Origin of the sequence: Comamonas sp., assembly GCF_036643215.1 — a bacterium.
In the GTDB taxonomy this organism is placed as follows: Bacteria; Pseudomonadota; Gammaproteobacteria; order Burkholderiales; family Burkholderiaceae_C; genus Comamonas.
The window spans coordinates 168,860-281,489 of record NZ_JAVXSJ010000002.1; the positions used below are offsets into that span (position 1 = coordinate 168,860).

The 112,630-nt window shown below is 60.3% G+C and carries 106 protein-coding genes and 1 pseudogene (2 of these 107 cut by a window edge); 50 read left to right on the forward strand and 57 right to left on the reverse strand.

Translation table 11 applies throughout. The features are described 5' to 3' along the window. Nucleotides 1–14, forward strand: partial view of a hypothetical protein gene (locus RSF91_RS02595; protein ID WP_332566940.1) — the 3' portion only. The gene continues 208 nt to the left of window position 1, outside the view; only the last 14 of its 222 coding nucleotides appear in the window; the start codon falls outside the window, past its left edge; it ends in the stop codon at nt 12–14. 82 nt (nt 15–96) lie between these two features. Here the strand turns inward: RSF91_RS02595 and RSF91_RS02600 are convergent, their stop codons facing one another. From RSF91_RS02600 to RSF91_RS02610, 3 genes are all read right to left on the reverse strand, one after another. Then, nucleotides 97–396, reverse strand: coding sequence for a BTH_I0359 family protein (locus RSF91_RS02600; RefSeq protein WP_099735499.1), 300 nt, complete (start codon nt 394–396; stop codon nt 97–99). A gap of 288 nt (nt 397–684) precedes the next feature. Next, nucleotides 685–1,854: a DUF3108 domain-containing protein gene (locus RSF91_RS02605; RefSeq protein WP_332566941.1), complete on the reverse strand. Its 1,170-nt coding sequence runs from the start codon at nt 1,852–1,854 to the stop codon at nt 685–687. A 27-nt stretch (nt 1,855–1,881) separates the two neighbouring features. After that, complete coding sequence (locus RSF91_RS02610) at nt 1,882–2,673, reverse strand: IclR family transcriptional regulator (RefSeq protein WP_332566942.1); 792 nt, start codon at nt 2,671–2,673, stop codon at nt 1,882–1,884. Between the two features lie 108 nt (nt 2,674–2,781). Here RSF91_RS02610 and RSF91_RS02615 point away from each other — a divergent pair, with 108 nt between their 5' ends. From RSF91_RS02615 to RSF91_RS02625, 3 genes are all read left to right on the forward strand, one after another. Next, the gene (locus tag RSF91_RS02615) at nt 2,782–3,849 is read left to right on the forward strand and encodes a fumarylacetoacetate hydrolase family protein (protein ID WP_332566943.1); all 1,068 of its coding nucleotides are present in this window, start codon (nt 2,782–2,784) and stop codon (nt 3,847–3,849) included. Between the two features lie 16 nt (nt 3,850–3,865). Beyond that, nucleotides 3,866–4,957 (forward strand): TraB/GumN family protein, encoded by a 1,092-nt coding sequence (locus RSF91_RS02620; protein WP_332566944.1) that lies wholly within the window; start codon nt 3,866–3,868, stop codon nt 4,955–4,957. A 98-nt stretch (nt 4,958–5,055) separates the two neighbouring features. After that, on the forward strand, nt 5,056–6,030 hold the full coding sequence (locus tag RSF91_RS02625; RefSeq protein ID WP_332566945.1) for a Bug family tripartite tricarboxylate transporter substrate binding protein: 975 nt from the start codon (nt 5,056–5,058) through the stop codon (nt 6,028–6,030). Between the two features lie 115 nt (nt 6,031–6,145). Here the strand turns inward: RSF91_RS02625 and RSF91_RS02630 are convergent, their stop codons facing one another. Together RSF91_RS02630 and RSF91_RS02635 are read right to left on the reverse strand one after the other, a co-directional pair. After that, nucleotides 6,146–7,732: a sensor domain-containing diguanylate cyclase gene (locus tag RSF91_RS02630; protein ID WP_332566946.1), complete on the reverse strand. Its 1,587-nt coding sequence runs from the start codon at nt 7,730–7,732 to the stop codon at nt 6,146–6,148. A gap of 141 nt (nt 7,733–7,873) precedes the next feature. Beyond that, a complete protein-coding gene (locus RSF91_RS02635; protein ID WP_332566947.1) occupies nt 7,874–9,931 on the reverse strand; it encodes a molybdopterin-containing oxidoreductase family protein in 2,058 nt (685 codons plus the stop codon). A gap of 155 nt (nt 9,932–10,086) precedes the next feature. On the opposite strand from RSF91_RS02635, the gene RSF91_RS02640 reads away from it, so the two are divergent. Continuing rightward, on the forward strand, nt 10,087–11,247 hold the full coding sequence (locus RSF91_RS02640) for an ABC transporter substrate-binding protein (RefSeq protein WP_332566948.1): 1,161 nt from the start codon (nt 10,087–10,089) through the stop codon (nt 11,245–11,247). Nucleotides 11,248–11,331: 84 nt separating this feature from the next. After that, nucleotides 11,332–12,543, forward strand: coding sequence for a M20 aminoacylase family protein (locus tag RSF91_RS02645; protein WP_332566949.1), 1,212 nt, complete (start codon nt 11,332–11,334; stop codon nt 12,541–12,543). Here RSF91_RS02645 and RSF91_RS02650 read toward each other — a convergent pair. Next, on the reverse strand, nt 12,530–13,564 hold the full coding sequence (locus RSF91_RS02650) for an AraC family transcriptional regulator (RefSeq protein WP_332566950.1): 1,035 nt from the start codon (nt 13,562–13,564) through the stop codon (nt 12,530–12,532). The genes RSF91_RS02645 and RSF91_RS02650 overlap by 14 nt on opposite strands. Nucleotides 13,565–13,720: 156 nt before the next feature. Here RSF91_RS02650 and RSF91_RS02655 point away from each other — a divergent pair, with 156 nt between their 5' ends. The 6 genes from RSF91_RS02655 (at nt 13,721) to RSF91_RS02680 (ending at nt 19,692) form a co-directional block, all read left to right on the forward strand. Then, a complete protein-coding gene (locus tag RSF91_RS02655) occupies nt 13,721–14,569 on the forward strand; it encodes a TauD/TfdA dioxygenase family protein (protein WP_332566951.1) in 849 nt (282 codons plus the stop codon). 116 nt (nt 14,570–14,685) lie between these two features. Then, nucleotides 14,686–15,744, forward strand: coding sequence for a 3-keto-5-aminohexanoate cleavage protein (locus RSF91_RS02660; RefSeq protein ID WP_332566952.1), 1,059 nt, complete (start codon nt 14,686–14,688; stop codon nt 15,742–15,744). A 17-nt stretch (nt 15,745–15,761) separates the two neighbouring features. Continuing rightward, a complete protein-coding gene (locus tag RSF91_RS02665; RefSeq protein ID WP_332566953.1) occupies nt 15,762–16,730 on the forward strand; it encodes a Bug family tripartite tricarboxylate transporter substrate binding protein in 969 nt (322 codons plus the stop codon). Between the two features lie 107 nt (nt 16,731–16,837). Further along, nucleotides 16,838–17,809: a quinone oxidoreductase family protein gene (locus RSF91_RS02670; protein ID WP_332566954.1), complete on the forward strand. Its 972-nt coding sequence runs from the start codon at nt 16,838–16,840 to the stop codon at nt 17,807–17,809. A gap of 252 nt (nt 17,810–18,061) precedes the next feature. Further along, nucleotides 18,062–19,267 carry a porin gene (locus RSF91_RS02675; RefSeq protein WP_332566955.1) on the forward strand — a complete coding sequence of 402 codons (1,206 nt, stop codon included), beginning with the start codon at nt 18,062–18,064 and terminating at the stop codon, nt 19,265–19,267. A gap of 170 nt (nt 19,268–19,437) precedes the next feature. After that, nucleotides 19,438–19,692 carry an acyl-CoA-binding protein gene (locus RSF91_RS02680; protein WP_332566956.1) on the forward strand — a complete coding sequence of 85 codons (255 nt, stop codon included), beginning with the start codon at nt 19,438–19,440 and terminating at the stop codon, nt 19,690–19,692. Nucleotides 19,693–19,870: 178 nt separating this feature from the next. Here RSF91_RS02680 and RSF91_RS02685 read toward each other — a convergent pair whose 3' ends face one another. Next, nucleotides 19,871–20,866 carry an isopenicillin N synthase family dioxygenase gene (locus RSF91_RS02685; RefSeq protein WP_442878791.1) on the reverse strand — a complete coding sequence of 332 codons (996 nt, stop codon included), beginning with the start codon at nt 20,864–20,866 and terminating at the stop codon, nt 19,871–19,873. A gap of 490 nt (nt 20,867–21,356) precedes the next feature. Here RSF91_RS02685 and RSF91_RS02690 point away from each other — a divergent pair, with 490 nt between their 5' ends. The 5 genes from RSF91_RS02690 to RSF91_RS02710 are packed head-to-tail and all read left to right on the forward strand — an operon-like array spanning nt 21,357 to nt 25,644. Beyond that, a complete protein-coding gene (locus RSF91_RS02690; protein WP_332566958.1) occupies nt 21,357–22,373 on the forward strand; it encodes an ABC transporter substrate-binding protein in 1,017 nt (338 codons plus the stop codon). 13 nt (nt 22,374–22,386) lie between these two features. Then, nucleotides 22,387–22,887 carry a nucleoside deaminase gene (locus RSF91_RS02695; protein WP_332566959.1) on the forward strand — a complete coding sequence of 167 codons (501 nt, stop codon included), beginning with the start codon at nt 22,387–22,389 and terminating at the stop codon, nt 22,885–22,887. Nucleotides 22,888–22,928: 41 nt separating this feature from the next. Further along, nucleotides 22,929–23,957 (forward strand): ABC transporter substrate-binding protein, encoded by a 1,029-nt coding sequence (locus RSF91_RS02700; RefSeq protein WP_332566960.1) that lies wholly within the window; start codon nt 22,929–22,931, stop codon nt 23,955–23,957. 59 nt (nt 23,958–24,016) lie between these two features. Continuing rightward, nucleotides 24,017–24,865, forward strand: coding sequence for an ABC transporter ATP-binding protein (locus RSF91_RS02705; protein ID WP_332566961.1), 849 nt, complete (start codon nt 24,017–24,019; stop codon nt 24,863–24,865). Between the two features lie 8 nt (nt 24,866–24,873). Beyond that, nucleotides 24,874–25,644 carry an ABC transporter permease gene (locus RSF91_RS02710; protein WP_169107670.1) on the forward strand — a complete coding sequence of 257 codons (771 nt, stop codon included), beginning with the start codon at nt 24,874–24,876 and terminating at the stop codon, nt 25,642–25,644. Between the two features lie 111 nt (nt 25,645–25,755). On the opposite strand, the gene RSF91_RS02715 is transcribed toward RSF91_RS02710, so the two are convergent. Together RSF91_RS02715 and RSF91_RS02720 are read right to left on the reverse strand one after the other, a co-directional pair. After that, complete coding sequence (locus RSF91_RS02715; RefSeq protein ID WP_332566962.1) at nt 25,756–27,441, reverse strand: phosphoethanolamine transferase; 1,686 nt, start codon at nt 27,439–27,441, stop codon at nt 25,756–25,758. Nucleotides 27,442–27,556: 115 nt separating this feature from the next. Then, entirely contained in the window at nt 27,557–28,738 is a 1,182-nt protein-coding gene (locus tag RSF91_RS02720; protein ID WP_332566963.1) for an aminopeptidase, read from the reverse strand. Nucleotides 28,739–28,780: 42 nt separating this feature from the next. Between RSF91_RS02720 and RSF91_RS02725 the strand changes: the two genes are divergently transcribed. The 3 genes from RSF91_RS02725 to RSF91_RS02735 all read left to right on the forward strand — a co-directional run bounded on the left by RSF91_RS02725 (nt 28,781) and on the right by RSF91_RS02735 (nt 31,087). Continuing rightward, on the forward strand, nt 28,781–29,398 hold the full coding sequence (locus tag RSF91_RS02725; RefSeq protein WP_332566964.1) for a hypothetical protein: 618 nt from the start codon (nt 28,781–28,783) through the stop codon (nt 29,396–29,398). A 69-nt stretch (nt 29,399–29,467) separates the two neighbouring features. Continuing rightward, complete coding sequence (locus tag RSF91_RS02730; RefSeq protein ID WP_332566965.1) at nt 29,468–30,739, forward strand: cyclopropane-fatty-acyl-phospholipid synthase family protein; 1,272 nt, start codon at nt 29,468–29,470, stop codon at nt 30,737–30,739. A gap of 12 nt (nt 30,740–30,751) precedes the next feature. Next, nucleotides 30,752–31,087, forward strand: coding sequence for a DUF1840 domain-containing protein (locus RSF91_RS02735; protein WP_332566966.1), 336 nt, complete (start codon nt 30,752–30,754; stop codon nt 31,085–31,087). Between the two features lie 70 nt (nt 31,088–31,157). Here the strand turns inward: RSF91_RS02735 and RSF91_RS02740 are convergent, their stop codons facing one another. From RSF91_RS02740 to RSF91_RS02775, 8 genes are all read right to left on the reverse strand, one after another. Then, nucleotides 31,158–32,150 carry a tripartite tricarboxylate transporter substrate-binding protein gene (locus tag RSF91_RS02740; RefSeq protein WP_332566967.1) on the reverse strand — a complete coding sequence of 331 codons (993 nt, stop codon included), beginning with the start codon at nt 32,148–32,150 and terminating at the stop codon, nt 31,158–31,160. Nucleotides 32,151–32,343: 193 nt separating this feature from the next. Continuing rightward, nucleotides 32,344–33,591, reverse strand: a complete 1,248-nt coding sequence (locus RSF91_RS02745) for a phenylacetate--CoA ligase family protein (RefSeq protein WP_332566968.1) — start codon at nt 33,589–33,591, stop codon at nt 32,344–32,346. Nucleotides 33,592–33,726: 135 nt separating this feature from the next. Beyond that, nucleotides 33,727–34,566, reverse strand: coding sequence for an ABC transporter ATP-binding protein (locus RSF91_RS02750; protein ID WP_099735530.1), 840 nt, complete (start codon nt 34,564–34,566; stop codon nt 33,727–33,729). Between the two features lie 115 nt (nt 34,567–34,681). Next, entirely contained in the window at nt 34,682–35,995 is a 1,314-nt protein-coding gene (locus tag RSF91_RS02755; RefSeq protein WP_099735531.1) for an ABC transporter substrate-binding protein, read from the reverse strand. A gap of 216 nt (nt 35,996–36,211) precedes the next feature. Continuing rightward, a complete protein-coding gene (locus tag RSF91_RS02760) occupies nt 36,212–37,276 on the reverse strand; it encodes a branched-chain amino acid ABC transporter permease (protein ID WP_332566969.1) in 1,065 nt (354 codons plus the stop codon). A 17-nt stretch (nt 37,277–37,293) separates the two neighbouring features. Next, nucleotides 37,294–38,223, reverse strand: a complete 930-nt coding sequence (locus RSF91_RS02765; protein WP_332566970.1) for a branched-chain amino acid ABC transporter permease — start codon at nt 38,221–38,223, stop codon at nt 37,294–37,296. A gap of 124 nt (nt 38,224–38,347) precedes the next feature. After that, nucleotides 38,348–39,133, reverse strand: a complete 786-nt coding sequence (locus RSF91_RS02770; RefSeq protein ID WP_099735534.1) for an ABC transporter ATP-binding protein — start codon at nt 39,131–39,133, stop codon at nt 38,348–38,350. An 11-nt stretch (nt 39,134–39,144) separates the two neighbouring features. After that, nucleotides 39,145–41,082 (reverse strand): AMP-dependent synthetase/ligase, encoded by a 1,938-nt coding sequence (locus RSF91_RS02775; RefSeq protein WP_332566971.1) that lies wholly within the window; start codon nt 41,080–41,082, stop codon nt 39,145–39,147. 229 nt (nt 41,083–41,311) lie between these two features. Here RSF91_RS02775 and RSF91_RS02780 point away from each other — a divergent pair, with 229 nt between their 5' ends. The 5 genes from RSF91_RS02780 to RSF91_RS02800 all read left to right on the forward strand — a co-directional run bounded on the left by RSF91_RS02780 (nt 41,312) and on the right by RSF91_RS02800 (nt 48,061). After that, a complete protein-coding gene (locus RSF91_RS02780) occupies nt 41,312–42,043 on the forward strand; it encodes a Crp/Fnr family transcriptional regulator (RefSeq protein ID WP_169107684.1) in 732 nt (243 codons plus the stop codon). A gap of 198 nt (nt 42,044–42,241) precedes the next feature. Then, entirely contained in the window at nt 42,242–44,467 is a 2,226-nt protein-coding gene (locus RSF91_RS02785) for a pseudouridine synthase (protein ID WP_332566972.1), read from the forward strand. Between the two features lie 295 nt (nt 44,468–44,762). Further along, nucleotides 44,763–46,703 carry a molecular chaperone HtpG gene (gene htpG, locus RSF91_RS02790; RefSeq protein ID WP_332566973.1) on the forward strand — a complete coding sequence of 647 codons (1,941 nt, stop codon included), beginning with the start codon at nt 44,763–44,765 and terminating at the stop codon, nt 46,701–46,703. Between the two features lie 205 nt (nt 46,704–46,908). Beyond that, nucleotides 46,909–47,418: a GNAT family N-acetyltransferase gene (locus RSF91_RS02795; protein WP_332566974.1), complete on the forward strand. Its 510-nt coding sequence runs from the start codon at nt 46,909–46,911 to the stop codon at nt 47,416–47,418. Nucleotides 47,419–47,566: 148 nt separating this feature from the next. Continuing rightward, nucleotides 47,567–48,061, forward strand: coding sequence for a hypothetical protein (locus RSF91_RS02800; protein ID WP_332566975.1), 495 nt, complete (start codon nt 47,567–47,569; stop codon nt 48,059–48,061). A gap of 207 nt (nt 48,062–48,268) precedes the next feature. On the opposite strand, the gene RSF91_RS02805 is transcribed toward RSF91_RS02800, so the two are convergent. Together RSF91_RS02805 and RSF91_RS02810 are read right to left on the reverse strand one after the other, a co-directional pair. After that, nucleotides 48,269–49,489, reverse strand: coding sequence for an MFS transporter (locus RSF91_RS02805; RefSeq protein ID WP_332566976.1), 1,221 nt, complete (start codon nt 49,487–49,489; stop codon nt 48,269–48,271). Between the two features lie 25 nt (nt 49,490–49,514). Further along, nucleotides 49,515–50,042: a RidA family protein gene (locus tag RSF91_RS02810; RefSeq protein WP_332566977.1), complete on the reverse strand. Its 528-nt coding sequence runs from the start codon at nt 50,040–50,042 to the stop codon at nt 49,515–49,517. Nucleotides 50,043–50,209: 167 nt separating this feature from the next. Here RSF91_RS02810 and soxR point away from each other — a divergent pair, with 167 nt between their 5' ends. Beyond that, entirely contained in the window at nt 50,210–50,713 is a 504-nt protein-coding gene (gene soxR, locus RSF91_RS02815) for a redox-sensitive transcriptional activator SoxR (protein WP_332566978.1), read from the forward strand. An 18-nt stretch (nt 50,714–50,731) separates the two neighbouring features. Here soxR and RSF91_RS02820 read toward each other — a convergent pair whose 3' ends face one another. Next, nucleotides 50,732–51,943, reverse strand: coding sequence for an MFS transporter (locus RSF91_RS02820; protein WP_332566979.1), 1,212 nt, complete (start codon nt 51,941–51,943; stop codon nt 50,732–50,734). A 122-nt stretch (nt 51,944–52,065) separates the two neighbouring features. Here RSF91_RS02820 and RSF91_RS02825 point away from each other — a divergent pair, with 122 nt between their 5' ends. Continuing rightward, complete coding sequence (locus RSF91_RS02825) at nt 52,066–52,773, forward strand: TetR/AcrR family transcriptional regulator (RefSeq protein WP_332566980.1); 708 nt, start codon at nt 52,066–52,068, stop codon at nt 52,771–52,773. A gap of 10 nt (nt 52,774–52,783) precedes the next feature. Next, a complete protein-coding gene (locus RSF91_RS02830; protein ID WP_332566981.1) occupies nt 52,784–53,248 on the forward strand; it encodes a hypothetical protein in 465 nt (154 codons plus the stop codon). Between the two features lie 109 nt (nt 53,249–53,357). Here the strand turns inward: RSF91_RS02830 and RSF91_RS02835 are convergent, their stop codons facing one another. Both RSF91_RS02835 and RSF91_RS02840 read right to left on the reverse strand, forming a co-directional pair. Further along, complete coding sequence (locus tag RSF91_RS02835; RefSeq protein ID WP_332566982.1) at nt 53,358–55,340, reverse strand: lamin tail domain-containing protein; 1,983 nt, start codon at nt 55,338–55,340, stop codon at nt 53,358–53,360. Between the two features lie 436 nt (nt 55,341–55,776). Then, nucleotides 55,777–56,811 (reverse strand): serine/threonine protein kinase, encoded by a 1,035-nt coding sequence (locus RSF91_RS02840; protein WP_332566983.1) that lies wholly within the window; start codon nt 56,809–56,811, stop codon nt 55,777–55,779. 159 nt (nt 56,812–56,970) lie between these two features. Here RSF91_RS02840 and RSF91_RS02845 point away from each other — a divergent pair, with 159 nt between their 5' ends. Then, nucleotides 56,971–57,636: a 2'-5' RNA ligase family protein gene (locus RSF91_RS02845; RefSeq protein WP_332566984.1), complete on the forward strand. Its 666-nt coding sequence runs from the start codon at nt 56,971–56,973 to the stop codon at nt 57,634–57,636. A gap of 6 nt (nt 57,637–57,642) precedes the next feature. Here RSF91_RS02845 and RSF91_RS02850 read toward each other — a convergent pair whose 3' ends face one another. From RSF91_RS02850 to RSF91_RS02865, 4 genes and pseudogenes are all read right to left on the reverse strand, one after another. Then, a complete protein-coding gene (locus RSF91_RS02850; RefSeq protein ID WP_099735550.1) occupies nt 57,643–58,059 on the reverse strand; it encodes an organic hydroperoxide resistance protein in 417 nt (138 codons plus the stop codon). A 166-nt stretch (nt 58,060–58,225) separates the two neighbouring features. Then, nucleotides 58,226–58,621 (reverse strand): hypothetical protein, encoded by a 396-nt coding sequence (locus RSF91_RS02855; protein WP_332566985.1) that lies wholly within the window; start codon nt 58,619–58,621, stop codon nt 58,226–58,228. 4 nt (nt 58,622–58,625) lie between these two features. Next, nucleotides 58,626–58,865 (reverse strand): annotated as a pseudogene (locus RSF91_RS02860) (6-aminohexanoate hydrolase); the annotation flags it as partial. Between the two features lie 142 nt (nt 58,866–59,007). Continuing rightward, a complete protein-coding gene (locus RSF91_RS02865; RefSeq protein WP_332566986.1) occupies nt 59,008–60,216 on the reverse strand; it encodes a hypothetical protein in 1,209 nt (402 codons plus the stop codon). A gap of 493 nt (nt 60,217–60,709) precedes the next feature. Between RSF91_RS02865 and RSF91_RS19800 the strand changes: the two genes are divergently transcribed. After that, nucleotides 60,710–60,865 (forward strand): transposase, encoded by a 156-nt coding sequence (locus tag RSF91_RS19800; RefSeq protein ID WP_442878793.1) that lies wholly within the window; start codon nt 60,710–60,712, stop codon nt 60,863–60,865. A gap of 129 nt (nt 60,866–60,994) precedes the next feature. Here the strand turns inward: RSF91_RS19800 and RSF91_RS02875 are convergent, their stop codons facing one another. Beyond that, nucleotides 60,995–61,810, reverse strand: coding sequence for a crotonase/enoyl-CoA hydratase family protein (locus tag RSF91_RS02875; RefSeq protein WP_332566987.1), 816 nt, complete (start codon nt 61,808–61,810; stop codon nt 60,995–60,997). Nucleotides 61,811–61,957: 147 nt separating this feature from the next. Between RSF91_RS02875 and RSF91_RS02880 the strand changes: the two genes are divergently transcribed. After that, nucleotides 61,958–64,093: a radical SAM protein gene (locus tag RSF91_RS02880; RefSeq protein WP_332566988.1), complete on the forward strand. Its 2,136-nt coding sequence runs from the start codon at nt 61,958–61,960 to the stop codon at nt 64,091–64,093. Between the two features lie 65 nt (nt 64,094–64,158). On the opposite strand, the gene RSF91_RS02885 is transcribed toward RSF91_RS02880, so the two are convergent. Next, on the reverse strand, nt 64,159–65,007 hold the full coding sequence (locus RSF91_RS02885; protein WP_332566989.1) for a 3-hydroxybutyryl-CoA dehydrogenase: 849 nt from the start codon (nt 65,005–65,007) through the stop codon (nt 64,159–64,161). 196 nt (nt 65,008–65,203) lie between these two features. On the opposite strand from RSF91_RS02885, the gene RSF91_RS02890 reads away from it, so the two are divergent. Continuing rightward, complete coding sequence (locus tag RSF91_RS02890) at nt 65,204–66,793, forward strand: GMC family oxidoreductase (protein WP_332566990.1); 1,590 nt, start codon at nt 65,204–65,206, stop codon at nt 66,791–66,793. 20 nt (nt 66,794–66,813) lie between these two features. Here the strand turns inward: RSF91_RS02890 and RSF91_RS02895 are convergent, their stop codons facing one another. From RSF91_RS02895 to RSF91_RS02905, 3 genes are read right to left on the reverse strand one after another with little or no spacing between them, the layout of a single operon-like run. Further along, nucleotides 66,814–67,989 (reverse strand): GGDEF domain-containing protein, encoded by a 1,176-nt coding sequence (locus tag RSF91_RS02895; protein WP_332566991.1) that lies wholly within the window; start codon nt 67,987–67,989, stop codon nt 66,814–66,816. 42 nt (nt 67,990–68,031) lie between these two features. Next, nucleotides 68,032–69,483, reverse strand: coding sequence for an AMP nucleosidase (locus RSF91_RS02900; protein ID WP_332566992.1), 1,452 nt, complete (start codon nt 69,481–69,483; stop codon nt 68,032–68,034). Between the two features lie 47 nt (nt 69,484–69,530). Beyond that, nucleotides 69,531–71,609 carry a putative bifunctional diguanylate cyclase/phosphodiesterase gene (locus RSF91_RS02905; protein ID WP_332566993.1) on the reverse strand — a complete coding sequence of 693 codons (2,079 nt, stop codon included), beginning with the start codon at nt 71,607–71,609 and terminating at the stop codon, nt 69,531–69,533. Nucleotides 71,610–71,760: 151 nt separating this feature from the next. Between RSF91_RS02905 and RSF91_RS02910 the strand changes: the two genes are divergently transcribed. The 3 genes from RSF91_RS02910 (at nt 71,761) to dbpA (ending at nt 74,709) form a co-directional block, all read left to right on the forward strand. Further along, nucleotides 71,761–72,747, forward strand: a complete 987-nt coding sequence (locus tag RSF91_RS02910) for a cation diffusion facilitator family transporter (RefSeq protein WP_332566994.1) — start codon at nt 71,761–71,763, stop codon at nt 72,745–72,747. Continuing rightward, complete coding sequence (gene dtd / locus RSF91_RS02915) at nt 72,744–73,205, forward strand: D-aminoacyl-tRNA deacylase (RefSeq protein ID WP_332566995.1); 462 nt, start codon at nt 72,744–72,746, stop codon at nt 73,203–73,205. The genes RSF91_RS02910 and dtd overlap by 4 nt, the downstream gene beginning before the upstream one ends. A 94-nt stretch (nt 73,206–73,299) precedes the next feature. Beyond that, nucleotides 73,300–74,709 (forward strand): ATP-dependent RNA helicase DbpA, encoded by a 1,410-nt coding sequence (dbpA, locus tag RSF91_RS02920; RefSeq protein WP_332566996.1) that lies wholly within the window; start codon nt 73,300–73,302, stop codon nt 74,707–74,709. 108 nt (nt 74,710–74,817) lie between these two features. Here the strand turns inward: dbpA and RSF91_RS02925 are convergent, their stop codons facing one another. Further along, a complete protein-coding gene (locus tag RSF91_RS02925; RefSeq protein WP_332566997.1) occupies nt 74,818–75,582 on the reverse strand; it encodes a sulfite exporter TauE/SafE family protein in 765 nt (254 codons plus the stop codon). Between the two features lie 151 nt (nt 75,583–75,733). On the opposite strand from RSF91_RS02925, the gene RSF91_RS02930 reads away from it, so the two are divergent. After that, nucleotides 75,734–76,717 carry a Bug family tripartite tricarboxylate transporter substrate binding protein gene (locus tag RSF91_RS02930; protein WP_332566998.1) on the forward strand — a complete coding sequence of 328 codons (984 nt, stop codon included), beginning with the start codon at nt 75,734–75,736 and terminating at the stop codon, nt 76,715–76,717. A gap of 71 nt (nt 76,718–76,788) precedes the next feature. On the opposite strand, the gene RSF91_RS02935 is transcribed toward RSF91_RS02930, so the two are convergent. The 3 genes from RSF91_RS02935 to RSF91_RS02945 form a co-directional block, all read right to left on the reverse strand. Then, nucleotides 76,789–77,460, reverse strand: a complete 672-nt coding sequence (locus RSF91_RS02935; RefSeq protein WP_332566999.1) for an outer membrane protein — start codon at nt 77,458–77,460, stop codon at nt 76,789–76,791. Nucleotides 77,461–77,647: 187 nt separating this feature from the next. After that, nucleotides 77,648–78,106, reverse strand: coding sequence for an rRNA maturation RNase YbeY (ybeY, locus tag RSF91_RS02940; RefSeq protein ID WP_099735565.1), 459 nt, complete (start codon nt 78,104–78,106; stop codon nt 77,648–77,650). A 49-nt stretch (nt 78,107–78,155) separates the two neighbouring features. Further along, nucleotides 78,156–79,169, reverse strand: a complete 1,014-nt coding sequence (locus RSF91_RS02945; RefSeq protein WP_332567000.1) for a PhoH family protein — start codon at nt 79,167–79,169, stop codon at nt 78,156–78,158. 48 nt (nt 79,170–79,217) lie between these two features. On the opposite strand from RSF91_RS02945, the gene ruvA reads away from it, so the two are divergent. After that, on the forward strand, nt 79,218–79,793 hold the full coding sequence (gene ruvA / locus RSF91_RS02950; protein ID WP_332567001.1) for a Holliday junction branch migration protein RuvA: 576 nt from the start codon (nt 79,218–79,220) through the stop codon (nt 79,791–79,793). A 48-nt stretch (nt 79,794–79,841) separates the two neighbouring features. After that, nucleotides 79,842–81,416 (forward strand): trypsin-like serine peptidase, encoded by a 1,575-nt coding sequence (locus tag RSF91_RS02955; protein WP_332567002.1) that lies wholly within the window; start codon nt 79,842–79,844, stop codon nt 81,414–81,416. A gap of 25 nt (nt 81,417–81,441) precedes the next feature. Here RSF91_RS02955 and RSF91_RS02960 read toward each other — a convergent pair whose 3' ends face one another. Together RSF91_RS02960 and RSF91_RS02965 are read right to left on the reverse strand one after the other, a co-directional pair. Further along, on the reverse strand, nt 81,442–81,978 hold the full coding sequence (locus RSF91_RS02960) for a peroxiredoxin (RefSeq protein WP_332567003.1): 537 nt from the start codon (nt 81,976–81,978) through the stop codon (nt 81,442–81,444). A 122-nt stretch (nt 81,979–82,100) separates the two neighbouring features. Beyond that, complete coding sequence (locus RSF91_RS02965) at nt 82,101–84,326, reverse strand: ParB/Srx family N-terminal domain-containing protein (RefSeq protein ID WP_332567004.1); 2,226 nt, start codon at nt 84,324–84,326, stop codon at nt 82,101–82,103. A gap of 187 nt (nt 84,327–84,513) precedes the next feature. Here RSF91_RS02965 and ruvB point away from each other — a divergent pair, with 187 nt between their 5' ends. Further along, on the forward strand, nt 84,514–85,611 hold the full coding sequence (gene ruvB / locus RSF91_RS02970; protein ID WP_332567005.1) for a Holliday junction branch migration DNA helicase RuvB: 1,098 nt from the start codon (nt 84,514–84,516) through the stop codon (nt 85,609–85,611). A gap of 11 nt (nt 85,612–85,622) precedes the next feature. Here the strand turns inward: ruvB and RSF91_RS02975 are convergent, their stop codons facing one another. The 4 genes from RSF91_RS02975 to RSF91_RS02990 all read right to left on the reverse strand — a co-directional run bounded on the left by RSF91_RS02975 (nt 85,623) and on the right by RSF91_RS02990 (nt 89,565). Next, complete coding sequence (locus RSF91_RS02975) at nt 85,623–86,339, reverse strand: MgtC/SapB family protein (RefSeq protein ID WP_332567006.1); 717 nt, start codon at nt 86,337–86,339, stop codon at nt 85,623–85,625. A 187-nt stretch (nt 86,340–86,526) separates the two neighbouring features. After that, on the reverse strand, nt 86,527–86,865 hold the full coding sequence (locus tag RSF91_RS02980) for a hypothetical protein (RefSeq protein ID WP_332567007.1): 339 nt from the start codon (nt 86,863–86,865) through the stop codon (nt 86,527–86,529). Nucleotides 86,866–87,124: 259 nt separating this feature from the next. After that, nucleotides 87,125–87,310: a hypothetical protein gene (locus RSF91_RS02985; RefSeq protein ID WP_332567008.1), complete on the reverse strand. Its 186-nt coding sequence runs from the start codon at nt 87,308–87,310 to the stop codon at nt 87,125–87,127. Nucleotides 87,311–87,747: 437 nt separating this feature from the next. Next, nucleotides 87,748–89,565 carry a lysoplasmalogenase family protein gene (locus tag RSF91_RS02990; RefSeq protein ID WP_332567009.1) on the reverse strand — a complete coding sequence of 606 codons (1,818 nt, stop codon included), beginning with the start codon at nt 89,563–89,565 and terminating at the stop codon, nt 87,748–87,750. Between the two features lie 147 nt (nt 89,566–89,712). Between RSF91_RS02990 and RSF91_RS02995 the strand changes: the two genes are divergently transcribed. The 4 genes from RSF91_RS02995 to RSF91_RS03010 all read left to right on the forward strand — a co-directional run bounded on the left by RSF91_RS02995 (nt 89,713) and on the right by RSF91_RS03010 (nt 94,163). Beyond that, entirely contained in the window at nt 89,713–91,029 is a 1,317-nt protein-coding gene (locus RSF91_RS02995; RefSeq protein WP_332567010.1) for a hypothetical protein, read from the forward strand. 172 nt (nt 91,030–91,201) lie between these two features. Then, nucleotides 91,202–92,191 carry a Bug family tripartite tricarboxylate transporter substrate binding protein gene (locus RSF91_RS03000; protein WP_332567011.1) on the forward strand — a complete coding sequence of 330 codons (990 nt, stop codon included), beginning with the start codon at nt 91,202–91,204 and terminating at the stop codon, nt 92,189–92,191. A 3-nt stretch (nt 92,192–92,194) separates the two neighbouring features. Next, a complete protein-coding gene (locus RSF91_RS03005) occupies nt 92,195–93,424 on the forward strand; it encodes a M20 aminoacylase family protein (protein ID WP_332567012.1) in 1,230 nt (409 codons plus the stop codon). Nucleotides 93,425–93,431: 7 nt separating this feature from the next. Next, nucleotides 93,432–94,163, forward strand: coding sequence for a phosphoribosyltransferase (locus RSF91_RS03010; RefSeq protein ID WP_332567013.1), 732 nt, complete (start codon nt 93,432–93,434; stop codon nt 94,161–94,163). 113 nt (nt 94,164–94,276) lie between these two features. Here the strand turns inward: RSF91_RS03010 and RSF91_RS03015 are convergent, their stop codons facing one another. The 4 genes from RSF91_RS03015 to RSF91_RS03030 form a co-directional block, all read right to left on the reverse strand. Next, entirely contained in the window at nt 94,277–95,461 is a 1,185-nt protein-coding gene (locus tag RSF91_RS03015; protein WP_332567014.1) for a DSD1 family PLP-dependent enzyme, read from the reverse strand. Further along, complete coding sequence (locus tag RSF91_RS03020; RefSeq protein ID WP_099735578.1) at nt 95,445–96,086, reverse strand: histidine phosphatase family protein; 642 nt, start codon at nt 96,084–96,086, stop codon at nt 95,445–95,447. Before RSF91_RS03020 ends, RSF91_RS03015 begins: the two co-directional genes overlap by 17 nt. Before the next feature lie 194 nt (nt 96,087–96,280). Continuing rightward, nucleotides 96,281–96,838: a DUF3455 domain-containing protein gene (locus tag RSF91_RS03025; protein WP_332567015.1), complete on the reverse strand. Its 558-nt coding sequence runs from the start codon at nt 96,836–96,838 to the stop codon at nt 96,281–96,283. Nucleotides 96,839–96,911: 73 nt separating this feature from the next. Next, a complete protein-coding gene (locus RSF91_RS03030; protein WP_332567016.1) occupies nt 96,912–97,505 on the reverse strand; it encodes a ferritin-like domain-containing protein in 594 nt (197 codons plus the stop codon). 239 nt (nt 97,506–97,744) lie between these two features. On the opposite strand from RSF91_RS03030, the gene RSF91_RS03035 reads away from it, so the two are divergent. Both RSF91_RS03035 and RSF91_RS03040 read left to right on the forward strand, forming a co-directional pair. Next, nucleotides 97,745–98,320, forward strand: coding sequence for an RNA polymerase sigma factor (locus RSF91_RS03035; RefSeq protein ID WP_332567017.1), 576 nt, complete (start codon nt 97,745–97,747; stop codon nt 98,318–98,320). Between the two features lie 18 nt (nt 98,321–98,338). Beyond that, nucleotides 98,339–99,130 (forward strand): anti-sigma factor, encoded by a 792-nt coding sequence (locus RSF91_RS03040; RefSeq protein ID WP_332567018.1) that lies wholly within the window; start codon nt 98,339–98,341, stop codon nt 99,128–99,130. A gap of 116 nt (nt 99,131–99,246) precedes the next feature. Here the strand turns inward: RSF91_RS03040 and RSF91_RS03045 are convergent, their stop codons facing one another. The 5 genes from RSF91_RS03045 to RSF91_RS03065 all read right to left on the reverse strand — a co-directional run bounded on the left by RSF91_RS03045 (nt 99,247) and on the right by RSF91_RS03065 (nt 102,842). Then, on the reverse strand, nt 99,247–99,744 hold the full coding sequence (locus tag RSF91_RS03045) for a DUF2501 domain-containing protein (protein WP_332567019.1): 498 nt from the start codon (nt 99,742–99,744) through the stop codon (nt 99,247–99,249). A 103-nt stretch (nt 99,745–99,847) separates the two neighbouring features. Further along, the gene (locus tag RSF91_RS03050; RefSeq protein ID WP_332567020.1) at nt 99,848–100,582 is read right to left on the reverse strand and encodes a DUF4136 domain-containing protein; all 735 of its coding nucleotides are present in this window, start codon (nt 100,580–100,582) and stop codon (nt 99,848–99,850) included. An 86-nt stretch (nt 100,583–100,668) separates the two neighbouring features. Beyond that, entirely contained in the window at nt 100,669–101,649 is a 981-nt protein-coding gene (gene ttcA / locus RSF91_RS03055; protein WP_442878790.1) for a tRNA 2-thiocytidine(32) synthetase TtcA, read from the reverse strand. Nucleotides 101,650–101,654: 5 nt separating this feature from the next. Continuing rightward, nucleotides 101,655–102,026: a dihydroneopterin aldolase gene (locus RSF91_RS03060; protein ID WP_099735586.1), complete on the reverse strand. Its 372-nt coding sequence runs from the start codon at nt 102,024–102,026 to the stop codon at nt 101,655–101,657. A 30-nt stretch (nt 102,027–102,056) separates the two neighbouring features. Next, the gene (locus RSF91_RS03065) at nt 102,057–102,842 is read right to left on the reverse strand and encodes an SDR family oxidoreductase (RefSeq protein ID WP_332567022.1); all 786 of its coding nucleotides are present in this window, start codon (nt 102,840–102,842) and stop codon (nt 102,057–102,059) included. Between the two features lie 9 nt (nt 102,843–102,851). Between RSF91_RS03065 and RSF91_RS03070 the strand changes: the two genes are divergently transcribed. The 3 genes from RSF91_RS03070 to trxC all read left to right on the forward strand — a co-directional run bounded on the left by RSF91_RS03070 (nt 102,852) and on the right by trxC (nt 104,839). Continuing rightward, nucleotides 102,852–103,967: a class I SAM-dependent methyltransferase gene (locus tag RSF91_RS03070; RefSeq protein ID WP_332567023.1), complete on the forward strand. Its 1,116-nt coding sequence runs from the start codon at nt 102,852–102,854 to the stop codon at nt 103,965–103,967. A 136-nt stretch (nt 103,968–104,103) separates the two neighbouring features. Further along, the gene (locus RSF91_RS03075; RefSeq protein ID WP_169107734.1) at nt 104,104–104,304 is read left to right on the forward strand and encodes a DUF2905 domain-containing protein; all 201 of its coding nucleotides are present in this window, start codon (nt 104,104–104,106) and stop codon (nt 104,302–104,304) included. 100 nt (nt 104,305–104,404) lie between these two features. Next, nucleotides 104,405–104,839, forward strand: coding sequence for a thioredoxin TrxC (trxC, locus tag RSF91_RS03080; protein ID WP_332567024.1), 435 nt, complete (start codon nt 104,405–104,407; stop codon nt 104,837–104,839). Nucleotides 104,840–104,845: 6 nt separating this feature from the next. On the opposite strand, the gene RSF91_RS03085 is transcribed toward trxC, so the two are convergent. The 5 genes from RSF91_RS03085 to RSF91_RS03105 all read right to left on the reverse strand — a co-directional run bounded on the left by RSF91_RS03085 (nt 104,846) and on the right by RSF91_RS03105 (nt 110,283). After that, entirely contained in the window at nt 104,846–105,220 is a 375-nt protein-coding gene (locus RSF91_RS03085; RefSeq protein WP_332567025.1) for a DUF779 domain-containing protein, read from the reverse strand. A gap of 73 nt (nt 105,221–105,293) precedes the next feature. Continuing rightward, complete coding sequence (adhP, locus tag RSF91_RS03090; protein ID WP_332567026.1) at nt 105,294–106,328, reverse strand: alcohol dehydrogenase AdhP; 1,035 nt, start codon at nt 106,326–106,328, stop codon at nt 105,294–105,296. 242 nt (nt 106,329–106,570) lie between these two features. Further along, nucleotides 106,571–108,091, reverse strand: coding sequence for an acetaldehyde dehydrogenase ExaC (gene exaC, locus RSF91_RS03095; protein ID WP_332567027.1), 1,521 nt, complete (start codon nt 108,089–108,091; stop codon nt 106,571–106,573). A 157-nt stretch (nt 108,092–108,248) separates the two neighbouring features. Then, nucleotides 108,249–109,553 (reverse strand): multifunctional CCA addition/repair protein, encoded by a 1,305-nt coding sequence (locus RSF91_RS03100; RefSeq protein ID WP_332567028.1) that lies wholly within the window; start codon nt 109,551–109,553, stop codon nt 108,249–108,251. A 46-nt stretch (nt 109,554–109,599) separates the two neighbouring features. Beyond that, on the reverse strand, nt 109,600–110,283 hold the full coding sequence (locus RSF91_RS03105; RefSeq protein ID WP_332567029.1) for a glutathione S-transferase family protein: 684 nt from the start codon (nt 110,281–110,283) through the stop codon (nt 109,600–109,602). Nucleotides 110,284–110,399: 116 nt separating this feature from the next. On the opposite strand from RSF91_RS03105, the gene queC reads away from it, so the two are divergent. Beyond that, on the forward strand, nt 110,400–111,170 hold the full coding sequence (gene queC / locus RSF91_RS03110; protein WP_332567030.1) for a 7-cyano-7-deazaguanine synthase QueC: 771 nt from the start codon (nt 110,400–110,402) through the stop codon (nt 111,168–111,170). 125 nt (nt 111,171–111,295) lie between these two features. On the opposite strand, the gene RSF91_RS03115 is transcribed toward queC, so the two are convergent. Both RSF91_RS03115 and RSF91_RS03120 read right to left on the reverse strand, forming a co-directional pair. After that, a complete protein-coding gene (locus RSF91_RS03115) occupies nt 111,296–111,556 on the reverse strand; it encodes a hypothetical protein (protein ID WP_332567031.1) in 261 nt (86 codons plus the stop codon). Nucleotides 111,557–111,574: 18 nt separating this feature from the next. Continuing rightward, nucleotides 111,575–112,147 (reverse strand): 5-formyltetrahydrofolate cyclo-ligase, encoded by a 573-nt coding sequence (locus RSF91_RS03120; RefSeq protein WP_099735598.1) that lies wholly within the window; start codon nt 112,145–112,147, stop codon nt 111,575–111,577. A 15-nt stretch (nt 112,148–112,162) separates the two neighbouring features. Between RSF91_RS03120 and RSF91_RS03125 the strand changes: the two genes are divergently transcribed. Next, nucleotides 112,163–112,630 carry the 5' end (the start) of a lytic transglycosylase domain-containing protein gene (locus RSF91_RS03125; protein WP_332567032.1) on the forward strand. 1,512 nt of this gene lie beyond the right edge of the window, so 468 of the gene's 1,980 nt are visible here — the first part of the coding sequence; the start codon lies at nt 112,163–112,165; the stop codon falls past the right edge of the window.

Genomic DNA, 112,630 nt, shown 5'->3' on the forward strand with positions numbered 1-112,630 from the left:
TGCGAAAAGCATAGCTGGAAGCGCTTTCTGCATCTGCGCAAACCATGAAAAAAGCCACTCAAGTGATGGAGTGGCTTTTGTTTTGAGGCGGATCGCTCAGTGAATGATGACTGGCTGCTGGGCGAGGCCGGTGTATTTGTCCAGCGTTTCCTCTACCTCTTCTTCAGTGGGGGCGTCTTGCTGCCAGGCCAAGATGGTCTTTTGGAACATTTCGGCCCAGGAGCCATCGAGGTACACCTCTTTGCCCGAGCGCTTGTCCACAATTTCAAAGCCGTGGCGGGGCAGTTGGTGCTTTCGCTCTGTTGCGGCCGGGGCAGTGCCTGCCGGAACGTCTGCCTCCATGTCTGGACGCAGATGGAGCACCGCAAAGGATTCCGAGTCGTAAAGCATTTGCATGGTGATCCCCCTTTCATTTCCGTTATGAGCATGCCTGCCATGGATATGGCGACAGGGTGCCGCATTTCAAGCTGGAAATGCCTGCTCTTGGCACTTGATCACAGTATTCCATGGATTAGGCCGCGCTGTGCAGGCCCGGCTTTCGCCTGCTGTGGTAGGCCGCGCTTTGGGCGGCACGCCAGCGTGAGGCTCTTGGGCTTGCAGGCGGCGGGCCTTGTCCAGCTCTGGGTGTGAGTGCTTGATCTGATGCGGGCTCGGGGTTTACGTCAGGAGCCAGAGGCTTTGCGGCTATTGCGGCGCAGGCGCGTATTTTTTGAGCTGCAGGTCCACAAAGTCATCCTGTCCCTGCGAGAGTTTGATGCGCACGGGCAGGTATTGCATGGCTGGAGCCAGCCAGACGGCGCCGCGCTGGTCGTTGCCGCTTTTGCCGGGCAACTTGTCTAGCCGCAGCGCCATGACGCTGCCAAACGGCAAATCCAGCGCCTCAGTCGCACCCACGCGGAACTGCCAGCGGGCTGCTGCGCGGGCGCTGCTGGCGGTTATCTCGATCAGTGTGCCGGGCGGGTATTTGCTGGGGTCAGCCGCCATGAGGGCGGAGAGTTGCAGAAACACGCTGAGGCGGTCTTGTATGCCGTCGGCAATCGCCGCATCGGCCGTGCCGCCGCTGAAATGGGCCTTGCCGCTGGCTACGTCAAAGCTGGCGGACTGGGTTTTGCGCCCCTTGTCGCTGAAGTTGAGGGGCTGCAGGCCGCTGGGCGTAATCAGGCCCTCGCTGGTCTGAGAGCGCTCGCCCATCAAAAACATGCTGATGGACTGGCGCGCCTGATAGTACTGGCCGTCATGCTGCCACTGCAGCTGGGCACCGGCCGAGTACTGAAAGCCTTTGACCTGACCGGAGGCATTGAACTCAAGCGTGGCTGAGTTGGGCAGGGAAACGGGCAGCACCGTGCCCGGCGGCAGCGGCACACCGCTTGCGGGGGTGACCTGAAGCGGGCGGGCGGTGTCTGCGCCATTGGTTTCAGGCTGCTCGGCAGCGGGCTCGGGGGCTGGCGGTGGTACGGGTGGTGTTGCCGGGGCCGGGGCTTCTGCGGGTGCTTCTGTTTCGGGCGCTTGTTGCGCTTGCGTATCTTGGGCTGGAGGCTGATTTGACTCAGATTCTGGATCTGCAGGGGCGGGCGCAGGAGCCGGTGCTGGAGCGGCTGGCCTTGGCGCAGGCCGTGGCTTGGTGGGTTGGGGCGCTGGGGCGGCCGGTTCAGGCGCAGGCGGCTTGGGAGTGGGTGGCTTGGACGTGGGCGGTGGCGGAGCCGCTTCCACCATGCGTGTCTCCATCACGATGGGCGCATCTGCGGGCTTGGGTGGGTTGAGCTTGGGCAGACCCCATAGCGCCAGTGCATGGGCCACCAGCACCGCGCCGGTGACGGGCAACAGGATTTTGCGTGGCTGAGTGGTGCGGCCCATGGGCTGTGGGGATTGGCTGGGAGTGGATTATTCGCCGGCGGTGGCGCGCCAGCCCAGATCACTGGAGAGCTGGCGTGCGGCGGCCTGCAGCGGCGCGTCAATGGCTCCACCATATTCGGGGTCGAAAGTCGCCAGCGAGCCCAGGGTCATCAGGCCCAGCACGATATGTCCCGATGCATCGAAGACCGGTACACAAAAGGCCACGATGCCGGGCAGCACGGTATCGACCACGCGGGCCGTGCCGCGCTCGCGCACCTCGGTCAGCATGGCGGCAACGGCTTCTTCGGTCAGCGGCAGGTCTTGGCGCTTGGCCTTGCGGGCGCGTTCCAGCTCGGGCTCCAGCAGCGGCGCGGTGATTTCGCGCGGCAGCCATGCGCCAAAGCAGCGGCCTGTGGCCGAGGCCAGAATGGGCATCACATCACCCAGACGCAGATTGGCGGTGACGGACTGCGCCGACTCTTCCCAGTGCACGATGGTGGGGCCGTGATTGCCCCAGACGGCAATCGCCAGCGTGTGGTTGAGGGTGTCCAGCAAGCCGGGAATGCGTTCTCGGGCCAGACGCACAGGGTCGAGCCGGGCCAGCGAGGCCAGGCCGATTTGAAGTGCTGCTGGTCCTAGGTCATAGCGCGAGTTGCGCTCGTCCTGACTGACCAGACCGATGCGCTGAAAGCTCACCAGATAGCGGTGAGCCTTGGCCGCACTCATGCCTGCGGCTGCGGCAACATCTTTCAGCATCAGCGGGCCGCTGGCTTGCGCCAGAGCTTCGACTAGGGAGAAACCCACTTCGACCGACTGAATCCCTGCGCGTTCCTTATCCATTGCAATAGAATCGTGTTTTGTTTAGTTAAATCAATTTAACCAATCGTAATTTTGGCTAGCGTTGTCAGGCATTGTGCCAGCAACGCAAGCAAAGCAGAGGGATAGAGCATGAAGCTGGCAACGTACAAGGATGGCTCGCGTGATGGGCAGTTGGTCGTGGTGTCGCGCGACCTGAGTCAGGCCTGCTATGCCACTGGCATTGCCAACCGCATGCAGCAAGTGCTGGATGACTGGAGCTATATGGCTCCCCAGTTGCAGGATTTGTCGCATGAACTCAATCATGGCAAGGCGCGCCACGCCTTCCCGTTTGACCCGCAGCGCTGCATGGCGCCGCTGCCACGTGCTTACCAGTGGGCCGATGGCTCGGCCTATATCAACCACGTAGAGCTGGTGCGCAAGGCGCGCAACGCCGAGGTGCCCGCCAACTTCTACAGTGACCCGCTGATGTACCAGGGCGGCAGCGATGACTTCATCGGTCCCTGCGACGATGTGATCGTGCCCAGCACGGCCATGGGTATCGATTTCGAGGCCGAGATTGCCGTCATCACCGGCGATGTGCCCATGGGTACGGATGCCAAAGATGCGCTGAACGATATTCGCCTGGTCATGCTCGTCAACGACGTCAGCCTGCGCAACCTGATTCCCAATGAACTGGCCAAGGGGTTCGGCTTCTTCCAGAGCAAACCAGCGACGGCGTTCAGCCCCGTGGCCGTGACGCTGGACGAGCTGGGCGATGCCTGGAAGGGTGGTCGTCTGCACCTGACGCTGCAATCAACCTGGAATGGCCGCAAGGTCGGCATGTGCGATGCGGGCGAGGACATGACGTTCCACTTCGGCCAGCTGATTGCCCATATCTGCAAGACACGTAATGTGCGCGCCGGCTCCATCGTGGGCAGCGGTACGGTGAGCAATCGTGGCGTGGAGACTGGCAGCGGCAAGAATAAGCGCATGGAATGGCCCAAGGGCTATAGCTGCATCGCTGAAAAGCGCTGTATCGAGACCATTCAGGACGGCGCGCCCAAGACCGAGTTCATGCAGTTTGGCGACACCATTCGAATCGAGATGAAGGGCAAGGACGGTCAGAGCATTTTTGGCGCTATCGACCAGAACATTGCACCGCCCGGTGGCAATGATGCGGCTCCAGAAAGCGCTGCAGTCGACACTTCCAAGGTCTAACTTGGCTGCAACGCTGATGGCTGCCCGAATGCTGACCCCCAAGCCTGTTTGCTCACCGTTGGCTCGCCGCTTTCTGGCGTTGGCCGCTGCGCTGACTTCTGGCCTGGTTCTGGCGGCATCGCCTGCCCATGGCGTGAAAACTGGCAGCAAGGCCAGCAGCACAGCGCAAGCTGCTGTGATTTGCCCGGCCAAGCCCGCGATGCCGACACAGGCTGAGATGAAAGCGCTGGCCGCACAGGCGCAGGACAGAGGCCTGCTCTGGCGCGTGACGGATAGCCAAAGTGATGGCGCGCGTGCCAGCTGGCTTTACGGAACCATGCACGTGGGCAAGCGCGAATGGATGATGCCGGGGCGCAGCATTGTGCGTGCCGTGCAGGGCGCAGATCAACTGGCGCTGGAGTTGAATCTTCTGGACCCGGAGGTGGGCAAAGCACTGGCCGAAGGCCTGAAGGCGCGTGCTGATGCGCCGCCGCTGTCTGCAGACTTGAGCCAGCGACTGAACCGGCAGCTCACGCTGGCTTGTGCCGAAGACCTGGTGCGGCTGCGGCCCGAAGCGCAGATTCTGGGCCTGCTGGCCAAGACTGGCAGCCGGCAAGGGCTGAATGCGGAGTACGGCGTAGATGTCATGCTGGCGGGCATGGCCTATGCGCTGGGAAAGCCCATCACAGGGCTGGAGGCAGTGCAGACCCAGCTCAATGAGCTGGTGTCCGATGACCCCGTCGAGATCGCCGAAACCGTGGATGACGGGCTCAAGCAGCTGGAAGATGGCATGGCGCCCGAGATGCTGCAACTGCTGGCGCAGGTTTGGGCCAGCGGCAATGCGCGCAAGCTGGAGAACTATGCCGAATGGTGCGATTGCGCCAATACCGAACGCGAGCGCGCCCAGCTCAAACGCATGATTGATGGCCGTAACCCCGGCATGGCCGACGGCATTGCGGCGCTGCTTCAACAAGACAAAACGGTGTTTGCTGCCGTAGGTGCGCTGCACATGGTGGGGCCTATGGGCTTGCCCGAGCTGCTGCGTCAGAAGGGCTACCGGGTTGAACGGGTGGAGTTCACGCCATTGCCATTGCAGAAAAAACCGTCAAAACCTATGAAAACCGAATAAAGAAAAGCGCAGGTTGCTATGAATAAATTAGAGCAAGCGGCCTTGCGAAGACAGTACAAGATTTCATCGCCCCAAACATAAACCTAAGGAGACAAATGATGGATCGTCGACAATTTCTGGCTGCTGTGGCTGCCACTTCGGCTGCGGGAGCATCCCCCTTCGCCATGGCGCAGGAATGGCCTGCCAACCCCGTGCGCTGGGTTGTGCCTTACCCACCGGGTGGCGGCACCGATGTGCTGGCCCGCACCGTGGCCGAAGCCATGCGCAAGAGCCTGAATCAGACCATCGTGGTAGACAACCGCCCCGGTGCCTCGACCAATATTGGCGGCCAGATGGTGGCCTCGGCCAAGCCCGATGGCTACACCATCATGTCGGCGGACAACGCCATCCTCGCCTTTAACGAGCACCTGTTCAGCAAGCTGCCGTTCAACCCCGACAAAGACTTCACCTATGTGGGTGGCATCAGCCGCTTCCCTATGGCGCTCGTAGTGAACCCTGCGTTTGAAGCCAAGGATTTCAAGGAATTTCTGGCCTATGCCAAGGCCAATCCCGGCAAGCTCAATTACGCCTCGCCCGGCAATGGCTCACCCCACCATCTGGCCATGGAGCTGTTCAAGAACCGCACCGGCACCAGCCTGACCCACATTCCCTACAAGGGCGCGGCGCCCGCCGTGGCCGATGTGATGGGCGGGCAAGTGCCTTGCATGTTCCTGGACCTGGCCTCGGGTCTGCCCGTGATTCAGTCCGGCAAGGTGCGAGCCCTGGCCATTGGCACTGCCAAGCGCGTGCCCAACCTGCCCAATGTGCCTACGCTGGCCGAGCTGGGTCTGAAGGACTCCGAGGTCTATGCCTTCCAGGGCATTCTGGGCCCCAAGGGCATGCCGCCAGCGGTGGTGCAGCGCATCAACGGCGATTTGCAAAAGGCCCTGAGCTCCCCCGATGTGGTCAAGCGCATGGCTGACTTCGGAATGGACGCGCTGCCCGGCACGCCTGAGCAATTTCACCAGCTGGCCCGCGCCGAAGCCAAGCGCTGGGGTGAAGTCATCAAGACTGCCGGCGTGAAGCTGGACTGAAGGTCGCTCTCATTGCCAAAAAAGGCCCGGAATGACCGGGCCTTTTTGCATTTCAAATACTGGTTGACGCCTGTGCAGAAAGCGCTGCCAGCTATGAAATTTGAGTGTTGGGCTATCAGGCTTGAACCATCACCCGGTTGCGCCCTTCATTTTTGGCGGCATAGAGCATGGTGTCGGCCTGCAGGAAAACGGTCTTGATGTTCGAATCGCTGTCTGGCCAGTGCGCCACACCCAGAGAAATGGTGATGTGGCCGACCTGTGGAATCTCCATATCCTCGACCAGCTGGCGCAGGCGCTCGGCGGCATTGGCTGCGGCTTCCAACGGCGCGCCGGGCAGCAGCAGCAGAAATTCTTCACCGCCCACGCGGCAGGCGACGTCGTCGGCACGCGAGACTTCGCGCATGGTGCGGGCAAGCTGGCGCAGGACTTCATCACCGGTGTCATGACCAAAGCTGTCGTTGATGCGCTTGAAGTGGTCGATATCGATAGCGATGACGGAGAAGGCGAGTTCCTGCGCCTGGAAGGCGGTGACGGCAGCCTCAAGGTGGCGGCGGTTTCCCAGCCCGGTCAGCGGGTCGGTGTTGACGTCCTCGCGCAGCTTGGTGATGTTGCGCTGAAGCAGGTTCAGACCCTTGAGCATGGCTTTTTTCAGCTCATGAGACTCAAAGTACCAGGACTTGACGGCCTGAATGTTCTGCGCTGTCTCGGGCTTGTCCATATCGTGTGCGCCATTCGCCAGCTGTCGCAGCGGGCTGGCAATGCGGCGTGCGCTCCACCAGATGACGATCAGCATGACCAGTGCAATGGGCAGCGTTTTGTAGAGCACGGCGCGCATCAGCTTGTTGAGCGGTGCCAGCGTGGTGGCTTTGGGGCGCTGGGCCACGATACCCCAGCCGGAGGCGGGAATGATGGCGTAGCCCGCCAGCATTTCAATGCCCTTGCTGTTGAATACGGGGGCTGTGCCTGATTCCCCCTTGATCACGGCGTTGATGGCGTCGTTGTTGATCACTGTGTCGCCTACGCGATGGCTGTCGGGGTGGTAGATGATGTGCTTGTTCTTGTCCACCACATAGACGTAGGTGCCGTCCTGGTAGAAGTGCGAGCCCAGCAGGGTGTCGAGAATATTGTCTTCCTTGAGGTAGACACTGCCGCCCACGGCACCCAGGTATTGCCCGACATCGCTAAAAATGGGCTGCGAGATAAAGACGATGTAGTTACCAGTGGTGGACAAATAAGGTTGGCTGACCACCGGGCCGCGCTTGGCCAGCGTTTCCACCACCCCTGCGCTTTGCAGCGTCTTGCCCTTGATTTGCAAGGTTTCGGGTGAGGTGGCCAGCACATAACCCGTGGGGTCGATGATGGTGACGGAGTTGAAGCTTTTGGTCTGCAGGCGCAGGCGATGGGCTTCCTGGGTCAGGTACCCGGTGTCCTTCATGTGAGGGACCATGAGCTGGGCGCTGTACGCCAGTTGCTGCAGGGCGGACTGCAGAAAATCGTCCGTGCTCTTGGCTAGCTTGGTCGCGTAGGCGTGGTGGCCTTCCAGTGTGGTGTCTATCAACTGCTGGCGCTGCACCAGATAGCCGGCGTAGAAGGTGTTGATAAACGGAATCAGCGCGCTGGCGATGGTCAGCGCGAGGATCAGACGCCGCAGGTCAAGCCGGGAGGGCGCAAGGCTGCGGCGCCAAGAGGTGGATTTCTTCACTGTGTTTTTTGCGGTGGCGGGGCGGCCATGTTTCTATGCTTCAGGCAGGCAGTCCCCGGTCACATGTTCATGGAGTACTTGTCCGCATTATGGTTCTTCGGGCCAGAGTCCGGCTCATGGTCAACAACGATGGGGGGCATGTCAGGCAGGCCCTATGCGCTGAACCTGCACGGCACAGTCGTAAAAGCAGGGCGCACGGCCAATGTCGGTGAGCTTCTGGTGTGTCAATTCGTTCACATTAGTGCCGTTGGCCCCATGCTTGCGCCACCAGATGCCCAGCCCCACCACCAGCCCCAGACGTGCGCGGCCGTTGAGACTGGCGTGGCAGACATGCTCGCCACGATCATTGAAGACGCGCAGCTGGTCACCGTCGGCAATACCGCGCAGGGCGGCGTCGTCAGGGTGCATCTCCAGCATGGGCTTATCTTCCATGCGGGCCAGACTGGCCACATTGGCAAACGTGCTGTTGAGAAAATTGCGCGCGGGCGGCGAGATCATGGCCAGCGGGTAGTCGGCCGTGGGTGGCTCGTAATTGGGCAGATAGTCGGGCAGGGTGTTGATGCCCAGCTTGGCCAGTGCCGGATTGTCAAACTCGCACTTGCCTGATGGGGTGGCAAAGTTCCCTTCAGCAAACGGCGCATCGGGCAGCGGAATATGCGCAAAGCCGCGCTCCATCAACTCTTCAAAATCAATAGCTGTATGCGCAACGGCTGCGCGGCATAGAGCCTCATCTGATTCTGAAAAATGGGCTGCGGCAAAGGCGGGGTCGTGTCTGGCCATGTGGGAGGCCAGGTCGCGGAAGATCTGCCCGTTGCTGCGGGCCTGACCCTCGGGCGCAATGGCGGGGCGGTTGAGCAGCACATCGGTGTGGCCGTAGCTGCCGTGAATGTCCCAATGCTCCAGCTGGGTGGTGGCGGGCAGCACATAGTCGGCGTGGTCTGCCGTGTCGGTCATGAAATGCTCAAGCACCACGGTAAACAGGTCTTCACGTGCAAAACCGGCGGCTACTTTGGCAGACTCCGGTGCCACGGCCACGGGGTTGCTGTTGTAGACGACCACGGCTTGTACCTGCGGGCCAAACTGGGCATCGCCCTCATGCAGCAGCACATCGCCAATCTGGCTCATGTTCAGCGTGCGCGGCCTGCGCTGGCCCAGCAGCTGGGGCATCTGCACTGCAGGCCGGTGGAAGGGCGATACGCCTGAGCTCGATAGCAGCAGGCCACCGGCACGGTTGCGCCAGGCACCAATCAAGGCGGGCAGGCAGGCAATGGCTCGCACCGCATTGCCGCCGCCGCGCACGCGCTGCATGCCGTAGTTGAGGCGAATGGCTGCTGGCTTGGTGGTGCCGTAGTCGCGGGCTAGCGACTGAATCTGCTCCACCGTCAGCCCGCATACCTGAGCAGCACGCTCTGGTGGCCACTGCAGTGCTCTGGCTTTGAGAGCATCCCAGCCTTGCGTGTATTGCGCCAGATAGTCGTGATCCAGCCAGTTGTTGACGATCAGCTCATGCATCAGCGCCAGTGCCAGCGCGGCATCGGTGCCGGGTAGCAGTTGCAGATGCTCGTGGCATTTGTCGGCGGTTTCGCTCTTGCGTGGGTCTATGCAGATCAGTTTGGCGCCGTTGCGCTTGGCCTCTTGCGCATAGCGCCAGAAATGCAGATTGCTGGCAATGCTGTTGCTGCCCCAGATCAGGATGAGCTGGCTCTCGGCAAAAAACTCCACCCGCATGCCAAGCTTGCCTCCATAGGTGTGGGTGAGCGCTTCGCTGCCGGCGCTGGCGCAGATGGTGCGGTCCAGCAGGCTGGCACCCAGTTGGTGAAAAAAGCGCCGGTCCATGCTTTCGCTCTGCACCAGACCCATGGTTCCGGCGTAGCTGTAGGGAAGAATCGCCTCGGGGTTGTGCTGCGCAATGTGGTGCAGGCGCTGGGCAATGTCGGCCAGGGCTTCGTCCCAGCTGACGGGCGTGAACTGGCCGCTGCCCTTGGGGCCGCTGCGCTTGAGCGGCTGCAGCACGCGGCCTGCGTGGTAAGTGCGCTCTGTGTACTTGCTGACCTTGGCGCAGAGAACGCCACTGGTGTGTGCGTGTTCTGCGTTGCCCTGGACCTTGATAGCCGTGCCGTCTGCGACGGTGGTGATGAGGGCGCAGGTGTCCGGGCAGTCATGCGGGCAGGCGCCGCGTACTTGAGCGATGTGGGGCATGTTATGAGCTCGAAAAACAGGAGCAATTCGCGGAAAAACCGCTTTGTCAGCCTATTATGCGACTCGCATGAATGTTAAAAAATGTGAATGCAGCATGCCAGGAGCGGGTGAATCAAGCCCGTAGCAGTAAGTAGCCAGTAAAGAGAGCGAGAGCAATGCAAGAGCAACGAATGGGATGGAATCGTCGTCAATTTGTGACTGCCACGGCAGGTGTGGCTGCCGGAGTCTGGGGCGTGAATGCTTATGCGCAAGAGGCCGGTGGTCCCATCGTGCTGGGCCAGTCCTGCGCACTGACAGGGCCTTCTGCGCAGCTGGGTACTCAGTTTTCGCAGGGTGCCCAGCTCTACTTCAAGCAACTCAATGCGCAGGGTGGTGTTGGCCGCCGTCAGGTAGAGCTGCGCACGCTGGATGACGGCTATGAGCCCGAGCGCTGCGTGGCCAATACGCAGAAATTTCTGGCCGATGACGTGATGGCCCTGTTTGGTTATCTTGGCACGCCGACCAGCATGGCGGCACTGCCCTTGCTGCAAAAAGCCAAGGTGCCGCTGATTGCGCCGCTGACGGGTGGCGCCGGTTTGCGTGACCCTAAGCTGGCGCAGATGGTCTTCAATCTGCGCGCCTCTTATGCTGATGAAACCGCTCTCATGGTCAAGCAGCTGGTCTCGCTGGGACTCAAGAAGATCGCGGTGTTTCATCAAAACGATGCCTACGGCCAGTCGGGTCTGGATGGTGTGACGAAGGCGCTGCAAAGTCACGGTCTCAAGCCAGTGGGAGCCGCCACCGTGGAGCGCAACTCTGAGGATGTGAGCAAGGCGATCAAGACATTGGTGCCGCTGGGCGCGGATGTGATCGTGCAGGTGGGCACTTATGCGGCCAGCGCCGCCTTTGTGCGCGCTGCGCGCCAGGCTGGTTACGGCGGTCAGTTCTACAACGTGTCGTTTGTGGGGACCTCGGCGCTGGCTCAGGCTTTGGGCAAGGAGGCAGAGGGCGTAGTGGTGACCCAGGTCGTGCCATCGCCCTTTAAGACATCTCATCCTCTGGCGCGCGAGTTTCAGGCGGCATTACAGAAAAACGGCGCGTCATTGCAGCCCAATTACTCGAGCATGGAAGGTTATCTGGCCGCCCGTGTTGTCGGCGAGGCGCTGAAGTCTGCCGCTGCCGCTGGTCGCCTGCAGCGCGACGGCCTGGTGGCGGCGCTTGAGGCCCTGAACGGCCAGCAGGTTGCCGGTTTCCCCATCGCTTTCCGCCCTCAGGCGGGCAAGCCGGGTTTTGTGGAGCTGTCCATGCTCACAAGCGACGGCAAGGCGAGAGTTTGAGGCTTTGATGCAGCGAGGGCACAGCCTCTCTTGCTTTGGGTCATCATATTGTTTTTGCCAATGATGACCCCAAGGAGAGAGCGCATGGCCCTGCTGCCCGAACTTCAAAAAAGCGCCCCTGACATTGCCGCCCTGCGCCGCGATATTCATGCCCACCCGGAGCTGTGTTTTGAGGAAATTCGCACCTCCGATCTGGTCGCTGACAAGTTGGATCAATGGGGTATTCCCACCCATCGCGGTTTGGGAAAGACCGGGGTTGTAGGCATCATCCACGGCCGCGATGGCGGCAAGAATGGCCGCGCTATTGGCCTGCGTGCTGATATGGACGCCTTGCCCATGCAGGAGTTCAACACTTTTGAGCATGCCAGCCGCCACGCGGGCAAGATGCACGCCTGCGGCCACGACGGCCACACGGCCATGCTGCTGGCCGCTGCGCAATATCTGGCGGCCCATCGCGACAGCTTTGAAGGTACGGTCTACGCCATCTTCCAGCCCGCAGAAGAAGGCGGCGGCGGCGCGCGTGAGATGGTCAATGACGGCCTGTTTACCCAGTTCCCCATGCAGGCCGTGTATGGCATGCACAACTGGCCCGGCATGAAGGCCGGAACCATGGCCGTGGGCGCAGGCCCGGCCATGGCCTCCAGCAATGAATTCAAGATCGTGGTGCGGGGCAAGGGCGGTCACGCCGCCATGCCGCACATGGTGGTGGATCCGGTGCCCGTGGCGGCCCAGCTCATCATGGCATTTCAGACCATCGTCAGCCGCAACGTGAAGCCGATTGAAGCAGGCGTGATCTCCGTCACCATGATTCATGCGGGCGAAGCTACCAACGTTGTGCCCGACAGCGTAGAGCTGCAAGGCACGGTGCGCACCTTCTCGCTGGAGGTGCTGGACCTGATCGAGCAGCGCATGAAGCAGATCAGCGAATCGCTGTGCGCCGCCCACGGCACGCAATGCACGTTTGAGTTTGTGCGCAACTACCCGCCCACCATCAACACTGCCCCCGAGGCCGAATTTGCGCAAAACGTGATGCGTGAGATTCTGGGTGATGCCGGTGTGGTGCCGCAGGAGCCATCCATGGGCGCAGAAGACTTTGCCTTCATGCTGCTGGAAAAGCCCGGCGCCTACTGCTTTATCGCCAACGGTGACGGCGACCACCGCGCGCTGGGCCACGGCGGCGGTCCCTGCACGCTGCACAACCCCAGCTATGACTTCAATGACGAGCTGATCCCGCTGGGCGCCACCTTCTGGGTCAAGCTGGCACAGCGCTGGCTGGAGCAGCCTACGCGCGGTTGATTGCTTCTGTCCGCTGGAGTTTGCCCGGAGGCAGGTTTTTTTCACGCCAGACTTCGGGCGGGCAGTCAAAGAGAGTGCTGAACCAGCGCGTGAAGGCGCTGTGGCTGTTGTAGCCCAGCATGGATGCGATCTGGCCGACGGAGTACTCCGGGTTGCGCACATAGCGTTGTGCCAAGTCATAGCGAACTTCAACCAGTAGATCGGTAAAGCTGAAACCTTCACCGTCAAGCTCGCGTTGCAGGGTCCGCACGCTGCGCCCCAGGCCTTGAGCCACGCAGATGCAAGTCGCATTGCCTGAGGGCAGCATGAGGTAGATCGCCTTGCGCACGCGCTGGGCGATGGAGGCCTGGCGGCCCTGCTGGGTTGCATCCACAATGGATTGGGCATAGCGCACCAGCACGAGGTCTGCCATGGGGTTGTGTGCGTCCAGGTCTTCGGTGCGAAACACAATCCCGTTGAAGTCTGCGTCGAACTCCACACGGCAGCCGAACATTTGCTTGTGCAAGCTGATATCACGCGGCGTGGTGTGACTGAAGCTGACGCGCTGGGGGCGCCAGCGCTCGTGCATCAGCAGATTGCAGGTGCGAAACAGCACGCCAATTGCCAGCTCCATCGATTGAGGAAAATTCTCGGGCAAAGTGAACTCCTCGCGCAGGACCACGACGCCGTTCTCCTCATCCATGTGAATCATCAGCGATTCATTGAGCAGGTGCACATGCTCGATCAGCGTGCTCAGCACCTTGCGCAGCGTGGGCTGGTGCAGCAGCAAAAGACTCACGATGCCGAAGTTGGAGACCTGGCGCGATTGGGCCATGCGCAGCCCGAAATTCGTGCAACCCGTCGCAGCGGCCGCATCTTCCAGCAGTCGCCCGGCGACCAGAACATCAATCAATTGATCTTGCTCGCTCACCATGGAGGGGCGCAGGCCTGCACGTCGCAGTGCGGCATCAGGGTCTCCACCCAGTTCACTGAGAAGTTCTGAAAAATTCGTCAGAGATGCCGCACGCACAAAAGTGACCATGACTGCTCCACGCAAAAAGGCAGTGAAATTCTGGCATGAGATGCATAGCGTGAGGCATGAAATGCACAACCTATGTGACACAGGTTTTCTACAGTGGACTTACCGGGCGGCAGAGACTAGCAAAAGCCTGGATTCAAAAAAGTGTAGGAGACAGTTATGCGGATAAACCCTCTGACCTGTGCTATCGGTGCGGAACTGGCTGATGTGCAGCTGGCAGACGCAGTACGCGATGAAGGACTTTTCTCGGCGATCAAGGCAGCCTTGCTTAAGCACAAAGTACTGTTTTTGCGGCGCCAGAAAATCAGCCGCGGCGAGCATGTGGCCTTCGCGCAGCGCTTTGGTCAGCTGGAGGACCACCCGGTGGTAGGCAGCGACCCGGAGCACCCTGGCCTGGTGCAGATCTACAAGACGCCGGACAAGCCCAACGACCGCTACGAAAACTCCTGGCACTGCGATGCCACCTGGCGCGAGGTGCCGCCCATGGGCTGTGTGCTGCGCTGTGTCGAGTGTCCTCCCGTTGGCGGCGACACCATGTGGGCAAATATGGCACTGGCCTACGAGATGCTGCCTCCGCATATCAAGGAGGTGATTGCACCACTGAGGGCACGCCACAGCATTGAGTCCACCTTTGGTGCGGCGATGCCGATGGAGAAACGCCTGGCTCTCAAGGCACAGTTTCCGGACGCAGAGCATCCGGTGGTGCGCACGCATCCAGAGACGGGCGAGAAAGTGCTTTTTGTCAGCGGTTTTGCCACCCATTTCACCAACTTTCACACGCCCGCCAATGTGCGTGTGGGTCAGGACTTCACGCAGGGGGCCTCCAGCCTGCTGCAGTACCTGATCAACCAGGCCTCAATTCCGGAATACCAGGTGCGCTGGCGCTGGGAGCCCGACAGCATTGCCATCTGGGACAACCGGGCAACACAGCATTACGCGGTGATGGACTACCCGCCCAGCCATCGCAAGATGGAACGTGCCGGAATCATCGGCACGCCCACTTACTGAACATCAAAGAGAGCCCGAGGCAAGGCGTAGACCCCGGCCGGGCAACGATGTATCCAGAGCTGTGCGCACGGCTCTGAGTGCGAGCATGACTTTCATATAACAACGGAGACAACACCATGAATTTTCTCGACGGCCACCTGTTCCCTGAAAACCAGCAACCCCTGATCATCACGGCCGCACCCTACGCACCATCCTGGCTGCCATCGGACTTTCCCGGTGAGATCGCGGTCACCATGGAAGAGCAGATTCAGAAAGCGGTGGACTGCTACAACGCTGGTGCCCAGGTGCTGCATCTGCATGTGCGTGAGCTGGATGGTCGCGGCAGCAAACGCCTGTCCAAGTTCAACGAGCTGATTGCCGGGGTGCGTGCCCGTGTACCCGAGATGATCATCCAGGTCGGCGGCTCCATCAGTTTTGCGCCAGAGAGCGACGGTGCAGCCGCCAAGTGGCTGAGCGACGACACGCGTCATATGCTGGCCGAACTGGACCCCAAGCCCGATCAGGTGACGGTGACCATCAACACCTCGCAAATGAACGTGCTTGAGCAGTTTGATGTGCGCGACATCCAGGGCACCTCAATGGAAGACCCGGCCATCTTCAATGCCTACAAGGAAATGACAGTGCCGGCTCAGCCCGGCTGGGCCGAAGAGCATATTCGTCGCCTGAGCGAAGCCGGTATCCAGAGCGCCTTCCAGTGCTACAACATCAATAGCTTTGAATCTGTAGAGCGCCTGATGCGTCGAGGCATCTACAAGGGACCGCTGGTGATGAACTGGGTGGCGATTGGCGGTGGTATGGACGCACCCAATATCTACAGCCTGGCCCACTTTGTGCGCGCCGTGCCTGATGGGGCGGTGCTGACGGTGGAAAGTTCGGTGCTCAATGTGTTGCCGATCAACGTGATGGGCATTGCCATGGGCTTGCATGTGCGTTGCGGTACCGAAGACAACCTGTGGAACCAGACCCGCACGGAAAAAATGGGCACTGTGGCGCAGATCGAGCAGCTGGTGCGCATTGCCAAAGAGTTCAGCCGCCCCATCGCTACGCCGCAGCAAGCACGCGAGATGTGCCAGATCGGCGTGTTCTATGACAGCGTGGAAGAAACGCTGGAGAAGAACGGCTTTGCCCCCAACCGCAATGGCGGCCAGCAGGGCTTTCTGCGCAAGGTTGCCTGAGTTCAAAGGAGCACATGATGCAACGCATTCCAGTTCTTTTATCCATGGCTCTGGCTGCCGCTTTGCCGGTTGGCAGTGCCCTCGCGTTCACCGATAAACCCATCAAGCTCATTGTTCCGGCCCCGCCGGGCGGCACGATTGATGTGTTTGCGCGCATCATCAGCGATCAGCTGGCGCATGAAATCAAGCAGCCCGTGGTGGTGGAAAACCGCCCCGGTGCTGGTGGCGCTCTGGCGGTCAAATACATGCTCGCGCAGCCTGCCGATGGCAATACCTTGCTGGTGACGGTGACCAACATCCTGACCGAGGTGCCCCATGTGCTCAAAGGAGGCTTTGATGCCATGAAGGATGTCCGGCCCGTCTCGCAGATGGCGCGCTCGGTCATGGTCTTCATTGCGTCACCTCAGTTCCCCGCCAAGGATGCTAAGGAGGCCATTGCCTATGTGAAGGCACACCCGGGTCAGCTTTCTTTTGCCTCCTATAGCCAGGGGACGGCGTCGCAGTACGCGGGGGCGATCTTGAATCAGAAGGCAGGGCTGGACATGCAGCATGTGCCGTTTCCTGGTTCATCCCCAGCGCTGGCGCAAGTCATGGGCAACCAGATTCCGCTGATGTTCGATGGCTCGGTGACCACCAAACCTCTGGTGCCCAGTGGCAAGGTCAAGCTGCTGGCCGTGGCTTACAAGAGTCGTCTGCCTGACTACCCCAATGTTCCGACGATGGCTGAACTGGGCTATCCGGAGCTTGATTTCAGCAACTGGGCGGGCGTGTTTGCATCAGCCAAGACACCTCAGCCGCTGATGGAGAAGATCAACGCCACCCTGCAGAAGGTCAATGCCAGCCAGGCGGTGCAGGCGCGCTATGTGTCCACCGGCTTCGAGCCTATCAAGCAGGAGCGAACGCTGGAGCAGCTGTCTACGGAGCTGCAGGCGGAATACAACCGCAACGGCGAGATCGTCAAGAACTTTGGCATCAAGCTGAACTGAAGTTGCTTGCTACCCAGTCCGGGCATGCCTGTCATTGAGGGTGCCCGGATTTTTGCTTTGCAGCGCTTGCTGCATCTCGTTGTGAACGATAAAAACAGGAGCATTCCATGACTCAGGCCATCCGCTTTCATGAGACTGGCGGCCCAGAAGTTCTGCGGCTGGAAACCGTTGAGGTGGGCGACCCCGGCCCCGGTCAGGCGCGCGTGCGGCATACCTATATCGCGCTCAATTTCATCGATGTGTACTTTCGCACTGGGCGTTACCCGCTGGCATTGCCAAACGGCCTGGGCTCGGATGCAGTGGGTGTGGTCGAGGCGGTGGGGCTGGGCGTGACGGATATCCAGGTCGGTGATCGCGTCGGCTATCTGATCGGCCCGCAAGGCGCTTATTCACAAGTGCGAGTCATGCCGGCTGAAGTCCTGATCCCGCTGCCTGAGGGTATCTCTGACCGTAGTGCAGCCACGCTCATGATGAAGGGGATGACGGCGCAGTATCTGTTCCGTCAGGTTTATCCGCTCAAGGGCGGCGAGACCATTCTTTATCACGCGGCTGCCGGCGGCGTCGGCCTGATTGCCTGCCAATGGGCTCGCGCCATGGGTGTGACCATGATTGGCACCGTCAGCACGGATGAAAAAGCCGCACTGGCCAAGGCGAACGGGTGCACGCACACCATCGTGACTTCGCGCGAAAGCATCGTCGAGCGGGTCAAGGACATCACGGGTGGCAAAGGGGTTCCCGTGGTCTATGACTCGGTGGGCAAGGACACCCTGATGGACTCGCTCGATTGTCTGCAGCCACGTGGGTCATTGGTCAGCAATGGCACATCCTCCGGACCTGTCGTCGTGGACTCTTCGCTGCTGGCTGCCAAAGGCTCGATCTGGATGACAAGGCCGGCCATGATGCATTACATCCAGCCTCGCTCGCATATGCTGGACATGGCTGCAGAGCTGTTCGATCACGTGCTGGCGGGGCGTATCGTCAGCGAGCCTCAGCAAGAGTTTGCGCTGGCCGATGCTGCGCAAGCCCATCGCGTCCTGGAGTCGCGCAAGACCATGGGCTCTACCGTGCTCGTGCCGTGAACTGCGTGGTGAAAATGCAAGGCTTTTAAAGCCATTGCAGAGACCTGTGCCAGCGCTTAATTCCAAGCGCTGGCATTTTTTGTTTAAAGACAGTGCTCATGCAATGCGGCGACATTCCTAGGGAATTCACCTTGGGTGAGTGGCGCCAAATAAGCAATGGATGGCATCAACTGCACAAGAGCTGAAGTCTTCCTTTTTTAGAGTGATTTCGCGGATCAAGACCGCCAATTCATAACGAAAAGGAGACACAACATGCCGCGTATTTCACGATATTTCTGGGGTTTTTTTGCACTGTCTGCCACCAGTCTGGCCAGTGCTCAGTCATCCGTCACTCTGTTCGGAGTGATGGATGCGGGCGTCAGCCGCTACATGGTGCGCAGCAATTCCTGGGATGGCTCCGGTCGAACCGCAAGTCAGGGTGTCTGGGCCTTGTCGCCCTCGGGCAATCTGGCCAGTCGTCTGGGCGTTCGTGCCGTTGAAGATCTGGGTGGCGGAATGTCTGCCAGCATGTGGCTTGAGGCTCCCGTGACCAACGATACGGGTGGTGGCGCGCTGAATTTTGGGCGGCGTTCCACCGTCAGCCTGACAGGCAACTGGGGTGAACTGCGTCTGGGGCGAGATCACACGCCATCGTTTCTGAATGACTGGGCGTTTGATCCTTACACCGCCAACGGCGTGGGTGTAAATCTGCTGGCCGTGGTCAGCAGCAACCTAGCCATTAACCGTGCGCTGAGTACACAGACTACCGGCACATTGACCGAGCGCTTGTTGGGCAATGGGCTGTCGGCAGGTACGGACAACTATCTGCGTGCCAACAACTCCATCGGTTACCACCTGCCGTCAGGGCTGGGCGGCGTTTACGGTCAGCTGATGTATGCCTTTCCGGAAAATGATGCCAAGCGTGGCCGCTATGCGGGTGGCCGCATCGGCTGGGCCAGTGGCCCCACCGATATCGCGCTGGGTTATGGCGAGAGCATGCTGGGTACTTTCAATGGCCGAAAGGAAACCATCAAATCATTGAATCTGGGTGGGTCGTACAACTTTGGTCCAGTCAAGGTTCTGGGTGAATGGTCGCAGGTACGCAATGCGCGCAGCGATGTTCAGGCCACTGACCGCTATGACGGGCTGCTGGCCGGTGTGCAGATCCCTGTCGGGCTCCATCAGCTCAGGGCATCGGTGGCGCGGGTGCAATTTAAGAATGGCCAGGGCACTGGTGATGCATCGGTGAACAAGCTGGCCCTGGGCTATGTGCACAACCTCTCCAAACGTACGGCGCTGTACACCACGGTGTCACGTATCAGCATAAGCAATGGGCACAACAACCCGGCTGTGATGGGGGTGACGCCGCTAGCCGTCAGCAGCCCGGTCATCATGCCGCAACCTGCCTACAGCAACAGCCCAGGAATGCAGCCACGCAGCGCATTGGGCTTTGATATGGGTCTGCGCACGGTGTTCTGAGGCCGAGCTGGGCGTGCATGGCAGACGTGACTGTGAAGCGCAAACCTGGCTTTCAGCACGTCCTGCTTTTCTGTAGTTGTGCACTTTGCGAAATAAAAAGAACGGTCGTTCTAATTTTGTGGATTCTTGGCTACACTGCACTGAATTACTCAAAGCCCAGGAGGCCCTTCATGTCCGATCTGAACACCACGTTTGAAGACGCAGTCAAGAACTCCATCTCGATCAGCGAGCGCCCCGATAACGCCACGCTGCTCAAGATCTATGGCCTGTACAAGCAGGCCACAGATGGCGACAACGAGACCAAGAAGCCCAGCTTCACCGACATGGTGGCGCGTGCCAAGTGGGATGCCTGGGCCAAGCTCGAAGGCACCTCGTCAGATGAAGCCAAGCAGCTGTACATCGATCTCATCGCGTCGCTCCGCTGAGCTGCCCCTGATTGCCGACAAGGCCCCGAGTTCCGGGGCCTTGTTGTTTCAATTCAGACCACATCACACCGCGCCAAAGACGGGGGCTGGAGCCCAAGCCAGGGACACCGAGGAAGGGTCGCCCCGCCCTGAAGGCGTCGTCCCCCTCAGGGGGAAGCGGCGCAGCCGCTCAGGGGGATCAATACCTAGTCGAGAAGTTGGCCGAGATGCGCTGCCGCAAATAATCCGCCCCTGTGATGGGCGGATATTTTTTGCCCGGCCCTTCAATGACAGCATCTTCGTTGGCCTGGCAAAAGAACGCCAGGCTGTAGCGCGAGCCCTGGTATTCATGGGGTTGCGGGTTGCGTACGCGGTGAAAGTTGCTGGGTAGCTGGTCGTCGCTCCAGCGCATCAGCATGTCACCGATATTGCAGGTGATCACGCCGTCCACGGGCTCTACCGGTGTCCATTGCTGAGCCTCGGCCTCTTTTCCAGGCAGCACCTGCAGGCCGCCTTGCCGGGCGCGCTGGAACAGCAGGGTCAGGCAATCAAAGTCGGTATGCGCACCGGCACGCCACAAGCCTGTTTCTTCTTTCAACGCCGGGTCTACCGCAAAGTAATGCAGCATGCGCAGCGTGCTCTGGTAGCTGGACACTTCCGGGTTGTGTGCGCGGGTAAAGAAGTCTTCGTCAAAGCCCAGCTTGTAGGCAAAGCAAGACAGCAGCTGCATGCCCACCTTCCAGCATTGCTGTTCAAACTCCAGCGTGGCCTGCTGGAAGCCTGGAAACGCCTCTTCACCGGGCCACAGCCCTTCCATGCGCGGGCGTGTGACTTGATAAGACTCCTTCTGGTCTGGTGTCTTGGTGGAGGGGCGAATCTGCGCCTTGTGCTCCCAGCCGGCATTACGTGCCAGCGGCCATTGCGCCTTTACTTCTGCGGGCAGGGCAAAGAACTGCTGCGCACGCTCAAACGCCGCATCGATATCGGCCTGTGCGATACCGTGGCCCGAAACCTGAAAAAAGCCGATATCTACAGCGGCGCTCCACAGTTGTTCGGCAATTTCCGGCTTGCGCGCTTCAAAGTTGCTGATGTCGATGACGCGCACTTCGCGGGCGCTGGTCTCTGCGCCTTGTCCGCCCATGCGGGCTTCTTTGTCGAGTTCGCCCAGTGCGTTGGTGGATTGGCTGGCATTCATGGTCTGCATAAGTCTTTCTCTTGCAATGACTTCAGACGCACGCGCATGGAGCGTTGGCTTGAGATGGCGGGCCTCTGAAGTGTGAGGAACAGGTGCGGCCAAAGCCGTACCCGCTTCAAGAGCAATGACCCGCGAAGCTGCTGAATCTCTGGTTGAGAACAGTGCACCGTGCTGAACGCTTCTACTCTTGATTGAAGTGCAGCAAACACCGTGCCAGCAAGGCTTACGGGGTAGATGGCTGCATTTTTGGTGCATTGCTTCAACTTGGTGCAGACCTGTGCATCAACGCATGCACAGTGGTTTGTAGCTTGCACCGTTGTGAGCCGTTGGCGCTGCTTTTCAGAGGCGTCGAAAAGCAGGCACGCCAATTGCTTAGTTGATAAACGAGTAGAAGCGTTCAGCCTGCCATCCGCGCAGCGCCCGGAAATTGCTCATGTTCTGCCAGTGGCTGTGCTGCTGGATCTGTGCCCAAAGACTTGAGAGTTCCGCCATGCTACGTCGTCATTTTCTCGCTGCCTTACCCCTATGTTCTGCGCCCTGGGTGCATGCGCAGAGCAAGTCGCTGACTCCGCTGAAATTCACGCTGGACTTTCGCGTCACCTCTCAGACGGCACCGTTTTTTCTGGCGCTGCAAAACGGCTACTACCGTGAAGAAGGGCTGGATGTGAGTCTGGACGTGGGATCGGACTCGGTGGCTTCGATTACCCGCATTGCCAGCGGCGCCTACCAGCTGGGTCTAGGCGATATCAGCTCGCTGATTGAGTTCAATGCACAGAACGCCGGCACGCCGCGTGTGCAGGCCGTCTATCAGTACTACAACCGCGCACCCTTCGTCATCATCGGGCGCAAAGATCGCGGAATCACCTCTGATTTTCAGAGTCTTAAGGGCAAGAAGGTCGCCGCTGCAGCGGTGGAGTCCACACGTCGCGCATGGCCCATGGTGGCCCGCAACAAGCATCTGCCTGCCGACCTGTTCTCATGGTCTACCACCGAGTTCTCAGCCCGCGATAACGTGATGGTGCGTGGTGATGTCGATGCCGCCACTTATTTCCACGACTCTGCGGTGTCGCTGTTTGCGCGCATCAAGCCCGAGGAACTTTCCATACTGCACTACACCGATGCGGGCGTGCAGCTGTATGGCAACGCCATCCTTGCCTCCAGCGCATTGATTGCTGAAAAGCCGCAGCTGGTTGCCGCCTTTTTGCGGGCCACCAACCGCTCGATTGTGGAATGCATTGCCAATCCTGCCGCTGCAGTTGCCGCCGTGCGCCAGCGTGAACCAATTTTGGATGAAAAAACGGAGCTGGCACGCTGGGCCATCACCACCCAGTACATCGCTGCGGCAGACACGAAAAACCATGGTCTGGGCGACTTCAGCAAGCGCCTTCTGGAGCAGCAGGTGGACAGCGTGGTGCAGACCTTTGCGCTCAAAACAACGCCATCGGCGGATGCCCTGTTTAACAGCAGCATGCTGCCGCCCAAGTCGGTGCGAATGCTCAAGGCCTGAGGATCAGATGCACATGTCTTTGCCTCAAGAACAAACACTGAATGACGTGGATGGCCGCTATCTGCGCCAGGCCATCGCCTTGGCCGACAAGGCACGTGAACGTGGCAACCGTCCGTTTGGCGCGCTGATTGTGGCGGTCGATGGTCGCGTGCTGGCCGAGGCCAGTAATGCCAATGGCGAAAGCGGCGACTGCACGGCCCATGCCGAGCTGTCGGCGATTCGCCTGGCCAGCCCGCTGCACCGCCGTGATGCGCTGGCCACCGCCACGCTGTACTCATCGGCCGAGCCCTGCGTGATGTGCGCGGGCGCCATCTTCTGGTCTGCCATTGGCCGCGTGGTCTATGGCATTGATGCCGAGCGCCTGCGCGTATTCCGTGGCGAGAGGCTGGATCAGAAGGATGCAGAGCTGTCTTGCCGCGACGTTTTTGAGCGTTCGTCACACGCCATTGAATGCATTGGCCCGTCACTCATAGCCGAGGCGAGTCAGTCGCACCAGGGCGGCTGGAAAAGCTGAACGAATTGAATTTTTACAAGCGAACGAGAGAGGAATTCACCATGCAAACCAAGCGACTGTTCATGCAGACCGTGCTGGCTCTGGGTGCTTGCGCCAGCGCCACGGCAGCCTTTGCCGCAACGCCCATCAAGTTTCAGCTGGACTGGCGCTTTGAAGGGCCGTCTGCCCTGTTTTTGCAGCCTGTCGCCAAGGGCTACTTTCAGGCCGCAGGTCTGAACGTGGTGGTGGATGCGGGCAGTGGCTCTGGTGGTGCCATTCAGCGCGTGGCATCAGGATCGTATGACATGGGTTTTGCCGACATGGCGGCGCTGATGGAGTTTCACGCCAATAACCCCGAGGTGAAAGACAAGCCAGTGGCCGTGATGATGGTCTACAACAGCACGCCATCATCGGTGCTGGCGCTGAAGAAAAGCGGTATCGCCAAGCCAGTGGATCTGACAGGTAAGAAGATGGGGGCACCGGTGTTTGATGGTGGCCGCCGTGGATTTGCGCTGTTTGCCAAGGCCAACAAGGTGGGCGATGTGCAGTGGACGAGCATGGACCCACCGCTGCGCGAGACCATGCTGGTGCGTGGTGATATTGATGCGATCACGGGCTTCAGTTTCACATCGCTGCTGAACCTTGAAGCGCGTGGCGTCAAGGTTTCTGATGTGGTGCTCATGCCGTTTGCGGACAACGGTGTGAAGCACTACGGCAACGCCATCATCGCCAGCGCCAAGATGGTGCGCGAGAACCCCGAAGCCATTCGTGCGTTTCTCAAAGCCTTTGCCAAAGGGGCCAAGGAGGTCATGGCCAACCCGGCGGCTTCCATTGCTTATGTGAAGGAGCGTGACGGCATCGTCAACCCGGCCATGGAAACCCGCCGCCTGCAGCTGGCGCTGGATGGCGTGGTCAACACCAGCGATGCACGTGCTGAGGGTTTTGGCCAGATCAGCGCCACGCGCATGGCGCTGATGGCGTCGCAGGTGTCGGATGTGTACGCGACCAAGACGCGCGTGAATCCTGATCTGGTCTGGAGTGGCCGATTCCTGCCGCCTGTTGCCGATCTCGACGTCTTCCCCAAGAAGTAATTGCTCATTGATTAATAGCTGGATGCGCTTGATTGACAAGCGCTACAGCCCTGTTTCTTATGAACTCATCAGATACTGAAACTGCCAGACCGTTTGTCGAATTCAAGGATGTCTGGCTGGCCTACAACGAGGAATTGCTGCAGGCCAATCACTTTGCGGTGGAGGCGATTGACCTGACGGTCAAGCGTGGCGAGTTCATCGCCATCGTCGGCCCGTCGGGTTGCGGCAAGTCCACCTTTATGAAGCTGACCACGGGGCTGAAGATGCCGTCCATAGGGCGCATTACCGTGGATGGTGAGCGCGTGACCGGGCCGCTCAAAATTTCGGGCATGGCGTTTCAGTCATCGTCGCTGCTGCCCTGGCGCACCACGCTGGATAACGTGCTGCTGCCGCTGGAGATCGTGGAGCCGCACCGCTCGCAGTTCAAGAAAAAACGCAAGGAATACGAGGCGCGTGCGATTGCGCTGCTGGCCAAGGTGGGACTGGCGGGCTATGAGCGCAAGTTTCCGTGGCAGCTTTCGGGCGGCATGCAACAGCGCGCCAGCATTTGCCGGGCATTGATTCATGAGCCGCAGATGCTGCTGCTGGATGAGCCCTTCGGCGCGCTGGATGCCTTCACACGTGAGGAGCTGTGGTGCATTTTGCGGGACCTGCAGGCCGAGCAGAAGTTCAACGTGATTCTGGTCACGCACGACCTGCGCGAGAGCGTGTTTCTGGCTGACACCATCTATGTGATGAGCAAGAGCCCCGGCCGCTTTGTGGTGCGCCGCGACATCGATCTGCCACGTCCGCGAGATCTGGAAGTGACCTACACGCCAGAGTTTTCAGACATTGTTTATGAACTGCGCGGCCACATCGGTGCCATGCGCAAGAGTGGCGCTTCGAGCGGCACTGTGATCAACCAATAAGGCGCACCATGAAGCATAAAAAAATAGCGGAACGCTGGGCGCCGTGGGTCTTGCTGCTGCTGATCGTGCTGCTCTGGCAGGTGATCTGCGCGGGCTTTGGCGTGTCGGAATTCATCTTCCCCAGCCCCTGGGCCATAGGACATCAACTTTATGAGTTTGCAGGCACGATTGCCATGCACGCGTGGCGCACCTACTGGGTGACGATGGCGGGCTTTGGGTTGGCGATTGTGGTGGGTGTGCTGCTGGGTTTTCTGATCGGTTCTTCACGCCTGGCCTATGCAGCCTTCTACCCGTTGATGACAGCCTTCAATGCGCTGCCCAAGGCGGCGTTTGTGCCGATTCTGGTGGTCTGGTTCGGCATTGGCGCGGGGCCGGCAATTCTGACGGCCTTCCTCATCAGCTTTTTCCCCGTCATGGTCAATATCGCGACAGGGCTGGCCACGCTGGAGCCTGAGCTGGAAGACGTGCTGCGCGTGCTGGGTGCCAAGCGCTGGGATGTGCTGATGAAGGTCGGTCTGCCGCGTTCGCTGCCCTACTTTTTTGGCTCGCTCAAAGTGGCGATCACGCTGGCGTTTGTGGGCACCACGGTCAGCGAGATGACGGCTGCCAACGAAGGCATTGGCTACCTGCTGGTCTCCGCCGGTTCATCCATGCAGATGGGGCTGGCGTTTGCCGGGCTCATCGTGGTGGGCGCTATGGCGATGGTGATGTATGAGCTGTTCAATTTGGTCGAAAAGCACACAACGGGCTGGGCACACCGTGGATCTCAGGGTGAATGATTTGAAATCATTGCACTGATTTTGATAGCTGCCTGCGCACTATCAATATAAGGAAAAGGCCTGCCAGATCATGAATCTGGCAGGCCTTTTATTTTTAGTAGGGTGTGACTCTTAGCTGGCTTTGCGGCAGCTGGAGAAGGCATCCATAGGCGGCTTGTAGGTAGGCGTTGTCACATCCATCAGACCCAGCACAGTGTGGAACAGGTTGTCGTGCGAGAGCGGCTGATCCAACGTCTTGCTCAGGCAGCTCTGGTCAAGGCGGGTGCGTGCGCCCAGCGTGCCAAGCCAGCTAATCATGGGTACATGCTTCTGGTCATCAGGGGCCATGGCATAGGGCATGCCGTGCAGGTACACGCCCAGCTCGCCCAGCGATTCGCCGTGGTCGGACATATAGAACATGCCGGTTTCGTACTGGCTTTGCTGGGTCTTGAGCCAGGCTATGGTCTGGGCCAGAAAGTGGTCGGTGTAGCGAATGGAGTTGTCGTAGACGTTGACTACGCTTTCCTTGCTGCAGCTCGACAGGGCGTTGGTGGCGCACTCAGGCTTGAAGGCCTTGAGATCGGGCGTGGAGCGCTTGAAGTATTCAGGGCCATGGCTTCCCATCTGGTGCATGACCAGCACCACGCCCTTGGCGCGGCGTGCGGGGTCCAGCTTGGCGATGCGTTCATCCAGGCCGTTGAGCAGCATGCTGTCCAGACATTCGCCGTCTTTGCTGCACAGCGCCTTGCCTGCAGGGGTGTTCACGCTGTCGGCGGTATCGGCCATGGGGATACGCTTGCACACGCCTTTGCAGCCTGCCTGGTTATCGACCCAAAGCACGGCCAGACCGGCAGCCTGTATCACGTCGAGCAGGTTGTCATGCTCGATCTTGGAGGCGTAATAGCCTTCGCGCCCCAGATTGGAGAACATGCAGGGCACGGACTCGCGGGTGCTGGTGCCGCAGGAGCGGGCATTGCGCCAGCTCAGCACGTCGAGCTTGGATAGTTCGGGGTTGGTGTCGCGCGCATAGCCATTGAGGCTGAAGTTCTTGGCGCGGGCTGTCTCGCCCACCACCAGCACCAGCAGCGGCGGCTTTTGAGCTGCCGCATAGCTTGTGCCCAGCGCTGCGTCCGCTGTGATGCTGACAAAAGGCTTGGGCTTGCGGAGGATGGGGTCCAGCGCCACCGATGCAGCGGAGAGCACGGGGTTGATCGGGTTGATCATGTAGCGCAGCCACAGGTTGTTGCGCACCACGGGGGCCAGGTCCTTGTACGACACGGCCAGCGACGCTGCGATAAGCGCTGCACCCAGCACGAGCATCAGCGCCGTACGCAGCACATTGCGCAGAGCGTTTCGAGCAGGCTTAAGAGGGGTTTTCCACAGCCAGATGGCCGGCAGTATCGCAACGACCAGCATCTCGCCCAGCAGCTTGATGTTGAACAGGTCGGCACTCTCACGCGCATCCGTTTGCAGGATGTTGTGAATCATGCCCTTGTCCATGACCGTGCCGTAGCTGACCATGAAGTACTGGGCACTGGCCGCCACCAGCAGAAGCGCAATCCAGAAAGGCTTGGTAAAGCGGGGCCAGGCGAACAGGGCTGTCACCAGCAGGCTGGCGCCCAGCACCAGTGGCAGGACGCGAATGGCAAGCAAGGTCAGGCTGCCGTGATAGCCATCCAGTTCAGGCAGGCGCAGCCACAGGGCCCAGTTGGCTGTCAGCGTCAGCCAGATGGCTAGAGCCAGAGCGATGAACTGGGGGGTGCGGGGCTGGAAAAGTCGCTTGCGCGAAGAGGGGAGTGCGGAGTCTAGGGTAGCCACAACGACAGCGAGTAAATAGGTATCGGGGAAGTCTGGCTGGACTTTCTTAAAAACCGCTGAAGCCTCCTACATGGTTAACCCTTGTAATAAATTGTTTTGTGTCTTTTCGCCGGGGTTATGGGCAGAGTGCGGCTGCCGTGGCGGTTTCATCCCACTGCGCGCACAGGCGCTGGCGGCGCTCATCGGCAGGCAATTCGGCCAGATCGCGCATCTGGGCGTAAAAGCGTTGCCAGGTCTCGGGTGTGGCCGGGTCATTGCCGCGCAGCTGCTGCCACCAGTGCGTCATGGCCGGTATCCAGTCGTCGTAGGTGGACAGGGCGCCAAAGCTGGCGTTGTTGGCGTTGGCCACCCAGTCATCCGTCTGGGCCAGGCGCTGCAGATACTGCTCGCGCAGGGCGGGCGTGGTGAGCAGTGGCTCATCGGCGGCCAGCCATTGCGCTCTGAGCTGTGCATAACTGGCGCGAAAATCTGCAAACACTCTTGTTTTGATAGCTATTAGCGCTTGTTCATCAAGTGGTTGAGTTCTGTTTGACTCATAAATGCTCTGCAGGCGCTGGCGGGTTTCGCGCGTCAGCTGCTGCCAGAGTGAGCGGCGCTGCAGGCCTAGATGCCAGCGCTTTTGCGTGGCAGCGCTGGCATGGGTTTGCAGCCACAGCGGCGTGGCAATGCGCTCAACGGTGCTGGCAAAGGATTCGTTGAAGGCCGAGTCGTTCTTCACATACAGCAGCTGGTGCGCCAGTTCATGGAACAGCAAGCCGGCAAAGTCGCCTTCCTGCCAGTGGGTAAAGGTGCTGAGCAGCGGGTCGCCGCCCAGCCAGTTCAGATAGCCCAGCGTGGAATAGGCGGGCACACCATAGACGCTGGTTTCCAGCCCCTGAGCTTGCATGGCGCTGGCCTCAGTCTGCGCATCGCCCTTAGCGAAATAGCCGCGGTAGGCAATGCAGCCGGTGATGGGAAAGCACCACTGGTGCATGGCTAGGCTGTAGGGCGGCGCGGCCACCACATTCCACACGGCAAACGGGCGCTGCAGCTGGGCAAAGCGGGTGTAGCTGGCGTTGTCGGGCAGGGCCAGTTGCTGGCTGGCAAAGCGCCGCATCTGCTGCGCGGTTTGTAGCCGCTGGCGCAGCGCAGGACTCAGAGCCTCGTCGGTCAGCCAGTCATCAATGGGTTTGGCGGCCTGCATGATTTGCATCTGCCCCTTGAATCCTTGCCAGTAATAGCCAGCGCTGCTGCAGCCCGCAAGGCCGAGAATTACGGAGCTAATTCCTAGTGCAGCCGTCAGGCTGACTACACTCATCCTTTTTCTCATTGCGCTTGTCCGCCAGTCTGGTTCTGTTTCATGGATTTTTTAACTCTCGCCATCATTGTCACCACCGTGCTCTTTGTGCTCAAGAAGCAGGAGCAGCGTCAGCACACCCAACTGCTGGGCCAGCACTTGTCGAACTTTCAGATTGAAAAACTCATGGCCAATCTGATGGAAGGCTATCTGCGCGTGCTGGGTGAGCCAGATGCCCAGCGCCGCGATCAAATCTGGCCCGTGCTTCAGAATACCGAAAGCAGTCTGGTCAGTCAGTTTCAGCGCTTTGCTGATGAATTTGCCACCCTGCCTGCTGAGCAGACGCGCGCCAGCACCTTGCCACTGGCCCTGCCTTATATGACTCGCGTTCTGCCATCGGCCACGCTGGATGTGCGCGAGGCCATGAAGCTGCACGCCAAGGCCATGGCTGCAGCCCGCGTGGGTGATGCCAGCGACGAAGAAGAGCGCAAGCGCCGCGCCTTCACCATGACGGCTGAGCTGATGCTGATGCAACACACCTGCCACTGGTTCTGCCGTGGCCGCACCGTGGCATCCATGCGCCTGCTGGCGCGCCACAAAACGGCGTACGAGCAGGTGCTGCAGTCCGTGGCACCCGCAACGCTCAAGGCCTATCAAAAGCTGGTGAATGCTCGCAGCTGAGCCCTGATCTGGCTTTCGTCTGCAGTTGAGATATTTACGGTCTTGACCCTGCCATAGTCGATGTGAACAATGGGTTTCATGAAAAACCTGTTGAGCACATTGGCGCCGCTGCTTGAAAAACTTCCGGTGACGGTATCGGTGCAACTCCCCTCGGGCGAGCGCACCGGCCCTGAAGACAGTGCGGTTCAGCTGATCTTTCGCTCTCCCAAAGCATTTGCGGCGCTGGTGGGGGGCGAGGTGGGATCTGTGGCCTCGGCCATTGTCGAGGGCTGGGTCGAAGTCCAGGGCAGCCCACGCGACATCATGGCCGTGGCTGCTGGCCTGCTGCACGGCGACCCTGTCAGTCACACCCCCTCATGGCTGGGGCAGACGATCTCCAAGGCTCGCTCGCTGGCCATGCACACGCTGACGCATGATTCCGAGCAAATTCAGTTTCACTACGACCTCTCGGATGACTTCTACGCGCTGTGGCTAGACCCGCGGCGCGTCTATTCTTGCGCTTATTACAAAGATGCGGGCATGACATTGGCGCAGGCGCAAGAAGCCAAGCTGGACCACATCTGCAAAAAGCTCAAGCTGCAGCCGGGCGAGCGCTTCTGGGATATTGGCTCGGGCTGGGGTGGCTTGATTTTCTGGGCTGCAGAGCACTACGGCGTGCAGGCCCACGGCATCACCCTGTCGCGCAACCAGTTTGACCATGTGCAGCGGCTGATTGCCGAAAAAGGCCTGCAGGGCCGCGTGCAGGTGGAGTTGCGGGACTACCGGCAGATGGAGGGCGTACAGCCCTTTGACAAGATTGGCTCGGTTGGTATGTTCGAGCATGTGGGCAGCGCTAATCTGCCTGAATACTTTGAGACCATCTATTCCATGCTCAAGCCCGGCGGGCTGGCGCTGGTGCACGGTATCACCGCAGGCGGCGTCAGCAACGTGGAGCTGGGTGCGGGCATGGGCGACTTCATCAACCGCTATATCTTCCCCGGCGGCGAGCTGATGCATGTGAGCCGCGTGCTGCACGATGTGGCATCCAGCGGACTGGAGATGGTGGACACGGAAAACCTGCGCCCCCACTATGCGCGCACGCTCTGGGCCTGGTCGGATGCGCTGGAGGAGCAACTGGGCGAGGCTCAGAAAATCCTGCAGGCCCAGTATGACGAGGCGAAGGCCGCCAAGGCCATACGCGCCTATCGCTTGTATTTGGCGGGTAGCGCCATGGGTTTTGAGCATGGCTGGATTGCCCTGCATCAGATGCTGTGCAGCAGACCTGATGGCGACCTGAACACCGGGGTGATAAGAGGCGCGCAGAGCGGCTATCCTTTCAACCGCGAATACATCTACCGTTGAAGGAACAGCACCATGCCCTATAAATTCAAATCGCGCGCCACCGCAGACCTCATCATGCTGGATGCCAATGCCCGCACGCTGCTGGAAATCATGGGCAAGTCGCCTGACGATGCGCAAGGCATCATCACCGTAGAGCAAATTCCGGCTGCCATCGCGGCTCTGGAAGCCGCTGCCGCAGAAGAAGCCGCGCGGAGTAATGGCCAGAGCCATGCTCAGCCTGAGGACGATGAGCAGGACGAAGATGCAGACCGCGCGAGCCACGACAGCGTGGGTCTGGCACAGCGCATCGTGCCGCTGGTCGATATGCTGCGCCGCAGTGCAGCCGACGGTAAGGACGTGACCTGGTAAGCAGTTCTGTCTGTTCCGCCCATAAAAAAGCCTGCTTTCGCAGGCTTTTTTATGGGGGTCAATCGTTTGATTAGTCGGCGTAGATGCCTGCGGCCTTGATGACCTTGCCCCACTTGGCAATTTCGCTTTCCACAAACTTCTTGTGGCCTGCGGGATTGATACGGTCATCCGAGGCGATCACGGCGCCCAGCGCTTCCTGGCGCTTGATGAATTCAGGATCCTTCAGCGAAGTCTTCATAGCTTCGTTGACCTTCTTGACGACCTCTGCAGGCGTTCCCTTGGGGGCGTACAGGCCGTGCCAGATAGTGACGTTGAAGTCCTTCAGACCCAGAGACTGCAGCGTTGGCAGATCCTTGAGCGCAGGCGTAGTCAGCTGCTTGGTGGTGGTCACGCCATAGGCCTGAACCTTCTTGGCAGCGATCTGCGATGTTGTATTGGTGGTCTGGTCGCACAGCAGGTCCACCTGGTTGCCCATCAGATCGGCAATCGCAGGAGCGGCACCCTTGTAAGGCACGGGAGTCATGTCCTGCTGCAGGGCCGACTGGAACATCAGGCCGCACAGGTGCGAGGCGGAGCCAACGCCAGCGTTAGCCAGATTTACCTTGCCCTGGTTCTTGCCGACCCAGTCCTTGACTTCAGCGAAATTCTTGGCGGGCAGCGTGGGGCGGCCGATCAGTGTCATGGGCACATCGTTGATGATGCCGGCGTACTCAAAGTCGTTGAGCACATTGAAGGGCAGCTTGCGATACAGGGTAGGGATGGTCGACATCGCGATGTGCGTCAGCAGCAGCGTGTAGCCATCGTTCTTGGCACGTGCAGCTTTGCCGATGCCGATGGTGCTGCCAGCGCCGTCGGCGTTGTCGATCACGATGGTGGCATTGCCCAGCTGCTTGCGCATGGACTCGGCCAGGTCACGGGCGACCTTGTCGGTGGGGCCGCCGGCCGTGAACGGAACAATGATGGTGATGGTCTTGCCGGCGACTGGGTAATTGCTGTCGGCATGGCTGCTCACTGCTGCTGCAGCGGCCAAAGCCACGGTGGCGATTTTGAAAAAAGTCTTCATGGTGTCTCCCCCTAAAAATCTAGTCTGAACGAGTCAGGCCAATCGCCCGAATCAGGTGTAAGGCCGGATTCTAGGGAGTCCGAACCTGTAGGGTTTTACTTATTTTCTAAGTGTTATCCCGTGAGCATTCGGGTATTTACGAGCAACTTGCGCTTGCGCAAATGTGCTGCAGCGGCCCAGCTGTTTTTGGCGGTTACTGGTAAGACCGGGCGTCCACCACCACCTTGCCGTCATTGGGCAGACTGCCCGGTGCCACCATCTGTACCTCGCCGCGCAGCTTGGTGACATCGCGCAGGGCTTCAATCACCTGCAGGGCAAAACCTGGAGCGGTTTCCGTGGTCTCCACCAGCAGCTGCATCTGGTCGTTGGCCATCTCGCCTGTGACCACCAGTCTGGCTTTGCTGATCTGCGGAAAGCGCTTGACGACTTCGGCCACCTGCTTGGCATGCACGAACATGCCGCGCACCTTGGTGGTCTGGTCGGCGCGGCCCATCCAACCCTTGATACGGGCATTGGTACGGCCTGTGGGGCACTGGCCGGGCAGATAGGCAGACAGGTCGCCGGTGCCAAAACGGATCAGTGGATAGTCGGGGTTGAGCGTGGTGATGACCAACTCGCCCACTTCGCCCTCGGCCACCGGGTCGCCTGTGCCGGGGCGCACGATTTCCACGATCACGCCCTCGTCCAGCACCAGTCCTTCACGTGCCGAGGTTTCATAGGCGATCAGACCCAGATCAGCCGTGCCATAGCTCTGGTAAGCGTCGATGCCATGCTCGCGCATCCAGTTGCACAGCGAGGGCGGAAAGGCCTCGCCGCTGACCATGGCCTTGGTCAGGCTGGGCAGCTTGACGCCCATCTCCTGAGCCTTCTCCACAATGATTTTCAGAAAGCTGGGCGTGCCCACATAGGCGGCGGGTTGCAGGTCAACCATGGCCTGAACCTGCTGCTCGGTCTGGCCGGTACCACCTGCAAAAACTGTGCAGCCCAGAGCATGGGCGCCGGTTTCCATCATCGAGCCTGCTGGGACGAAGTGATAGGAAAAGCAGTTGTGCACAAGCTCGCCCGCGCGAAAGCCTGCGGCGTACATGGAGCGAGCCATGCGCCAGTAATCGGGGCGGCGGCTTTCGGGCTCATAGATGGGGCCGGGGCTGGCAAACAGCCGGGGCATTTCGTGGCCCAGGTCAATGGCGTTGAAACCGCCAAAAATCTGCTGTGGGCGCTGTGCGCCTTGCCTCTCCAGTAGCTCGCTCTTGCGCGTCACAGCCAGTTGCGCAAGCACCGCGCGGCTGGTGATAGTTGCTGGATTTACACCCTTGAGAATTTCTGCAAAGGCGCCGGAGCGCTGCTGTGCATGGGCGATCTGAGTGGGCAGAGCAGCCAGCAATGCCGCTTCGCGTTCATCAGGGCTGCGCGTTTCCAGCGCGTCGTAGAAAGCACTCATGGCAAATCCTGTGAAAAAGAAAAATTCAGGAGCAGGGTGAATCGTTAAAACTGGCGCAACCCAAGCAAGCGCCGCCGCGTAGCGAGGCTGTCGTCCCCCTTGGGGGGAAGGCGCGAAGCGCCTCAGGGGGAGTCATCAAGCCAGCCAGCGCTTGCGCCGTTTGTAGCTCTTCACATCCTTGAAACTCTTGCGCTCGCCGCCGCCTACGCCCAGATAAAACTCTTTGACGTCTTCATTGCTGGCCAGATCAGAAGCCGGGCCGTCCATCACGATGCGGCCGCTTTCCATGATGTAGCCGTAGTCGGCGTATTTGAGCGCCATATTGGTGTTCTGCTCGGCCAGCAGGAAGGTGACTTTTTCCTTGCTGTTGAGGTCTTTGACGATGTGGAATACCTCGTCCACGATCTGCGGGGCAAGGCCCATCGACGGCTCATCGAGCAGCACCATGCGCGGGTTGCTCATCAGTGCGCGGCCGATGGCGCACATCTGCTGCTCGCCGCCCGATGTGTATGCGGCCTGGCTGGTGCGGCGGGTCTTGAGGCGCGGGAAGTAGTTGTAGACCTTCTCCAGATTGGCGGCGATCTCGCCCTTGTCCGTGCGGGTGTAGCTGCCGGTAAGCAGGTTTTCTTCAATGCTCAGGTGGGCAAAGCAGTGACGGCCTTCCATGACCTGCACCACACCGCGCTTGACCAGATCGGCAGGCGAGAGATTGGCAATCTGCTCACCCTCCAGCGTGATACCGCCTTTGGTGACTTCGCCGCGCTCGCCCTTGAGCAGATTGGAGATGGCGCGCAGCGTGGTCGTTTTGCCCGCGCCATTGCCGCCCAATAGCGCCACGATGCTCTGGTGTGGCACCTGCAACGACACACCTTTGAGCACCAAAATGACATGGTTGTAGATGACCTCGATGCCATTGACTTCCACCAGCGGAGCAGGCTTGGCGGAGGCAGAAACTGTGGGCGCTGTATCACTCATGGCATCACCTGACGATCTCTAAATTGATAGCTGCTTACGTTTGACTGGTAAGCGCTTGAGGCATTTTTATCTTGAAAACAGGCCCAGCCCGTAATGGACCGGGCCTGTGGGCTGCTTAGCTGCAGCTACGTACCTTGACGTTCTTTTCCTTGGCGTACTTTTCCGCGTATTCCTTGACCAGGGGATCGATCAAGGTCTTGTCGGATTGGTACCAGTCGGAAGTCACGGTGAACTTTGCACCGTCCCAGGTTGCAATGCGCGCCCAGTCGGCACCCAGGTGGTTGTCGCAGCTGGTCTTGAAGGGGCGAATCATTTTTCCAAAGCCCAGCTCATTGAGGCGAGCCTGGGTCAGGTTCAAGTTCTCCAGGCCCCAGCGCACTTGCTCGGGCGTCATGACCTTGCCCTTGCCGAACTTTTCCTGTGCGGTGCGGATGGCCTCGACCTGCAGCATGGAAATCATCATGCCGCGCGTGTGCGCCAGCTGACCCAGTTCCTTGACATCTTTGGCCGTACCCTGGTTCTTGTCGTAAACCTGTGCTTTGACTTCGTCATGCACCTTGTCGCGCTCGGCCGTGTTGTGAATGGTTACGGTGTTGTAACCCTTGGCACCGGCACCGATGTCTTTCACGTCATGATCGGAGCCGCCCCACCAGATGGCATACATCTTCTCGCGCGGGTAGCCCGTGGCCTGGGCTTCTCGCACGGCCGTGGGCGTCATCACGCCGGCAGACCACAGCAGAACGTAGTCGGGGCGGTTCTGGCGAATTTGCAGCCAGGTGGATTTTTGCTCCACACCGGGTGCTGTCACGGGCAGCTTGATCAACTCAAAGCCTTCCTTGGCGGCGCGCTTTTCCAGCAGTGGAATGGGCTCCTTGCCATAAGGCGAGTCGTGATAGACGAGGGCGATTTTCTTGCCCTTGAGGCTGCCTTTTTCCTTCTTCAGAATGTCCTGAATCATGGAGTCGGCGGCGGTCCAGTAGTTGCCCAGCAGCGGGAAGTTCCACTCGAACACCTTGCCGTCTGCCGATTGCGACAGGCCATAGCCGGGCGTGACAACGGGAATCTTGTCGCCCACGGCCTTGTCCGTCACGGCAAAGGTAATGCCGGTGGATTGGGTATCAAAGCCGGATGCGCCGCCGTCCTTGCCTTTCAGGCGCTCATAGCATTCCACGCCCTTGGCCGTGTCGTACGCGGTTTCACATTCTTCGAACTTGATCTTCACCCCATTGATGCCGCCCTTGGCGTTGATGAGCTTGAGGTAGTCCTGCTTGCCATCGGCCCATGGGATACCCAGCGGTGCGAACTGGCCGGTGCGGTACACCAGCAGAGGGACAAACTGTTCTTGTGCCTGCACTGCGGGCGCAGTCATCAAGGCGCCCATGCTTGCCGCCACAGTAGCGGCAGCCATCGCAACTTTCTTGAACATCATCAACTGTCTCCTTGGGTTGTTTGGGACAAAGTCCCGGGCAGGCACTCTGTGGTGTCTTAAGAAAAATGAGAGCTAAGGCACGTAAAGCAGTCTTTGGAAGTGGCATGCGCCATCTCAGAGACGTCAAGCAAGGGCCGCCCCGCAGCGAGGATGTCGTCCTCCTCCCGCGAAGCGAGAGAGGAGGAAGGCGCGAAGCGACTCAGGAGGTGTTTCATATCAATGTGGAAACGGCCAGACGCGAAGCTTTTGGCGTGCGGTAGCCCAGAGCTTGGCCAAACCATGCGGTTCCACAATCAGGAAGAACACGATGAGGGCACCAAAAATCATGTGTTCCAGATAGGTAGCCGTGGCCGTGGACAGGGGCAGACCCAGCCAGTGCGGCACCTGGTTGAGCAGCAGGGGCAGCAGCACAAAGAAGGCCGCGCCAAAGATGCTGCCCACGATGGAGCCCAGACCGCCGATGATGATCATGAACAGCAGCTGCAGCGAACGATCCAGGCTGAAGGCTGCGGGCTCCCAGGCACCCAGGTGGACAAAGCCCCAAAGCGCGCCTGCAATGCCGACGATGAAGCTGCTGACGGCAAAGGCTGAAAGCTTGGCGTAGGTGGGGCGAATGCCGATCACGGCGGCGGCCACATCCATGTCGCGCATGGCCATCCACTCGCGGCCAATGGCGCTGCGCACCAGATTCTTGGCAGCCAGGGCCAGCACGCACAGCAGCACCAGGCACAGCAGGTACTTCTCCATGGGGGTGTCGATCTGCCAATTAAAGATGGCCAGCGGCTTGGCACTGACCGAGCCGGACGAGGAATTATTGGTCACCCAGGCGGCGCGGGTGGTCAGCCAGTCCACAAAGAACTGAGCCGCCAGCGTGGCCACGGCCAGATACAGGCCGCGAATGCGCAGACTGGGCAGACCGAAAATCACGCCGAACACCATGGCCACCACGCCGCCACCAATCAAGGCCAGCAACAGCGGCATGCCTTCGATGCGGGCCTGCAGGTTGTAGGCGGCATAAGCGCCTACAGCCATGAAGGCGGCGGTTCCCAGAGAGATCTGGCCGCAATAGCCGACGAGGATGTTGAGCCCCAGTGCTCCCAGCGACATGATGACGAAGGGAATCAGGATCGCCTGAAAGGTGTAGTCGCTGGCGATAAAGGGGACGATCAGAAAGGCGAAGGCTAGCACCAGCAAGATGGCCCAGCGGTCTTGCGCTACGCCAAAGATCTGCTGGTCTGCCGCGTAGCTGGTCTTGAATTGGCCGTTTTCACGATAAAACATAGGTCGTTCCTTCGGCCTTAAACGCGGTCAATGATCTTGTCGCCGAACAGGCCTTGAGGCCGTACCAGCAGAAAGCACAGGGCCAGACCGTAGGCAAACCAGGTCTCGATGCCGCCACCCACCATGGGGCCCAGATAGACTTCGGACAGCTTCTCGCCCACGCCGATGATCAGGCCGCCGATGATGGCGCCGGGCAGGGAGGTCAGGCCGCCCAGAATCACCACCGGTAAGGCCTTCAGAGCGACCAGTGACAGGGAATACTGCACGCCGAGCTTGCTGCCCCAGATGATGCCGACCACCAGGGCCACGCCACCGGCCACCGACCAGACGATGACCCAGATGCGCGAAAGAGGAATGCCGATGGACTGCGCCGCCTGATGGTCGTCGGCCACGGCGCGCAGGGCGCGGCCGGTCTTGGTTTTCTGGAAAAACACACTCAGGCAAATCACCAGCACAGCGGCAATGCAGGCTGCGTAGAGATCTTCCAGACTGATCATCACGCCGCCCGGGAACAGGCCGTCCATGATGAAGACAGGATCCTTGGGCATGCCCACATCAATTTTGTAAACCTCGCTGCCAAAGATCATGGGGCCGAGGCCGTCGAGCAGATAGGCAATGCCCAGCGTGGCCATCAGCAAGGTGATGGGCTCCTGGTTGACCAGATGGCGCAGGGCCAGTCGCTCGATCACCCATGCCACCACCACCATCAAGGCGAGGGTCACGATGATGGCCAGCAGGTTGCCGACCAAGCCAGGCTCCATGCCCAGCCAGCCGGGAATCCACTGCGAAAAGCGCGCCATGGTCAGGGCTGAGAACAGCACCATCGCACCCTGCGCAAAGTTGAAGACGCCCGAGGCTTTGAAGATCAGCACAAAGCCAATGGCAATCAGCGCGTACAGCGTGCCAACCATGAGGCCGCCGAACAAGGTTTCTAGAAAAAATCCCATGACTGCTCCTGTCAGTTATCCGTGGTGCCGTCCAAGCGAGGGACAGCCAGCAAGGGCCGCCCCGCAGCAAAGGTTGTCGTTCCTCTTGGGGGACGATGCGAAGCGGCTCAGGGGGTATCTCATTTCAGTGGCCAGCGCCCAGATAGGCCCGGATCACGTCTTCGTTGTTGCGTACTTCATCGGGGGCACCGTCGCCAATTTTTTTGCCGTAATCCAGCACCACGACGCGGTCCGAGATGTCCATCACCACGCCCATGTCGTGCTCGATCAGCACGATGGTGGTGCCGAACTCTTCATTCACGTCGAGGATGAAGCGGCACATGTCCTGCTTTTCTTCCACGTTCATGCCGGCCATGGGTTCGTCTAGCAGCAGAACCTGGGGCTCCATGGCGAGGGCTCGGCCCAGGTCCACACGTTTTTGCAGGCCGTAAGGCAGCTGGCCCACAGGAGTCTTGCGCCAGGCCTGGATTTCAAGAAAGTCGATGATGTGTTCGACAAACTCGCGGTGCTGCATCTCCTCACGCTGTGCGGGCCCGAGGCGCAATGCCTGCATGAGGATATTGCTCTTAATTTTGAGATTGCGGCCGGTCATGATGTTGTCGATCACGCTCATGCCTTTGAACAGCGCCAAGTTCTGAAAGGTGCGCGCCACGCCCATCTCTGCAACCTGCCGACTGTTCATGTGGTTGAAGGTCTGGCCACGAAAAGTGATGGAGCCTTCGGACGGCGTGTAGACACCGTTGATGCAGTTGAGCATGGAGCTTTTGCCGGCACCGTTGGGGCCGATGATGGCGCGGATTTCATGCTCTTTGACGTTGAAAGAAATATCGGTCAGAGCCTTGACGCCGCCAAAGCGCAGGCTGATGTTCTTGATGTCCAGAATCACGTCGCCAGCGGTTTTTGTATTCATGAAAATTCCTCTCAGGCGACGGCTTTGACGGCGGCGGGATGGATGCTTGCATCCACGATGGACAGCGTGGCGCTGACGCTGCCGGTGCGGCCGTCCTCAAACTTCACCAGCGTCTCAATGAACTGCTCTTTTTTGCCCGTGTACAGCGCCTCAATCAGCACGCCGTATTTGTCGGCAATGAAGTTGCGGCGCACCTTGCGGGTACGAGTCAGCTCGTCGTCATCGGGGTCCAGCTCTTTGTGCAGCACCAGAAAGCGCGCCACCTGGGTGTCGGCCATGCCGGGCTCGCTGGCCAGGTCGGCGTTGACTTGGCCTATGCATTCGGCCACCAGCTCAAGCACCTTGGCCTTGCTGGCCAGATCGACATAACCGCCATAGGGCAGGCCCTGGCGCTCGGCCCAGTTGCCCACGGCTTCGTAGTCGATGTTGATGAAGGCGCAGACCTCGTCCTTGCCATGGCCGAAACACACGGCTTCCTTGATGTGGGGGAAGAACTTGAGCTTGTTTTCGATGTAGTTGGGCGCAAACATGGCGCCGCGGCTGGTCTTGCCTACGTCCTTGGCGCGGTCGATGATGCGCAGCTGGCCGCTGGCGTCGATCACGCCGGCATCGCCAGTGTGAAAGTAGCCGTTGGCATCCATCACTTCGGCCGTTGCGTCGGGGCGCTTGTAGTACTCCTTGAGCACGGATACGCCTTTGACCAGTACCTCGCCGTTATCTGCAATTTTTAGCTCAATACCAGGTGCCGCCTGCCCCACGCTGGAGAGCTCAACCTGCCCGTCGCGCTGCAGGCAGACATAGGCGCAGGTCTCGGTCTGGCCATAGAGTTGCTTGAGGTTGATGCCGATGGAGCGAAAGAAGCGAAACAGCTCAGGGCCGATAGCCGCACCCGCCGTATAAGCCACCCGAATGCGTGACAGGCCCATGGCGTTGCGCAGCGGTCCGTAGATGAAGAGATTGCCCAGCTGGTACTTGAGCCGGTCGATGGCACCCACGTTCTTGCCATCCAGAATGTCCGAGCCCACGCGGCGGGCCACGCCCATGGCCTTGGCGTACATCCATTGCTTGAGCGGTGACGCGTCTTCCATGCGAATGGAGACCGAAGTCAGCATGCCTTCAAAAATACGCGGCGGCGCAAAGTAGTAGCTGGGGCCAATCTCGCGCAGGTCGATGGAGATGGTGGCCGCAGATTCTGGGCAGTTGATGGTGAAACCCGCCACCAGCCACTGCGCAAAGGAAAACAGATGGTCACCGACCCAGGCTGGGGGCAGGTAGCAGATGACGTTGTCTGAAGCATTGAGCTTGTCGGTCTGCGCACCGCCGCGTGCGGATTCGCCAAAGCTGGCATGGGTCTGGCACACTCCCTTGGGTTTGCCGGTGGTGCCCGAGGTGTAGAGGATGACCGAGACATCCTCTGGTTGCACGGCCTGAACCATGGCTTCATAAGCACCGGCGTTTTGCGCATCCCACTCTTTGCCCTTGGCCAGCAGTTCTTCGGTGCTGATGAGACCAGGCTGGTCGTACTTGCGCAGGCCACGCGGGTCGTCATAAATGATGTGACGAATGCTGGAAACGCTCTCGCGCACTTCCAGCAGCTTGTCCACCTGCTCCTGATTTTCGGCAAAGGCAAACGCGATTTCTGCGTCTTCCATCACAAACATCATCTCGGCGGCCACGGCATCCTGGTACAGCGGGATGGGCACAGCGCCGCAGGCCTGCACCGCCAGAAACCCCATGTAGACATGCGGGCGGTTATCGCTGATAAAAGCCAGGTTCTGTCCTCGTGCAAGCCCCAGAGCACGCAGGCCGCAGGCCATGTGGCGCACGGTTTGGGCGGCTTCGCGCCAGCTCCAGGTTTGCCAGATGCCGTACTCCTTCTCACGCAGAGCGGGCGCATCGGGGCGCTCTGTCGCGTGCTTGAGCAGCAGTTGCGGAAACGTGGTTGTCATGCCGGGTCCTTTGGGTCTTGGGAGCGCCGGCGTGATGAACACCCGGAACCTGAAGTCTTGCAGTCATGCTAAGGATGACTTTGACGTCAGGATGTCTGTTGGGCGACAATTTGCGGGAAAGCCTTCATAGTGAATATCCGCTGTGACAAATGCTGCTGAAAACGGCGCATTTGCTGCCTCGTGGAAATCCCGCTTTTGCATCGGCCCGGCTTTGGCAATGCTGCATGCCATGAGTCAAGAACTGTCATTGCATCAAAGGCGCCGCAAGCCTTTGGCTGTTGAGCTGGAGGGCATTCCGTGGTGGCCGGTTTTACTGCCCCTTGAGCGCGAGAACGTGCAGCGCGTGCTGGTGGTGGGGGATGCCGAGCCCGGAGACTATGTCTGCCGCACCGGCCATTCGCCCACCTACTGGTTTGGCGTGGTTGATGGTCTGTTCAAGATGAACACCGAGAACGCCGACGGTGTCAGCATGACGCTGGCCGGTCTGCCGCCAGGCGGCTGGTTTGGCGAGGGCACGGTCATCAAGCGCGAGCCTTATCGTTACAACGTGCAGGCCTTGCGCAAGAGCGTGGTGGGTGGCTTGCCCATCGACATGTTTCACTGGCTGCTTGATCACTCCATTGGCTTTAACCGCTTTGTGATGAACCAGCTCAATGAACGGCTGGGCCAGTTCATCGCAGCGCGCGAGATTGACCGAATGAGCAACCCTGACCTGCGCGTGGCGCGCAGTCTGGCTGCGCTGTTCAACCCCTTGCTTTACCCCGGTGTGGGGCAGGTGCTACGCATTACACAGCAGGAACTGGCCAATCTCGTCGGTTTGTCGCGTCAGCGCGTGAACGAGGCGCTGTCTGTGCTGCAGCGCGAGCGGGTGATTCAGATCGAGTACGGCGGCCTGCGCGTGCTCGACCTTGAAGCGCTGCGTTATGGCGAATTCAGCTCGCCGCGCAAGGCTGTAGCCTGATGCCTGCTATGAAGTTTGCGCAAACTTCATGTCCTTGGCGTAAGGTGTTGATTCCATGGCGCTTGTGGGCGCAACCAGAAAGCTTCAACACGTTCTGAAGCAAGCTGCGCTGGCCCCTTGTCCTAAAACCCAGCGCCACGCTGGAATTGTGGATAACTTTCGCCTCGCGTACGCGCGTTGCGCGAAAATAGAGGCCAAATGTCAGTCAATACTCCTAAAGATTCCGGCACCCCAGGTGCTGGCAATTCCTCCGCGTCGTCGGATTCCTCGTCGGCACGCCCTGTTTTGCGTGCACCAGCCAAGGCCGAGAGGCCCGCTGAAGACCGTGGCTACCGATCCGGCGGCGACCGCTCCGATCGCGGCTCACGCGGCGATGCACCGCGTGGTGATCGCGGCGCACGCCCTCAACGTGACGATCGTCCACGTTCCTCCGGCTATGGTCGTCCTGAACAAGGTCGCCCATCCCGCGATGACGGCGACCGCCGTGGTGGCTTTGCCCCACGTGATGATCGTCCCCGCTTTAACCGCGATGAACGCCCCGCTCAAGGCGGCGAGCGCAGCTTCGGCGGTGGTGACCGTGGCTTCCGCCCTTACGGCGAGTCGCGTGATGGTGATCGCGGTGGCGATCGTCCTCAAAACCGTGACTTTGGTGACCGTCCACGTTCATCCGGTTTTGGCCGTCCTGACCAAGGTCGCCCAGAGCGCTCCGAAGGTGGCGATCGCCGAGAGTTCCGTCCGCGTGACGACCGCCGTGATGACCGCCCTCAAGGCGGCCGTGACTTTGGTGACCGTCCACGTTCGTCCGGTTTTGGCCGTCCTGACCAAGGCCGCCCAGAGCGCTCCGAAGGTGGCGAACGCCGCGAGTTCCGTCCGCGTGACGACCGCCGTGATGACCGCCCTCAAGGCGGCCGTGACTTTGGTGACCGTCCACGTTCGTCCGGTTTTGGCCGTCCTGACCAAGGCCGCCCAGAGCGTTCCGAAGGTGGCGAGCGCCGCGAATTCCGTCCGCGTGACGACCGCCGTGATGACCGCCCTCAAGGTGGCCGTGACTTTGGTGACCGTCCACGTTCTTCCGGTTTTGGCCGTCCTGATCAAGGCCGCCCAGAGCGTTCCGAAGGTGGCGAACGCCGCGAATTCCGTCCTCGTGACGACCGCCGTGATGACCGCCCTCAAGGTGGTCGTGACTTTGGTGATCGCCCACGTTCTTCCGGTTTTGGCCGTCCTGATCAAGGCCGCCCAGAGCGCTCCGAAGGTGGCGAGCGTCGTGAATTCCGTCCACGTGACGGCGAACGCCGCGACTATCAACCCCGTGACGCTGAGCGTCGTGGTGGTGACCGCTTTGAAGGCCGTCGTGATGAGCGCCCTCAAGGTCGTGACTTTGGTGATCGTCCACAGAACCGTGGTTTTGGTGACCGTCCTGAAGGCCGTTCCTTTGACCGCAACGACCGTGGCGATCGCCGCAATGACGAGCGCCGTGGTGAACGCGGTGGCGATCGTCGTGATGACCGTGGTGGTGAGCCTGAAAAGCGCCATATCCCCGGCTCGTTTATTTCTGAAGCGACCCGCCGCCCAACGACCGGTATCCGCACTTACCGCCCTGCCGCTGATGGCTCGGATCGCGTGATTCCCGTCAAGCTGCCCGAAGTGGAAGCCCGTCAGGACGATCGTCCCGGTGCAGTTCGCATCAACAAGCGCATCGCTGACATGGGCATGTGCTCGCGTCGCGAGGCTGATGAGTGGGTGGAAAACGGCTGGGTGACGGTTAACGGCGAAGTCGCAATCATGGGCCAGAACGTGGTTCCAGGCGACAAGGTTGAGATCGACCAGAAGGCGCAGGAGCGCCAGGAGCAACAAGTCACCATCCTGCTGCACAAGCCCATGGGTTATGTGAGCGGTCAGGCTGAAGACGGCCATGAGCCTGCTGTGGTGCTGTTCACCAACGAGAACCGCTGGAACGAAGACCGCAGCAAGACGCGCTTCAACTTCAGCCAGCTCAAGGGTCTGGCACCTTGCGGTCGTCTGGACATTGACTCCGTGGGCCTGCTGGTGATGACTCAGGATGGCCGCGTGGCCCGCCAGATCATTGGCGAAGACTCCGAAGTCGACAAGGAATACCTGGTGCGCGTGACCATGGGTGACCGCGACCTGGACATTCAGTCCGTCTTCCCTGAAGAAAAGCTGGAACTGCTGCGCCATGGCCTGTCGCTGGACGACCAGCCTCTGCAGCCCGCCAAGGTGGATTGGCAGAACCCCGAGCAGCTGCGCTTTGTGCTGACCGAAGGCAAGAAGCGCCAGATTCGCCGTATGTGCGAACAGGTGGGTCTGCGCGTGGTGGGCCTCAAGCGCATCCGTATCGGCGGCGTGACTCTGGGCAACTTGCCTGTGGGTCAGTGGCGTTACCTGGCTCCTAACGAGAGCTTCTGATACCCCCTGAGGCGCTTTGCGCCTTCCCCCTCTCTCTTCGGAAGGGGGGCGGCAGCCTCGCTGCGGGGCGGCCCTTGCTGGCTGTCCCTGCCATCAGGCATCGCCAACTTTTAGAGAAATTGGCTTCTAGCCATTGATAGATAAGCGCAAGCAGCTATTCTTTTTGAATAGCGCTTGCGCTTTTTTCGTTTGTAGGCCAAAGCCCTTGAAATCGGCAGGGCTGTCCCAAGCTAATAAAACGCATCGCCTTGGGCGATAAATTTTTGCGGTTTTTTCAGAATTTCATAGAACGCTCATGACAAAGCAAACCCATTCCTTTCAGGCCGAAGTGGCCCAGCTGCTCCACCTGGTTACGCATTCGCTGTATTCCAATCAGGAAATTTTCCTGCGCGAGCTGATCTCCAATGCTTCGGATGCTTGCGACAAGCTGCGCTTTGAAGCGCTGGCAGATGCCAGTCTGTACGGCGATCAGCCCAATCTGGAAGTGCGCGTGTCCTTTGACAAGGCCGCCAAGACGCTGACGATTACCGACACCGGCATCGGCATGACCGAGCAGGAAGCCATCGACAACCTGGGCACGATCGCCAAGAGCGGCACCAAGGCGTTCATGGACAAGCTGTCTGGCGACCAGAAGGCGGATTCGCAGCTGATCGGCCAGTTTGGCGTGGGCTTTTACTCCGGCTTCATCGTGGCCGACAAGATCACCGTGGAAACCCGCCGTGCCGGTGCTCCCACTTCTGAAGGCGTGCGCTGGATCAGCGGCGGCACAGGTGACTTCGAGATCGAGAAGATCGAGCGCGCCGAGCGCGGCACCAGCATCACCCTGCACCTGCGTGATGATGCGGAAGAGTTCCTCAACGGCTACAAGCTCAAGCAAGTCATTGCCAAGTATTCCGACCACATCAGCCTGCCCATCTTGATGGAAAAGGAAGAGTGGAAGGAAGGCGAGAACGATCAGCCCGGTGAGATGGTCAAGACCGGCGAGTGGGAAACCGTGAACAAGGCCAGCGCCTTGTGGACCCGCGCCAAGAAGGACATCACTGAAGAGCAGTACAAGGAGTTCTACAAGGCCATCAGCCATGACTTTGAAGACCCGCTGACCTGGAGCCACAACCGCGTCGAAGGCAATACCGAGTACACGCAGCTGCTGTACATCCCTGCCAAGGCCCCGTTTGACCTGTACCAGCGCGACAAGCACGCTGGCATCAAGCTCTATGTGAAGCGCGTCTTCATCATGGACGACGCCGAAGCGCTGATGCCCCAGTACCTGCGCTTTGTGAAGGGCGTGATCGACTCGGCCAATCTGCCGCTGAACGTCAGCCGCGAGTTGTTGCAGGAAAGCCGCGACGTGAAGCTGATCCGCGAAGGCTCGGCCAAGCGCGTGCTGTCCATGCTGGAAGATCTGGCCCGCCACGACAAGCACGAAGCCGGCGCTGACGGCGTGACCGATGTGGTGGATGCGGATGACAAGGCCAAGGAAGGCAAGTTCACCCAGTTCTACAACGAGTTCGGTGCTGTGCTCAAGGAAGGCCTGGGCGAAGACCAAGCCAACAAGGACCGCATTGCCAAGCTGCTGCGCTTTGCATCGACTACGCACGACGGCCTGAACACCTCGTTTGCCGATTACAAGGCTCGCATGCAGGATGGCCAGGATGCCATCTACTACATCACTGCCGATACGCTGGCCGCAGCCAAGAACAGCCCGCAGCTGGAAGTCTTCAAGAAAAAGGGCATTGAAGTGCTCTTGATGACGGACCGCGTGGACGAATGGGCGCTGAACTTTGTGCAAGAGTTTGACGGCACACCGCTGCAATCCGTGGCCAAGGGTGCTGTGGACCTGGGCAAGCTGCAAAACGAAGAAGAGAAGAAGGCGGCTGAAGAAGCTGCAGAAGTCTTCAAGCCCGTGCTGGCCAAGCTCAAGGAAGCGCTGAAGGACAAGGCGGATGACGTGCGCGCCACCAGCCGTCTGGTCGATTCGCCCGCCTGCCTGGTCGTCAGCGATGACGGCATGAGCCTGCAACTGGCTCGCTTGCTCAAGCAGGCGGGTCAGGCAGCGCCTGAATCCAAGCCCGTGCTGGAAGTGAACCCCGATCACCCGCTGGTCAAGAAGCTGGACGGCTCCGTGCACTTCCATGACCTGGCGCAGATTCTGTTTGACCAGGCCGTGCTGGCCGAAGGCGGCCTGCCCGAAGATCCGGCTGCCTATGTCAAGCGTGTAAACGCGCTGCTGGCTTAAGCGGCATTAGCTCAATAAAAATCCCCGCAGAGTGGTGGCTCTGCGGGGATTTTTTTATGGGTTGCGGTGGGCGGCGATCGGTCATAAGCAGCCTTTGGGTTAGGCTAAAGTGTTGTTACTTCAGCGATCTGCATGTGCCCGAACTGGCTCATGAAAACAATGGTAAATGCGGCCTCGTTAGTTAACTTCAGTCAGAAAGCAAGCCTTGATTTCTATTCGGCCCATCGCTGCCCACGAATGGCAAAAGTACCGTGATATTCGTCTGCGCGCTTTAAAGGATTCACCCGACGCCTTTGGCAGTACTTGGGAACGTGAAATCTTATTGACCGACGAAAGCTGGTCTACACGCATTGCTGCGGCTGCAAAATCACCCAATAACGAGGCATTTTTCGCAGTCAGTGGCGAACAGGCGCACGGATTGATATGGGCTCAGATCTCTGAAAAGGAATCAAATGTTGCTTGCCTGTACCAGATGTGGGTTGATCCTGCAGCCCGTGGTTTGGGTGTTGGACGTTCCTTGCTCACGGAGGCGCTTGCATGGGCAAGAAAGAATGGTGCGCGACATGTTCAATTGGGCGTAACCGTCGCTGACTCCCCAGCCCTTAAGTTTTATAGGTCACAAGGCTTTCTCTCTGTTGGAAAGGCGGAGCCTTTACGTGAAGGCTCGGGTCTTATGGCTCAAACAATGGTGCTGGAACTGGGCGCTAGCGCATGACTGCTCAGTGCTGGGTTCCACCCCTGCATCGACCTAATCAGGGGATACGTAACTCAAGACGCCCGCCCTTGGCATACACCTAGCTTGAGAAGCTGTATAAATAAACAGTAAAATTGGGGCTTGATAGCTCCAAAAAAACAGGCCAAACATGTCAATAGAACTTGAACAAGAAGACGTCTCCATCTTTGAAGACCGCCTGTGGCATCACAAGGGCTGGGAAGCCCGCGTGATCAAGAATGAAGATGACGATGGCTGGGCAGTATCAATGACTCAAGACGGCCAGGCGGAACCGGCTCTGGTAGGCCCATGGACCATGGGCCGCGACAAGAAAAGTCCTAAGCCATTGGACGTGTCGGCCTTCAATACGCTGGTGAAGACTGCCAGCGAAATAATACGCAGGCATGAGCAGCACCAAGCAGCGATGCTGCACAAAACGATCGAGATTGAAGTGCGTGGACTGCGCGTCGTGGTGGCTCTCGATATTGAGCCCGATGAAGAGAATCCCACTGCGACTCTCACGGCCACTGCTGCGGATGGCAGCCAGTTGGCCAAGGTACGAGCCCGCCCCGACCAAAGCCTCACCCGTGCATCTGCGCAGCGCTGGGCAGACGCAGGCTACCCGCGCGCTAGTGATGAGGACTAAATCTCAGAATAAGGCTCTGGCTTTGGCCTCACGTTCGGTTTGGAAGTAGCGAGACCTTCACTGCTCAGAAGTGCTGAACGACTGCAACGGGTCACCACTAATCCTCCCCGATCGACTGACGTGATCTTCATGCATCAGGTTTTTCAGTCGAAAAACACATGAAAATAGCTTCCCGCGCTTATCCATAAAGCGCTGGAAGCTATCAATTCAAGAGTTCTGGTCCTTTTGCTGGCCCAGCAAGCGGCGATCCCAGTGCACCACGCCCAGCGAGATCAGGCCCAGTAATCCGCCCATGAGGCTGGCGCCGTTCCAGCCATGGTTGAGCCAGGCCCAGGAGCCCAGGGCCGAGCCAATGGAGGCGCCCAGAAAATAGGTCGTCATGTAGACGGCATTGATGCGTGAACGGGCCTCGGGTGCCAGTGCGTAGACCACGTTCTGGTTGCTGATGTGCAGCGCTTGCAGCGCGCCATCGACCACCAGCAGACCCAACATAAACCACCAGATGCTGGTGCCGCCCAGCCACAGGCACAGCCAGCCCAGCAGCATGAGCAGGGCTCCCGCCATGGTGGTGGGTTGCTCCAGCCCCTTGTCGGCCAGTCGCCCGGCCACATTGGCCATCAGCGCACCGGCAATGCCGACGATGCCAATCAGGCCGATCATCAAGTCCGAGAGCTGAAAGCCCGGCCCGGCCAGCAGCAGTGCCATGGTGGAAAACAGCACGCTCACGGTGGCAAAGCCGGTGCCGCCAATCAGCGCACGGCTGCGCAGGCGTGGGTGCTGGCGTAGCAGCTCACCCAGCGACTTCATGACGGTGCCGTAGCTCACCGATGCAACTGGCGCAGCCTTGGGCAGGGCGCGCGCCAGCAGTACAGCCATGAGAGCTGTGCAGGCTGCGCCCACCCAGTACACCGTGCTCCAGCCGCCCAGATGAGAAAGAATGCCGGCCACGCTGCGCGAGGCGAGGATGCCGACCAGCAGCCCACTCATGACCAGCCCGACTGCGCGGCCGCTGGTGCCGGGGGCGGCAAAGGTGGCGGCCATGGGCACCAGAACCTGTGCGGCGACGGAGAACACGCCAGCCATCAAAGTGCCTGCGGCCAGCAGTGCAAAACTGCCTGCCAGGCCGCTGATGCCGGAGAGCAGCATGCCGCAGGCCGCCAGCAGCATCAGGATGAGCACCAGGCGACGGCGTTCCAGCATGTCGCCCAGCGGCACCAAAAACAGCAGGCCCAGGCCGTAGGAAACCTGCGCCATGGTCACGGTGCTGGATGCCTGGGCATCGCTGATCTGCAGGTGCTGCACCATGGAGTTGAGCAGCGGCTGGTTGAAGTAATTGGCTCCTGCACACAGGCCGCAGGCCGTGGCCATGAGCAGCAGGGTTGTTTTTGAGAGAACCGTCGGAGCCGTGGTCGTGTTGTTTGGTTTCATGAGGCGCGCGGATGGATGTTGCAAGTCAGGCCGTGGTGGCCGCTCTGAGAGTTTGAGCCGGTGGCATGGCAAGGGCTGGCTGCGTGGCCGCTGTTATGGGGGCCGCTGCCGTGGCTTCCACTTCGATCAGCATGCCGGGCAAGGCCAGCTTGGGTACGGGGATCAGCGTGCAGGCTGGAAAACGCGGCCTCTCGTCGCCGGGTTCGCCACTGCCCCAGTGCTGACGCACGCTGCGTTGCCAATGTTCGAAACGCTCCAGCGAATGATCGACGATCAGCACCGTGAGCTTGAGCACATGGCTCATGTCCGCGCCACCGGCAGCCAGGGCGATCTTGATGTTGGCCAGAGCCTGCGCGGCCTGTTGGGCAAAGCTGTCGGGCAGTTCGGACTGTGCGTCTTCTCCGCCCTGTCCGGAGACGAACAGCCAGCGCAGAGGCTCCTGGACGGTGACCACATGGGTGTAGCCGTTTGGGCTGCAGTCATAAAGACCGGCGGGTTGCAGGTATTGCGCTTGTGCGCGGATCTGGGGGGTGATGCTGGGCATGGAGTCCATGGAAGTTTTTCGGGCAAACCTGCTCCGGCGAAGCCTTGCAAAGAGCGGGCTTTTGGGCGGAAGCTGCGTTGCATTGTTCAACCTCAACTAAGCTTGAGGTCAAGTGTTTTATAAGACCACTTCGGATTGCGGCGATAGCACGCCAGTCATGAACAGCAAGGAGAAGCATGGGACCGACAGTGCAATGTGAAGAGAGAGCTGATTCGGCGGAGTCCGGCAGCCGCCATCTGCCGGAGGCAGATGGGTGGCAGGAGCTGAGCGTGGGCGAAGTGGCCAGCCGCAGCGGCGTGGCGGTATCTGCTTTGCACTTCTATGAGAAGCAGGGCTTGATTGCGAGTGCGCGCACTGCTGGCAATCAGCGCCGCTATGCCCGCGCGGTGCTGCGGCGGGTTGCGGTGATCAAGGTGGCACAGCGCATGGGCGTTCCCCTGGCCGAGATTGCACAGGCGCTGGCGCATCTGCCCGGCAACCGCGTGCCCGGCAAAAAGGATTGGGCCAGTCTGTCGTCCCACTGGAAGGGCCAGCTTGATGAGCGCATTGCCACGCTGACCCAGCTCAGGGATCAGCTTGACTCCTGCATAGGCTGCGGTTGCCTGTCCCTCAAGGTCTGTCCGCTGCGCAATGAGCAGGATTGCCTGGCCGGGCAGGGGGCCGGTCCGCATTTCCGATAAGCGGTTTTAGAGCTGCTCTTAGTTGCGTGGAATAGGCAGAACGCGGGCGCGTATGCACAGCAGACCCAGAGAGGTCGTCAGCAGGCCCAGACAGACGCAAAAACCTATCAATGCGCCTGTCAGGCCGATATGGTCAGACAGCCAGCCCATGCCCAGAATAGGCACGATGGTGCCCACATAGCCAATGACCAGATAGGTGGATAACAGGCCGGTGCGGTTGGCGGGTTTGGAGACTTTGTTGACGATGGACATGCCTGCCAGATTGCACAGCGCATGGCCGCAGGCCATGCTCATCACGCAGAGAACAAACAGCGCCGTCGAGCTTGCAAAGGTGTTGAAGATGAGCAGTGCATTGGTGGCGGTCAGCGCGAAGAAACCGGCGATGGCTACGCTTTTAGTGGCGTACGGGCGCGCAATCAACTGAATGCCGGCGGACAGAAACAGGATGATGCCGATCGAGAGGCCCGAAACGGCAGGCCCATGCCAGGGGACCATCTTGGCCATGAAGCTGGGGGCCATGGCGGCAAACAGACTGAACATGCCAAAGGCGGAAAACGCAGCCATGCAGCCCAGCGCGTAGTGATAAAGAAAGGGCTTGCGCGGCTGGGAGATGCTGGGCAGCACATCTTTGAGAGACAGGCGGGGGGCATCGCTGGGCGAAGGCTCTGAAGTTGCTGGCAGCTTGATCTGAAACAGTGCGTAGATGCCCAGAAAGCTCAGCACGATGGGGGGCAGATAGCTGGTGACAAGTGGGTGCGGCACCCATTGCGCCATCAAGCCGCCAACCACGGGGCCGAGGCCAAAGCCAAAGGCAATCGTCAGGCTGGTGGTGGCGGCGGCGCGTTGCAAGTCGCCTTTGTTATTGAGCTGGGTCATGCCCACCGAGGCTGATGTTGTGATCAGCCCGGACGCCAGACCAATGATGAAACGGCAGACGCCCAGACTGACGGCATTCCAGGCCATTGCCGAGCCCATGACGCCCACCGTCATGATGATAAGCCCCATGCGCAGCACCTTCAGAAAACCAAAGCGGTTCGTCAGGCGTCCCAGAAACAGCAGGCTGATCAGTGCGCCCAGCATATAGGTCACGAAGATCTGCGTGATGTGGCTGGGCTGCAGCCCCCAGGCCTGCTGGTAGAGGGGGTAGAGCGGGCTGGCAAGGGCCGTTCCCATGACGCCTACGCACATGGAAAAGCACACCCAAGCATAGGGGCTCAGACGAGATTGCATTTTTGAACTACTTGGTAAGGCAGGCGTTTTGCGTACCCTGCATGGGGAAATCAGCTTGACCTAAAATTATTAAAAATGACTTATTGGTCAACTTTATGAATTCTAGAAAAGGATTTCAACGCATGGTTGAGGCTGATGCATCCGTCCCTTGCACAGACCCGGATATTGGCAATGCCGAGCAGGCCAGACGTCGCACGCGCGGCCCCAGTCTCGACAAGACGGCGCAGACCCGCCAGCAAATTACCGAGGCTGCGCTGGCGGAGTTTGTCGAGGTTGGCGTAGCCCGCAGCACCATGGATCGCATTGCACGCCGCGCGCAGGTGGCCAAGGGGACGCTGTACCTGTACTACCCCTCCAAGGACGAATTGCTGCGCGGGGTGGTGGAGCATGCACTCAGGCACTCGGCCGTCTATACGGCGCTCAAACGCAGAAAAGGCGAGACCGTGCGAGCCTTTTTACGCCGCAGCTTGCTGCCTACGATGGAAGCGGTGGAAAACAGTGAGCGTGGCCTTCTGGCGCGGCTGGTGCTCAGCGAAGCCAGTCATGCCCCCGAGCTGGCCCGGCTCTACAAAGAACTGGCTTTTGATGCATGGCAGACCTATGTGCAGGACTTGCTGAAGCTGGCGGTGAAGGAGGGGGAGCTCAAGACCCGCTCCGTCAGTCGCAGCGCACAGTTGCTGGCCAGCCCGTTCTGGATGGCGCTGGTGCACAACAGTCTGCTGGCCCCTGATGCACCGCAGAAGCTGGCACTCAAACCTCTGGTCGAGCTACTGATTGATAACCTTTTTTCCACATCGACGGGCGACAATGCAACCGTTAAAAGCCAATGAGCGAACTGTTATGAAAACTGCCTTGAAGATCACCGGGAAAACAGGCCTGAGCGCCACGCTGGCTGCGCTGCTGCTGATGGCGCTGCCCGGTTGCAGCTCCGTGGGGGCGGGCATTGGCGTGGGTATTCCGATTGGGCCTTTTTCCGTCGGCGTGGGTCTGGGTAGTGGCGGCCTTAGCGCAGGTGTAGGCACAGGCATTGGCCCGGTGGGCGTAGGTGTGGGTGTCAATCAGAGCGGGCAGGTTCTGGGCAGTGCTGGTGTGGGCGCATCCACAGGCGTGGGCGGTGCCAGCGTAGGTGTCGGCGTTGGCACTTCGACGGTGCTGCATGACCCGAATAGACCTCAAGCCGCAGAGGTGCAGGCGGCACCAGTTTCAGCACCTGTTTCCGCTCCTGCACAAGGTGGAGAGGCCGTGCAATGGCGTGATGCGAGAGGGCAACTTGTGCCTGAATGCCGTGTGCAGGGGCGCTGCTAAGACCCGCTAAAGCAATAAAAGCAATAAAAGCAACAAAGAACAACGGGCCGTAGAGGCCCGTTGTTCTTGCTGCTGACTTTGCGAAATTGATGGCGCTAATTGATGGCGATTAGTGCTGGTGCTTCATGTGTGCGATGAAGGGAGCTTCTTCTGTAATGACAGGCTGGAATGGCGTGGCAACAGGGTCAAAAGCGCGAATGCTGGGAGCAGGCTTGGAGCTGCCTGCCATGCCGATGCCGCTGTTGTTGGCATTGACGTTGCGGCGCGAGTTGAGCACCAGACTGCCCCAGTCGTTATGGTCGTTCAGGATGCTGTGGGAGCCCGAGTTGTTGAGATCTTTTATCAGTGGTGTTCGGTCGTCAATACCATTGCCGCTCCAGTCCGCGAAGTAGCCGTTGGCAGAGCCTCGTCCGATGAGCAGAGTTTCCAGCAATGCATCTTCATTCAGGGGCTGGCTGCTGCCATCGGAATAATCAATTTTGAAAGTGAGCGAGTGAGGGCCATCGTCCAGTTGTGATTCTGGGAAAGGATTGCTCTTTGTGTAGCCATTGGCAGACTGATTTTGATAGTTGGTCAACCAGTAGTAATAACGCTGCGTCACGCCCATGCCCTGGGAGTTGGGAAGTCCTGTCATCTGGTAGAAATAATTCATCACGCTGTAGTAGTTGGGCTTGTTGGTTGCATCTTCATTGCCGCCATGGCGCAGGCCCAGGGTGTGACCCAGCTCATGCATGATGGTGGAGGCCTGATAGTTCATCAGACGCGAGGAGCCAGCTGTCAGGCCCCATCCGCCTAGCGTGACCATGAAGTCATCCCCCAGAAACTCAGCAGAACCAGAGGCTGCACCGCTGCCGTTCGGTGCTTGCGAGTTGGCCATGAGCAAGTAGCGAAATACGGGCTTGCGGCGAATATCGAGGTGGACCGATTTGATGGCGTACAGACTGGAGCAACCGGCGGTGAGCTTGCTGGAGACAAGCAGTTGCGTGCAGGTTGCGTGGTTGCGTTGGTGGCTGACGTCACCACTGAGGTTGTGCTTGCTGGCATCTACGCTGGCGGCAAACAGATTGCCCACATCAAAGTGGACGGCGATATTGCGCTTCTGGAAGGCTTGAACAATTTTGTCCAGCGCACCCGCCTGTGGTTTGACGCCGGCGTCGGTGCTGTTCAGATAGTCCACATGAATGAACAAGTCGCGCTGACCCTTGCGTGCGCCCATGGCATAGAGATCCTGGCCGGCATAGGTGCCGCCCGCTACCTTGGCAGAGTCGGGGATGCCGTCGTTATCGCTGTCGGTGACGCCCTCAGGCACGTCATTGATGCCGCCGGGTGTTGTGAAGTTCACCTGGGCCCAGTCGCTGGCGGTACGAGTCTGACGGAAGCTCGCAAAGGGGCGAACAATGGCAGTGTTGTAGCTGTTGGCAGTATTGCTCATGGCTGGAACATTGATGCCGCCCCAGGCGCTGGCGGTGACGGGTTTGGTGGTGCTGCTGCCAAAGGCGACAAAGTCTACGGTGGAGCCGGATGCAATCAGCTCGACAAAGCCTGAGTCGCCTTGCCAGTAAGGCACCTGATTTTGCGCGTTGGAGATATAGACGTTGCTGGACGTGTTCTGCAAATCAGCAGAGACACGCGAGGCGATTACGACATAGTCGTTGGGCTGCAGAGTCAGCTGGGGCAGGGCGAAGGTGGCTGTTGCGGTACTGGCCTGGGTGCTCAGATTGAGTGCGGGAGCGCGCAGGCTGTAGTTGCTCAGCTCAATGCTGGCACCAGAGTTGTTGTAGACCTCAATCCAGCTGACGGAATTGCTGTAGTAGTTGTTGGCAATTTCGCTGATGAAAACACCCGTTGGAGCGGAAGCCGGGACTGGCATAGACCCCATCTTGTTCGATGGCGCAGGAGCTGGTGCTGGTGTGTCGGAGGACGCTGGTGCTGGTGCTGGTGCTGCAGCCGCGGTTCCCGTGGTGGTGGAGCCCGATGTAGCTGAGGGGCTGCCACCGCTGTCACCACCGCCGCCGCCACCGCAGGCAGTGAGCAATGCGGCCAGAGCGACTGGGCCAAGCTGGCGCGTGACTGAATGCCAAGAAGAATTCATGAATGCTCCCCCCTACTTTCTGTTCGGTTTCTGTGAATGAAACCAATGTAGGTAGCCACTCGCTTCTTTCGGGTAGGAAGCTCTGCAGGGCTTTTTGTGGGAAGTCGAAGGCTGGTGCGCTGTGTTCTAGCTGACGCGATGTAGGCCTGATCTGGGGTCTTGTAGAGAAATGCTTTATCTATGCGGCTTTGCTGATTGATAGATAAAGAGGTAAGTGCTTGTCGTTAAAGGATTCTGTTGATTCGAGGTTTCAAGTCCTTGTGAGGTGATGCATTTCACTGCTTTGAAGCACTGGCTTGAGTGCTGATTACATTCATACCCAATTGATGGATTTGCTGACATTGCGGTTGTAACGACACCTGCCATCAAAAAAGCCCAGTCCGTGGGTCACGGGCTGGGCTTGAAAGGCATGGGGGCGTTGGGTTGAGCGGCTGGCTCAGGCGTATAGCGGCTCTTGCTGCATGGCTTCGATTTGCTCGTTGAGCATATCCACCTGACCCTGCCAATAATCCAGTGTGCCAAACCATGGGAAATTGATGGCGAAGATCGGGTCTTGCCAGCGGCGCGCCAGCCAGGCGCTGTAGTGCAGCAGGCGCAGGGTGCGCAGCGGCTCGATCAGGGCCAGCTCGCGCCGGTCAAAGCTGCGGAACTGTTCATAGCCTTCCAGCAGGGCTGAGAGCTGCTGGGTCTGCTGGCCTCGGTCACCCGAGAGCAGCATCCACAGATCCTGCACGGCGGGGCCGCTGCGGGCGTCGTCCAGATCGACAAAGTGCGGGCCACCGTGGCCCTCGTCGTTCAGTGGTGTCCAGAGAATATTGCCGGGGTGGCAGTCACCGTGCAGGCGAATGGCGGTGGCAGATTGCAAGCCAAAATGGCCTGCAGCGCTTAATCCATCAGCGGCAGGTGCTATTAAAGACAGAGCTTTCTCGCAGGCTTGTTGCCAGCGGTTGCGAACCTCCAGCGCCACGACTTCATGCTCCAGCAGGTAGTTCATGGATTCGTAGCCAAAGCTTTTCAGATTGAGCGCCGGGCGATGGGCAAAGGGTTGGGTGGCACCCACGGTGTGAATGCGCGCCAGAAAGCGGCCAATCCACTCCAGCACCTCCCAGTCATCCAGCTCGGGCCTGCGGCCGCCGCGCCAGGGGCTGATGCTGAACAGAAAGCCACTGTGCTCGTGTACGGTCTGGCCTTGCAGAACCAGCGGGGCGACCACGGGCACTTCCTTGTCAGTCAGCTCCTGCGAGAAGGCATGCTCCTCCTCAATCTGCGCGCGGCTCCAGCGGCCGGGACGGTAGAACTTGGCCACGACCTTGTCGCCATCATCCAGATGCGCGAGGTAGACGCGGTTTTCATAGGAGCTGAGGGCCGTGAAGCGTCCATCCGGCACAAGGCCCGTGCTGCACAGCGCATCCATCACGCAATCCGGCGTGAGGTCTGCATAGGGGTGAGAGGGGTCTTGGGTATCGCTCATGCCAGCATTGTCATGCGCAAACCGGCCCTTTTTGGCTGGATGGGATTGCGTTCATACGCTCAGTGCTGCTTTTGTTTTGCTAGCGGCTAGCGCCTGTCTGCATTGGGCTGGCTGCTCAAAAGACTCTTGCTTTGCGCTGAAGCTGGCACACTCGCTGTCATGGATGTGAGCCCAGAACTGTCAGAGCCCTGTGAGGATAGAGATTTTGCCGAATGGCATCAGGGCTGCCCGTGGTGCGCCGTCTGGGTCGTGATGCTGGAAGATGCGGCACTTGCGCAAGTGCTGCAGCAGGCCAGAGCCAGTCTGGGCGATGCCTTGTTGCCACGTTATGCGCGCCAGCCGCATATCACGCTGGCCTATCGCGGGTTATGCCAGGGCGGCGCTGCACATGTAGCGCAGGAATATGACGCACAGGCGCTGCGAGCTGATGTGGCTTTGCTGCAAAAACTGAAGCAGCAACCCTTTGCTGTGCAAGTGGTGGGGGTGAATAGCTTTACCACCGTGCCATATCTGAGTGTGAAGGGTGATGAGCCCGCTTTGCAGCGCCTGCATGCAGCGCTGGTGCCCGAGGAGCCTGCGCCGGGCTGGCGCTATCTGCCCCATGTGACCATTGGCCACTATGCCAAGCAACGGCCTTTGCGCGAGATGGTCAAGCAGCTGGATGCGCTGGGGCAGGGCTTGCCCGAAATCACGGTCACGCAGCTGGCGCTGGCCCGCTATGCGAGTGCAGATATTGCAGGGCCCCTGACGCTGGAAGGCGTCTTTGAGCTGGACACCGGGCGCTACGTTGCAACCCCCGATGCCCTGTGGCGTGACTTTACCTAGCGGGTTTTAGGCGAGAGTCAGCGTCACGTCGATATTGCCGCGCGTGGCATTGGAGTAGGGGCAGACCTTGTGAGCAGCGTCCACCAGTTGCTGGGCAGCGGCCTTGTCCATGCCGGGCAGGCTGATCTTCATGCGTACGGCGATGCCGAACACTTCACCCACGGGGCCCAGATCCACTTCAGCGTCCACAGACAGGTCGGCGGGCAGAGTCACGTTCTGGCGAGGAGCCACAGCCTTCATGGCACCGATAAAGCAGGCGGAGTAGCCGGCAGCAAACAGCTGCTCGGGGTTGGTGCCCTTGCCAGCGCCGCCGGGGGAGGTCAGCTGGATGTCCAGACGGCCATCATCCGTGCGCGAAGCGCCTTCGCGGCCGCCGGTAGTGTGGGCGTGTGCGGTGTACAGAACCTTGTCGAGTTGGGCCATGTTGATCTCCTTGGGTTGGTGAAAGGCATACGCTAACCCATGTTGATGACGCCAGCCGTCTGCGGGGGTGAGGGCGCTTGTGCGGAGAATGCATGAATCCGCACAAAATCTGCCGCTAGCTCTTTTGTATCAAGCGCTGGTAGCTATGGTTTTTGATGATTCGACCTCAGTCTTCGTAGGGGAGATTTTCGGGGTCTGCACCCACAAAATCCGGCGCTGGCGTGCTGTGCAGTTGCAGCGCCCAAATGTCTGTGTGGCCCTGTGCCAGCCGCTTGACGGCGCGGTGCATGCCGTCCATCAAGCGGCCTTCGGCGTCTAGCAGGATGGGGTAGGCGGTGTCGGCCGCCTCGACCAGCTTCAGGTGCTCGGCAATTGCGCGGGGTGTGGGCTCGTCGCCCGGCCCGCTGAACCAGTAGCGCTGATCCAGCTCGGCAATCTCAGACAGCGCAATCCAGCGCGGTTGTACTTGTTGCTGGGCGGCCAGAGCGATGAGCTTGCGCACATCCCAGGCCAGCAGCCCTTGCGGGCTGGGGCGAAGGTGGTATTGGGGGCGTAGATTCACGCCCTCATTGTTTCATGAGCGTATCGGCCAGCGCCTGGTACATGGGCAGGCTGGTCGGATCGATGCCGGCGTTGCCAGCAATCGGGTGGGATGCATAGCGCACCACCACCATCTGGGCCTTGGGATCGATATAGTTGGCCTGGCCGTGAATGCCGCGCGCCATATAGGCCCCGTTGGGGTTGTGCGAGACCCACCACATATTGCGATACGATCAGCCTGGCCCGGCCTTGACGAACCGGGCCGGGCCCCCAGCACCAGATGCACAGACACAGCTATGCCACTGCCAACGTCTGCGGGCACCCCAGCTCATTGACCCAGCGCTCAATGGTTCTGGACATGACCCGCTTGTCCAGTCGCTGGACTCCCATGATCAGGGGCTTGTTTGGTTAATCACCACCACCAGGGTTAGGGGGGAGTTGACCTGGAGGGCCCGCCGGGCCTTGAGGACCCACCTCACCAGGAGCTCCGGGAGCCCCCGTCGCTCCTGGTGCACCCGCAGCCCCTGCTGCCCCCGCTGCTCCTGCAGCGCCCGCGGCACCAGCAGCCCCCGCCGCTCCTGGAGCGCCCGCAGCACCCGGAGCCCCTGCAGCACCCGGAGCCCCTGCAGCACCTGGCGCCCCTGCGGCACCCGCAACACCGGGAGCCCCGGCAGCACCCGGTGCACCCGCAGCACCAGGGGCATTGGCCAACACCCCCGAGCTGGGCAGGTCGCGCAGGTCACGCACCCACTGCATGGTGACGTAGTCTTCACGATCACGGCGCACCAAAGATTTATCGCCGCCACCCAGGGCAAACCGCAGGCCCACGTTCAGACCAAAGTTGCGGTCACGCCCGATGGACGCATCGGCATAGACCGAGGCGGTGTTGCTGCCAAAGGCCTTGAACTGGTGCTCCACGCCACCCACCACGTAATCGCGGCCCCAGGATCGACGCATCCCCATATTGAGTTTGGTGTTCTCTTCGGGGTAAAACGCCACGCGAAGATCTCCAAACGTTTTGCTGTTCAGGCGACTGATGTGCTCCCGTCCCACGATGCCTTCAAAGCTCACGCGCTCCGATAAGTACCACTGGCCTTCCACGCCGAGCTTGGTCATGGTCATGCCTGCGCGCTGGCTGTCCGTCGCAAAGCTGCCGGTTCCCACGCCCAGACCGGCATACAGACCCACAGCGCCCTGCTTGGGGTCGCGCCAGAAAAGGTGGGCGCCCAGACCCATGAGTCCGTTGCCCTTGTTCGTGCCGCCCACCAGCACATCCGTCTGAAAGCCCATGTTGTTGCTCAGCGGTGCCGCCCACGAGCCACCGACATGACCCGAGCCACTGCCCACACCATTCGTGCGACCGCCGCCCGCCCCAGCCTCCAGGCGCATATTGGAGCGCGAGACCGCAGTGGTGCTCGGTGGCGCAATACCGGCGGGCTCTTCAAAAATGCCGCGTGCGGTATCGACCTTGCTGACCGGTGCTTTTAATTGCTGCTCATTGAGCTTGGCGTTGGCGGTCTTGAGGTCGACTTCCAGCTGTGTCTGGCGTGCCCGGAGATCCTCAATCATGCGCAACAGCTCTGCGGAGGTCGCCGCCTGGGCTTGCAAAGTGACCATGGAAGTCCCCAGCAAAACAGCGCAAAGATGGGGAATATATTTTTTCTTGAACGTCGGAAAAGACATGCTGATTGAATCCTTATGAATGACGTTGGGGCCGGTATATGCCGCGTGCTCCAGGCGAAATTGACGTCTTGAAAACGCCGCAAATATTTTTCTTATTGCACGGTTCGGATGGTTGCATGAAAGGCTTTGATGGAGTGCTAAGTGACTGATGTATAGACAAAAAATCACAATCCACTGATGCGTGGATGCATCAAGCCGGTGGCGTTATTTGCATCAAACGCTCTCTGCTGCCCGGTCACTTCGGGCGATGAATCAGCCCCCGCATTTCAAAGCTCGCTATGGAAAAACAGCGGCAGGCAGTGCAGCGCTGTGCGCAAGGCGTGAGCCGCGTTGACCACCTGGATCGACAAGCGCAGACAAGGGTTTTTCGCTGCCAGCGGCAAACGTGGGCGTAGGTGGGCGCAGCCCGCAGTTTTAGGATGCTGCGATTCGGTTCTGGCTGACCCTCAAGGATTTGTTCGGTCTGGCGTTGCACCAGACGATGGGCTTTGTGCAATCCCTTTTGCAGTTGTCAGGACTGGGTTTGCCAGCATCCGACCTCAGTTCAGAGTTTTTGTGCAGCCATCCTCAATCAGTTCACTGATACGGGTCGCCCGCAGAAGGTTGCAGTGGCATAGATGCCTCTGAGGTTGGGGGTAATTCAACCCAAATTGGATAGATGCAACAGCGCTGAAAATCTCTTGAAATTCATGACTGCCCATTTCGAGCGGTTTTATCTGCCCGTAAAACGTGCGGGACGTTTTTCAATGAAGGAGCGCACGCCTTCGGCTGCGTCTTCGCTATTTGCCAGGCGCTGCTGCACGGGGATGAAGTCGGCCACGGCGGCAGCCTGACCCAGCTCGATGGCCTTGAGCACATTGAGGCGGGTGGCCACCACGGCTTGCGGGGCTTGCAGGGAGATGCGTTCTGCAATGCGAAAGGCCTCGTCCAGCTCTTGCCCTGTGGGCACCACTTTCTGGACAAAGTTGCAACGCCAGGCTTCTGCCGCATCAAAGGGGTCTCCGGTCAGCAGGTGCAGCATGGCATTGCCCACGCCTGCGCGCTCGGCCATGCGCAGCGTGGCTCCACCGGTAGGCATGATGCAGCGCTGCACCTCCATCTGCGCAAAGCGGCAGTCGTCAGCGGCGACCACAATGTCTGCGCCCAGCATCAGCTCAATGCCTACGGTAAAGCAGATGCCTTTGACGGCAGCCACCATGGGCTTGGCGCGGCGGCGGTAGCCGGGCAGGCCGTAGTCATGCGGCTCCACCAGCCCGGGTGGAATGACTTTCTGGCCAGTTTTCATGAACTCGGCGATAAGGGGCAGATCAAGCCCCGCCGTGAAATGTTCGCCAAAGGCGTGGAGCAGGCCCACGCGCAGCTCGGGGTCATCGTCCAGCCGGGTGTAAGCCTGGGCCAGTTGCTGGAACATGGCGGGAGTCCAGCCATTGCGCTTGGCTGGGCGGTTGATGCCGATCAGCAGCACATGGCCACGAACTTCACAGGAAATACAGCCCTCTGGCGGTGGGCTGGGAATGTCGATTTGCATGGTGAATCTCCTGCACAAAACGATAGACCTCAGCGCTTGCGCTAGCAGTCGCGTACAGGACGATTCATTGCTTGCAGCGCTAGGTGTTAACGCCAGCGCCTTGCACGCAGCTATGCTTTGGGCGTGACCCTAAGAATTGAAAAAAAGATGCCAGAAGCGCCGCACCGCCAACTGTTCAGAGACTACCCGCTGGATGGCGCGCTGCTGCGTTTCCACCCGGCAAGCGGAACCAACATCCGCATTGAAAATGCGGAGACCCGGCATCTGCAGCGCGTGGCACCCCGGGTGGCCATGTTTGGTATTACGAATAAATGCAATCTGAGCTGCGATTTCTGCTCACGCGATGTGCAGCGCGAGAGCGCATGGACACTCAATTCCGCTTCGCAGGTGCTGCAAGATCTGAGCGCTGCCGGTGTGCTGGAGGTGGCGTTTGGCGGCGGCGAGCCATTTGCCTTTCGCGGCTTTGCCGATCTGGTTCAGCAATTGCATGAAACCACGCCACTGGCGCTGAATGTCACCACCAATGGTCTGCTGATTCGACCCGGAACTTTTGCGGCGTATGCGGGTTTATTGGGGCAGGTGCGTATCTCTCTTTATGACGACCCGCGCTGGCGCGATACGGCGCAGGTTTTGTCTAGCTATGGGCAGAGATGGGGTGCGAATCTATTGATCGATGCCGCGGCCCTGACGACGTTGCCCACTCTGTTAGCGGAGCTGACAGCACTGGGTTGCCACGATGTGTCGCTGCTGTCGTATATCGGCGCCGATATGCACAGGCATCTGACGGCGCAGGGGCGGCTGCAACTGGCGGCCATCGTGCAGGATGCGCCACTGCCTTGCCGTCTGTCGGTGTGCTTTGGCAACACCGTGCCTTTGCCCCGTTTGTTTGATGGTGCGGACGGCAGCGGGGACTGCGGGGCGGGCGTGGACTTTGTATCCATTACCCCTGATCAGCGTATGCAGGGCTGCTCGTTTCACGATGGAGGCTTGCCCGCGCGCAATGCGCAGGAGATTTTGGCGGGCTGGCAGCATCAGCGATCGCGTCTGGCGCAGCCCAGTCTGCGCCATGGCTGTGCGGGCCGCAAACGGGCTGGTTTGCCGCACGGGCAGCGCGCCCAATCCGAGCCTTCCATATCTTCACCTTCTGTACGGGTGTGGCAGGCGTTTTCGGGCAATAACAGCGGCGAATGCGTGATGGTGGCTCAATTCGACACCATTGGCGACGCCAACAACTATTTGGCCCAACTGCTGCCGGCCTGGAAGCCGGAAGCAGACTATGCACCTGAATGGCAGCAACTTTTTCAGGCGCAGGCCGTGGCCGGGCCGGGGCTGGCCTATGGTGAGATGCCGCGTGACTTGCTGGCCATTGGCCGATCGGTGCTGGCAATGGGTTACGGTCTGGAAGACCAATTCCCCGAGCTGCGGGCGCTGGCCTGGAAGCAGGGTGCAGCGTCGATGTCCGGTGGCATACACAGCCATGAGGTGACGCTACTGGCGGCAGTGCGCACCGCCAGTGCCGATGAGGCCCGCAAGCTCGCCGCAGTCGAGTGGGCGGATGAATTCCCTGCTCGGCCATTCATTTATGGCGATACGCTGTTGCTGGTCATGGGGCTGATGGGGCAAGAGGGCGAGCTGGAAGCCTGCAAGCGCAGTCTGGAAGCCTTGGCGGATGGGCGCCCTCTGGCCGTTGAAGTGCACTCGGACATTGTCAGCAGCGAGAGCATGCTGGAGGTGATGAAGCGATTGGGTGCGCAAATCCACCAGACGCCGAGGCTGGTGCTGCAGTTCTGGGGCGGAGACCCTGCTGTGGCTCAGAAAAAAGCCGCACATTTTGCCCAGATGGTGACTGAGGCTGAAGTGACCGTGGCGGCTGCCTGTGTGCTGATTTCAGGCCTGAGCCGGCGCAAGCGGCTTGCGGTGCTGGCGTATCGCCAAGGGGCGACGGTCGGGGCTCTGGATGCTGCCGAGCTGCAGGTGAGTGCGCGGCTCGTGTTGCCGGAGCTGCCCAAGCAAAAGGGCAAGCGTGTGGTGCAGCCATCCATCGACATTGAGCTATTGCAGGATGAACTGCGACTAAGCCTTTGGCCCGGCGTGCCGCTGCAGGTGGAGCAGGGCTACCGAGGCGCAGCCCAGGTGAGTGTGACCAGCACCCAGCCTGAGCGGGTACTGGAGACCTTGAAGCAAGCGGCGCAAAGACTGGGGGCCACAACCCATTTCTGGGTCAGCGAGCCTCAGGCTCTGGCGATGTCCGTGCGCCGTCTGCTGGCAGAGGTTCGGGAGTGATGTGAATGTGATGTGAATGGGCCTTGCTGGCCCCTCCGCCTCCTGACCCTGCCAGTGGTCGCAGATCAGTAGGTGTAGACGCCCTGACCGGTCTTGCGGCCCAGACGGCCAGCGGCCACCATTTCGCGCAGCAGGAAGCAGGGGCGGTACTTGCTGTCGCCGAACTCCTTGAGGTAGACCTCCATCACGGCCAGGCACACGTCCAGACCAATCATGTCGGCCAGAGCCAGCGGGCCGATGGGCTGGTTGCAGCCCAGTTTCATGCCGGCGTCTATGTCTTCAGCGCTGGCCGTGCCTTCGCTCAGCACCTGGAAGGCTTCGTTGATCATGGGCACCAGAATGCGGTTGACCACAAAACCGGGCGCGTTCTTGACGGTGATGGGCGATTTGCCCAGTGCTTCAGCCATGGCCTTGACGGCATCGTGCGTGGCGTCAGAGGTCTGCAGGCCGCGAATGATCTCCACCAGAGCCATCATGGGCACGGGGTTGAAGAAGTGCATGCCGATGAAGCGGTCGGCGCGTTGCGTGGCGGCGGCCAGCTGGGTGATGGAGATGGACGAGGTGTTGGTCGCCACGATGACTTCGGGGGCCACCAGCGCATCGACCTGCTTGAGGATCTTGACCTTGAGCTCGTAGTTCTCGGTGGCGGCTTCGATTACCAGTTGGGCGGCCTTCAGGTCGTCGTAGCTGGTTGAGACTTTGATGCGGGAGAGCGCTGCGGCCTTGTCAGCTTCACTGATCTTTTCTTTCTTGATCAGGCGGTCCAGGCTGCCAGCCACGGTGGCCAGGCCTTTTTGCACGGCGGCGTCAGAGATATCGACCATCACCACATTGATGCCCGATACGGCGCATGCCTGTGCGATGCCGTTGCCCATGGTGCCTGCGCCGATGATGCCTACAGTTTGGATTGCCATAATTTTTGTCTCCATTCAGATAAGTGCGATTGAACGGGAAAATGGTATCCCGGTTCTGAGCGGGTTTGGCCCTTGTCGGGCATCTGCGGCGTGATATGAACCTGCAGGGGCTGAAAAATTTCCGCACGACCGTGTTATTGCGCATTCCAGCGCCGGGACAGATTCTCCAGAATGGGCGCTCAAAGCGGGAGGCTCTATGCGCGACTATGTGGTGATCGGCGGCGGCTCGGCAGGTTCGGTACTGGCTGCACGCCTGAGTGAAAACCCAGCCGTCAGCGTCACGCTGCTGGAGGCCGGGGGCGAAGACAAAAGTGTGCTGATTCACTGCCCAGCCGGCCTGGCACTGGTCGCCAAGCAAAAAACGCTGAACTGGGCTATGGAGACCGTGGCCCAGCCCGGACTGAATGGCCGCAAGGGCTACCAGCCACGCGGCAAGGTGCTGGGGGGCTCCAGCTCTATCAACGCCATGATTTATTCGCGTGGCCAGCCTGCGGACTATGAATATTGGAGCGCTCAGGGCAATACCGGCTGGGGTTGGAGCGATGTTTTGCCTTATTTTCAGAAGTCCGAATGCAACACGCGTGGCGCGGATGGTCTGCATGGCGGCAGCGGCCCGCTGCATGTGTCCGACCTGCGTGACCCCAACCCGCTGGCGCAGGCCTTTGTGCAGGCGGGCGTGCAGGCAGGCCATGCGCACAACACAGATTTCAATGGGCTCAATCAGGAAGGCGTGGGCCTGTACCAGGTCACGCACCACAACGGCGAGCGCTGCAGCGCGGCCAAGGCGTATCTGACGCCGGTGCGCAGCAGGCCCAATCTGCAAGTCATTACCGGTGCGCAGGTGCTGCGGGTGCTGATGGAGGGGCGCAAGGCGGTAGGCGTGGAGTATGTGCAGGGCGGACAGGTGCAACAGCTGCGTTGCAACCGCGAGGTCTTGTTGTGCGCGGGCGCGTTGCAGTCACCGCAGCTGCTCATGTTGTCTGGCATTGGGCCGGGCGAGCATCTGCAGCAGATGGGGATTGAGGTGGCAAATGACCTGCCTGGCGTGGGTGAGCATCTGCATGACCACCCCGATGTGGTGCAGGTGGTGAATGGCCCGCAGATGACGGACAGCTTTGGTATCTCGCTGACGGGTCTCAAAAACGTCTGGCAGGGTGTGAGCCGCTGGCGCAATGAGCGCAGAGGCATGCTGACCAGTAACTTTGCGGAAGCAGGCGGTTTTATCCGCAGTCAGCCGCAAGAGGAGGCGCCTGATCTGCAGCTGCATTTCGTGGTCGGCAAGCTGCTGGATCACGGGCGCAAGACGGTGCTGGGCCACGGCTACTCTTGTCATGTCTGTATCTTGCAACCCAAGAGCCGAGGCCGGGTGAGGCTGGCGGCGAACGAGGCGCAGGCCTTGCCGTTGATAGACCCCGCCTTCTTTGCCGATGCCTACGATATGCAGCGCATGGTGCGCGGCGTGCATCGCATGCGTGAGATTCTGAGTCAGCCGGCGCTGGCTGGGCTGGGTGGGAATGAGTTAGAGCATTCAGCTCAGGCGCGCAGCGATGTGGAGATTGAGCAGTTCATCCGCAATTACGGCGACACCATCTACCACCCCGTAGGGAGCTGTCGCATGGGGCCGGGGCCGCTTGATGTCGTCGATGCCCAGTTGCGCGTGCATGGTGTGCAGGGGCTGCGAGTGGTAGATGCCTCCATCATGCCGCGTATTGTGAGCGGTAATACCAATGCACCCACCATCATGATTGCCGAGAAGGCGGCGGACTTGATCAAATTGACGGCGTAAACGGGCGACGTAAATGGGTGTTAGGTCTCAGAGGACAGAGTTGACTCCGCACCGTCTTGAGACGGGGGTGTCAGGGTGATGAATTCAGTGCGTCCGCGGCCCAGTTTTTTGGCCTGTTGCAAGGCGATGTCAGCTTGCTTGGTCAGCTCGTCCAGCTTCAGGCCTTTCCATGCGCTGGGCGCGAGTGCGCAGCCAGCACTGAAGTCTAGATCGACCTGCAGCTCATACTGAGCCCCCATCTGAATGGCGGACTTGATGCGGGTGAGCAGGGCGCGTGCCCCTATCTGGTCTGCATGAAGCAGCAGGCAGAAAGACTCGCCTTGCCAGCGAGCGACTAGCTCGTCGCCACGCATCTGTTTTTGCAGAGTACGAGACATCAACTGCAGGGCTTCATCGCCCGTTTGATAGCCATGACGCTTGTTGACGCGGGAGAAATGGTCCATGTCGATCAGAATCACCGCCAGAGGCAGATTTTCGCGCAGTGAGCGGTGAAGCATGAAGCGTGCCTGATTCTTGATCGCCTGGCGCAATGGCAAGCCTGTCAGGTTGTCGTCGGGTGCATTCGTCTGTAGCTCTTCATCACGGCAGGCCATCAGTATCGACACGAAGCACAGGCCGCTGAACACTGGCATTAACCAGGATAGCATGAGGTGAGGGGTGGGTTCCTCCGCAAAGCTGTGCAGCCATGAGGCAGGCAGTGTGTAGTAAGCACGGGTTATCAGGATCAGTGCAACGCACAGCCCTGCGCCACAGAAAAGATAGCGCCACGCTTTGGCAACCTTGGTGCGGGGGGAGAGCGCCATGCTGATCACGGCAATGAGACTCAGGCTATAACCGATGTCGAACCATGCCACCTGGTAAGGCTTGTTTTGACTCAGTGCCATGACGCCTGCTAGCGTGAGGAGGCACAAGACAGGCAAAGCCATGGTGAGTGCTTTGCAGCGTTGTCCTACCCAGCCTTTAATTGCCTTGTGCAATTGCCATAGAGCCCCCAGGGCCGCGGCCGTCGCGAATGTAGACAGCAGTGCATTCCAGCCAAAAGACGCGACTTGCTCCGCGCCGAATACGAGCAGCCAGGAGAGCCCCTGCAACAACAGAAATTGTTGAGCATTGAGGGCGGGGCGGCTCATCTTCTGACTTTGGCCCATGAACCATGGCAGGGCAAAAGCGATCGTCATGAGATTGACGGCCACCATGAGCGCCAGGGAAAACTGATCTACATCGTGCATCGAGGGAAATTACTGGAAGGCCACTTCGTCAAAGCTGCGTAGTTTGCGACTATGCAGACGATCGGAGCCACCTTCTCGCAGAATCTCTACTGCACGCATGCCGATACGCAAGTGCTGATCCACGCGTTCGCGGTAAAAATGATTGGCCATGCCGGGCAGCTTGATTTCGCCATGCAGTGGCTTGTCGCTCACGCACAGCAAGGTACCGTAGGGCACGCGGAAGCGGAAGCCATTGGCGGCAATGGTGGCCGACTCCATGTCCAGCGCCACGGCGCGGCTCTGGCTGAAGCGGCGCTGGGGAAGGTTGTCGGGCAGCAGTTCCCAGTTGCGGTTGTCGGTGCTGGCCACGGTGCCGGTGCGCATGATGCGCTTGAGATCGGGACGCTCCATCTGCGTGACATCCGCCACGGCCTGCTGCAGGGCGACCTGAATTTCGGCCAGGGCCGGAATTGGTACCCACAGCGGCAGCTCTTCGTCCAGCACATGATCTTCACGCACATAGGCGTGGGCCAGCACATAGTCGCCCAGTTGCTGGCTGTTGCGCAGACCTGCGCAGTGGCCCAGCATCATCCATGCGTGGGGGCGCAGCACGGCGATGTGATCGGTGATGGTCTTGGCGTTGGCCGGGCCTACACCGATGTTGACCATGGTGATGCCACTGTTGTCGGCGCGCACCAGGTGGTAGCCGGGCATTTGCGGCAGGCGGGGCGGGGCGGTGCCCAGCTCGTCCACGGCTTCGGCAGGCAGGCCTTTGCGGCGCGTGATGACGTTGCCGGGCTCGACAAAGGCGATGTAGTCGCTGTCTTCGTTGGCCATCTCGGCATGGCCGAGACGGATGAATTCGTCGATATAGAACTGGTAGTTGGTGAACAGTACAAAGTTCTGGAACCACTCGGGCGCCGTACCTGTGTAGTGGCGCAGGCGGTGCAGCGAGTAATCCACACGCGGAGCGGTAAACAGCGACAGCGGCAGGGCCTCGCCCGGATGGGGGCGCCAAGTGCCATTGGCAATGCCGTCGTCCATCGATTCCAGATCAGGCAGATCAAACACATCGCGCATCAGCATACGGCGCTCGGGTGAAAGCGAGCCTTCGATATGGTCGTTATCGGCAAACGAGAAATGAATCGGGATGGGCTTGTCGCTCAGACCCACCTCGATGGCTACCTGGTGATGCAGGATCAGCAGACGCAGCTGCTCGCCGAAGTAGTTGGCGAAGAGATCGGGCCGGGTCAGCGTGGCTTCATAGGTGCCTGGGCCTTCCACAAAGCCATAGGTCAGTTTGGTGTCTGCATGGGCCACGGTGGTGGTCTTGATGCGCACAAACGGGTAGTAGGCGTGGATGGGGGCGGCAGGCGTTTCACCCGCCACAAAGCGCTGCATGGCTGCGCGCAGGTGCTCGATTTGCTCTCGGTACAACTGCTGCACATGGGCCAGAGCCTGGGGTGCATCGGTATGGAACATGCTGCTGCTTTTATGCGAGGGTGTCGGTGTATTGATGGCCATGTACGCTATTGTCTTTGTAGCATTTGACAGTGTTGCGACATCCATGCAGCTGCGCGATCGGCAGGCATTGGCGCAGACACCAGAAACCCCTGCATCATGGCACAGCCCATCTGACGAAGCATGTGCAATTGCTCGGGGCTTTCCACGCCTTCGGCCAGAATTTCGAGATGCAGGCTTTGGCCCATCTGCACGATGGCGTTGACGATGGCGGCCGCATCGGGGTTGTGCGGCAGGTCGGAGACGAAGGATCGGTCGATCTTGAGCCGGTCTATGGGGTGCTTGCGCAGATAGGCCAGCGACGAATAACCGGTGCCAAAGTCATCAATCGCCAGCCCCACACCCAGTGCCTTGAGTGCATGCAGGGTCTGCTGCATCTGCGTGCCCGAAAGCATGAGCGTGGTCTCGGTGATCTCGATATGCAAATAGCGAGCATCCAGCCCCGTGTCGTCCAGCACCTGTGCCACTTCCTGCACTACATCGCGCTGGCGGAACTCTTGGGCGGACAGATTGACGGCCACAGGAATGGGTAGATAGCCGTCATCCTGCCAGGCCTTGGCCTGACGGCAGGCCTGATTTAGCACCCAGCGGTCAACCGCCGCGATCAGGCCCCGGTTCTCGGCAAAGCCAATGAATTCATTGGGTGAAACCAGACCTCGATGCGGGTGCTTCCAGCGCACCAGCGCTTCAAAGCCCGCCAGCTCGCCGCTTTGCATCAAGGTTTGAGGCTGGTAGTGCAGCTCAAACTCACCTCGCTCAACGGCATTGCGCAGCATTTGCTCCTGCATCAGCATGCGCGTGGCCCGCCCTTCCAGCGCGGGGGTGTAGAACTGCGAGAAGCTACGGCCACGGCCCTTGGCCATTTGCAAGGCGGCTTCGGCATTGCTCAGCAGTGCCTCGGGGCATTCGCCGTCCTTGGGGTACATGGCAATGCCTACGCTCAGCGAGACGTTCAGTTGAGTGCCTTCGACCTGATAAGGGGCTTCTACTGGCGTTCGCAGCTGCGCAACCAGCGCCTCGGTTTCCAGCAGAGTCGGGTTGTCGTGCAGCACGATGACAAAGTCATCACCGCCGACACGGGCCACGATGTCCTGTGGGCGCAGGGCTGACTTAATGCGCTGAGCCAGTTCGCACAGCAGCAAGTCGCCCGCGCGGTGGCTGAGCGAGTCGTTGACGGATTTGAACTGATCCAGATCCAGCGACAGCACGGCCAGCCGTGATTGCTGATCTGCGGCCTTGGCAATTGCATCGCTTAGCAAATGGTTCAGGCGTGCCCGGTTGGGCAGATGCGTCAGCAAATCATGCTGGGCCAGAAAATCAATGCGCTGGCGGGTTTGCAGCCTGTCCGTCATATCGCGCAGAACGACGATGCGGTGGCTGTCGTCCTGCCCGGGCATGGTCTTGGCCTCGATCTCTACGGGGATATGTAGGCCGCTTTTGTGTACGGCAATGGATTCATAGCGCTCTTCACTCTCGCTGCGCAAGTTTTGCAGGGCGCGCAGACGGACTTCAGGGGCCACGTAATCAAGAATGGCGGTGCCGCGCAGCTCGTTGATGGTGTAGCCGGCCAGGCGCGCCAGGGCGTCATTGCCATCCATGATGATGCCGTCGCGGTGCAGCACGATGGCTTCGGTGGTGATGGCGGCAAATTTGCGCATGCGCTCTTCGCTGTCACGTATTTGCTGGGTCACCTGATGGTGGTGACTCACATCGGTCATCAGCGCTACCAGCCCCCTGAGCACGCCATTTTCTTCATGAGGGCGCAGCACGGCTTCAATATGCTGAACCTTGCCGATTTCATTCTTGAACTGGCGCGTGTAGCGCATGGTCTGGGTGTTGTCCACAGCGACAGGGTCGAGATACGGTTCTATCTGCGTCCAGACCAGCTCCCCCACAATCTCTTGCACATCAAGGCCGACAATGCTTTGCGGCGTGTAGCCAAAGTGTTCGGCATAGTGGGCATTGGCAAAGCGACAGGTGCGGGTGTCGGCGTCAAAATAGGCCAGCATGGCAGGTGCCGTATCTGCGACCAGCCTCAGAATGGCATCCTCATCTCCCGATGGCTGAGCTATGAACTTGTCAGGCATGCGCCTCCCTCATTTTTGGGAGTATTTATATAGGAATCGGTTCGGCCTCGGTGGATTCGGGTCTCCGATAGACAACGATTCTTGATTTTGCCAACACCATTGCTTACATCTTTTGACTCTAAGTCACACGGCCTGCTAGCAGCTTAAGAACATGAACCACTCCAGCGCATCCACATCTTCCCAATGGCTGCAGCCGCATAACCTGCTGAAAGTCTCGGTTGGGGTCGCGCTGCTGACCATTGTTTTGAAAACGCTGGCCTGGTGGTTGACGGGCTCTGTAGGCTTGCTGTCGGATGCACTGGAATCCTTTGTAAACCTAGCCGGAGCCATGTTCGCCCTGACCATGGTCACCGTTGCCAAGCGCCCTGCGGATGCCGAACACCCCTATGGACACCACAAGGCGGAGTACTTCTCGGCTGGTTTTGAGGGCGTGCTGGTCATGGGCGCCAGTCTGGCCATCGCATGGGCCGCGCTGTCGAGGCTGTGGAACCCCCAGCCGCTGGAGCAACTGAGCTGGGGTCTGATGCTGTCCCTGCTCAGCACCGTCTTCAATGGTCTGCTGGCCTGGGTCATGCTGCGCTCGGCCCGTCGGTACCGGTCGATGGCGCTGGCGGGGGATGCCAAGCACCTGCTGACCGATGTCTGGACCTCGGTGGGCGTGGTCATCGGACTGCTGGCTGCTGCATGGACGGGCTGGTTGTGGGTCGATGCGCTGGTGGCGCTGGTCGTGGCCGTCCATATCTGCGTGCAGGGCATACAGCTGATCTGGCAGTCATCGCAGGGCTTGATGGATCAGGCGCTGGACGAGCCGCAGCGCCTGCAGATTGACAAGTTGCTGGACAGTTATGCCCAGCGCAGTGAAGGCGTGGTTTTTGACAATGTCTCCAGCCGCCAGGCCGGCGAGCGCAGCTTTGTGGACCTGCACATGCATGTGCCCGGCCAGTGGAGCGTGCAGCGCGCGGCACAATTGCGCTCTGAAATTGAAGCTGCGCTGCTGCAGGCCATTCCGGGCCTGTACGCCCGCATTGAAGTGCTGCCCGTGGGCATGAACACCGTCAGTGAAGTGGCGGATGGTGACGCTGGCGTTGAGTTTGGGCAAGAAGCAACAGGCGCTGCACAGGAAGGTTCCCGAGGATGATGAGTGTGATTCAGCGCGTCAAACAGGCGCGTGTGGAAGTCGATGGCCGCATGACCGGCCAGATCGAACAAGGCCTGCTGGCGCTGGTCTGCGCCGAGCGCGGTGATACCGAGGCTGAGGCCGACAAGCTGCTTGCCAAGATGCTCAAGCTGCGCATCTTCAGCGATGAGGCCGGAAAGATGAACAAAAGCGTGCAGGATGTGGGCGGCGGTCTGCTCATCGTCAGCCAGTTCACGCTGGCGGCGGATACCAAGGGCGGCAACCGCCCCAGCTTTACCGCTGCCGCAGCACCCGATGAAGGCCGTCGCCTCTATAACTACTTTGTGGACAAGGCCCACGCAGCCCACCCCGTGGTGCAGACTGGCGAATTTGCCGCCGACATGCAGGTGCATCTGGTGAACGACGGGCCGGTGACTATTCCCCTGCGCATAGAGCCAGCGGTACAGCCACAGCTGTAAATCAGGGCGCAGCGGGCGCATGCCCCATGGCAGCCAGGGGCCAACCCGGAGCCTGAACGGGCGCGGATGGGCTGGCCCCGGATAATTCAGCCCTATGAATACCTCCACCAGCGCCGCCAAGGCCACTGATTCCTCCGCTTTCTCGGCGCTGCCCCTGTCCCCTGAAATGCTGGCTAACCTCCAGCAACTGGGCTACACGCAGATGACGCCCATTCAGGCCGCCAGCCTGCCGCTGACTCTGCAGGGCAAGGACCTGATCGCTCAGGCCAGCACCGGCAGCGGCAAGACCGCTGCCTTTGGCCTGCCCATGGTGGATCGCCTCAACCCTCGCTGGTTTGCCGTGCAGGCGCTGGTGCTGTGCCCCACGCGTGAGCTGGCCGATCAGGTCGCCACCGAAATTCGCCGCCTGGCGCGCGCGCAGGAAAACATCAAGGTCGTGACCGTCTACGGCGGCGTGCCCTCGCGCAACCAGATCGCATCGCTGGAAAACGGTGCCCACATCGTCGTTGGCACACCTGGCCGCGTGATGGACCTGATGGAGCGCGGCAAGCTCGACATCAGCAACCTCAAGACTCTGGTGCTGGACGAAGCCGATCGCATGCTGGACATGGGCTTCTTCGGCGACATCGTCACCGTCGCAGAGCAGTGCCCGGCAGATCGCCAGACCCTGCTGTTTTCGGCCACCTACCCCGAAGGCATTGCCAATCTGGCCAACCGCTTCATGCGCGACCCGCAGACCGTGAAGGTGGCTGCCCAGCACAGCGCCGGCAAGATCGAGCAGCGCTGGTACGAGGTGGCTGCCCGCGACAAGGTGGCTACCGTGGCCAAGCTGCTAGCCCACTTCCGCCCTGAGTCGACCATTGCCTTTTGCAACACCAAGCAGCAATGCCGTGACGTGGTGACTGCGCTGCAGGCCGAAGGCTTTAGCGCACTGGCGCTGTTTGGTGAGCTGGAGCAGCGCGAGCGCGACGAAGTGCTGGTGCAGTTTGCCAACAAGAGCTGCAGCGTGCTGGTAGCGACCGATGTGGCTGCGCGCGGCCTGGATATTGCCGATCTGTCCGCCGTCATCAATGTGGACGTGACGCCGGATTCGGAAGTGCACATTCACCGCATTGGCCGCACAGGCCGTGGCGATGCAGAAGGTCTGGCGCTGAATCTGGTCAGCATGGACGAGATGGGCAGCGTGGGCAAAATCGAGCAACTGCAAGGCCGTGCTTCGCAGTTCTTTCCCGTGGATGAGCTGACCCCCGCCCCTGGTGGCGAGCTGCTGCCCCCCATGATGACCATTCAGATCATTGGCGGTCGCAAAGAGAAAATCCGCGCTGGCGATGTGATGGGCGCCATGTGCGCCGACTTTGGCTACAGCCGCGACCAGATTGGCAAGATCAGCGTCAACGACTTTTCTACCTATGTGGCGGTGGACCGCAAGATTGCCTCGGCAGCCTGCGCCAAGCTCAACGGTGGCAAGGTCAAGGGCAAGACGGTGCGTGCACGTCTGCTGTAAAAATATGGGTCAAATTGGCCTCAGGCGCTTGTTTTTCAAGCGCTGAGTGCTCATAAAAAAGCCTTCTCGCTCATGAGAAGGCTTTTTGCTTTGGGGGTTACGGACGGGTCAGTCTTTGGCAAAGAACAGTCCGGCCATCACCAGCCCCGTGGCCACAATGCCCCAGCGCAGGATGTGCGCCGGAATTTTGCGCGCCACGCGTGCGCCGAGATAGCCGCCCAGCGTAGCGGCCACCATCATGATGAGGGCCTGCTTCCACTCCACGATCCCGCCCACGGCGTAGATGGCCACGGCAATGGCCGTGAGCAGGGCTGAGACCAGGTTTTTCATGCCGTTCATGGCGTTGAGCGAGGTCTGGCCCAGCAGGCCGAACAGGGCCAGCAGCAAGATGCCCAGACCGCCGTTGAAGTAGCCGCCGTACACCGCCACGATCAGCATGCCTATAGCGGCCTTGGTGGCGTTGGGTGCGGCGCTGCTGGCATTCTTGCCCGAGGCCCAGGCGCGCAGCTGCGGGCCGAAGGCAAACATGGCGGTGGCGGCCAGCAGCAGCCAGGGAACGACTTTGCGGAAGGTCGCATCGGGCGTGAACAGCAGCAGCGCGGCACCTGCAGAGCCGCCAATCAGAGACAGCGCGATCACCTGCTTCATGGACAGGCCGGGCGGCGACTGCATATCGTCCTTGAAGCCCCATGCGCCCGCCATATAGCCAGGCAGCAAGGCAACGGTGCCGGTGGCGTTCGCCACCACAGGCGGCACGCCGGTAAAGACCAGCGCGGGCAGGGTCAGAAAGCTGCCGCCGCCAGCTACGGAGTTGAGCGCGCCGGCGGTGAATGCTGCGACCAGCAGCAGGGCGAGGTGGCCCAGGTTGTCCATGGATTTGTCTCCTGATTGGGAATCTTGTGGCGCGTCGATCTGATGAGGTCGAGCTGCTTAATTATTTTTAGAAATAAAAAAATGTGAAAACAGTATTTTGAGAAATAAACCAATGTTTTGACAATCACTTCCTACGTTAAGGAGTTTTGCCGTGAATCTGCCCCGTTTCTTCTCTCGCACCGCTTGGGCCCTGCTGGCTGCAACCTGTGTGCAGGGTGCAGCCATGGCCCAGCAGCCGGACTTTCCGGCGCGCTCCGTCAAGCTGGTGGTGGCGAACGGCGCGGGCAGCGCGCCTGATTTGCTAGCGCGCCAGGTGGGCAATGTGGTGGGCAAGGAATGGAAGCAGGCCATTGTTGTTGAGAACAAGGGTGCAGCAGGCGGTGTCTCGGCCGTGGATGCCGTGGTCAAGGCCCAGCCCGATGGCTATACCTTGCTGGTGGGTGGCGACAGTGCCATCACCATCATGCCCAATGTGCAGCGCAATCTGCCTTATGACGTCAAGAACGATCTGGTGCCGGTGACGAAGCTCGGCCAGTCCGACTTTGTGCTGGTGGCCAACCCCAAGAAGGGCTTCAAGACCGTGCAGGACTTTGTGAGCTATGCCAAGGCTCACCCCGGGAAGATCAACTACGCATCGTCCGGCACGGGCGGTGCCCAGCATCTGGCGATGGAGCAGTTCAAGCAGCGCGCAGGCTTCTTCGCCACGCATATTCCCTATCGCGGTGGCCCACAAGGTCTGCAGGATGTGCTGGCGGGTCAGGTCGATGTGATGCTGATTGCCGTGGCACCCGCAATCACGCAGATTCAAAGCGGCAAGCTGACCGCGCTGGCGGTTTCAGGCTTGCAGCGCCATGCCTTGATGCCCCAGGTGCAGACGCTGGCTGAGAGCTACAAGGGCTTTGAGGCCGGAGCCTGGTTTGGCCTGTTTGCCCCCAAGGGCACGCCCGCCGCCTTGGTGCAAGCCATTGCGCAGGATACGGATCGCGCCCTGAAGGACCCAGAGCTGCGCAAGAGCCTGCTGCAGCAAGGCATTACGCCCGTGGGTGAAGGTCCGCAGGTCTTTGTCAAACAGATCAAAACCGAAGATGTACGCGTGGCTCAATTGGTGCGCCGCATCGGTCTGAGCGTCGAGTAAACGGTATTGCGCCCCAATAAAAAAGCGGCCAAGTGCCGCTTTTTTGTTTGCTGCTGGCCTGCAGGGCAGAGTCAGAAGCGGTAACGTAGGCCGATCGAGATTTCGCTGGCCGTCAGCTTGGCGCGCATCTGTTCGTCCTGCAGACCGCGGACGTTGGCGAAATTGTTGGCGCCGCTCTTGGTCTTGCCCATGTCGACATAGCGCCAGCCCAGGTCGATGCTGACCTTGGGGGCGGGCGTATAAGTGACACCAAAGCCCACGGCGTAGGCCAGATTGCTCTGGGACGCACTGAAATACTGGCGGCCAGGGTTGCCTTGCCAGCCGCTGGACTGCAGGTGCGCCAAGCCCAGGCCCGCAGTGCCGTACAGCGAGAACTGATTGTTCAGCGGGAAATCCTTGTACGCATTGACCATCAGGCGCTGTGAGCGGATCTGGTGGTGGTTGAAGCTGGTGGGGAAACGGGTGGAGCCGCTGGTGAACTCATTGTTCTTGGGCAGGGTGTACTCGGCTTCTACGCGCCAGTTCGACGGGAGCTGATAACCCAGGGCCAGAGAGGCCCCTGTGGCGGTGTTCGACTCGTCGCCAGGCACGAACTGGCCCAGGCCGGGGCGGGCGCTGGAGTCCATGTCGTGGGCTTCGTAGCGGGCGGAGTTGATGCGCAGGGCGCCGTAGTAATTGTCGGCGGCAAAGGCGCTGCCGGTGGCAGCCAGAATCAGCAAAGGAATGATGCGTTGGGTTTTCACAGAGAGTCCTTGGCCCGATGACTTCAGCAGGTGCCACACCCTGGCCAGGATGGCCAGTGTCAGGCAGGTGCGTCATGCGGGGATGGACTCAACTGTAGAAAAGCGCCGGCTGGACGTCCATGCGGTAGGCTACGCAGCTATCTCGGTAGAACTACCGAGTGCTGTCCTTGACCGGAGTTGCGATGGCTTACTGAGCGTACGGATCCTCGAAACCCATCTCTTTCATGATGTCGGTCTCGTAAGCTTCCATCTCTTCGGCATCCTCCTCGCTGGTCTCATGGTCCCAGCCTTGGGCATGCAGCGTGCCGTGCACCAGCAGGTGGGCGTAATGCTCTTCCAGCGTCTTGTTCTGCTCTTTGGCTTCGCGCTCCACCACGGGGGCGCAGAGAACCAGGTCGGCCATGACGGTGGGTTCTTGCTGGTAGTCAAAGGTCAGCACATTGGTCGCGTAATCCTTTTGACGGAACTCGCGGTTGAGTTTCTGGCCTTCTTCGGTGTCGACAATGCGCACGGTGATCTCGGCATCCACCGCCAGCGCGTGGCGAATCCAGGTCGTGACCTTGCTGCGCGTCAGCAGCTCGCGGTGGGCTGTGGCCTCGGCAGAGGGGCCAAATTGCAGAGACAGTTGCAGTTGATTTAGAGACATTTTGGCTTGTAGCGCTTATCTGGTAAGCGCTGGTAGCTATGAAGTTTGATTAAAGCTCATCCGCCGTAGGCAGCGGTCGGGCGCTGCGGCTGGCGGGCGCGCGGGTCTTGGGGGCTGATGTGCCTTGGGTCACACGGCCATGGGCGTCGTAAGCATCCACAATGCGGGCGACCAGCGGGTGGCGCACCACGTCCACACTGGTGAAGTGATTGACGGAGATACCCTTGACGCGGCGCAGCACGCGCTCGGCGTCGACCAGGCCGCTGGGCGCGCCCTTGGGCAAGTCCACCTGGCTTACGTCGCCTGTCACCACGGCCTTGGCACCAAAGCCGATGCGGGTGAGAAACATCTTCATCTGCTCGGGCGTGGTGTTCTGGGCTTCGTCCAGAATCACAAAGGCGTTGTTCAGTGTGCGCCCGCGCATAAAGGCCAGCGGCGCGATTTCGAGCACATTGCGCTCAAAAGCTTTTTGCACTTTCTCGTAGCCCATCAGGTCGTACAGCGCGTCGTACAGCGGGCGCAGGTAGGGGTCTACCTTCTGCGCCAGATCGCCGGGCAGAAAGCCCAGACGCTCGCCAGCCTCGACAGCAGGGCGCGTCAGCACAATGCGCTGCACGGCGCTGCGCTCCAGCGCATCGACGGCGCAGGCCACGGCCAGATAGGTCTTGCCGGTACCTGCGGGGCCAATGCCGAAGGTGATGTCATGCTTGGCAATGTTTTCCAGATACAGCGCCTGATTGGGCGTGCGCGCGCGCAGGTCGGCACGGCGCGTGGTCAGCTGGGGCGCGGTCAGGTCGGCTTCCAGCATTTCGACATCGCCAGCCAGCATCAGTTGCAGGGTATCGTCGGCGATGACATCGTCGGCCAGCTCATACAGGGCTTGCAGCAGTTCCAGCGCTTCATTGGCCTTGGCCTTGGAGCCGTCGATCTTGAACTGCTCGTGGCGGTGAGCGATCTTGACGCCCAGCGCAATTTCAATGGTGCGCAGGTGCGCGTCCGTCGGTCCGCAGAGATGGGACAGGCGTGAGTTGTGGTGGGGAGTGAAAGAGTGGCGCAGGATCACGCGGATAATTTCTCAAAAGATGGCCGCACAGTGCGGCAAAGGACTTCAATGATAGGCAAATTGACTGGAACGCTGCTGGAAAAAAACCCGCCCGAGGTATTGGTGGACTGCGGCGGTGTGGGCTACGAGGTGCAAGTGCCCATGAGCACCTTCTACAACCTGCCCGCCAACGGCGCCAAGGTGGCCTTGCTGACCCATTTTGTGGTGCGCGAAGATGCCCAGCTGCTGTTCGGCTTTGCCACGGCCCGCGAGCGCCAGACGTTTCGCGAACTCATCAAGATCACCGGCGTTGGCCCGCGCATGGCGCTGGCCGTGCTCAGTGGTCTGAGCATTGATGATCTCGCGGATGCGGTATCGCAGCAGGAAGCAGGGCGATTGGTCAAAGTGCCGGGCATTGGTAAAAAGACGGCCGAGCGCCTGCTGCTGGAGCTCAAGGGCAAGATCGGGGCAGATACTGGCGCGCAGTCGCTGTTTGCCAATAACAATGACCAGAACGACATTCAGCAGGCGCTGATGGCGCTGGGCTACTCGGACAAGGAAGCGTCTGCCGCCCTCAAGAAACTCCCACCCGATGTAGGGGTGAGCGAGGGCATTAAGCTCGCGCTCAAGGCTTTGACGAAATAGCTTGCTGGCCCTGTGCCAGTCCGGTCGTGAACTGCAGGAGGACACGATATGAGTTGGTGGAGACAGGGCAGGCGCATCGCCCCTCGATGCGCAAGTGTGGTGCTGGTCGTGCTGACCGCTTGCGGCGGTGGAGGCGGGGGCAGTGCTCCTGATCCTGGGCCGGTACCGGGGCCGGGCGGTGGCGCTGGTGGTAGCGGTGGCGGAGGCGGCGATGGTGTTGTTGCCGGTGTTGGAGACATCAACCCTCCCTCAGGCCCGCCCAAAGCCTATGTGCTGGATTCGCTGGTCGTTCCCGCTGCGGCATCAGCGGCGGCGACCAGAGGCGTGGCGCTGGCCACTGCCGCCGTGCGGCCTCAGGCCATCAGTCTGGCGTTACCGCAGTGGAGCAATGCCCCGCTGCCGGTAATGCCCATTCCGGGTCTGCCCATGCAAATAGGTGCGCCCCGGGAGTTGGCTTCCTTGCAGTCTGCAGGCGACATGGCCCGAACGCTGAACTGGACCAAGGCACCAGATGGCGGACTGGTCGCGGCGATCAGCATTACATCCACCGGTGCCTATGGGGTGCGCCTGGGGCTGGTCGTTGATGCCCTGCCGGATGCTGCCCAGATTCGTTTGTACCGGCAGGACCGCACCAAGACCGGGTTTGAAACCACGGGCCAGGCCATCAACGCGGACATTGCTCGAAATCGCCGCGTCGATGGCAATACTCCGGCGGCCAGCATCTGGTGGACGCCTGATCAGGGGGCTGAAGAGGTCACGCTGGAAATCGGCCTGCCCGCAGGGGTGTCCACTTCGCAGGTACGGATTGCCCTTCCCGCGCTCACTCACGCCTATATCAACCTGGCTTTGCCCACGCAGGCCGATTTGCGTGAGAACTTCGTGAGCAGGAATGTGGGCGATTCAGGTGACTGTGAGCAGGATGCCAGCTGCGCCAATCAGTACGCGACAGAGCGCAATGCCGTGGCGCGCATGACGTATGTGGGCCCAGACAACCGCTATTACTACTGCACAGGCTCTTTGCTGAACAACACCAAGCTTGATTACACACCGTACTTTCTGTCGGCCAACCACTGCATCTCTACTCAGGCATCGGCCACTTCCCTGCGCACGGACTGGTTCTTCCGTTCGGCCAGCTGCAACAGCTTTGAGCCCAATGCCCAGACCGCAGCACTGCAGCGCGGCGCAACCTTGCTTTATGCGGCGGCAGCCACTGATACCACGCTGATGCGGCTCAATGAAGCGCCACCAGCCGGTGTCACGCTGACTGGCTGGGATGCTCGTGGCACGGCGGTGGCCGGTACGGCCATTTATGGCCTGCATCATCCGCAGGGCGACTGGCTCAAATACAGCGAAGGACAGGTACAGCGTCTGAGCAACTGTACGGTTGGCAATGGTGGCGTCACCTGCAGCCCCGGCAATGCCCAAAGCGATTATCTGAACATCAGCTGGAGCAAAGGCATCACCGAAGGCGGCAGCAGCGGATCGTCCATTTTTGTAGGCGGCCGCGTAGTGGGAACGCTTTCTGGCGGCAGCAGCTCATGTACGGCCAGCGGCGGCTCCGATGTCTACAGCCGCTTCGACCGGGCTTTCAATAGCCCGATAGGGAACTGGCTGGCGCAGTAACAGTCCGAAAGGACTTGTGGGGGTGTTATTTGCCGGTCAATTTTTTGACGGCGGCTTCGGTCTGCTGCACATGGGCCAGAGGGTCGCTGCTGACGAGTGCAAACTTCACCCTGCCATCCTGCCCGATGACATAGGAAATACGGCTGGCCATGGCTAGGTTGGCAGCGATTGCAGCGTCATAGGCCTTGATGGTCTGGGCCTTGGGGTCGGAAGCTACGGCAAACTGGTCGCGGCAGGCTTCGGTGGAAAAGCGCTTGAGCGTGTCGATATCGTCATGCGACATGCCCACCACCGTGGCACCCATGGCGGTGAACTGAGGCGTGGCTTCGGCAAAGGCATGGGCCTCCAAAGTGCAGCCCTGTGTGAATGCCTTGGGGAAGAAGTACAGCACCACCGGCCCCTTTTTCAGCGCGGCGGCCATGTCAAAGTCAAATGCCTTGCCGGCGACTGCCGCCGGTGTCTTGAAGTTGGGCGCGGCATCGCCGACCTTGAGCGCAGCCTGGGCAGCGGGGGCAATCAGGGAGGCGAGCAGCCAGGGGGCGAGCTGATGGATCTTGAACATGGCAAAGCCTTTAAGAACGTGCGTACGGTCTCTACGATGCCATGGATTGTTCGCCATCCTTTATTCGCCTTGCTGTTGTCCAGCCTACTGCACTCTTGCTAGCCCCCTTTTTGCTTGCGTGCTTACTTCGCGCTGCCCAGCGAGGCGCGGTATTCCAGCGCATAGGCCAGTTTGCCGGCCTTTTTGCCATCCGCAGGCTTGGGTGTGGACAGGTCGGTGTAGGTGGCCGTGCCAAAGGCCGCCATCTGGCCCATCTGCACCGCGTTGTAGCCCGAAGCTCCGATCATCTCCGCAGGGTTGGCGGCCAGCATCAGGTTGGATGCATCCTTGATGGCTTGCATATAGCCGCCGTCGGAGCCGTTGCCCGCCAGATTCAGGCTGTACTGGCTGAGTTTGAAGTGACGCGGCGAGGCCTGCAGCCATTCGCTCCAGTAGAACTCCAGAAACTCGGAAGGATTGACCGGCTTGTTGTAGCCCACTTCGCGGGTGAAGTAGACCAGCGAGCGGTAGGGATCATCCTTGAGGCCATTGGACAGGCCCAACTGACGCGGCAGATCGGCGGGGGTGATGGACGAGCCGTCAGGCAGCTTGAGCCAGACGAACTTGTTGGCGCGCATGGTGCGCCAGAAGCTGGCGTTGCTGGCGTCCTTGTAATTGCCCTTGATCATCACCGGCATCTGCACCTGACCACCGGCCAGACCGGTTGCCACCTTGCCGTTGCTGTTGGGTGCTTCCCAAAGGCTGGTGAAGCTGTGGTGTCCGTCGGTCAGGAAAAGCTGGCCTTTGGGGCCAACCACGGCGGTCTTCAGCAGGCTTTGGTAGTTCACGACCTGGGCCTTGCAGGTGAAACTGCTGCGGTCGTTGAGCTTAGAGCTGGCCGTGATGCCGTTCTTGGCCGTGGAGTCCTGGCCGCTGTCCTCGCACAAATCGTCAAACGCTTTTTGCCATTGCGTGGAGGCCACGCTGCCGGTCGCAGTGTGGGTATAGCGACCCTGCTTGTAGTAGATCTGGTCGTAGCCTATGGCGGGTTGCGTGGGCAGAGCATCTGCCAGCGTGATCATGACCGGGTCGGTGCTGGCTGCGCTCTTGTCCAGGTACTTGGGCAGCACCGCTTGCTGGGGCAGCCGCTGGCACGCGCCCAGCGTGCTGGTGTCGGTATCTGCGGGGCCGCTGCTGCCTGCGTAGTAGAAGCTGTTGGCCGAGACCGGCAGCAGAGTGCGCGCCGCACTGTTGCCGCTGGCCCATTGGCCGCCGAACAAGCCGTTGGCCGCGCTGCCTGAGCCGGACGCTGCATTGGCGCTGAGCTTCAGGTCGATGTCGATAGTGTCGGTCTGCAGCAGGCCATTGCCGATGGAGACATAGTGGCGCATGCCGCGGCCCGTGCTTCCCGGCTCGGCATGTGTGCACAGCCATTCGCCATCCAGCGTCGTGGCGGCCACTGGGGCCGTGGCGGCAGTCTGCAAGGTCCAGTTACCCGAGGTGAAGCTGCCACCCGCAGCGGCGCTGTAGGTGTCGACGGATATGGCTGCGCCGTCGCTACGCTTGCCCACCACGGCGCGGCCAATGCGTTGGCCGGCCAGCTCCAGTACCAGCGCGCCGGGATAAGTGGTCTGATCGGGATCTACTGTCACGCGACCGGTGATGCCGTCAGCACAGCTGTCGCTTGCGCTCTGGCCGGCGCAGACGCGCACAGCACCGTCATTGGCAATGCGCAGTTGGCCCGCGCTGGCGCTGGGGGTGCCGGGCTTGCCCAAGGCGGAGTGGACGGCCTCATTACGCAGATAGTTGTAGGTGCCAGCCAGGGCACTTATCTGTGCGACGCCCTGATTGGAGGCTGTGAGCACACCCTGCAGCGAGGCCGTCGATGTGGCCGAGGTATCCAGAAGATTGGGCAAGCCGTCAATGTTGCCGGTGACCAGTCCGGTTTCCGCGGCAAAGCGCAGGGTGACGTCGCTCAGGCGGCTCACCAGAGCGGCAGGGAGATTGCTACCCGCCACGGGCTGGAATTTCTGGGCCACGAACTGGCCGTTGGCATCCATGCTGTAGACGCTGGTGATGGCTCCAGTCAGACCAAAGCGCGAATCGACAAAGCTCAGTGTGATCTGCTTGGTGGTGCTGTCCAGGCTCAATGCCACGGTATCGCCAAAGCTCAACGTACCCAGGTAGCTGCTGCTGCCAGTAAGCGGAGCGAGTGCTGGAGCTGGTGCTGGTGCTGGTGCTGGAGCTGGTGCTGGTGATTCATCACCACCACCACAGGCCGCGAGGGTCACCGAGGCTGCGACAAGAACGGAGACTTGGGCGAGGCTGCGGAGTGCAGCGCCAGTTAACGCGGGAGAGTTGAGGCGCATGGAGGGGTCTTCAAGAACAGGTAATGGAGAGAACAGTGCAAGCGCACCGACGTATCTACCGCACAGGATTTCGCGGGGTGTTTGGGCTGCATTCTGTGAAACATCCATGACGAAGCTGTGACATGAATGCGGCGCGAACAGCCTGGGCGCAACAGTGCGGTGCTAATGCGCGGCACAATTGAGCTCTATGACGATTCATGTGGACGAATTTGCGGCAACCCCCGCCCCCAAGCCAGCGCGTGATTCATCGCGTGACGCATTGCGCGAGCCGGTGACGCGCGTGGTGTCGGCGGGCAGTGCCTTCATGGGCGAGGACGCGCAGGAGCGTGCTCTGCGCCCCAAGCTGCTCGACGAATATGTGGGGCAGGCCAAGGCCCGAGAGCAGCTGGAGATTTTTATTGGCGCGGCCAAGAAGCGTGGCGAGGCGCTCGACCATGTGTTGCTGTTCGGTCCGCCCGGTCTGGGCAAGACCACGCTGAGCCACATCATTGCGGCGGAACTGGGTGTGAATCTGCGCCAGACCAGCGGCCCGGTGCTGGAAAAGCCTAAAGACCTGGCGGCGCTGCTGACGAATCTTGAGCCCAACGATGTGCTCTTCATTGACGAGATTCACCGGCTCTCGCCCGTGGTCGAAGAAATTCTCTACCCGGCGCTGGAGGATTATCAGATCGACATCATGATTGGCGAAGGCCCGGCAGCCCGTTCCATCAAGCTTGATCTCCAGCCCTTCACACTGGTGGGAGCCACCACGCGGGCAGGCATGCTGACCAACCCGCTGCGCGATCGCTTTGGCATCGTGGCGCGGCTGGAGTTTTATTCTTCGGAGGAGCTGACCCGCATCGTGCGCCGCAGCGCAGGCCTGCTCAAAGCACCAATTGACGATGAAGGCTGCTTTGAAATCGCCCGCCGCTCACGCGGCACACCGCGCATTGCCAACCGTCTGCTGCGCCGCGTGCGTGACTATGCCGATGTGAAGGGTGATGGCCGCATCACCCGCGAGATTGCCGATAAGGCGCTGGCCATGCTGGATGTGGATCCTCAGGGCTTTGACATCATGGACCGCAAGCTGCTCGAAGCCGTGGTGCACCGCTTTGATGGTGGCCCGGTCGGGCTGGACAATATCGCCGCCAGCATTGGCGAGGAGTCCGGCACCATCGAGGATGTGATTGAGCCCTATCTGATTCAGCAAGGCTTTTTGCAGCGTACCCCGCGTGGTCGCATGGCGACCAAGGCTGCATACCTGCATCTGGGCCTCAAAGTGCCCGATACAGGTGGTGATGCCTGAAGGACTGCGGATCAGTTCTGCGGTCCGGCATTCCAGAAAGCCTGAATGACACCGGGCATGGCTTCGATCTGCGCCAGCACCTGATCCAGTTCTTCGGCATGCACGGCCGTGGCAAATAGCTCGGCCTCGATTTCGCTGTTGTGGGGCGGAATGTCGTGTTTCTCGATCGTGCGTACCGGGTAGTTGGCTGCCTCCAACAGCTCCTGCATCTGCTCGCGGACATCGGCCTGCACGGCTTGCTGGCAGATGGCATAGACGTAGTAGGTCGCCTCGCTGGCATGCTCGGCCACGGGGTGGCGGTTGATGTAGTTGACTACGGGGCGTAGCAAGGTATTACTGGCCAGCACGAACAGGGTGGCGATTCCTGCTTCTGGCAGCATCCCCGCCCCAGCGCAGGCACCGACGGCGGCCGACCCCCAGAGCGTGGCGGCTGTGTTCAGACCCGTGATATTGGCCCCTTCCTTCATGATGGCGCCAGCGCCCAGAAAGCCAACGCCCGAGACCACATAGGAGATCACCCGGGTGGAGCCGTCAGCCCCCGAGATGCGCATGGCCAGGTCCACGAATACGGCGGCACCTACGGCCACCAGTGTGTTGGTGCGTAAACCCGCCGTGCGCTGGCGTATCTGCCGCTCCAGCCCGATGATGCTGCCGCAGACAAAGGCCACGAGCAGGCACAGCACGGTGTTGAGCGTTGCCAGGAGATTGAAGTTTTGCAGAGCTTGCATGCGTTGGGTTTCTGTTCGCGCGCCTGTGGTCGCAGTGGGTGGTGTGGAGATTGGCAGGTGCTGCGCACAGCATAGGCCAGGCCGATGACATTCGGTGAGGTCAGAGCTGCGGGTCGGGCTTCAGCTCATCAGGCGCAGATCGCCGATCTCATTTGAGATGGCTTGCACCTGAAGCAGTGCTTCAGGCCTACCGCAAAGACCGACGCAGACTGCGAAACCAGTTGCGGCGATTGGCTGGATGCTTGGCGGAAGGAGTGCTCAGGCTCTGCCATTGCCTTTGCGCATACAGGGGGAGCTGGTTCAGCACGACTTCGCGTTGCCGGGGCTCCAGCAGAGACAGTGCATCCGCACGCTGGCGGGCCGGGAGTGCGGTAAGCACCGAGGCGAATTCATGCTGGTTTGATCCCAGATGGCGAAGCACATCGGCATGGCGCAGCTCCAGGGCGCGAACGACGGCTTTTTGCAGGCCTTGTGAGGCCGTAGGGGTGTGAAAGGGACGCAGACTGAGCTGCAGAAGGCGTTGCATGGGCTAACTCCTTGATGGCCTGTAGGCCGGAGCTAGCGCCAGACTTCAGAGAGTCATGCGTGATCCGGCCTTGACGGCAAATGGAAAAACAAAGGCATGTCACGGCCTAGGCCAGCGGACACGCACGCAGCAATGATTGACACCTGCATGCAGGCGGCAGGTGTGCAGCAAGATCGACTTGGGTCGGGATCCATACGTGTTCCTTTGTGAAGGTTTAAAAACGGCCTGCGGCGCTTGGGTCAGCGTCGTCGCAGCAGTGCTACATCAGCCAAAAGCGGCGAATGCGATGTGTGGGCCAGTCGGTCCGGGCATCGAGTTCAGCCGTCTGCTGCAGAGCCTTGGGGGTCGTCAGCTGGGTATGTGCTGTCGTTGCATCACGGCGAACGGACGGCAAACTGCTCTTGCGGCTAAACCGGCAGATGAAGCGGGTGAGTTGTTGGCGCATGGCGTACTCCTTTCTCGTCGAGCAGGAACGGAACGCACAAGTTCTGCGGCATGGTCACCAGCCGACCGGAAACGGCCGCAGCGACGCACATCGAATTTTCAGTGATGCACCAGTGCTGCTTCGGGTTTGCGAAAGCGCAAACAAGCTGCCACGCAAGAGTGGCCCGAAGAAACAGGTTTGGGCGAAGGCGCGATGCAAGGAGCGGGTAGGTCGGTGACGACTCCCGATCCGGGGAGTCTGTCAGGCGACCAGCTGCGCAGCCGTTGCGGCGTGCGATAAATCACTGGTTGAACTGGCACTGTCCACGTAGGGACTCCTGAAATTGCAATCCTCTGATTATCCGCAGAGTGTGGACTAGGGTCAACCCTTGTCTTGATCGATGGCTGTATCCGGCGGCCCAGGGGCTAGCCCGCCAGCGGGCTGGTATGGCGGCGAGCTTATGTGGGCTGCGTCTCTGGCAATCGTCCAGATCGTGCAGAAAAATCGGTTGCTATGTGCGCCTGGGCTTGCCAGCGCAGGCTGCCCTGGACAATCAGCGCCTGCGCGACGTAGTAGCTGGCAAGCACCCAGATGGCCGCCCACGGCAGGGGCTGCACAAATCGGTTGATAGCCAGAATGCTGTCACTGACCATGAACGCGCTGGCGCCCAGCGTAACCAGCAGTGCAGAGCGGTCTTGCTGGACCTGATAACGGCCCCAGGCCTGAGCCGCCATCAGCGCAATGACGGTGACATACACAGCCACGGGAATGCGCATGGCCGCTGGGAGGCCATGTGTGAATAGATAGGCGTACATGCCTGCGCCAATGGCTGCAATTAGCCACAGCGCGTGGCGGCTGGCAAACCATGGGGCATCGGTTTTGAACAAGGCGATGTAGCAGGCATGGGCCAGCAAAAAGCTGATCAGGCCGGGAATGAACAGGCCCAACTTGAACTGCCCGTCCAGCATCAAAAAGACATCGCCGCCAAGTGAAAAAACAATAGCTGCCAGCAGCAGGTAGACGTGTTTTTTGGATGTTTTTTGTATTGAAGTCCATGCAGGGCTGGCGCAAGCTGCTATGCATAAAAGAGCAAAAAACATGGTCGCTGGCTTGAACAGCCAGTGCCATTCACGCAGCCCCAGGGCGGCGCTGGCCGTGGCCAGTGCGCCGCTTTGCAGCATCAGCGCCATCCATGGGCTGATGCGTCCTTGCATGGCAGCACCCAGCGCCCATTGCCCGGTCAGCAGCACGCCAAACCAGATGAGATTGGTGGCTAGCACTGACTGGTCGGCATTCCATAGAAAGGCCGTGGCGCCTGCAATCAGCGCTGCAAACTGCAGGCCGGCAAACCAGCGCAGTGGCCGGTTCATGGGCGGTGCATAAATGGCGCGGTGGGCATCCAGGTCGAAGGTGGGTTTGGGAAAGCGTTGCGCTACGTCGACAGGGCGCCAGCCGGGTGGCTTGAGCCAGACGCGGGCCTTGTCCAGCCAGTTGCGGGCATGCCAGCTGTCATGCGCCAACTGGCGATAGACGGTGGCATTGGCCCACAGCGGGTCCCAGCTTTGCAGCAGCCCGCGCGTGCCGTAGACGCAGGGCTCTTTGTCATCTTCCTCTTTGAAGGTGCCAAAGAGTCGATCCCAGATGATGAGAATGCCGCCGTAGTTTTTGTCCAGATACTGGTCGTTGACAGCATGGTGCACCCGGTGATTGCTGGGTGAGCAGAACCAGCGGTCAAACCAGCCCAGCTTCTTGACCTGCTCGGTATGCACCCAGAACTGGTAGAGCAGATCGATCAGGCCCACCACGGCAAACACCAGGGGCGGCACGCCCGCCAGCGCCATGGGCAGATAGAAAAGCCAGCCCAGCAGCGCGCCCGAGCTGGTCTGGCGTAGCGCGGTAGAGAGGTTGTAGGCCTGACTCTGGTGGTGCACGGCGTGTGCGGCCCAGAGTACGCCCACTTCGTGGCCCATGCGGTGCAGCCAGTAGTAGCAAAAATCGTAAAACAGCAGGGCCAGCACCCAGCCCGGCAGGCTCATCCAGAAGGCATCAGCCTCGATCAGCGCCACATGGCTGGCGACAAAGGTGTAGATGCCCAGCGTCAAGAGCTTGGTGAAGACAGCGCTGGTCTGGCTCAGCACACCCAAGTTCAGCGAGCTGAGGGCATCGGCCAGCGCATAGGCGTTGCGCTGGCGTTTGAGGCTGATGAGCCATTCCACGGCAATCAGTGCAAAAAAGACTGGCGTGGCCAGAACAATGATTTGGCTGGGGGAGAGCATGGACTCTTATTCTTGGCCCAGATGCAAGGGCCAAGGCCTCGCAGGAACCCTAGGAATGTCTGAAGGGCGCACTGCGTGCAAGCGCGCTACTGCAACGCAGCAAGTCGGGTTAGGCTACGGGCTGCTTTGTCTTTTCATACTTTGCATATGACTACTGTCTGCCTGAGTATTTTTGAGCATTCCGAGCCGCAGGCGTTGATCAACCACCAGTACTACTGCTCACGCATGGGCTACGAGCATATGAAGGTGTCGATGCAGGGCTTGACAAGCAGTGCGCACAAACTGGTGTTCAAGTACGAGCTGCTGCTGCATCAGCTGCGCAAGATGGAAGAAGGCGAGCTGTTAATTTCCGCTACGGAAGACTGCGTGTTTTTTTGCATGCTGCCGGTGGAGGCTATGGCGCAAGGGCGAGACCGCTTGCTGGCGGAAATCGATGGTGAAAATGGCGACAGGCAGACCGCCATTCAGGTCTGGCGCAACACGGCTGATGTGCGCCAGTTTGTGCTGGACTGCATAGGTCGCGCCAAGATCATGAGCGGGGTGACGCAGGAGCTGGAGTTGCACGCGCAGCAGGACTATCTGCCAGCCTTTACCCAGTTGGCGGGTAACTATGTCACCGTCAAATGCGGAGTGCGCTACCCGGTGAACTGGGCCGGGCTCACGAATGTGTGGACGCTGTGCTTGTCTGAGCTGGAGATTTACGCGGGTGTGCACCCCTTGTTCAGGCAAGCCCTGTTCGAGCATGTCAATGACTGGCAGCAGAAAGCGGTGCCGCTATTCCAGTTCCCGGCCTACTCTCAGGTGCCTCAAGGGGGGCATAGCGTGCATGACGGGGCTAAAGATATTGCGCTGGTCATGTACTACACGCCCAATATCCGCAGCTTTGGTGCCATTGCTGAATCCAGCGCTGAGCGCTACTGCAAGCGACATGGCTACACGCTATATGTGCACCGTGAAACGCCGCCGGATGTGGAGGATGGCATTTCGGGTACCTGGCTCAAGCCCTGGTTGCTCCACAAACACTTGCCGCAGCATGAATGGGTGATCTGGGTTGATGCGGACATGCTGTTCATAGAGCAGAGCCAGCCCCTGGAGCCCTTGCTGCAGGGGCGCGATCTTTTGGCTGCGCATGACATCAGCACTTGGCTGATTAATGCTGGCATGCTGGGATTTCGGCGAACCCCGCGCAATATGACGCTGCTGGGCGAGATGCTGGACGGTATCCGCGCGGTCAAGGACAAGTCCAGTACTTATGCCAGTGGCGGTGATCAGACCGTGATTGCCAATTTGCTGCAGCGTGAGCTGGGCTGGACGCTGGCAGATGGGCTGGATTTGATCAGCCTGAACACGCCCTGGTTCTTCCAGCAGGACAACAGCCTGATGGTGCATTACTACGGCATGGTGAACGAACTGCGGGCGACCATCATGGCGGCTCAGGATCGAAAAAGCCGACTCCAAGGGTGAATCAGGATTGCCAGATATTTCCTGTTCTGGCAGTAAGTGGAGTGCTCTGGGATAATCATGGGCTAGCCCACCTGCCGGAGGGCGCATTCAAATTCCCGGCCAGTACAGAGATGCTGCGACCCCGGGACTGGCCTGGAGCCGTCAGCATTTTTGCTTTCTTGCTGCAAGCCCCATGTCCACATCCCGTCGCTCATTTGTCGCTGTCGCCGCCTTGGCTACAGCGGGCTTTACCGCTCCCGCCGCCTTTGCTGCTGATGCCTGGCCTGCTGCCAAGCCCATTACCCTGATCGTTCCCTTCAGCGCCGGTGGCAATGTGGACACCACAGCCCGCCTGATTGGTCAGAAGCTGGGCGAGCGTCTCAAGCAGCCTGTCGTCATCGACAACGTGCCCGGTGCGGGCGGCGTGCTGGGCGTCAGCAAGGCCATCAAGGCACCTGCTGACGGCTACACCCTGGTCATGGGCTTTGATGGCCCCATCAGCATTGCCCAGCTGGTCAACTCTGCCGTCAAATACGACGCTGAAAAAGATCTGACCCCCGTGGGTCTGGTCACGATTGCGCCTGTGGTGGCCGTGGCCCGCCCCGGCCTGCCTGCGCACAACCTGAACGAGCTGATCGCACTGGCCCGCTCCAAGCCCGGATCGCTCACCTATGCCACCTCGGGCGTGGGAACTATGCTGCACCTGGCCATGGAAGTGCTGCAAGAGCGCGCCAAGATCAAGCTGGTGCATGTGCCCTACCGTGGCGGTGCCCAGATCACCAGCGATGTGATGGGCGGCCAGGTCGATATCGGCATGCTGACGACGACCAGCGCCACGCCCATGATTCAGCAGAAAAAACTCGAAGGTCTGGGTGTGACATCGGCCAAACGCATCGACGCCATTGCCGGAGTACCGACCTTCGGCGAAACGCCTGAGCTCAAGGGCTTTGACCTCAATACCTGGACCGGCCTGTTTGTGCCTGCCAAGACCCCGCAAGCCGTGGTCACTCGCCTGGCCACAGAGCTGGATGCCGTGCTCAAGATGCCCGATGTGCGCAAGCGCCTTGAAGACGGTGGCGCGACACCCGGCACGGGCACGCCCGCCAGCTTTACCCAGTTCCTGAAAAAGGAAAAAGTGGGTTATGCACAGATCGTGAAATCCGTCGGTATTCAGGCGGAATAAGCCATGGTTGCGCCGCTGAACAAGATACACGCCGAAATCTACCCGCCGGTGCTGCCCGAAGTGGCAGCCATTGCGCCAGACATGCTGGCCCTGCGCCACGACCTGCACGCCCACCCAGAGCTGGCCTATGAAGAGCACCGCACGGGCGATATCGTGGCGGCCAAGCTGGCCGCATGGGGCTACGAGGTGCACCGCGGTCTGGGCGATACCGGCGTGGTCGGTACGTTGCGTTGTGGCGACCATGAGAAAGGGGAGGCCGGTGGCAAACGCCTGGGTCTGCGCGCCGATATGGATGCGCTGCCTATCCGCGAAACCACGGGCCTGCCTTATGCGAGTCAGCATGACGGCAAGATGCACGCCTGCGGCCACGACGGCCACACGGCAACCCTGCTGGCTGCGGCCAAGGTGATTGCTGAGCGCAAAAACCAGCTGAATGGCACCATCAACCTGATTTTTCAGCCTGCCGAAGAAGGCCATGGCGGTGCGCAGAAGATGGTCGATCAAGGCTTGTTTGACCTGTTCCCCTGCGATGCGCTTTACGCCTTTCACAACGAGCCCGGCTACCCGGCGGGCCAGTTCGGCTTTCGTTCGGGCGTGATGTATTCCAGCTCTGACACGGCCATCATCACCATCCACGGCAAGGGTGGCCATGGTGCCATGCCCCATGTGGCGGTGGACCCCATCGTCGTCGCCTCGCATCTGGTGCTGGCGCTGCAGACCATACGCTCGCGCGAGATCGACCCCAATGACATGGCCGTGGTCAGCATTGGTGCCGTCCATGCGGGCGATGCGCCCAATGTGATTCCCGAGACCTGCGAGCTACGCATCACCATTCGCGCCCGCGACCCCGGTGTGCGCGAGTTGCTGCGCGAGCGCATCACGGCCATGGCCCATGCGCAAGCCGCGGTGCACCGCGCTACCGCCGAGGTGGAGTACAAATGGCGTTACCCGCCCGTCATGAACGACGTGGCTGCTACGGATTTTGCAGTGGGCGTGGCGCGCGAGTTTCTGGGCGAGGAATGGCTGATTCCGAACCTGCAGCCCCTGCAGGCCAGCGACGACTTCGCCATCATGCTCAACCAAGTCCCCGGCAACTACTTCATCGTCGGCAACGGCATGGGGGAAGGCGGCTGCATGGTGCACAACGCGGCCTATGACTTCAACGACAACCTGCTGCCGGTGACGGCCAGCTACTGGGTCAAGCTTGCAGAGGCCTATTTGCGCCGCGACTGATTTTGATATGAACCCCATTGATTTGACCGGCCAGAACCTGCCTGGCTTTGATGCCACGACCGACTACTGGCAAACCACTGTGACCGAGGCCGAGCTGGCCCAGTCGCCCCTGCCGCCCTACGCCAGCAGCTATCCGGCCAAGTTGCCAGACGGCCGCTATCTGCTGCTGCCGCTGCGCGGCATGCCTTCTAGTCCTGACCGCTGCGTGGCTTCGCTGATTGCCAATCAGGCATCGATGGATGTGACGGAGCAACTGGCGCTGCACATGGCCAATGCCGCCAAGGTGCATGACTTTGATGTGGTGATTGGCCTGCCCACTCTGGGCTTGGCGTTTGCGCCGCTGGTGGCCAAGCACCTGGGTCATAGCCGCTACGTGCCCCTGGGCTATTCGCGCAAATACTGGTACCGCGACGAGCTGGCCGAACCCGTCAGCTCCATCACCACGCCGGGCAAGGGCAAGCTGCTGTATGTGGACCCCAATCAGCTGAGCCTGATTGCGGGCAAGCGCGTGCTGGTGGTGGACGATGCGGTGAGTTCTGGCACCACCATGGTGTCGGGCCTGAATCTGCTGGCGCGTTGCGGTGCCGAGGTGGCCGCCATTGCCGTGGCCATGCGCCAGGGCACGCAGTGGCAGCAGAAGCTGGTGCGCGCAGATGGTTCACCCATCCCTGTGGTCGGCGCTTACGATTGTCCGCGCATGGAGCGCCGCGCTGACGGCTGGTGGCCAGAGAGCGTCTGATCTACTGCATTAATTGATAGCTGCTCGCGCTTGATTGATATGGGTTTCAATGCATTAACTGCTTGAAACCGATATTTGGAAGGCGCTAGCAGCTTTTCTTTTGATAGTGGTCTTCAGGTCAGCGCACCGCGCCCATCGACGGTAAAGATGCGCTCAACTACGCCTTTGAGGCGACCGCCGCGCACGCCGATCAGGTAGTCATGAAGGTTGACTGTAGGGTCGCAATGCCCGGGAATCAGCCACAGCGTCTCGCCCAGGGCGGGCAGCCAGCCGCTGGTGTTACCGGCTTGCGGCTCAGGGTGCAGCACGCCGTGCTCGTCGCCGCCATTGGCAAAACGCAGCGCGTTTTCAGCGGGCAAGGCGTGCAGGCGGGGCAGGCCTGAATCAATGGCATGGGCCTTGTGGCCCGCGTCGCAGACGGCGTGGTCGGCGCTCAGCGACATGACCTGGGTCTTGACGTAGAGCGCGTGCTCGAACATGGGCTGGGCCGCATCGCGCTGATTGGCGGCGTAGTCGGCATCCATGAACAGAAACGAGCCGGGCTGAATCTCTCCATACACGCCGCTGGCCGCTTCATTGACCATGGTGCCGGTGCCCGCACCGGTAATCAGAGGGATGGCGATGCGGGCGCGGTCAAATTCATGGCAGGTGCGGTTGACATGCTTGAGCACTTGCTCAATGGCCGCCTTGCGCTCGGCAGCGGTACGCAGATGCTGGGCACCGCCGTGATAGGCCTGCAGACCCCCAAAGCGCAGGCTGGGCTGGGCTTGAATGGCCTGCGCCAGGGTCACGGCAGCTTCGCCGGGCTCGACCCCGCAGCGGTTCTGGCCCACATTGATTTCCACCAGTACATCTATCGCCTTGTCGCCCGCCTGAGCCTGCTGCAGGGCTTGGGCCAGGCGGCTCACGCCCGCTTCGCAGTCCACGGCAATCGCCAGGCGTCCGCCCTCGGCATTCAAGGCCTTGGCCAACTTGGCCACGCGCTCCAGCTTGGTGGGGGCGACGATTTCGTTGCTGATGAAGATGTTGGTGATGCCGCCTTCGGCCAAGGCCTCGGCTTCGCTGATTTTCTGCACGCAGTGGCCGCTGGCCCCGGCATGCTCCAGCAGATGCGCAATGAGCGCGCTTTTGTGCAGCTTGGCGTGGGGGCGCCACAGCACGCCGTGCTGCTGAGCAAAGCGGGCCATGCGTTCGATATTGCGGTCCATGGCATCCAGGTCAATGACCAGCGCCGGTGTGTCTATGCGTTTGATGGCCTGGCCGACCAGGGCCTGCAAATGCTCAGGAATGTGCTTCATCTTGACTGCCTTGCTGAAGGTGTGCGGTATCGGCCCAGCCTACCAAAGAAAGGCCCTCGGGCGTCCACAGCAGGCGGTTGATGGCGGCGTTGGCCAGCTCCCAGGTGCGCGGCGCCTGAAAGTCCTGGCGCGTAGCCAGCCGGTACAAAACATCCAGCACGCCGCCGTGGGCGACCAGCACAATCTGCTCGCCCTCGTGCTGGCGGGCGATTTCATCAACGGTGCTGGCAATGCGGTCGCGCAGTGCAATCAGCGAGTCGCCGCCGCCCGGAGGCGCATAGGCGGGGTTGCGCGTGCGCCAGAGCTGGGCGTCTTCGGGCTGACTGGCCTCCACATCCTTGAAGGTGCGGCCCTGAAAGTCGCCAAAGCAGCGCTCGCGCAGACCTTGATGGGTGTACAGAGGCGCGCCGGATACTTTGGCCACGGCCTGCGCCGTGACATGGGCACGCTGCAGGTCGCTGCTGTAGATGGCGGCAATGCTCTCGCCCTCCAGTGCGCGACCGGCTTGCTCGGCCTGCCAGAGGCCGGTGTCGTTGAGGGGAATGTCCAGATGCCCCTGAATGCGTCCGTCGACGTTCCAGGTTGTCTCTCCGTGGCGGATGGCAATGATGCGCGTGGCGTGCATGGCGAAAGCTCGTACTGCGTGAGTGGTTTTTAGACTGTCATTGTCTTGCAAACAAGATGTGCCAGAGAGAGCGTGGGAGATCGGTGCCAAGCCTTGCATTGACGGGTGCTGCGCAAGCATGAAAAAAGGCCTGCCTTGAAGCAGGCAAGCCTTTGAAATTGGGGCAGGTCCCCGGTGATGTGCCGGGGCAGCGTTCAGGACGCTTTCCAGAAAATGTAGTCAGCCTGATACTGAACAACTTGCTTGCTGCCCATATTGGCGGGCCCGCACGCCATGGCTGGCGCAACGCCGCCCTTGGTGGCTACGCGCTGGATATAACTCACGCCTTGCATGGCACCCATGCCGCTGGCCGGGTTGGCCTTGACCAGTTGCAGAGGGATGTTGCCTGCACCGGCTGGTGCCACCGCGACCTGCGTGGCGGTGACCTTGGAGCCATCGTTGTTCTCCCAGGTGGCGGGCGGGCCCCAGTATTTGCCGATGACCGCGCCGCTGCGTGTCTGCAGCTTGGCATCGGGGCCGATGAAGACCCATTCATGCTCGGCGGCCATGTCCTTCTTGGCCTTGCACTCGTAGGTGATCTGGCCAACGCCCACCGTTTCCATGGCGACTTTATGACCTGCGGGCACCTGCACGGTGGCCGGGAGTTCCGCTTGCGAATACATCATGGGGTGCATGCCCATGGATGAACAGGCGCTCAGGCCCAGCACGGACAGGCAAACAGCGGCCAGTGGGGCGGTACGTAGATGCTTCATGAGTATTTCCTCGAACAAGGTGGAGAAGAAATGCACCGAGCTAATCTGCTCGGTACGAGGGAGCTACGGTGTGTCAGGCGCCAAAAGACAGGGCGTTGGCTGGCAGAGAACGGCCCAGAGCCGAGGTCAGCGCGGTGTAGTGCATGGTTTCGTCAGCGGCAAGGCGCCCGGCAACCTTGGCAAGGTCGCGGCTCTCAAAGGCCGGGATGACGCCCAGATAGGCATTGGTCGCGCCCAGCTCCAGCCGGGCTGCGAGTGCCAGCACATCGTTCTGGTTTTTAAGGCTGCCGGCCTTCAGTGATTCGGCATAGGCCTGCATAGAGGCTTCAGCGACTGGTTTGCCGCCCATTTTCTGGATGGTCGCAATCAAGGCATCACGGTGGCCCTTGTGATGGCTCTGGAACAGCAGGGCCACATCCAGCAGCGGTTTTTGCAGCAGACCGCTACCGGCGCCAAGCTGGTAGGCGTTGATGGCTTCATGCTCAAGCCCCAGCGCAATATTGAGGATGGAAACATCTTTGGCCGGGTCATTGCCCATGCCCTGAGCCAGTGACTCCTTGCCGGCCAGCATGGCGACCGCCACAGCTGACAAGGTGCCCGTAGTGCCCAGAAACCCGCGACGCGAGGCCATGGTGGAGGAACGGCCTTCAAACAGATTGATGCTCATGATGACTCCTGATTAGCTGTGGGGCTGTGTCGAAAAATTGCGCTGTCCGACATTTGGAATACGCAGCCCCAGAGCCACTGGATTCAAGTTTTTCCAATTATTTTTCAGGTAATTTCCCGCATAGGGTGAATCCATCAACCGCGCTGCTGCGTATACAGAAGCAAGGGAGGCACGCAATACACCTTGGCAGCAATGCAACAGCACCGCCGCAAGCAGGTGCGCCTGATCACAATGGGAGCATGAGCGCCAATACACCGGACAACGACCTGATGGACTTACTAGACCGCGTAGCAGCCCGGGATGAGGCTGCTCTCAAACAGTTGTATGACCAGAGCGCCTCCCGGCTCTATGGTCTGGCGCTGCGCATCGTCGGCAACAAAGAATGGGCCGAGGATGTGCTGCAAGAGAGCTTTCTGGGTATCTGGCGCAATGCAGGTACTTACCGCGACTCCCTCAGTCCGCCGCTGGCCTGGATGGGCATGGTGGTGAGAAGCCGTGCGCTGGATTTTTTGCGCCGCCGCCGCGCCGAACGCCTGCACCTCAATGTGCCGATTGAAGACATGGATGAGCTGTTGCCGGACAACGATGGGAAAAGCCCTCTGCAATGGGCGCAGGCCAGCGAGCAGGCCGCTGCTCTGCACCAATGCCTGCAGCGCCTTGAGCAGGCTCAGCGGCAGGTGGTGAGTCTGGCCTACCTCAAGGACCTGAGCCAGAGTGAGCTGGCCAGCTACCTCAAGCTGCCGCTGGGCACCGTCAAGACCTGGATGCGCCGCAGTCTGGAGCAGCTGCGCAAGTGCATGGCCCGTCATGTTTGAGTGGCAGGAGCAGTCATCATGAACTTGACCCAAAAACCAGAGCTGCTCGATCGCCTTGCCGCGGCCTATGCGCTGGGCACTTTGCGAGGTGGAGCGAGGCGGCGCTTTGAGCAACTGGCGCGCGAATATGCGCAGGTGCGCGCCGCCGCGCTGCTGTGGCAGGGCCGCTGGTCGGCTTTTTCAGAAGTGCAGGAGCCGGTGCAGCCCGATGCAGCGGTATGGACGCGTATCGACAATCTGCTGCAGGCTGAAAAAACCAATGCAAAGCTGGCGCAGCAGCGAGAGCTTGCGACAACGAAGTCGCCCAACCGGGCACTGGCATGGTGGCGTGGGCTGGCCGTGGCAGGCATCCTGGCGACGGTGGCGGCTGTCTCCGTGGGGCTTTGGCTCACAGACACGGCGCAGCAGCAAATGTCTTCACTGCAAGCTCAGCTACAGACCACGCAAGCTGCGTTGCAGGCGGCGCCCCAGATTCAATATGTGGCGGTGCTGGCCGATGGCAAGGCTGATGCCTCCATGCTGGTAACGTTCGACCCTCGAAACAATCAGCTGGTGCTGCAGCGTGTCGGTGGCTTCAAGGAACCCTCCAACCAGTCTCTGCAGCTCTGGGCCCTGGCCCCGCAAGGCGCACCGCGCTCTTTGGGGGTGATGGGGCATGGCAAGCTGGATCAGTTTGAAGCACATGAAAGTGATGTCAAAGCCGTGCCTGCTCTTGCCATCAGTCTGGAGCCCAAGGGCGGCGTGCCCAGCGAAACAGGGCCTACAGGCCCGGTGCTGTTCAAGGGTGCCTTGATTCGGCGTGATTTATGAAGCAGTGCGGCTCTTGAGCTGCTTTCTCACCTAACAAAAAGGCTTGCAGAAATGCAAGCCTTTTGTGGTTGTAGCGCTTATTTATAAAGCGCTAGCAGCTATTGATGTGATAGCAATCAGATCAGCGATTTAGCATTGTTCAGAACAAAGTCGCAGGCCTTTTCCTTCACGCTGCTCTTGACCTTGTCCAGATTGAAGCTCTTGCCGTCCGAGCCGGTGACCATGCCCATCAGGCCGTTCTGGTAACCAGTGTCCTTGGGCTCTTCTTTCTGGCCCAGTCCCAGCTTGCCCAGCAGCTGATCCTTGACCTGCGCGGCCTTGTCGGCGTTCAGGTAGTTGTTCTTCATGCAGTAGGTGATGACGCCTGCCGCGTTGCTGGCCGTGCCAGAGCCGGTCAAACCACCCAGCCCCAGAGCCGACAGCGCAGAGCCACCTGCACCCGCAGTGCTGCCGCCGCCGAGCATGCTGCCCAGACCTGAAGAAGACGATGAGCTGCTTTCAGTCGCGCCGCCCAGCTGGCCGCGAAGGGCATCACCAAGGCCGCTTGCGTGGGCGCTGAATGCACCAGCTGCCAGAGCAGCGCAGACCAGAGTCGAGAGGGCAAATTTCTTCATGACTGTCATCCTTTTCAAGACGGGGCCGGTCAGGCCCCGGTTCAAACCGAGCTGCACGTTAGCACATGTGCCAAGGGGCAAAGTGTTGAAGATTGCAAACTGTTCAACGCACAGGGCTGGCCGTCGCGGGCGCTTGCGGTGCGGCGGGAGCAGGGGCTGTTGTCGCTGGAGTGTTTGCAGAAGCAAGCGGCGTGCCCGCAGCCGTTGGCGGTGGGTTTTTCTGGATCACGGTGCGCACAGTGCGCGGTCCTTCTGGCGGCTTGGGGAAGCCTGTCAGAGCGGCATCAAACAGAATGCCGAAGATGGCGGGGTCATCCGTCCACACATCCTGGCGCTGGGCCGATGTTTCATAGACGATCTGCTGGGTCTTGATGTCGCGCATGACGATGCTCACGGCGCGGTAGTACTCCAGCGGCGGGCCATCCATCATCATCATGCTGCCGCCAAAGCCCATGCCCCAGCCGCGACCGTAGCTCATGCCCCAGCCCCAGCGTGGGCCCCAGTAAGGGTCGTAATAGGGCCAGCTGGCGTAGTCGCGCGCATAGCGGGCCACGGCGCTGATCTGCACCACAAGGCTGGGTCGCGAGTCATCGCGGATCATGCCCACGCGGGCCAGCGCATGCTGGGCCTGGGCCTCGACGGCGGGAAAGTGCACCTGGCCCTGCTGCGAGGGCAGGGTTTCCAGACGGTAGGTGGGCGGCACGGGAATGCCCGGCAGCGAGGAAAAGCTCTGTACCGTGCTGTTGACTTCACGCACGGTGCTGCAGCCGGTCAGCAGGGCGGTTGCCGTCAGGGCGGCGATGCCAAGCCAGCGGTATGAAGTGTTGCGCAGGTTCATGGTGATATCTCTCTCTGATACGACAAAGGCCCATTGAATGGGCCTTTGTTTGGACTTGTGCGTCCCGTTTTAGTTCAAAAGTCCAATCAGGACAGTTGTACCACCTGCAAGCCGCCGGGTAGGGAAGCCATAGTTGGCAGCTCTTCATGGTCAAACGCCATGTCGCCGTTCGGGTCGGCAATGCCGGTGGCCTTTGCACCCTTGAAGTCGTGCAGCAGGGGGTCCATCATGTGTGTGGTCACGATGTTGCCCATGGCGCGGAACATGCTCTCGATACGGCCGGGGAACTTCTTTTCCCATTCGCGCAGCATCTCGCCGATGACCACGCGCTGCAGGCCGTCCTGGCTGCCGCAGAGGTTGCAAGGAATGATGGGGAAGTTCTGGTACTGCGCCCAGCGTGCGGTGTCCTTCTCGGGCACATAGGCCAGAGGACGGATCACCACATGCTTGCCGTTGTCGGACACCAGCTTTGGCGGCATGCCCTTCATGCGGCCACCGTAGAACATGTTGAGCATCATGGTCTGCACGATGTCATCGCGGTGGTGGCCCAGTGCAACCTTGGTGCAACCCAGCTCGTCAGCCACCTTGTACAAAATGGCACGGCGCAGGCGCGAGCACAGGCCGCAGGTGGTCTTGCCTTCGGGCACGACGCGCTTGACGACGCTGTACGTGTCCTGCGTTTCGATGTGGTAGTCCACGCCCAGGCTCTTGAAGTACTCGGGCAGGATGTGGTCGGGAAAGCCGGGCTGCTTCTGGTCCAGGTTCACGGCCACCAGCTCGAACTTCACGGGCGCGCGCTTTTGCAGCTTGCGCAGGATGTCGAGCATGGTGTAGCTGTCCTTGCCGCCGGACATGCAGACCATGATCTTGTCGCCTTCTTCAATCATGTTGAAGTCGACGATGGCCTTGCCTACTTCGCGGCACAGGCGCTTTTCCAGCTTGATCTGTTCGCGCTCGATCTTGATCTTGCCGGGCTTGCCAGCTTCTTCGCCAGCATTTTGCGCGGCGGCTGCGTCAGCGGCTTCGGCCTCTTCGGCAATCCAGGGGTTGTCGTTTACTGCATTCATGGGGTTCACCATTGTCCGGTTTCGATGCGAATGGCTACTTCGCAGTCGTCAAAAATTTCCAGCTTCGCAATTTTTACACGTACGCCGCGTACGCCGGGCAACTGCAGCAGGCGCTGGGCCAGCTTGCCGATCAGGCTTTCGAGCAGGTTCACATGCTCGGAGGTGCACTCGTCGATGATGATCTGGCGCACCTTGCGGTAGTCCAGCACGTGAAGAATATCGTCGTCACGCGGCGTCAGGGGCTGGGGGCCGAGGTTGAGTTCGGCGTCGACCTGAATCGGCTGAGGCTCTTTTTTCTCATGCGCAAGAATGCCGAGGCTGGCGTCAAAGCGCAGCCCGGAGAGCGTGAGAATCTGTTGTCCGGAAGAGGAAGTCATGGAAAGAGGGAGGAGTGCGGCCGGGAGGCCTCACATCATCGAAAAATCGCGCTCAAAGCGCTGTAAATGCTGGCCGCCATCGACCAGCATGGTCGTGCCCGTCATCGAACGGTTTTCCAGCGCAAAGCACACGGCAGCCGCAATGTCCTCGGGAGAGGACGAACGGCCCAGCGGACTCATGGAGTGCAGGGCTTCGAACTTTTCCTGGCTCAGCATATGGCTGGTCAGGGTCAGGCCGGGCGCTACGCCAACCACCCGCACCTGGGGCGCAAGCGCCAGCGCAAGAATGGTGTTGGCTGCTTCCAGAGCCGCCTTGGAGAGCGTGTAGCTCAAAAAGTCGGGGTTCTGGTTCCAGAGCTTCTGGTCCAGTACATTGACCACGGCGCCATGCGCAGCCTCATCGCCAGCGGCGATGCGCGCCAGGATGTGGGTGTGCAGAGCCTGGGACAGCAAGATCGGCGCGGCCGTGTTGCTGCGCAGGTGCGCTTCCAGGGCTACATAGCTGAAGCTCTGGGCATCGTCATGCTCGAACAGCGAAGCGTTATTGACCACCGCATCAAGGCGGCCAAAGCGCTCCACCACACGAGGCACCAGCGAGCGCACAGATTCCTCGTCAAAGAAATCTGCATCAAAAGCCGCGCTTTCGCCCGACAGTTCTGCGCAAGCCGCTACGGTTTGCATAGCGTTTTCGTGTGAATCGCGGTAATGCACAGCCACTTGCCAGCCCGCGCGGGCCAGAGCCAGGGCCATGTCGCGACCAAGGCGACGGGCAGAACCGGTCACCAATACTGTGCGTGTTCGGGCGGTTGAGGACATTCGTGGAAAATGCGTGTTGTGACGACAGAATCCACCAGTTTAACGAGCGCCTTGCAATCTCGCATTGCCAAGGAAATTGCCGCCGTGGGCGGCTGGCTGCCTTTTGACCGATTCATGGAGCTTGCGCTCTATGCGCCGGGACTGGGCTATTACGCCAATGAGACGGCGAAATTCGGGGCCATGCCAGAGTCGGGAAGCGACTTTGTGACCGCCCCTGAAATTTCCCCTATTTTTGGTCAATTAGTGGCGTCCCAATTACGGGAAGCGCTACAAAAAACGAATACCAACGAGATCTGGGAGTTCGGTGCCGGCACCGGCGCGCTGGCCTTGCAGATCCTCGATGAAATGGCTTTGCTGGGCACGTTGCCCGAGCGCTACACCATCGTTGATCTCTCTGGCACGCTGCGCGCACGCCAGAAGCAGGCATTGACCAAATACGAACACGTAGTGCGCTGGGTTGATGCGCTGCCTGATTCCATGGAAGGCGTGATCATCGGCAACGAGGTGCTGGACGCCATGCCTGTGCAGCTGCTGCAGCGCACCAAAGGCCAGTGGCATGAGCGCGGCGTGGTCATGAGCGGTGATGAATTTGCCTGGGAAGACCGCCCCACCGAGCTGCGCGCTCCGGTGGATATTGGCGGGCCCCAAGACTATCTGACCGAAATTCACCCGCAGGGCGAGGCCTTCATCCGCACGCTGGGTGAGCGCCTGACGCGTGGCGCAGCCTTCTTCATTGACTATGGTTTTGGTGAGAGTGAGTACTACCACGAGCAGCGCCACATGGGCACCGTGGTCTGCCACTACCAGCATCAGGTCGACAGCGACCCGCTGGTGCTGGTGGGGCTCAAGGACATTACGGCCCACGTCAACTTCACCGGCACAGCCGTGGCCGCGCAAGATGCGGGCTTTGATGTGCTGGGCTACACCAATCAGGCCTATTTCCTCATCAACTGCGGGCTGGCGCCCAAGCTGGACGCAGCCAACCTCAAGGCGCGCTCCATGGCGTCCAAGCTGGTGATGGAGCATGAAATGGGTGAGCTGTTCAAGGTCATCGCTCTGTGCAAGGGCGTAGAGCCCTGGCGACCGCTGGGCTTTGTGCAGGGTGACCGAACGCATAGGCTGTAATTCCCCTGAGGCGCTTTGCGCTTTCCCCCTCTTTTTTCGGGAGGAGGCGGCTCTTCGCTGAGGGGTGGCCCTTGCTGGATGTCTCGGGGCTCGATCTTGCCGGTTTCAGCGCTTGTTCAAGGCATACACTTTCATCATGATTCGCTGGTTGATCGTCATTTTCCTGGCCCTGTTGCTCATCAACGGGCTGCACGGCTGGCTGCAGCGCATTGGGCTGGGGCGTCTGCCCGGCGACTTTCGCTTTCGGCTGTTCGGGCGCGAGTTCTTCCTGCCCATCGCCAGCACCGTGCTTCTCAGTGTGATCGCGGCGCTGATTGCGCGTTTTGTGAAGCTTTGAGTTGCTGACTTGAATCTGCCCGCACTGGCAGCAAATACCGGTATGAACCCGACTTGTGCCCGCTTGCACAAGCCATGCACCGCTACAGAAAGGTTGTCCTGTGTCCGAATCCCTGCATTACGTCTGCCCCCACTGCCACACCACCAACCGCATCGCCAAAGAGCAGCTGAGCCATCAGCCTGACTGCGGCAGTTGCCACAAGCCCCTGATGACGGGCGAACCCGTGGCGCTGGATGACGGCAGCTTTGCCAAACATATTGGCCGCAGCCAGTTACCGGTAGTGGTGGATTTCTGGGCACCTTGGTGCGGTCCTTGCCGCATGATGGCCCCCGCCTTTGCGCAGGCTGCTCAGCAGCTCGCCGGGCAAGCGCAACTGGCCAAGCTCGATACCGAGGCGTATCCACAACCGGCCGCGCCGTTTGGCATTCGCAGCATTCCCACCATGGTGATCTTCAAGGAAGGCAAAGAGCTGGCCCGCGTCTCCGGTGCCATGCCTGCGGGTGAGATCGTGCGCTGGGTGCAGTCGGTGATCTGAGGGGCATCACCCCTGCGTTTGCTGGCGAAGTGCTGCCACTTCCTCGTCGCTGAACACACGTGAGCGGGTCAAAAAGGCTTTTCCCTCTGGCCCCTCCAGCGACAGCGTGCCGCCGCCGTGGCCGTCGATCACGTCGATGATGAGCTGGGTGTGCTGCCAGTACTCAAACTGCGAGACGCTCATGTAAAACGGCAGGCCGCCAATCTCGCCCAGCTTCACGTCGCCGGGGCCGATGGTCAGCTCGCCCTCGATGTAGCAATTGGCCGCGCTGTTGTCGCAGCAGCCGCCGGACTGGTGAAAGAACAGATGCGGCCCGTATTTGGCGCGGAGCACGTCGATCAATGCAATTGTGGACGGGGTGGCAATGACGCGATAGACCATGATGCTCTCCCTATGTGGCTGCGACACCCGAGCTCACGCTCGGATGGCGCAGCAATGCATATTCGGCGTTGCTTTAAGCGGCGATGTCCAGCACCACGCGGCCTTCAATCTTGCCCTGGTGCATGCGGGCAAAGATATCGTTGATGTTTTCCAGTTTGTCGGTCGTGACCGTCGCCTTGACCTTGCCCTGGGCGGCAAAGTCCAGTGACTCCTGCAGATCCAGCCGTGTTCCGACGATGGAGCCGCGCACCGTGATGCCCTGAAGCACCATGGAGAAGATCGGGAGTGGGAAATCTCCTGGCGGCAAGCCATTGAGGGAGACCGTTCCGCCGCGGCGCACCATGCCCAGCGCCTGCTCGAAGGCCTTGGGCGACACGGCCGTGACCAGCACGCCATGTGCACCTTCAATCTCTTTTTGCAGGTAGGCCGCAGGGTCTGTCGTCATGGCATTGACGGTGACGGTGGCACCCAGTTGGCGCGCCAGGGCGAGCTTGGAGTCGTCAATGTCCACTGCCGCCACATTGAAGCCCATGGCTTTGGCGTATTGCACGGCCATGTGGCCCAGGCCGCCGACACCGGAGATCACCACCCAGTCGCCGGGCTTGGCATCGGTGACCTTCAGACCTTTGTACACGGTGACCCCGGCGCAGAGTACGGGAGCGATGTCGACAAACCCTATATTCGACGGCAGGTGGCCCACATAGTTGGGGTCGGCCAGTGCGTAATCGGCAAAGCCGCCATTGACCGAGTAGCCGGTATTGGTTTGGGATTCGCACAAGGTTTCCCAGCCGCCGATGCAGTGGCGACAAAAACCGCAGGCGCTGTGCAGCCAGGGCACGCCCACGCGGTCGCCTTCCTTGACATGCTTGACGTTTTTTCCCACAGCGGCGACATAGCCGACACCCTCGTGGCCGGGAATGAAGGGTGGGTGGGGTTTGACCGGCCAGTCGCCTTCCGCAGCATGCAGGTCGGTGTGGCACACGCCGGAAGCAGCGATCTTGACCAAAATCTGATCATCCGCCGGGCGGGGTACGGGCATTTCTTCAATGGTGAGGGGCTTCCCGAAGGAGCGCACCACGGCAGCTTTCATGGTCTGGGGTAAAGACATCAGAGTACCTTCTTGAAGTCGGTGCATGACCACAGCCGGTGGGCTGTGTGTGCACCTTAACAATGAGCCATGCGGGTATGCATGGTGTTGTACGCAGGCTGGATGGCCCTGTGCAGAAGACCGTCGCACCCCCTGGGAAAGAGCAACGATCTCCATGCACTATGAAGCCTCAGGTGTCTCAAGGCATTTGATGCAGCTCAAATAGGCCTCGCTCTCGCCACGATGTCATGTGGCGGTCATCTTTAGAAGAAGCCGAGTTTGGATTCGGAGTAGGACACCAGCAGGTTCTTGGTCTGCTGGTAGTGGTTCAGCATCATCTTGTGGTTCTCCCGCCCTATGCCCGATTCCTTGTAGCCGCCAAACGCCGCATGTGCGGGGTAGGCGTGGTAGCAGTTGGTCCACACGCGCCCAGCCTTGATGGCTCGGCCCATACGGTAAGCAACGTTGCCGTTGCGACTCCACACACCGGCGCCCAGACCGTACAGCGTGTCGTTGGCCAGCTCCAGCGCTTCTTCCTCGGTTTTGAAGGTGGTCACGGCCAGCACGGGGCCGAAGATTTCTTCTTGGAAGATGCGCATCTTGTTGTGGCCCTTGAAGATGGTGGGCTGCACGTAATAGCCTCCATCGAGTGCGCCGCTCAGCTGAGCCTGAGCGCCGCCGCACAGTACTTCGGCGCCTTCTTGCTTGCCCAGGTCCAGGTAAGAGAGGATCTTGGTCAGCTGCTCCTTGCTGGCCTGTGCGCCCATCATGCTGGTGGGGTCCAGCGGGTCGGCATGCTTGATGGCGGCGACTCGCTTGAGCACACGCTCCATGAACTTCTCGTAGATGGATTCGTGGATCAGTGCGCGCGATGGGCAGGTGCAGACCTCACCTTGGTTGAAGGCAAACAGCACCAAGCCTTCGATGGCTTTGTCGAGGAAGCTGTCGTCCTTGTCCATGACATCGGCAAAGAAGATGTTGGGCGACTTGCCGCCCAGCTCCAGCGTGGCGGGAATCAGGCTGTTGGCCGCAGCCTGCGCAATCACGCGGCCCGTGCTGGTGGAGCCGGTGAAGGCAATCTTGGCAATGCGCTTGCTTTGCGCCAGCGGCATGCCGGCTTCGCGGCCAAAGCCGTTGACGATGTTGAGCACGCCGGGCGGCAGCAAATCACCAATCAATTTGGCCAGCACCAGAATGGAGATAGGCGTTTGCTCCGCGGGCTTGAGCACCACGCAGTTGCCCGCCGCCAGCGCTGGGGCCAGCTTCCATGCCGCCATCAGGATGGGGAAGTTCCACGGAATGATCTGCCCCACCACGCCCAGCGGCTCGTGAAAGTGATAGGCCACGGTGTCGCCATCAATCTGGCTGATACCGCCTTCCTGCGTTCGAATGGCGCCTGCAAAGTAGCGGAAATGGTCGGCCGTCAGCGGAATGTCGGCGGCCAGCGTTTCGCGGATGGCCTTGCCGTTGTCTATGGTTTCCACATAGGCCAGCAGCTCGCGGTTGGCGTCAATGCGGTCGGCAATCTGCAGCAGGATGTTGCTGCGCTCGGTGGGGCTGGTTTTTCCCCAGGCGTCGGCGGCGGCGTGGGCTGCATCGATGGCTTTTTCAATATCGGCCGCCGTGCCTCGCGCGGCTCGGGTGTAGACCTTGCCGGTGATGGGCGTGACTACGTCGAAATACTCGCCCCCGCTGGGCGGAACCCATTGGCCGCCAATAAAGTTTTCATAGCGGTCTTGGTATGTATGCAGCGCACCGGACTGGCCGGGAAGGGCGTAAGCCATGGGTAACCTCCAGAGCAAGAAAGCAGGGGGAATCAAAGGGTGTGCAGGCCTTGCTTCACGGTGGTCGTGCAGCCTGCAGTCCTACATATTCCTGCCTGATTTATCGCTGGGGAGAGGTGGTTTTCCCTCTGCGGGTGTTCCCTTGGTGTGGGCAGGCTCAGGCGGCAGGTGCTGCAGAGTCGGGCAAATCGGTTGCAGTCACTTGTGGTTGTTGCAATTGCAGCGCAACTGCCTGCTCGCGTGCCTGGCTTACCGCATCGCCAATGGCTTTGCCTTTGAGTCCACGCTGGGCGGCGGCCTGTGCAACGGGGGCTGTCTCTACGGCCAGCGCGGCGCTCAGTGCATTGCTCAGGCGCTGGCGCTGCGGGTAGGGGGCTTCTTCAAAACCCAGGCGGCCACGGGCATCACACTCGCAGGCCAGCAGGGCTTCTTCAAAGCGTTCGGGCTTACGTATGGCGTCGCAGCGCTCCAGCAATCGCAGCAGGGCGGCGGCATTCAGCTCATTGCTGCGGTGAATATTGCCGTGCTCGCGGGCCACGACTTCGGCCAGTTCCTTGCAGTCATTGGGCACGCGCCAGCGGTCGCAGACCTGCAGCAGCAGGCGGGCGCTGCGCTGCTCATGGCCAATGTGGCGGGGCAGCACATCGGCGGGTGTCGTGCCTTTACCAAAGTCATGGCACAGGCAGGCAAAGCGCACGGTGAGCGGGGCCTGCAGGCGAGCGGACATGTCCAGCACCATCATGGCGTGCACGCCGGTATCCACCTCGGGGTGGTATTCCGCGCGCTGGGGCACGCCCCAGAGTTTGTTGAGTTCAGGCAGCAGCCGCTCCAGTGCACCGCAGTCACGCAAGATGTTGAACATGCGCGAGGGCTGGGCCTCCATCAGGCCGCGGCTGATTTCTTGCCAGACGCGTTCGGGCACCAAGGCATCGACCTCGCCCGCAGTCACCATCTCTCGCATCAGGGCCATGGTTTCGGATGCCACGGAAAAATCGGTAAATCGCGCCGCAAAGCGGGCCAGACGCAGAATGCGCACCGGGTCTTCGCGAAAGGCATCGGTCACGTGGCGCAGAACCCGGTCTTTCAGATCCTGCTGACCGTTATAAGGGTCTACCAAGTCTTTTAGCTCGCTGGCGCTTTTCCAGTCTGCGGGGGCAGCTATGGAGTTGATAGTGAGGTCGCGCCGCGCCAGGTCTTCTTCCAGGGTTACATCAGCGGCGGTGTGCACCACAAAGCCGCGATAGCCCATGCCGTTCTTGCGCTCGGTGCGGGCCAGCGCATATTCCTCATGGGTCTTGGGGTGCAGAAACACGGGAAAGTCGCGCCCAACGGGCACAAAGCCGCGCGCAGTCATCTGCTCTGGCGTGGCGCCCACCACCACCCAGTCGGTGTCGTTGACGGGCAGGCCCAGCAACTGGTCTCGCACTGCACCGCCTACCTTGTAAACCTTGAATTCGCTCATGCTGCAATGGTAGTGGCTACTCGGTGCGGTGCTGACTGGTTTTTTCTCAGCGCTGCGTGCGGTAAGGCTCTTGAGACGGCAAAAAGTCATTCTCGGCCAGCGCGCCCTGCACCCATTCCTGCGTGGACGGCAGCAGGCAGATGCGCTGCACATAGGCGGTGACTAGCGTGGAGGTGGGCAGGCCGTAGCTGTTGATGCGCATGCAGGCTGGGGCAAAAAATGCATCGGCAATGCTGAACTGGTCAAACAGCATGGGGCCGTGGGCGGCTTGCAGCTGGGGTAGCCAGAGTGCTTCAAGCTTGCGCACATCGGCGCGTAGTTCTGGGTGTCGTTCCCAGAGCTGGGCGCCGACTTTGTCCAGACTGGCTTCGATATTCATGGGGCAGATGCTGCGCAGGGCGCCGAAGCCGCTGTGCATCTCAGCGACCAGACTGCGCGCGCGGGCGCGGTGGGCGGCGTGCTGGGGCCAGAGGTGTTTTTCAGGATAGCGCTCGGCCAGGTATTCAGAGATGGCAAGGCTGTCCCAGATGGCCAGGTCGCCATCGACCAGCACCGGCACCTTGCCCACGGGCGAGAGCGATAGCATCTGTTTTTTGAATTGCGAGTCTGCTGCAAAGCTGTCAAAGCGTACTTTGACCTCATCAAAGTGAATGCCGCTTTGGCGCATCAACACCCATGGGCGCATGGACCACGACGAATAATTCTTGTTGCCGATATGGAGTTTGAGCATGACGGTTCCCCGATTTCAATGCGTTTCAGCTTATTACGCTTGCTGGCGGCGGTCTGTAGTTCTGAGCGCCGCAGTTATGCACAGGGCTGTGCGGCAAGTGATGTAATTGCACACCTATGGCAAATACTTCCACTACTTCTGCAAACGTCGCCGCCACTACAGCCAATGTGGCCGGTGCCGGTCATCACAAGGGCGCGCTGGTGCTGTTCTCTGGCGGTCAGGACTCGACCACCTGTCTGGCGCAGGCGCTGGCCATGTTTGACCGAGTGGAGACGCTGGGCTTTGATTATGGTCAGCGTCACAGCGTGGAGATGGCCGTGCGCGCCGGTGTGCGTGAGCAGCTGGCGCAGCGCTTTCCGGCATGGGCGCCGCGTCTGGGTGAAGACCATGTACTGTCGCTGGATGTGCTCAAGCAGATTGGTGGTTCATCGCTGACGGACGATGTGGCCTTTGCCATGCAGGCCGATGGCTTGCCCAACACTTTTGTGCCGGGCCGCAATCTGCTGTTTTTGACGCTGGCTGGGGCGCTGGCCTATAGACGTGGGCTGACGGTGATCGTCACCGGCGTGTGCGAGACCGATTACTCCGGCTACCCCGACTGCCGCGACGACACCATGAAGGCGCAGCAACTGGCGCTGAACCTGGGGCTGGAGCGCCGTTTGCGCATTGACACCCCGTTGATGTGGCTGGACAAGGCCCAGACCTGGCAGATGGCCCATGACTTAGGCGGTGATGCGCTGGTGGAGCTGATCCGGGTGGAGACTCACACCTGCTATCAGGGCACGCGTGATGCGTTGCACGAATGGGGCTATGGCTGCGGCAGCTGCCCGGCCTGCGAACTGCGGGCCTCAGGCTGGAAAAATTGGCGCGCCAGCCAGTCGGCTTGAAGAGGCGATCAATTGAATTTGATAGCTGCTTGCGCTCAATAAAAAAGGACTTCAAGGCGATTAACCTTTGAAGTCCTTTGAATAAAGGCGGTAGATGCTCCTTAATAAGGAGCATTTTTTATGCCTTAAACGTGGGGTCGTGTCGCGATCTGCCCGGCCCGGATCTGCTCGGTCATATGGCTCAGCCAAGCTTGGCTCTCGGGCGTTTCAAACAGAAAGTCCCATATCGCGTTGTGCTGGCGTGGCGTCAGGCTCAGTGCGCCGTGGCGGCGCATATGGGCTTGCAGCCTGTGCATTTCTTCGCGGTTCAGCGGCAGTTGCATCACGGTAAGAGGGGCGCGCGGGCGGTAGCGGCGCTGGGGAATGTTCTTGTTCGGGCGACTCATGGCAAACAGTTCAAAGGTTCAGACGGGCCAGACTACACCGTTGTCGTTCAGGATGGCGTCCAAGGGTAAATCATGCGCCTCAGGATGGAAGTCATCCACATAGCCATTGGTGTAGCCCAGACCCACGGTAAACGGGCGCGGGGTCAGCTCGGCCAGCGTGCGGTCATAAAAACCGCCGCCATAGCCCAGCCGGTAGCCGCCAGCGGCATAGCCCACGCAGGGCACAAACAGCAGCGTGGGCACCAGCAGCTCGGTGTCCTTGGGCTTGGGGATGCCATAGGCGTCCTCTTCCATAGGACAGCCGGGGTACCAAGCGTGAAAACTCAGCGTCTTACGCTGTTTGTCAATCACTGGCAGCCCAATCCTGCGCCGTTGTGGGGTACCCTGTAGCTCGCCATCTTCTTTCCAGCGATGCAGAGCAGGCAGCGGGTCGAATTCACCCTTGATGGGCCAGTAGGCGCCAATCACGGTATCGGGTCGCTCCATTAGCCAAAAGCGCATCACCTGTTGTAGCGCGTCTGCACGCTGCAGGCGATCTGGAAGGTTGAGGCGCAGTTCAATCAACTTGCGGCGTAACGCTGCTTTGTCCATCGGGTAATTTCCTCCATGCACTGGCTGAAGATTTTGACACCGCTTTGTGCGGCTTCCATGTTGACTGTAGCTGCTCCGTTTGCGCAGGCACAAAATTCGGGTGATGCCGTGTTGCTGGATATGCAAAAAGCATTCCGCGCGCGCAACCAGACAGCCCTGACCCAGCTGCTGCCACAGGCCAGCGGCCACCCCCTTCAACCTTGGGCCGCTTACTGGGAACTCAAGAACCGTCTTGAAACCTCGGCGCCTGATGAAATTCAGGGATTCCTCACCCGTTACGCTGGCACTTACCAGGAAGATCGCCTGCGCAACGACTGGCTGCTGATGCTGGGCAAGCAGCGCGACTGGAGCACTTTCAGCCGCGTCTACCCCCAGTTCCGCATGCGTGATGACAAGTCTGTCACCTGCTACGCTTTGCTGGCCGATGCCGTGCAAGGCCGTGGCGCGCCCAATGTGGGCCAGCAGGTACGCGATTTGTGGATG

Coding starts and splice junctions, on each gene's coding strand:
- RSF91_RS02600 (WP_099735499.1), bottom strand. CDS start 396: ATGCAAATGCTTTACGACTCGGAATCCTTTGCGGTGCTCCATCTGCGT.
- RSF91_RS02605 (WP_332566941.1), bottom strand. CDS start 1,854: ATGGGCCGCACCACTCAGCCACGCAAAATCCTGTTGCCCGTCACCGGC.
- RSF91_RS02610 (WP_332566942.1), bottom strand. CDS start 2,673: ATGGATAAGGAACGCGCAGGGATTCAGTCGGTCGAAGTGGGTTTCTCC.
- RSF91_RS02615 (WP_332566943.1), top strand. CDS start 2,782: ATGAAGCTGGCAACGTACAAGGATGGCTCGCGTGATGGGCAGTTGGTC.
- RSF91_RS02620 (WP_332566944.1), top strand. CDS start 3,866: ATGGCTGCCCGAATGCTGACCCCCAAGCCTGTTTGCTCACCGTTGGCT.
- RSF91_RS02625 (WP_332566945.1), top strand. CDS start 5,056: ATGGATCGTCGACAATTTCTGGCTGCTGTGGCTGCCACTTCGGCTGCG.
- RSF91_RS02635 (WP_332566947.1), bottom strand. CDS start 9,931: ATGCCCCACATCGCTCAAGTACGCGGCGCCTGCCCGCATGACTGCCCG.
- RSF91_RS02640 (WP_332566948.1), top strand. CDS start 10,087: ATGCAAGAGCAACGAATGGGATGGAATCGTCGTCAATTTGTGACTGCC.
- RSF91_RS02645 (WP_332566949.1), top strand. CDS start 11,332: ATGGCCCTGCTGCCCGAACTTCAAAAAAGCGCCCCTGACATTGCCGCC.
- RSF91_RS02650 (WP_332566950.1), bottom strand. CDS start 13,564: ATGGTCACTTTTGTGCGTGCGGCATCTCTGACGAATTTTTCAGAACTT.
- RSF91_RS02655 (WP_332566951.1), top strand. CDS start 13,721: ATGCGGATAAACCCTCTGACCTGTGCTATCGGTGCGGAACTGGCTGAT.
- RSF91_RS02660 (WP_332566952.1), top strand. CDS start 14,686: ATGAATTTTCTCGACGGCCACCTGTTCCCTGAAAACCAGCAACCCCTG.
- RSF91_RS02665 (WP_332566953.1), top strand. CDS start 15,762: ATGCAACGCATTCCAGTTCTTTTATCCATGGCTCTGGCTGCCGCTTTG.
- RSF91_RS02670 (WP_332566954.1), top strand. CDS start 16,838: ATGACTCAGGCCATCCGCTTTCATGAGACTGGCGGCCCAGAAGTTCTG.
- RSF91_RS02675 (WP_332566955.1), top strand. CDS start 18,062: ATGCCGCGTATTTCACGATATTTCTGGGGTTTTTTTGCACTGTCTGCC.
- RSF91_RS02680 (WP_332566956.1), top strand. CDS start 19,438: ATGTCCGATCTGAACACCACGTTTGAAGACGCAGTCAAGAACTCCATC.
- RSF91_RS02685 (WP_442878791.1), bottom strand. CDS start 20,866: ATGAATGCCAGCCAATCCACCAACGCACTGGGCGAACTCGACAAAGAA.
- RSF91_RS02690 (WP_332566958.1), top strand. CDS start 21,357: ATGCTACGTCGTCATTTTCTCGCTGCCTTACCCCTATGTTCTGCGCCC.
- RSF91_RS02695 (WP_332566959.1), top strand. CDS start 22,387: ATGTCTTTGCCTCAAGAACAAACACTGAATGACGTGGATGGCCGCTAT.
- RSF91_RS02700 (WP_332566960.1), top strand. CDS start 22,929: ATGCAAACCAAGCGACTGTTCATGCAGACCGTGCTGGCTCTGGGTGCT.
- RSF91_RS02705 (WP_332566961.1), top strand. CDS start 24,017: ATGAACTCATCAGATACTGAAACTGCCAGACCGTTTGTCGAATTCAAG.
- RSF91_RS02710 (WP_169107670.1), top strand. CDS start 24,874: ATGAAGCATAAAAAAATAGCGGAACGCTGGGCGCCGTGGGTCTTGCTG.
- RSF91_RS02720 (WP_332566963.1), bottom strand. CDS start 28,738: ATGAGTGTAGTCAGCCTGACGGCTGCACTAGGAATTAGCTCCGTAATT.
- RSF91_RS02725 (WP_332566964.1), top strand. CDS start 28,781: ATGGATTTTTTAACTCTCGCCATCATTGTCACCACCGTGCTCTTTGTG.
- RSF91_RS02730 (WP_332566965.1), top strand. CDS start 29,468: ATGGGTTTCATGAAAAACCTGTTGAGCACATTGGCGCCGCTGCTTGAA.
- RSF91_RS02735 (WP_332566966.1), top strand. CDS start 30,752: ATGCCCTATAAATTCAAATCGCGCGCCACCGCAGACCTCATCATGCTG.
- RSF91_RS02740 (WP_332566967.1), bottom strand. CDS start 32,150: ATGAAGACTTTTTTCAAAATCGCCACCGTGGCTTTGGCCGCTGCAGCA.
- RSF91_RS02745 (WP_332566968.1), bottom strand. CDS start 33,591: ATGAGTGCTTTCTACGACGCGCTGGAAACGCGCAGCCCTGATGAACGC.
- RSF91_RS02750 (WP_099735530.1), bottom strand. CDS start 34,566: ATGAGTGATACAGCGCCCACAGTTTCTGCCTCCGCCAAGCCTGCTCCG.
- RSF91_RS02755 (WP_099735531.1), bottom strand. CDS start 35,995: ATGATGTTCAAGAAAGTTGCGATGGCTGCCGCTACTGTGGCGGCAAGC.
- RSF91_RS02760 (WP_332566969.1), bottom strand. CDS start 37,276: ATGTTTTATCGTGAAAACGGCCAATTCAAGACCAGCTACGCGGCAGAC.
- RSF91_RS02765 (WP_332566970.1), bottom strand. CDS start 38,223: ATGGGATTTTTTCTAGAAACCTTGTTCGGCGGCCTCATGGTTGGCACG.
- RSF91_RS02770 (WP_099735534.1), bottom strand. CDS start 39,133: ATGAATACAAAAACCGCTGGCGACGTGATTCTGGACATCAAGAACATC.
- RSF91_RS02775 (WP_332566971.1), bottom strand. CDS start 41,082: ATGACAACCACGTTTCCGCAACTGCTGCTCAAGCACGCGACAGAGCGC.
- RSF91_RS02780 (WP_169107684.1), top strand. CDS start 41,312: ATGAGTCAAGAACTGTCATTGCATCAAAGGCGCCGCAAGCCTTTGGCT.
- RSF91_RS02785 (WP_332566972.1), top strand. CDS start 42,242: ATGTCAGTCAATACTCCTAAAGATTCCGGCACCCCAGGTGCTGGCAAT.
- htpG (WP_332566973.1), top strand. CDS start 44,763: ATGACAAAGCAAACCCATTCCTTTCAGGCCGAAGTGGCCCAGCTGCTC.
- RSF91_RS02800 (WP_332566975.1), top strand. CDS start 47,567: ATGTCAATAGAACTTGAACAAGAAGACGTCTCCATCTTTGAAGACCGC.
- RSF91_RS02805 (WP_332566976.1), bottom strand. CDS start 49,489: ATGAAACCAAACAACACGACCACGGCTCCGACGGTTCTCTCAAAAACA.
- RSF91_RS02810 (WP_332566977.1), bottom strand. CDS start 50,042: ATGGACTCCATGCCCAGCATCACCCCCCAGATCCGCGCACAAGCGCAA.
- soxR (WP_332566978.1), top strand. CDS start 50,210: ATGGGACCGACAGTGCAATGTGAAGAGAGAGCTGATTCGGCGGAGTCC.
- RSF91_RS02820 (WP_332566979.1), bottom strand. CDS start 51,943: ATGCAATCTCGTCTGAGCCCCTATGCTTGGGTGTGCTTTTCCATGTGC.
- RSF91_RS02825 (WP_332566980.1), top strand. CDS start 52,066: ATGGTTGAGGCTGATGCATCCGTCCCTTGCACAGACCCGGATATTGGC.
- RSF91_RS02830 (WP_332566981.1), top strand. CDS start 52,784: ATGAAAACTGCCTTGAAGATCACCGGGAAAACAGGCCTGAGCGCCACG.
- RSF91_RS02835 (WP_332566982.1), bottom strand. CDS start 55,340: ATGAATTCTTCTTGGCATTCAGTCACGCGCCAGCTTGGCCCAGTCGCT.
- RSF91_RS02840 (WP_332566983.1), bottom strand. CDS start 56,811: ATGAGCGATACCCAAGACCCCTCTCACCCCTATGCAGACCTCACGCCG.
- RSF91_RS02845 (WP_332566984.1), top strand. CDS start 56,971: ATGGATGTGAGCCCAGAACTGTCAGAGCCCTGTGAGGATAGAGATTTT.
- RSF91_RS02850 (WP_099735550.1), bottom strand. CDS start 58,059: ATGGCCCAACTCGACAAGGTTCTGTACACCGCACACGCCCACACTACC.
- RSF91_RS02865 (WP_332566986.1), bottom strand. CDS start 60,216: ATGGTCACTTTGCAAGCCCAGGCGGCGACCTCCGCAGAGCTGTTGCGC.
- RSF91_RS02875 (WP_332566987.1), bottom strand. CDS start 61,810: ATGCAAATCGACATTCCCAGCCCACCGCCAGAGGGCTGTATTTCCTGT.
- RSF91_RS02880 (WP_332566988.1), top strand. CDS start 61,958: ATGCCAGAAGCGCCGCACCGCCAACTGTTCAGAGACTACCCGCTGGAT.
- RSF91_RS02885 (WP_332566989.1), bottom strand. CDS start 65,007: ATGGCAATCCAAACTGTAGGCATCATCGGCGCAGGCACCATGGGCAAC.
- RSF91_RS02890 (WP_332566990.1), top strand. CDS start 65,204: ATGCGCGACTATGTGGTGATCGGCGGCGGCTCGGCAGGTTCGGTACTG.
- RSF91_RS02895 (WP_332566991.1), bottom strand. CDS start 67,989: ATGGTGGCCGTCAATCTCATGACGATCGCTTTTGCCCTGCCATGGTTC.
- RSF91_RS02900 (WP_332566992.1), bottom strand. CDS start 69,483: ATGTTCCATACCGATGCACCCCAGGCTCTGGCCCATGTGCAGCAGTTG.
- RSF91_RS02905 (WP_332566993.1), bottom strand. CDS start 71,609: ATGCCTGACAAGTTCATAGCTCAGCCATCGGGAGATGAGGATGCCATT.
- RSF91_RS02910 (WP_332566994.1), top strand. CDS start 71,761: ATGAACCACTCCAGCGCATCCACATCTTCCCAATGGCTGCAGCCGCAT.
- dtd (WP_332566995.1), top strand. CDS start 72,744: ATGATGAGTGTGATTCAGCGCGTCAAACAGGCGCGTGTGGAAGTCGAT.
- dbpA (WP_332566996.1), top strand. CDS start 73,300: ATGAATACCTCCACCAGCGCCGCCAAGGCCACTGATTCCTCCGCTTTC.
- RSF91_RS02925 (WP_332566997.1), bottom strand. CDS start 75,582: ATGGACAACCTGGGCCACCTCGCCCTGCTGCTGGTCGCAGCATTCACC.
- ybeY (WP_099735565.1), bottom strand. CDS start 78,106: ATGTCTCTAAATCAACTGCAACTGTCTCTGCAATTTGGCCCCTCTGCC.
- ruvA (WP_332567001.1), top strand. CDS start 79,218: ATGATAGGCAAATTGACTGGAACGCTGCTGGAAAAAAACCCGCCCGAG.
- RSF91_RS02955 (WP_332567002.1), top strand. CDS start 79,842: ATGAGTTGGTGGAGACAGGGCAGGCGCATCGCCCCTCGATGCGCAAGT.
- RSF91_RS02960 (WP_332567003.1), bottom strand. CDS start 81,978: ATGTTCAAGATCCATCAGCTCGCCCCCTGGCTGCTCGCCTCCCTGATT.
- RSF91_RS02965 (WP_332567004.1), bottom strand. CDS start 84,326: ATGCGCCTCAACTCTCCCGCGTTAACTGGCGCTGCACTCCGCAGCCTC.
- ruvB (WP_332567005.1), top strand. CDS start 84,514: ATGACGATTCATGTGGACGAATTTGCGGCAACCCCCGCCCCCAAGCCA.
- RSF91_RS02975 (WP_332567006.1), bottom strand. CDS start 86,339: ATGCAAGCTCTGCAAAACTTCAATCTCCTGGCAACGCTCAACACCGTG.
- RSF91_RS02980 (WP_332567007.1), bottom strand. CDS start 86,865: ATGCAACGCCTTCTGCAGCTCAGTCTGCGTCCCTTTCACACCCCTACG.
- RSF91_RS02985 (WP_332567008.1), bottom strand. CDS start 87,310: ATGCGCCAACAACTCACCCGCTTCATCTGCCGGTTTAGCCGCAAGAGC.
- RSF91_RS02990 (WP_332567009.1), bottom strand. CDS start 89,565: ATGCTCTCCCCCAGCCAAATCATTGTTCTGGCCACGCCAGTCTTTTTT.
- RSF91_RS02995 (WP_332567010.1), top strand. CDS start 89,713: ATGACTACTGTCTGCCTGAGTATTTTTGAGCATTCCGAGCCGCAGGCG.
- RSF91_RS03000 (WP_332567011.1), top strand. CDS start 91,202: ATGTCCACATCCCGTCGCTCATTTGTCGCTGTCGCCGCCTTGGCTACA.
- RSF91_RS03005 (WP_332567012.1), top strand. CDS start 92,195: ATGGTTGCGCCGCTGAACAAGATACACGCCGAAATCTACCCGCCGGTG.
- RSF91_RS03010 (WP_332567013.1), top strand. CDS start 93,432: ATGAACCCCATTGATTTGACCGGCCAGAACCTGCCTGGCTTTGATGCC.
- RSF91_RS03015 (WP_332567014.1), bottom strand. CDS start 95,461: ATGAAGCACATTCCTGAGCATTTGCAGGCCCTGGTCGGCCAGGCCATC.
- RSF91_RS03020 (WP_099735578.1), bottom strand. CDS start 96,086: ATGCACGCCACGCGCATCATTGCCATCCGCCACGGAGAGACAACCTGG.
- RSF91_RS03025 (WP_332567015.1), bottom strand. CDS start 96,838: ATGAAGCATCTACGTACCGCCCCACTGGCCGCTGTTTGCCTGTCCGTG.
- RSF91_RS03030 (WP_332567016.1), bottom strand. CDS start 97,505: ATGAGCATCAATCTGTTTGAAGGCCGTTCCTCCACCATGGCCTCGCGT.
- RSF91_RS03035 (WP_332567017.1), top strand. CDS start 97,745: ATGAGCGCCAATACACCGGACAACGACCTGATGGACTTACTAGACCGC.
- RSF91_RS03040 (WP_332567018.1), top strand. CDS start 98,339: ATGAACTTGACCCAAAAACCAGAGCTGCTCGATCGCCTTGCCGCGGCC.
- RSF91_RS03045 (WP_332567019.1), bottom strand. CDS start 99,744: ATGAAGAAATTTGCCCTCTCGACTCTGGTCTGCGCTGCTCTGGCAGCT.
- RSF91_RS03050 (WP_332567020.1), bottom strand. CDS start 100,582: ATGAACCTGCGCAACACTTCATACCGCTGGCTTGGCATCGCCGCCCTG.
- ttcA (WP_442878790.1), bottom strand. CDS start 101,649: ATGAATGCAGTAAACGACAACCCCTGGATTGCCGAAGAGGCCGAAGCC.
- RSF91_RS03060 (WP_099735586.1), bottom strand. CDS start 102,026: ATGACTTCCTCTTCCGGACAACAGATTCTCACGCTCTCCGGGCTGCGC.
- RSF91_RS03065 (WP_332567022.1), bottom strand. CDS start 102,842: ATGTCCTCAACCGCCCGAACACGCACAGTATTGGTGACCGGTTCTGCC.
- RSF91_RS03070 (WP_332567023.1), top strand. CDS start 102,852: ATGCGTGTTGTGACGACAGAATCCACCAGTTTAACGAGCGCCTTGCAA.
- RSF91_RS03075 (WP_169107734.1), top strand. CDS start 104,104: ATGATTCGCTGGTTGATCGTCATTTTCCTGGCCCTGTTGCTCATCAAC.
- RSF91_RS03085 (WP_332567025.1), bottom strand. CDS start 105,220: ATGGTCTATCGCGTCATTGCCACCCCGTCCACAATTGCATTGATCGAC.
- adhP (WP_332567026.1), bottom strand. CDS start 106,328: ATGTCTTTACCCCAGACCATGAAAGCTGCCGTGGTGCGCTCCTTCGGG.
- exaC (WP_332567027.1), bottom strand. CDS start 108,091: ATGGCTTACGCCCTTCCCGGCCAGTCCGGTGCGCTGCATACATACCAA.
- RSF91_RS03100 (WP_332567028.1), bottom strand. CDS start 109,553: ATGAGCGAATTCAAGGTTTACAAGGTAGGCGGTGCAGTGCGAGACCAG.
- RSF91_RS03105 (WP_332567029.1), bottom strand. CDS start 110,283: ATGCTCAAACTCCATATCGGCAACAAGAATTATTCGTCGTGGTCCATG.
- queC (WP_332567030.1), top strand. CDS start 110,400: ATGGCAAATACTTCCACTACTTCTGCAAACGTCGCCGCCACTACAGCC.
- RSF91_RS03115 (WP_332567031.1), bottom strand. CDS start 111,556: ATGAGTCGCCCGAACAAGAACATTCCCCAGCGCCGCTACCGCCCGCGC.
- RSF91_RS03120 (WP_099735598.1), bottom strand. CDS start 112,147: ATGGACAAAGCAGCGTTACGCCGCAAGTTGATTGAACTGCGCCTCAAC.